Source organism: Orrella sp. 11846 (genome assembly GCF_048820935.1).
Classification (GTDB): domain Bacteria; phylum Pseudomonadota; class Gammaproteobacteria; order Burkholderiales; family Burkholderiaceae_B; genus Algicoccus.
In genome coordinates this window covers 1-112024 of sequence record NZ_JBMERD010000007.1, presented here as the reverse complement: position 1 = coordinate 112024, position 112024 = coordinate 1, and the positions used below count along the sequence as shown (strand labels likewise).

Here is a 112024-nt window from a genome sequence, read left to right as displayed (position 1 = left end):
ATTGAAAACAAAAGCCAGCGTCGAATGCACAATCCGAGCGCTGGCCTACGTCAAGACTTACGTCTTATTTGATGTGCTTCCAGTATGTCGCGTTCAGACGCCATGCCGCCACAAAGAAGATGGCCAAAAACACGAGCACCCAGATACCAATTTGCTGACGCTTGAGCTGAATGGGCTCGGCCATCCAGGTCATAAAGTTCGCAATGTCAGCGGCTTGGTCATCATAAGCTTTAGCGCGATCCGGATCTAGTGCTTTGAACTCAAAGCTCTCGGTCGCGCCACCGGTGTAGCCGTCCAGCTGCTTAGCGCTGGCTGTCCAGTAACCTTGAGGGCCGTATTCAATCGTCAGCTCTTCCCAGACCTTCTGACCGTCTGCGCCATCCACACGATGAATCGTTTTGGTGGTCAGTTCGCGTGGACCCTGCTCTTGCCAGAGTACGTGTGGCATCCCGACGCTGGGGAAGACCAGGTTATCCCAGCCAGTTTGTGTGGTTGTGTCGCGATAGAAGGAGCGCAAGTAGGTGTAGATGTAATCACCGCCTGAAGGTCCAGCGTTAATGGACTTGGCACGAGCCATCACCGACAAGTCGGGAGCGGCTGCACCAAACCATTTTTTGCCGTCTGCTGCAGACATCGACACATTCATCAGATCACCAATCTTATCACTGGTGAATAAGAGGTTGTCTTTGATCTGATCGGGTGTCAGACCAATGTCTTGCAGCTTGTTGTAACGCAGTGATGTGGCTGCGTGACAGTTCAAACAGTAGTTCACAAATAGTTTTGCGCCATTTTGCAGAGTGGCATTGTCGTGGATGCGATCTGGCATCTTGTCGAGCTTGATCCCGTCATCAGCCATGACTTGTGTACAAGACAGAAGCAGGATAAGGGCGCCGAGTAGTTTCTTCATCATGTTCATTCCGTTATCTTATTGGCTCAGTGTGGGCGAAATTTGACGCGTTCAGGTACTTTCTTAAACGGTCCCACACGACTCCAGGCAGGCATCACAAAGAAGAAGGCCAGGTAAATCACCGTTCCAATTTGCGACAGCAGGTTAAAGAAGTCGCTGGGTGGTTGTGTACCCAGATAGCCCAGAATCACAAAGTTGATAAAGAAGATCGCATACAGCAGCTTGTGCCAGAAAGGTCGATAGCGAATCGACTTCACTGGTGAGTAATCAAGCCAAGGCAGGAAGAACAACAGCACCACAGCACCACCCATGGCAACCACACCCCAGAACTTAGCATCGATCAAACGAAGCAAGACAGCGACAACCACCAAGATGGCGGGTGCGATCACTTTCATAGACCCTTTCAGGCGAGCAAAGAGGATCACGGCTGCCAAAATTGCAGAGCCTGCCAGCACCCAAGTGAACTCGTCAGTTGTTGCGCGCAACATTGAATAGAAAGGTGTGAAGTACCAAACCGGTGCGATATGCGGTGGTGTCTTCATGGGATCGGCTGGTATGAAGTTGTTGTACTCAATAAAGTAGCCGCCCATTTCTGGGGCAAAGAAGACAATGGCAAAAAAGACAATTAAGAATCCAGCCACACCCACGATGTCGTGGACGGAGTAGTACGGATGGAATGGAATGCCATCCAGTGGACGTCCGTACTTGTCCTTTTTCTCTTTAATCTCGATACCGTCTGGGTTGTTTGAGCCTACTTCATGCAAAGCAATGATGTGCGCAGCAACCAATCCAACCAGTACGAGAGGAATCGCAATCACGTGGAAGGAGAAAAAGCGGTTCAGAGTTGCGTCTGACACCACATAGTCACCACGAATCCAGACTGCGAGTTCGGGTCCGATAAATGGAATGGCTGAGAACAGGTTCACAATCACCTGTGCTCCCCAGTAGGACATCTGACCCCATGGCAACAGATAGCCAAAGAAGGCTTCGCCCATCAGTGCCAGGAAGATCCCAACCCCAAAAATCCAGACCAGTTCACGCGGTTTGCGATATGAGCCGTACAGCAATGCACGAACCATATGCAAATACACCACCACAAAAAACATGGAAGCGCCAGTCGCGTGCATGTAGCGGATAAACCACCCACCAGGCACCTCGCGCATGATGTATTCCACGGAGTTAAACGCTAATTCAGCATCTGGTTTGTAGTGCATGACTAGGAAAATCCCAGTCACGATCTGTATAACCAGCACCAGCATCGCCAGTGAACCGAAGAAGTACCAAAAGTTAAAGTTTTTGGGTGCGTAATATTCGGTCAAGTGACCTTTAATATTGGCTGTTAGGGGAAAGCGCCGGTCAATCCACCCAATCAGTCCCGTCGTTTCTACGCTTTTATCGCCAGCCATGAAACGGCTCCTCTTAATCGATTTATATCAGTATTAATCGTACGACTCACAGCCTAACAATTAGGCTTTGTTGTCTTCGTCGGTTCCAATACGAATGCGTGTTGCGCTGATGTATTCGTATGGAGGCACTTCCAGGTTATCCGGTGCAGGTTTGTTTTTGTAGACACGACCTGCGTTGTCAAACGTGGATCCATGGCATGGGCACAAGCTGCCGCCTTCCCAATCGTCTGGCAGACTGGCCTGAGGGCCGGGTGTCAGACGGGGTGTGGGGGAGCAACCTAAGTGTGTACAGATTGCAACACCGACCCAGAAATCGGGTTCGCGCGAACGCCATTCATTCTTAGCATAAGGTGGCGTGAAGCCCGGACGATCCGAATCGGGGTCGGCCAGTTCGTTGTTGATTTTAGACAACCCTGCCAGCATTTCTGGCGTGCGGTGCAAAATCCAGACGGGCTTACCGCGCCATTCGACGGTTCGAATTTCTCCGGGTGGAATCGTGCTCAGATCGACCTCAACCGGTGCGCCAGCGGCACGGGCTTTTTCTGATGGTGCAAAAGTGCCGACAAAAGGGGCTGCCAAGGCTGCACCGCCAGCGGCGCCGACCGCACAGGTGGCTCCAATCCAGAATCTGCGATTGGGGTCGTTAGGCAAATTTAGAGGTGCTGCACCTTCATCATCGTGATGCACAGTGGAATCCTGACTCATCATACTATCCTTGTCTGACCGTTCGAGGCATAGTAGCCCCAAGGTTACAAAAGCTCAATCATCCATTATTATAACGCCGCGGACGCATTGGAGCGCCGGTAAACGAAAAAGGTGAGAAATGTCTACATCAAAAGGAATTCTGAAGGAGTTCAGAGACTTTGCAATCAGGGGCAGCGTGATCGATCTGGCCGTTGGGGTCATTATCGGCGCTGCATTCGGAAAAATTGTGGATTCACTGGTCAATGACGTCATCATGCCGCTTGTTAACTTCATTCTGGGTGGCTCTGCTGACTTTACCAATAAGTTTTTGATCCTCTCAAAACCGGACGACTACACAGGTCCGATGACGTATGCTGATTTGACGGCAGCCGGCGCAAACGTGTTTGCTTGGGGACAGTTTGTGACGGTAGTCATTAACTTCATTCTGTTGGCTTTTGTGATCTTCTGGATGGTCAAAGTCGTCAATGGAGCGCGCGAACGTGCGTTTAAAGAAGAGCAAGCCGCAGCACCGGCTCCCGAGCCAGAACCAACACCGGCCGATGTGGCGTTGTTGACCGAAATCCGCGATTTACTCAAGAAATAACGAATTTTTTGGTTTGTCGTGTGATGTTGGATCAACCTTGCCTGAAATATCAAAAGATTCAGGCGGGGTTGTCGATGTCCACAAATGTCACTTGAACGTCTAGGTTCTCTTCGACGGCCTGACCTAAAGCCAGGATGCCGTAGCGTTCTGTGGCGTGGTGGCCTGCTGCGATGTAGGTCACCCCATATTCTCTGGCGAGATGCGCATTGGGCTCAGAAATCTCCCCGGTGATGTAGGTTTGTGCGCCTCCTTCGATGGCCGCTTCAAACATGCCTTGCGCACCGCCCGTGCACCAAGCGACCTTCCCAACGCCTTGTTCGGAGTCTCCCACCCAGACAGGCGCACGTTTTAAACGTGTTTCAATGCGGCTGACTAGTTCCCCAACGGTGAGCTCTGTTTGATCGGCATAACCTTGCCAGATCAGATTGCTTGCGCCCAGCGTGTCCGGCTGCTCCAGTGCATTCAAGAGAGGGTTAAGTCCTAATCGCTGACCCAGTTGCGCATTATTGCCGTATTGTGGGTGTGCATCCAAAGGCAAGTGATAGGCGATGAGGTTGAGTTCAGCTTGGATTAAAGTCCGAATCCGTTGGTAGCGGTTGCCGCGAATGGTTGGGTCTTCGTTGCGCCAAAACCAGCCGTGGTGCACCAAAATTGCATCTGCTTGCAAGTCTCGTGCTGCTTCAATTAAAGCCAATGAAGCTGTTACACCGGTCACGATATGTTGTATTTCATCGCGTCCCTCAACTTGCAAGCCATTTGGGCAGTAATCGTTAAATTGAGAGGGCTCCAATGTTTGGTTGAGCCAGAGCATGAGTTCGTCAATCTTAATCATGGAATAGACATGAAGGTTGGTTAAGTGAATGAACCATTGTCGCACCGATCAGGCATAAAAAAACCACCCCATAGACCGAGGTGGTTTGGAACAGCACTGGCAAAATCATTAGTTCATTGAAATGGACTGATGATTTTGCGCGAGTGTCGCACTCAAGCGGTCACGGGTGTTTTTTCAACCGTGGAGACCATGCGTTCAGCCTGCGCGAGCAGATTGCGACGGGTTTGTGCATCCATCTGATAAAAGAGCTCTTGCAAGCGTGCCTGCTCATCGTCAGCAGTGTAGAACCAGCTGACTGGCATGTTCAAAATTTCTGCAACACGTGTCATTAGACGATAGTCGGGTGCGTGTTTACCACGCTCATACTGGTTCATACGTGCACTGGCTGACGTTGGGTCAATACCGGCGAGTTTGCCCAGTTTTTCTTGAGACAACTTGGCGCGTAAGCGCGCAGTTTTAAGACGTTCACTAATCATTGAAATTTCCCCAAAAGTTTGTATTCCCAAGGTTGGGACTGCCGCGATGGCTGCAACTAAAAATTGCACTATTATTGTTCGTACAATACTAAAAATTTCCATGGCATTATGTCTACTAATATATATTTATAGGTTTGATAAGTTTTAATGATAGATGGTAGAATTCTATTAAAAACAAAGTGATAGGCCACTCATAGACTAGGCGGATCAGATGGATTTGCGACAGATTCACTATTTTTTAACGCTTTTCGAAGAGCAATCGGTGACCCGAGCAGCGCGTCGATTGAATATTGTGCAACCTGCATTGAGTATGCAGATTGCAAAGTTAGAGGAAGAATTGGGTCGGGAGCTTTTTACGCGAACAGCCAGACGCATGATTCCGACCCCGGTCGCTGAAGAAATGGATCGTTTGTTCAGACCATTATTGCGAGAATTTAACAATGCACGCGATCAGATTGTGCATAGCGATCATGCGATTGGTGGCCATATTCGTATTGGCATTATGCCCAGCATTGGGCAGGATTTAGTTGCGGGAGTTCTAGTGCGTTTTGCAGAGGGTTATCCAACGGTGACTTTGTCTGCGATTGAAGACAGTAACGCCTCGCTCGTGGATAAAGTGTCTCGAGGCCAACTAGATTTGGCTTATACAAATAGTGTTTTGCGAACGGCAACGATTGAAAGCTTACCGGTCCAAAGTGAGCGCCTGGTGTTGATTATGCCGTTGAATTTTCCGACGTTAAAGCAGAACATTACGCAGAGTGAATTGAACGCGCACAAGTTTGTGTTACCAACTCGTGACCATGGTCTGCGTGACAATATTGAGAGTGCATTGCGTCAGTCTGATTTGCACGTCGTTCCAAAGATCGAAGTGGATTCTTTGCTGGCTATTGCTCGTCTGGTTGAGAAAGGCTTATATGTCAGCTTTTTACCAGAAAGTACGCTGCATGCGTTGGTGAATTGGCATGGCTTAAAGTTGTATTCACAGGTTTTACGTAATGTGGGATTTGTGCGACAGATTGTGGCCTTACACAGTCGTCATCGGCCGTTAAGCGATGCGGCCAGAACTTTTCACCAAATGATGGTGGGACAGCTGTTCACACAGTTGGCACATGTTGAGACTTAATCAAGCGCCGCTTCCTCGTCTTCACCTGTGCTTTCTTTGGGATTGGGTTTGACTCGCGTAGCAATCAAAATACCCACCTCATAGAGAGCCCATAACGGAACCGCTAATAAGATCTGACTAATGACATCTGGGGGGGTGACAACGGCCGCGATAACGAAAGCACCGACAATCACGTAGCCTCGAATCTCTCTCAGTTTAGCGACAGAAATGACGCCTGTGCGCACCAATAAAATGACTGCAATTGGAATCTCAAAAGTAATTCCAAAGGCTAAAAACATTGTGAGCACAAAGTTTAAATAGGCCTCGATGTCGGGTGCGGGTGTAATCGACTGGGGTGCAAACGAAGCAATAAAGGAAAAGACGGTTTTAAAGACGATGAAGTAACAAAACGCCATTCCAAGCAAGAAAAGCAACGAACTCGAAATAATGAGTGGAATGGCTAGACGTTTTTCATGCTGATAGAGTCCAGGTGCGACAAAGGCCCAAGCTTGGTAGAGCACATAGGGTAAGGCAACCACAAAGGAAGCCAGCATGGTGATTTTGACGGGCACCATAAAGGGTGTAATGACACCTGTCGCAATCATCCGTGTGCCTTGTGGTAAAGCCGAGAGCATCGGTTGCGCTAAAAAGTCGTAAATGACTGAGGCGCCCGGATATAAAAACAAGATCACAAACACGATGACGACAGCGATAATCGCCCGAATGAGACGATCGCGCAGTTCGATTAAGTGTGACAGGAAGCCTTCCTGTTGTGCTTCGACGTTCTCAGTCAACGCTTATACTCCGCATCGGATGGTGATTGGGTTTGGGATATAGGGTCTGCTTGCTCGTTATCCACAGTAATTTGTGGTGTATCTGACGCTGCTTGCGTTGATACTTCTGTAGGCGCGTCAGATACTTCAGCAGTTTCAGCGGCCGTTGGCTCTTGGGTCTGATTCGCCATGACGCGAGAAATATCTTTTGCGGTTGCATCGAGTTCCGATTGCAGATCTTCAACCGGTTTACTCACGCTGTCTTTGAAAGAGCCCGCAGCATCTTGAAGCGAATCGCGCATGGAGTGTGCAGCAGATTCCATTTCTTCTTTAATTTTACGCAGATCGTCCAATTCGACTTCACGCTGAATATCGCTTTTAACGTTGTTCACATAGCGTTGCGCCCGCCCCAGCAGATGGCCGACGGTGCGGGCGACTTTCGGCAAACGTTCTGGGCCGATGACAACCAGCGCGACAACGCCAATCAGCAGCAGTTCGCTAAAGCTTATATCGAACAACTTGGTTCCCCTGCGAAATCAATGGACCGGCTTGCAGCGCAAACCGATCTATAAGCCATACAAATCAGGATTTAGAGGCGTCAGATTTTTCACGCGCTTCGACATCGACAGTGTCACTGTCGGCTGCCACACGTTGAGTTGTTGCCGCTGTTTTTTCATCGGCAGCATCACCCTCTTTCATACCTTCTTTAAAACCTTTGACTGCGCCTCCGAGATCAGAGCCAATATTGCGCAATTTCTTTGTTCCAAAAATCAACAAAACAACGATCAGAACAATTAACCAATGCCAAATACTAAATGCGCCCATGCTTGCCTCCTGCTCAGGCTGTCAGTGAAGCACGCCCAGACCATGGACGTGGACCACCAAGAATATGTAAGTGAAGGTGATCAACTTCTTGACCACCGTGCTGACCGGAATTGACAACAATCCGAAATCCGCCATCCGGGCCCGGCTCGCAGCCGTTTTCTGCGGCAAGCTTAGGAACCAATGCCATCATTTTACCCAACCAAGGTTGATCACTGTCGGTGACATCTTGAAGTGAGACGATATGATGCTTGGGGATCACGAGAATGTGAACGGGTGCCAAAGGGGAAATGTCCAAGAAAGCGAGTAAGTCATCATCTTCATAGACTTTCTTAGACGGCAGTTCGTTGGCAACAATTTTGCAGAAAATACAGTTTTCACTCATCAGAGGGTCCTCCTGTGGAAGATCTTAAAGCTTTTTCCTCAAGTCCGCTAAGTCCCTGGCGACGCGCCAGTTCATTGATCACGTCCTCGGGGCGTAAATGATGGTGGGTGAGTAAGACCATGCAATGAAACCACAGATCGGCCATCTCATACAGAATCATTTCCGAAGACTGATCTTTAGAGGCCATCACTAATTCAGTGGATTCTTCACCAATCTTCTTCAAAATGGTGTCTTGACCTCGAGAAAGCAGAGAGGCGACATAGGATGATTGAGGATCCGCGCCATCCTGAGGACGACGCGTCTCAAGCACATCGGCGATGGCTTTGAGGACATCTGTTTGTGAGGTCATCGGTAAATTTCCTTGGGGTCTTTAAGGACAGGATCCACGGCTTTCCATTCATGTCCTTGTGCCGTCGCAACGAGCTGTTGATAAAAACAGCTTTCACGTCCTGTGTGACACGCAATCTGACCGATTTGTTCGACTGTCAGTAGAATCACGTCCGCATCACAATCGAGACGAATGTCATGGACGCGTTGCGTATGACCTGACGACTCGCCTTTATGCCACAGCGCTTGACGTGATCTGGACCAGTAGACCGCAACGCCTTCCTGGACGGTCTTTTCCAACGCAGTCCGGTTCATCCAAGCGACCATCAAGATACGCCCGCTTGAAACGTCCTGCGCAATTGCGGGAATAAGTCCGTTGTCATCAAAACGTACTTCATCCAACCACGACATTACGGCGTCCTTCTGACAGGAATGCCCTGAGCAGCCAAATAATCTTTGGCTTGCGCAATGGTGAATTCCCCAAAATGGAAGATACTGGCCGCCAGTACGGCGTTTGCACCCCCTTGGGTGACGCCCTGGGCCAGATGCTCTAATGTGCCTACACCACCCGACGCAATCACTGGAACGCTCACTGCATCGCTTACAGCACGCGTTAACGCCAAATCAAAACCGCTACGGGTACCGTCTCTATCCATGCTGGTGAGCAGAATTTCACCGGCACCATCCTTGGCCATACGCTGTGCCCATTCGATGACATCGAGCCCCGTGGCACGACGTCCACCGTGCGTATAGACTTCCCAGCGCGGCTGATCGTCTGGACTATCAGGGACGCGGCGGGCATCAATGGCAATCACAATACATTGTGATCCGTGATGGTCGCTGGCTGATTTGATCAGATCGGGATTGGTAATTGCGGCACTGTTGATGCTGACTTTGTCGGCGCCTGCGGTGAGTAAACGCTGAATATCACTGAGTTGGCGCACGCCGCCACCAACGGTCAGGGGAATGAAAATTTCTGCAGCAACCGCTTCGATGATGGGCAGGATTAAATCCCGGCCATCTGACGTCGCGGTGATGTCCAGAAACGTCAATTCATCGGCGCCTTGTTCGTTGTAGCGACGGGCAATTTCAACGGGATCACCGGCATCGATCAGATCAACAAAATTGACCCCTTTAACCACACGGCCTGCGGTGACATCCAAGCAAGGAATAATGCGACGCGTCAAACCGTTGGGCAATGAATTGTCAGTTGTCAGTTGTGTGGATGTACTCATTCAGAAAGCTCTTCAGCGCGTTCAATGGCTTGTGCGAAGTCCAAGGTACCTTCATAGATACTGCGTCCGAGAATGGCGCCTTCAATCCCTTCGTGTTCAACAGCGCACAAAGCTTCAATGTCGCGCATATCGGTGACACCACCGGAGGCAATGACTGGGATGCTCACAGCTCGGGCGAGTTCAACGGTGGCTTCGATGTTGACGCCAGTCAACATGCCGTCACGGCCAATGTCGGTATAAATGATGGATTCACAACCATAGTCTTCAAACTTTTTGGCGAGATCTGTGACCACGTGTTTTGTGGTTTTGCGCCAACCGTCGGTTGCGACACGACCTTCACGCGCATCCAAGCCCACAATGATGTGGCCAGGAAATGCGCTACACGCATCATGTAAAAAGCCTGGGCTTTTGACAGCGGCTGTTCCGATGATGACGTAAGAAATACCGGCGTCCAGATAGTGTTCAATAGTATCCAGATCACGGATACCGCCACCAATCTGCACAGGCACATCGTCGCCCATGGCATCCAGAATGTCCCGGATGATGGCGTCGTTGACGGGTTTGCCGGAAATGGCTCCGTTGAGGTCAACTAGGTGTAATCGTTGTGCGCCCAGATCAGCCCAGTGGTCGGCCATCTCGACAGGGTCTTCCGAGAAGATGGTGGCGTCATTCATATCGCCTTGACGCAAGCGCACGCACTTTCCGTCTTTAAGGTCAATGGCAGGGATCAACAGCATAGCGAGTAATCAGTGTTGTAAAAGTTTAGAGATTCCAGTCTACAAAATTACGAAACAGCTGCAAACCAGCCGTTGCGCTCTTTTCTGGGTGAAATTGCACTGCAAAAATATTGTCCTGCGCCACGGCACTTGTGAACGTAATGCCATAGCTTGTTTCGGCAGTCCGCGTTTTGGCGTCTGTCGGCTCTACATAGTAACTGTGTACGAAATAAAATGCGGTGTCCTGTGCGATTTTTTCCCATAAAGGGTGTGCTTGCGTCTGATGGACTCGATTCCATCCCATATGTGGGATTTTAAATAAAGATGTGGAATTTGTTGGCGTTGGTGCGTGTTTTTGGGCGCGCGCAGCCGTTTCAATACTTGGGCGAAGTCCGTGGACATCGCCTTTGATGAGCCCTAGTCCAGGGGTCTGCCCCTCGTCGCTGTGCTCAAACAGCATTTGTAAACCAATACAAATGCCTAGAAACGGTTTGTTGCGAGCCGCTTCAAGCAAGGTGTCGTGCAGGTGGCCGGTTTTTAAACTGGCCATGCAACTGTGCATCGCGCCCTGACCTGGCAGAATCACACGATCTGCCTCCAGTATGGTCTGACGATCACGTGTGATTACGGCGCGTGCAGCAGGTGCGACCATTCGCAATGCGTTCAGAACAGACCGATGGTTACCGGTCCCATATTCGACGATGGCGATCGTGGTCATGATTTACGGCAGTGTTGAAAAGATCAGAGGACACCCTTGGTGGATGGGATCACACCTTTTTGACCCGGATCCATTTCAACGGCCATGCGCAATGCGCGACCAAAGGCTTTAAAGACGGTTTCGCACTGGTGGTGCGCGTTGATGCCACGCAGATTATCAATATGCAAGGTCATGAGGGAACTGTTGGCCAGCCCCTGAAAAAACTCACGCGCCAAGTCGACGTCAAAGTCACCAATCCGTGCACGTGTGAACGGCACGTCATAGGTCAGCATGGGACGTCCGGATAGATCGATCACCACGCGTGACAAAGCTTCGTCCATAGGCACATAAGCGTGACCGTAGCGACGGATACCGGCTTTGTCACCCACGGCCTTGAGTAGAGCTTGTCCAAACGTAATGCCCACGTCTTCGACGGTGTGGTGCGCATCAATATGCAAGTCACCATTGGCTTTAATGTTCATGTCGATCAAACCATGTCTGGCAATCTGATCCAGCATGTGGTCTAGAAAAGGAACACCCGTGTCGATGGTTTGCTTGCCTGTGCCATCCAAGTCAATCTGGACCTGAATCTGAGTTTCTCGGGTATTGCGGGTGATATCTGCTTTGCGCATTGTCTGGCTAATCTCTTTAAATACGTTCTATAAATCGGTTTGTCTCTATTGTACGGTGACATCGCCTCGGATTACGATGACTTAATCCGAAAGCGGGCACTGGCTGCATGGGCATCCAGTCCTTCACCGCGTGCAAGGATGTCGGCCACTCGACCCAGCGTGGTCGCACCGGCCTCAGAAATTTCGATCAGGCTCGTGCGTTTCTGGAAGTCGTACACACCCAGCGGTGATGAGAATCGTGCGGTTCCTGATGTGGGTAACACGTGGTTAGGTCCAGCACAGTAGTCTCCGAGGGACTCGGATGTATTGCGTCCCAAGAAGATTGCGCCGGCATGGCGTAATCTGGGAAGCCACTGACGTGGATTTTCTGTGGAAACTTCGAGGTGTTCTGGCGCAATGCGATTAGCCACTTCACAGGCCTGCTCCATATCGCGCACTTGAATTAGGGCGCCACGGTTTTTTAGGCTGGTTGCAATAATGTCTTTACGCGGCATTTGTGGTAACAAGCGCTCGATACTGGCTTGTACTTCGTCTAAGAATTCAGCATCTGGTGATAACAAAATAGCCTGTGCTAATTCGTCGTGTTCAGCTTGCGAGAATAAATCCATCGCAATCCAGTCGGCCGGTGTTTTGCCATCACAGATGATCAAGATTTCACTAGGTCCAGCAATCATGTCAATGCCAACGAGTCCAAACACCCGACGCTTGGCGGCAGCTACATAGGCGTTGCCTGGTCCCACGATTTTATCGACTGATTGGATGGTCTCTGTACCATAGGCCAGTGCGCCCACTGCTTGGGCACCGCCAATCGCGTAGACTCGATCGACACCACCGATGGCGGCGGCGGCAAGAACTAACGGATTACAGACGCCACTTGGGGTTGGGGTCACCATAATAAGCTCACCAACTCCGGCGACTTTGGCTGGAATGGCATTCATCAGGACTGAAGAGGGATACGCTGCTTTGCCACCGGGGACATACAGACCCACGCGATCGAGTGGGGTAATTTTTTGTCCTAGGCGCGTGCCGTCGGCTTCCTCAAAGTCCCAATCGTCTTGTAATTGTTTTTGGTGATACTCACGAATGCGTTGTGCGGCAACGTGTAAGGCTTCGCGCTGTTCGTCGGTCAGACTTTCAAGCGCTTCATGCCATTGCTCACGCGGGATTTCAAGTTCACTGACATGGTCGACTTTAACCCCATCAAAGCGGGCCGTTAAAGCCAGAAGTGCTGCATCACCCTGTACACGGATGTCTTTCAGGATGGATGCAACCACGGAATCAATGTCGAGATCCTCAGCCATGTCGACGTGCAGCAAATCACGTAACCGGACATCAAAATCTGGATCGGTGCTGGAAAGTCTTGAAGTAGTTGCCATGGTGTTCAGTTTTTTAATAGAAGTCGATGAAAGTTAGACAGTGAGATCAGGCTATAGTTTCCTGACTGGCTCTTTGAAACACATCCAACATGGGTTGGATTTTCTTGCGCCGCAACTTGAGTGAAGCTCGATTCACGATCAGTCGCGATGAAATCGGCATAATATCTTCAACAGCAACCAAGCCATTGGCGCGCAGCGTATTACCAGTTGAGACCAGATCCACAATCGCATCGGCCAAGCCAATTAATGGTGCCAATTCCATGGAGCCGTAGAGCTTGATCAAATCGACATAGACGCCTTTGGCGGCAAAGTGATCTCTGGCCGCACGCACATATTTGGTTGCAATTCGTAAGCGTGCACCTTGTTGAACTGCTGCCTCATAGTCAAACCCTTCTCGAGTAGCGACACACAACCGACAGCGTGCGATCTGTAAATCAATGGGTTGATAGAGCGCGCCAGGATGCGCACCGCCCGCATGTTCGACCAAGACATCTTTGCCGGCGATCCCTAGATCTGCAGCACCGTATTCGACGTAAGTCGGAACGTCCGAGGCGCGCACGATAATGATACGAATATCGGGCTGATTGGTCGACAAAATCAGCTTACGAGATGTTTCCGGATCTTCGCTGACCTCAATGCCTGCATCTTGGAGGAGTGGCAATGTTTCTTCAAAAATTCGACCTTTAGAGAGCGCCAGTGTGATGGGCGCCTGTTGTAGCTCGGTCATGTGGGTTCCTTGCGCTTTCGTATGTTCTCAGAATCGGAGGTTATTCGGCTTTAAATGCGCTCAATTTGTGCGCCAAGACTTTGCAATTTGTGCTCCATCTGAGCATAACCTCGATCGAGGTGATAAATGCGTTCGACGATGGTTTGACCTTGTGCAGCGAGTCCGGCAATGACCAGACTTGCCGAGGCTCGCAAATCGGTGGCCATGACAGTTGCACCGCAGAGCGTGTCCACACCACGCACCACCGCAGTTGAACCATCGACCTCGATATTGGCACCGAGTCGGATTAATTCTTGGACGTGCATGAAGCGGTTTTCAAAGATGGTTTCAACAATCAGTGCAACGCCTGTCGCTACCGTGTTTAAAGCCATGAATTGTGCTTGCATGTCGGTGGCAAAGCCGGGATATTCATGGGTGCGAATATCAACGGAGTTTGGTCTGCCATTCATCGTCGCTTCGATCCAGTCTTCCCCTAGGGTCAGTGACAAACCCGCTTCACGCAGTTTGTCGAGGGTGGCACCCATAATGTCGGGCTCGACAGCGTTGAGGCGAATCTGACCTCCAGTGGCTGCGACGGCACACAGAAAACTGCCCGCCTCTATGCGGTCAGAAATAATGTTGTGCTCTGCGCCGTGCAGGCGATCAACCCCTTCGATCACAATGCGATCGGTGCCATGACCTTTAATACGGGCGCCCATTTTGATGAGGAGATTGGCTAAATCGACAATTTCCGGTTCGCGGGCTGCATTTTCTAAAACTGTGGTGCCTTGCGCCAAGACGGCGGCCATCATCAGGTTTTCTGTGCCGGTGACGGTGACCATATCGGTGCGAACTGTGTTGCCTTGTAAACGATCTGATTGCGCAACGACATAGCCTTGCGTCATTTGAATCTGGGCGCCTAATGCGGCTAAACCACGGATATGCTGATCGACCGGACGCTGCCCAATGGCGCAGCCTCCTGGGAGACTGACACGCGCTTGCCCAAAGCGAGCAACGAGCGGTCCGAGCACCAGAATGGATGCGCGCATGGTCTTGACTAGATCATACGCGGCTTCATACGACGTAATGTCGCTAGCTTGTAACGTCAGACTCTCTGAATCATGCCATTGCACCTTGACGCCGAGTTGCTCAAGCAAACGCAACATGGTGCGAATGTCCTTTAGATCAGGGACATTGTTCAGCCGAACGGGCTCTTCGGTCAGTAAACAGGCACACAGAATGGGTAAAGCAGCGTTTTTAGCACCAGAGATGGTGACCTCACCGTGAAGGGGAGTACCCCCTGTGATGCGTAGTCGATCCATCAGTTTTGCGCCTCAAACTCTTCAGGTGTCAGGGTTTTCATAGAGAACGCGTGAACTTCGGTCCGCATGCGGTCACCCAATGCTTTGTAAACAAGTTGGTGACGGGCAATTAGGCGTTTACCTTCAAATTCTGGGCTGACGATGACTGCCTTAAAATAGGTACCATCACCTTGTACATCCAAACGTTGACAATTCAGGCCTGCTGCAATCGCGGCTTGAAGAGCTTCGGGAGTTGGCTTTTCGTTCATGGTATTTATCGATCTCAATAACGTAATTTGTAACCTGAAACCAGCAGGCGTATGGCCAGTATCGCTAAAACAACGAATACGGTCGTTACAACGATCAGACTGGTCCATGGCGAGACATCACTCACCCCGAAAAATCCGTATCTGAGTCCATCAATGGTGTAGAAAAGCGGATTCCAGCGTGAGACGCTTTGCCAAAATGGTGGCAGGCTGTGAATGGAATAAAACACACCCGACAGAAATGTGGCGGGCATGATTAAAAAGTTCTGAAAGGCTGCCAATTGATCAAATTTTTCTGACCACAGGCCAGCAATCAGACCTAAGACGCCCATAATGCCACAGGCTAGAACGGCGAATGCGAGTACCCATCCAAGGTGGTTCAGTGGCAGCGGTACAAAAAAGAGAGACATGAGCCAAACCGCAGCACCCACCGCGAGTCCACGGAAAATGGCTGCTAGTACATAGGCTGTAAAAAACTGACCATTCGAAATGGGTGTTAAGAGAATGAACACCAGATTGCCGGTAATACGACTCTGGATGAGTGAAGACGATGGGTTTGCAAAAGCGTTTTGCAACATACTCATCATCATTAGCCCGGGGATTAGGAACTCGATATACGGAATTACCCCATAGACTTTGATGCGATCCTGCAGCACTTGAGCAAACACGACCAAGTAAAGTAGTGCGGTCATGACAGGCGCGGCAATGGTTTGTAGTGCCACACGCCAGAAACGCAGCATTTCTTTTTCAAGTAGCGTCAGAAAGCCTGATTTGAGTTCTGGTTGAGGATTGTCTGTAAATCGTTTACTCATGACAAAACCTCCCCAGTTTGCGGGTCGCTTTCACGCATGATCTGCACAAAGGCTTCTTCCAGACCGGCACCACCGACCCGTGCGAGTAGGCGTTGTGTGGTGTCTAAAGCGACGACACGACCTCGGTTCACCATGGCGATACGGCCACACAAGCTTTCAGCTTCTTCCAGATAGTGGGTGGTCAGTAGGATCGTGTGACCTTGTTCGTTTAAACGCGCCACAAACTCCCAAAGGCTGCGTCGCAGATCCACGTCCACACCGGCTGTGGGTTCGTCAAGCACAATGACTGGGGGGCGGTGCACAAGGGCTTGTGCCACCAGAACGCGTCGCTTCATTCCACCAGACAGCGCTCGCATGTTGGTATTGGCTTTGTCGGACAGTCCCAGATTGTGCAAAATCTCATCAATCCAGTCGTCATTCTTTCGTAGCCCGTAATAGCCTGACTGCAGTCGCAAGGTTTCACGCACCGTAAAAAACGGATCGTAGACTAATTCCTGAGGGACAACACCCAAATGTTGACGAGCTTGTTTAAATTCGTCGATGACATCGTATCCACAGACGCGAGCTTTGCCCTCAGTGGCTCGCACGAGCCCAGCCAAAATCGAAATCAGAGAGGTTTTGCCGGCTCCGTTGGGACCCAACAGACCAAAGAACTCGCCATGTTCAACTTGAAGGTTGATGTTGTCTAAGGCCTTAAAACCCTCAGACTGCGAGCGAGCACCCAATAACCGACGCCACTGAAATGGTGTGTCAATGGTGTATGTTTTGTGGATGTTTTCAAATTCAATGGCAAATTCGGACATGTTTAAGGAGTCGCCGCGCGTTTTTTGAGCGACTGAATAAGACCATCGATGCCACCGCGATCGATTTGCTGGGCAAACTGATTGCGATAGTTCTGAATCAACCAAATGTTCTCGACGTTGAGGTCGTAGATTTTCCAGCCGTCGTTGCTTTTTTCGAGTCGATAGTCAATCCGAATCGGTGACGTGTTGCTGGATTCAGTCACTGAGCTTTGAACCACGACATCTTTGGCGTTTACATCACCACGAAATGGCAGGATTTTCATATTGGTGCCACTGTCGACGCGCGTGAGTGCACCACTGTACGTACGAATCAGTGTTTCACCAAATGCTTCGGTCAGTGCTTTTTGCTGCTCAGGCGTGGCTTGGCGCCAGTACTTACCCGCGGCCAATCGGGTGGTTTTTGACAGGTCAACATACGGCAAGATGTCCTGATTGACGATGTCGTGAATTTGACTCATCGACAATGGACCTTTTTTGACTTGGGTCTGAACGTTGCGAATCAGTTCATCCACCACTTCGGCCACAAAGACCTGAGGCTCTGCTTTGGCATTAGGGGCAGCCTGTGTCGAAGGGCTCGCAGTCATTAGAGCTGCAGTACCTAAAACGAGGGCAAACATCCAACCACGAATCGGACGCAATGTTGCGCCGTTTCTTGATAGAAATTGTGAAATCATTGTGTTTTCTCCTGAGTGATGCCCAGTGCTTTTTCATCGGCTTCTAGGGCTTCATCATCTTCATAGTTCGGCAGTTCTTCCGCGATTCCCAGTTTTTCTCGGATCATCGCTTCACGTCTTTGGAGGTACGCATCTCGGACAAAGATATAAGGATCTAATGCCGTACTGTCGACAACTTTGGACACAGGCAGCAGGGCTTCACGGCGGCTGACAAACTCCAGTCCCCACAGGGTATTGCGTAACGGTACGTCATTAATCAGACCCACGGTTGCTAACTGATTGCCATACAAATCGGGCACGAGTGCGACACTGTCACGAACTGTGCTGGAACCGATGATTGGCAAGACCACGTAAGGACCGCTAGGCACACCCCAGACGCCCAGTGTGATCCCAAAATCGTTTGGAATGCGGGGTTGTCCGTTCATGGTGGCAACGTCAATACAGCCGCCTAACCCCATGGTGCTGTTAAAGAGAAAACGTCCCCAAGTGTTCACTGCATCATGTCCTCGATCCTGAAGCAGGCTGTTGACACCTGCCCATGGTTCGGTGAGGTTGATGAACGCGTTGTGGACACAGGTGCGGATCGGGCTAGGCACCAAAAACGCGTAAAGCTCGGAGACAGGGCGCACAATGGCCTTGTCAACGGCATCATTGACCGCAAAGACAGTCCGGTTACCAGACTCCCATGGATCGGCTGGATCAGGTTCTGGACCGACGGCGGCACAACCAGTGAGTGCGGCACAAACGAGACCTGCCAAGACGCCGCGCATACGAAAAGTACTCATAAATTAGTTTCCTGCTGAGATGGCATCACTGCCGGTGCCTTCTTTTTCAGCGGTGTTGTAGAGGAATTGGCTGATCAGTCGCTCTAGAACCACCGCACTTTGGGTCAAAGTAATGGAGTCACCGGACTCAAGCAGACGGTCATCACCACCTGCATCTAATCCGATGTACTGTTCGCCCAACAGACCTGAGGTCAGAATGCTCGCTGAGGTGTCTGCTGGGAAATGATAGGGCTCTTCAATATCAAAATGCACAACGGCACGATATGTCTCATTGTCAAAGGCAATGGATTGCACACGCCCAACAACGACACCGGAACTTTTAATCGGTGCGCGAACCTTCAAACCCCCTATATTATCAAAGCTCGCGCTGACTGTATAAGTTTTGGTCCAAGTAAAGCTGCTCAGGTTGCCGGCGCGCAAGGCCAGAAACACCAGGGCAATGATACCCAGCAGCACAAAAAGGCCTACCCAGACATCGTTTTTATGGTCGTTCATGGTTGCTCCATCGATTTAACTGAACATGAGGGCGGTAAGGATAAAGTCCAGACCCAGGACCGCCAGTGAGCCGGTCACCACGGTTCGGGTTGTTGCGCGCGAGACGCCCTCAGGCGTTGGTCGGCATTGCCAGCCCTCGTATAGGGCGATGAGGGTGACGATGACGCCAAACACAAAACTTTTGATGACGCCATTCATGACATCATTCATGACGTCCACACCATCTTGCATTTGTGACCAGAAAGCACCCGCATCGACCCCAATCATTAAAACGCCGACAATCCAGCCACCCACAATCCCCACCATCGAAAACACAGCGGCTAGTAGCGGCATAGAGATGACACCCGCTAAAAACCGTGGTGCGAGTATTCGGCGCACAGGGTCAACTGCCATGATTTCCATGGCGGCTAGTTGTTCACCAGCTTTCATCAGACCAATCTCGGCGGTTAACGAAGTGCCTGCACGACCTGCAAAAAGGAGTGCGGTCACAACCGGTCCTAATTCGCGGGTTAGTGATAGTGCCACTAAAAGCCCCAGCGCTTCTTCAGAACCATATCGATTCAAGGTGTAATAGCCTTGTAAACCCAGCACAAATCCGACAAATAAGCCCGAGACGGCGATGATCAGTAATGAATGATTACCAATCAGGTGAATTTGTTCAGTCGTGAGTCGAGGCCGTTGCCAGAGCACGCCGCAGCGACTCAACACCAGACCAAAAAATCGCGTAAAGCGCCCGAGCGTGGTGAGTCTCTGGCGTGTTGAACGACCCAGTCTGACTAAAAGATTGGCTTGGCTCATGGTCGAATCCCCCGCTCGTTGGCCCAGTGCTCAAAGGCGGGTGTCATGGGATAGTCAAATGCAACAGGCCCGTCTGGTAAACCATCCAGAAACTGACGCACGTAGGGGTCTGTCGAGTTTTTGAGCTCAGCCGGTGTGCCACTAGCCTTCATAACACCTTGTCCAACGATGTAGATCGTATCGGCAATCGCAAAGGTTTCTGCCACGTCGTGCGTGATGAAGACACTGGCGCAGCCCAACTGATCCGATAAACGACGAATCAGGCGTGCTGTGATGCCCATGGAAATCGGATCAAGACCTGCAAAGGGCTCATCATAAAATACCAGTTCAGGCGAACGGATGACCGCTCTGGCGAGTGCCACCCGGCGTGCCATGCCACCCGAGATTTCAGAAAGATTTAAATGGGCGGCTGCGCGTAATCCTACAGCTTGCAGCGCCGAAAGCACTTGTTCGGTTAACTGGGCTTCTGTGAGATCGCGGGCATGTTCTCGCAGGGGAAAAGCCACGTTTTCGAAAACATTCAGATCGGTTAACAAAGCACCTTGCTGAAATAAGACGCCGAGTCGCTGGCGCGCTTGACGCCATTGGGATGGTTGCCAAGCTTGGGTGGATTCACCAAAGAGTTTTAACATCCCAGAAAACGGTGAGATTTGTCCAGTCGCTGCACGCAGTAATGTAGTCTTACCTGAGCCCGAACCCCCCATGATGGCCACGACCTCGCCGCGTCGTGCACGCACAGAAATGTCGCGCAACACAACAAAGTCGCCGTAACCAAGGGTCACGGCGTTTAGGTCTAACACGACGTCAGAAGTGGGCGTTTTTGGGGTTGTCATAGTTGGGATTTTAACGGTTCGCTGTGCTTGCAAGTTGCTGGCCGTGATTTTTTGTGTAAAACATTCGCGGAACTGTAAATGACTGAATGAGGACTATTCATCATCAGATGCACAAAAACGAAAAATATTGCAAAAAATGGGAACTAAAACCCTAGGATCGAATCAGATCAATTAGCACTCGGTGGTCGAGAGTGCTAAAATCTGATAAAAATGACAGACGCGGATAAGCGTATCAATATGGAGTCAAATACATTTATGTCACAAAACGTCACACCATTGGTCAACCCCAACACGATGGCAATGGCTATTTCGAATCCCGGTGCGCTGGGTTCGATTGAAGCGTACATTGCGGCCGTGAACCGGCTGCCAATGTTAACGCAAGAGCAGGAAGTGAGTCTTGCAAAGCGTTTGCAAGACGATGACGATCTGGATGCTGCGCGAGAGCTGATCCTGTCGCACCTACGTGTGGTGGTGTCTGTGGCGCGTCAGTATTTTGGGTACGGTCTGGCTCAGGCTGATCTGATCCAGGAAGGTAATATCGGCTTGATGAAAGCTGTGAAGCGTTTTGATGCAGATCGTGGTGTGCGTCTAGTGTCCTACGCCATGCACTGGATTAAGGCTGAGATCCACGAATTTATTATTAAGAACTGGCGCTTGGTCAAAGTTGCCACGACCAAAGCGCAACGTAAGTTGTTTTTTAATCTGCGCAAGATGCGCCCGGACAGCAATGGTCAGCTCGATGTCGAAAACGTTGACGAAATTGCTGAAACCCTCAATGTTCGAGTCGAAGATGTGCGCGAAATGGATGTGCGCATGAATGGTCGTGAGGTGTCATTTGACACCCAGGCGCAAGATGATGACGATCATTTCGCACCCGTTCAGTATTTAGCAGATGATCGACACGATCCAGTGGAGGTTCTTGAGCAGCGCAGTCAGCAAAGACTGGAAACACAAGGGCTAAGCGATGCATTGGCTACGCTGGATGATCGCTCGCGTGAGATTGTTCAGGCGCGCTGGTTGGCAGAAGATGAGGCCCAAACCCTGCATGAATTGGGGGCGAAGTTTGGAGTGTCGGCCGAAAGAATCCGACAGATCGAAGCAGCAGCACTCAAAAAGCTACGCAAAGCTTTGGAGCCTCAGGTCTAAGCCACGGTTCTATGGTTTAACTTTCAGTGCGATCGAGTATTACATTTGATCGATTGTAAAAAGCACAAGTTCGGTGATGGCTTGTGCTTTTTTAATTGGAAAAATTTCCGCATAATCAAGGTTAAGATACGGCCATGGAACCTGACTTAACTGTTTTGGGGCTCGCAGGCTTGCTCGTGATTGCCTGTTTATTGACCCCGTTTTCAAGCTTTCTACGTATCCCGCTTTCACTGGCGTTGTCGGTGGCAGGTGCGGTTTTAGGCTATTTCGTGCACGTACACGAATGGGCGCCTGGCTGGTTGGCTGAATATCTGGAAGCTTTAACCGCTTTTGAAATCTCGTCAGAAGCGATTTTGATCATTTTCTTACCGGTGTTGTTGTTTGAGTCGTCCCTGTCGATGAACGTCAGACGTCTCATGAATGACATTGGCCCTGTGATGATCATGGCCGTTGTTGCGGTGTGTATCAGCACATTGCTCATTGGTTGGGGGGCGTGGTGGGCGTCTCCACAAAGTTTGGCGGCTTGTTTGCTCATGGGTGCCATCGTGGCGACTACCGATCCAGCCGCTGTAGTGAGTATTTTTAAAGATGTGGGTGCACCCAAACGGCTATCTTTGATTGTCGAAGGTGAAAGTCTCCTCAATGATGCGGCTGCGATTGCCTTGTATTCTGCACTTTTGGTTTTGGCGGCGAGAGACACTGCGATTCACTGGAACTTCTTGCCCCTTATCATCAGTTTCAGCACGCAATTGTTTGGCGGCATCATTCTTGGTTATCTACTCGGACGTGTGACCTGTCTGGGCTTTTTGCTGCTACGTGGTCGTCCGACTGCTGAAATCTCCTTGTCGGTGGCTGCAGCCTATATCACTTATGTGGTCGGTGAACACTATGTCGGTGTTTCTGGTGTGGTGACGACCGTCGTTGCCGGTCTGACCATCTCGTTGGTCGGACGCGCCCGAGTGGCTGCCTCAACTTTCCGACTGCTGGATCAGTCATGGAGTCAACTAGGCTTCTGGGCAAGTTCTTTGGTGTTCATTCTGGCTGCGATGACCATCCCAAAAATGATGGCAGATGTCGGTTGGGATGATCTATTCGTGATTGTGACCATGATGGTGATGGCCCTTGTTGCGCGGGTGGCAACTGTTTTCGGTGTGGTGCCTCTGACGCAGTTTTTAGGGGCAGCACCGGTTAACCGAGCTTATAAGACCGTCATTGCCTGGGGTGGATTACGTGGTGCGATTTCGTTGACGTTGGCGTTGTCGGTGACTGAGCATCCGGCCTTAAGTGAAGAAATCAGACGTTTTGTGGCGGTTGGTGCGACCGGGTTTGTGTTGTCTACATTGTTAATCAACGGATTGACCTTGCGCTGGCTGATTCGGTTTTTGAAACTTGATGCGTTGACAAACGTTCAGCAAGCTTTGCGTAACCAAGCAGAAATTGTGACCGTCACGAACCTAAAAACCGAAGTGGATGATCTGGCCAAGTCGGAACAAATTAGTTTGCCCACGCAACAAGCCATTGATGCGGTGTTTGTCCGACGCATTCAAGAAAAGCAAATGTCGGATGGCCTGGCGCTTGATGCGATAACGCAATTGCGCGTCGGACTGATTATCTTGGCTCAGCATGAGTATGAGCTTTTACTCAGTAGCAGACGTCACGACGGGATGGATGTACGCACAGTTGATTTGCTGCTGAATTTCGCGCAAAACGTCGAAGATGCGGTGTCGAGCGAAGGTTTGCAGGGTTATGAACAGTTGGTGGAGCGTTCGCTGCGTTATACGCCTAGTTTGAGTTGGTTGTTGCGGGTACACCATCGTGCGGGTTTGCCACGCTGGCTTGGTCGCAAATTGGGCCAACGATTCATTTACTTGATGGCGAATCGTTTGGTTGTTCGACGCCTCATCACCTTCAATCGGAAAGAGTTGACGACGCTTGTTGGTGAACAAACCGTTCATGAGATTGATCGCGTACTGACCCAGCGTTTGCAACGGATTGAAGACCATATCAAAGCCATGCGCTTACAGTTTCCAACGTTTGCACTTTGGTTGGAGCAAGTTTATCTGGCCCATATTGCACAGTCACTTGAGCTGTCCCGCTATCACAAGATGTTGGACAGCTCTTTGATCAGTGCCGAGGTGTATGACACCTTAATCGAGGAAGCGACGGATGTCTGGTCGATGTTTGATCATATGCCACAAGTTGATTCTGAACGGGCAGTGCCCGATATTCTGGCAGGGGTCAGACCGTTTAAGCATTTAAGTCAGGATCAAAGACTTGTCTTGGCACAATGCTTTGAGTCTGTGCAGGTGACACCTGATGAATGGGTTGTTGCGCCTGATGCGCATGCAGCACCTCTCTATTTGATTGCATCCGGTGCGGTGTCACTTCATCTGGAGAATGGCAAAGAGCTTTTGTTGGGCAGTGGTGAGTTTTTTGGGCAAGCGCCATACGCCTTTACAGAGGCGCGCATTCACACAGTGCATGCCATGGGCTACAGCCGATTGTTGGTCATGCAACCTGCGCGTTATGAAGCGTTGTTAGGTCGTGATCCTACGTTAAATCTAAGTATCGAAACAGCGCTTAAATCGGAGAATGTTTGAGGTTTTTTCAGCCTAGCGGTAATTCAGGTGCTTTGCCCAGTGCGCGATAGAGCAAATCATCCAGAATGATGAGGCTAGATGCTAGGGTAAAAACATCTTCTTCGAGCATTTCAATAATGGTGCTTATTGGCAAACATTCGATGGTCATACTCTCACCATCGAGGTTGACCGGACGCGCATCGGCGCTCAATGTGGCACTCACCGACTGAACCATTTCGCGCTGATAGCCTTCAGGCAGTTGCCGACGCATCAGGACGATGTTTCGTAGCGCTGACGTTTGTGCAAGATGCGCGGGTTTAAGCCCGGCTTCTTCCTGGGTTTCACGCGACAGTGCAAGTAAGCCCTCTTCACCAGCTGCAACCAATCCGCCAACTAGGTTGTCCCAGCGACCGGGATCCGTGGGTTTGCTCAGACTGCGTCTAGCGACCCACAACTGGCCTTGTGCAGACCAGGCATTGAGGTGCACAGCCACCGTTAAAAGTCCCAATGGTCGGGTTACACCGCGCTCGATGGTGCCTAAAGACTGACCTGCTTTACTCCAGACGTCTAGTTGTTCATCACGCCAGAATGGGACACGGCCATCAGCCCTTAATGCGACAGCCACATCTGCCAAGACTTCAGTCACAGTACGTGTGCTGGGATTTAGATCGACTCGGCGTTGTCCATCATCGATTTGAATGTCCTGGAGGGTGCGCAAGGTTTGCAAGGCGGGGGTAAATACATGACCGCATGGTTGACCCTGGATAGACAGTGCGTAGCTTTGTGGTTGAACGGGATCTTGAGCGCGGCTTAGTCGTTGTGCGAGTAAGCGCTGCAGGTGTGGAATGTCTTTATGTAAATCAGGAAATGTCATCATTCAATTTATGTGAAGTGGTCGTCCGTTTTGCGGGACGTATCGAGCATATTTTACGCTGTCTGTGATTGACGCGTGAATGTGTTTTTTACCGATTATGATGTTTTGAGGAAGATTGGGTTTTTCTGGTTGCTTGACTAGGTTCATTGGCTAGACTCAATCAAAACAGATTTAAGGATGTTGTAACGACATGAGGACAGGTTTGTGAGGCGTGTAGGTCGTGTTTGGTTGATTTGTTCATTACTGCTCTTAGCTGCCTGTCACGGTGATGACGCCGATTTGTTTCAGGGTTCCAGCGTGACAGGCGTCAAGTTAGGACAAGACTGGGCTTTGCAGGATCTGAATGGTCAAACGCGTACGCCCCAAGACTTTATCGGGGATCTCCAGCTGGTCTTTTTTGGGTTCACACAGTGCCCAGATGTGTGTCCCACAACGCTGGCAACAGTGGCACAAACCATGTCGTTACTGGGTGAACAAGCGAAAGGTGTACAGGTTTTAATGGTGACGGTGGATCCCGAACGGGACACACCGGATGTGATGACGGAATATTTGCATGCGTTTGATGCCGAGTTGCCCAGGTCTTTCGTGGGATTAACAGGAACGTCTGAGGCGATTCGTCAGACTGCCGGTGCGTTTCGGGCGTATTACGCCAAAGTGCCGACTCCGGATGGGGATTACACCATGGATCACAGCGCGTCGATTTATTTGCTCGACCAGCAGGGTCAGGCTCGAGTCATGTTTAATGAGCAAGTGGGTGCAGAAGTGATGGCGCACGATATTGGCGTGTTGTTGTCTCAGAACCAATCAGCAAAATAGACTGTGATCAAAACAATTTGGTGTCGCGAAGCTTATGAGCAGATTTAGTCAGTCTGTTGTATTCTTTGGTTAAGTTGTTGTGAATATTGGCAGCGCCAAATTTTAAGTCATGGTGATCACGAGAATCGTTGAACATGGTGCCGCCAAAACGTCAATTTGTTTTTGCGATCGAAAACCAACTTCGGAATAAGAAGCCAGTTTGAAATGGTTCGTTTGAAACAGACCTTGGGCGAGGAGGCGTCATGAGTACAGATTCAACCAATCCGTTTGGATTTCCGGGATTTCAGCAAAGTGTGGGTGGTGGACAAGCAAATCCCTTGGCAACCAGCTTAGATATGATGCGAAATACGATGCAATCTTTTGGAACCGCAGCCATGATGGCAGGAGATTCTATGAGCCAGAATGCCAATGCCGACGAGCTTGAGCGTCGGATTTCTGATCTTAAAACTGTCCAGAACTGGTTACAGTTAAATATGTCGATGGTGACGAGTTCGATTCAAGCTATGGAGGTTCAGCTGGCGACTATTCGGACTCTACGATCATTTCTAGCGATGGGCTCCAGTGCACAGAAGTCAGGTTCTGATGATGCACCCTCTCCCCTTGAAGTCGTTTTAGGGTTGAAGCCGGCTCTAGAAACTCAATCAGAGAAAACTGCAGAAGCAGCGCAGCCTGAGCAGGCGTCAGTCGGTGACGAGGCAGCTACGCCAGAAATGCCAATGCCGGACATGAGTGCGGCCGCCGCCCAAGCTTGGTGGGAGATGCTGCAGAATCAGTTTGTCCAGATGGCCAATGCCACGGCTCAAGCTGCTCAAATGGCAACAACGCTTGAAGACGAAAAGCCCGCTAAACCCTCCAAACCTGCCGCTGCTAAAAAAGCCGCTAAAAAGTCTGCGAAGAAATCCGCTGCCACGGGCGCCAAAAAAGCGGCCAAGAAGGCAGCTGCGCGTAAAACCACCCCAAAAAGTTGAACGCGGGTCTGTTTGCCCGCAAGCTTAGTGATTGAACGACTGATGAAGTGAGTAAAGGCTGATGATGTTGAGTGTTGTGATTTTGGCTGCCGGACAAGGCAAACGCATGCAATCTGATTTGCCCAAGGTTCTGCATACAATCGCGGCTCAGCCGATGTTGGCTCATTTGTTGCGAACCGCTCGACAGTTGTCAGCAGATCAGCTCTTGGTCGTGGTCGGCCATGGGGCGCAAGCTGTCCAGAGTGCCTTTGCGCAAGAAGCTGATGTGCAGTTTGGATTGCAAACCGAACAGTTGGGGACTGGTCATGCGGTGGCACAAGTCGCCGATCAGCTTCAAGAGGCCGATGATGCATCCGTAACTCTGGTTTTGTATGGGGATGTCCCCATGGTGCAGCCACAGACTTTGCAGCGCTTAATTAAAGCGTGTGGCGGCCAGCAACTGGCACTTTTGACGGAGTTTGTGGATGATCCCACTGGGTATGGCCGTATCGTGCGCAATGCAGATAATCAGATTCAGGCGATCGTGGAGCATAAGGATGCCAGTGAGGCGCAACATCGTATTCGTGAAATCAATACGGGCATGCTGGCAGCACCCACGGGTGCACTTAAAAGCTGGTTAGGGCGTTTGCGCAATGACAATGCACAAGGTGAATACTATCTGACCGATGTGGTCGATATGGCCGTCCGTGATGGTTTGGCGGTCACTGCGGTCCATCCAGAGGCATCCTATGAAACCATGGGGGTCAATAGTCGTCAGCAGCAAGCCATGCTGGAACGAGCCTGGCAACAAGCGCAAGCACAAAACCATCTACAAAACGGTGTGACACTCATGGATCCGAGCCGTTTTGATCAGCGTGGTGAGCTGATTTGTGGCAAAGATGTGGTTATTGATGTGGGTTGCGTCTTTGAGGGCCGGGTGGTTTTAGGGGATCGAGTGCAAATTGGTGCCCACTGTGTCCTCAAAGATGTTGAGGTCGCTGCTGACACTGAAATCAGACCGTTTAGCCATTTAGAAGGTGCCAAGCTGGGCGCGCAAGTCCGAGTTGGTCCGTTTGTTCGTTTGCGTCCAGGCACCGTACTGGGCGATGAAGTACAAATTGGTAACTTTGTCGAAGTTAAAAACACCACGTTTGGCACAGGCAGTAAAGCCAGCCACTTGTCTTACCTTGGGGATGCAACGTTAGGAAAAAGCGTCAACATTGGTGCTGGCACGATTACTTGCAACTACGATGGTGTGAATAAGTTCCGTACCGAAATCGGCGACGAGGCATTCATCGGCTCAGATACTCAGTTGGTTGCACCCGTTCAGGTGGGTGCAGGCGCCACGATTGGTGCAGGAACCACACTGGTTAAAGATGCCCCACCGAATCAATTGACAGTCTCCAGATCTAAGCAGCAAACGATCGATGGCTGGGAGCGTCCCAAAAAGAAATGACCGCCGAATCACTGGGGTCGACCTTGACGTGACTGACGCCTAGGCGCAAGCTGTGGGCGTCTTGAATTATTGTGATACGTTAAAAATCTTGGCACCATCCACTCATTCATCTCGCGATCAAGTACGTACTGCGTCTGACGCTGCGACTCAATCCGCTTCGGACACGCCTGTGTCGCAGGGGCTCGATGTACCGCAACGACACTGGGCAGCACTTTGCCAGTTGCTAGCTATCGCAATGTCGGTGCTGGATGCGTCCATGATTAACGTGGGCTTGCCGATTATTGCGCAAGATCTCAATATCTCGGCTTCATTGGTCGTTTGGGTTGTGAATGCGTTTGGCTTAACCGTAGTGGCATTGTTATTGCCGCTGTCAAGCGTGGTTGAGCGATTTGGTCTGGGTCGGCTGTTTACAACCGGTTTGACATTGTTCATGGTGGGTGCGGCAGTCAGTGCAGCATCAATCAATCTGCCGATGTTGTTGCTTGGACGGATTGTTCAAGGGATGGGTGCAGCGTCCATCTTTTGTTTATCGGCAACCTTTGTGCGCTCTATCTATCCGCCACACTTATTGAGTCGGGGCATTGGTCTGGTGGCCATGACGGTGTCTGTCAGTGCGGTGGTCGGTCCGACGCTGGGTTCGATAATCTTGACATTGGGGAGCTGGCGCTGGCTGTTCGCAATCATGTTGCCAATTAGCGCGTTTCTTTGGGTTATCAAGCGTCATTTGCCGGTCACGATGCGTATTCAACGTTCGTTTGATGTGGTCAGCGCCTTATTGTGTGCGTTTGGCATTGGTTTCTTGATTCTGGGCCTGAACTTTTTGGTTGAACACACAGGGTTGGCTTTAATCGCGATTGCCGGTGCAGCGGGATTGCTGATTTTGCTGACTCGGCGTTCGGTTCAACGCACAGCGCCTTTGTTTCCAGTTGATTTGCTGCAAATTAGACCTTTGCGCTTTGCGATTGCGGCTTCTCATTTGTCGTTTTCATCGCAGATGGCGGCGTTTGTTGCCTTGCCATTTTATCTACTCAATGGGTTGGGGCGTGATCAGCTCATGGTGGGAGTACTTATGGCGGGATGGCCAGCTGGTGCGGCTGTGATGTCTGTGGTGGCAGGTCGTTTGGCGGATCGTTTCCCAATTCCGATTTTGTGTGCCATTGGTGCCGGTTGCGTGTCTTTAAGTATGGCGATGATCTCTGGGATGAATACGAACGTTGGAGACGGTTGGGTCTTTGTGTGTATGGTACTAGGCGGACTCGGATTTGGATTTTTTCAGACACCGAACAATCGGATATTGCTTGGTAGTGGTCCGCCTGAGCGTCTGGGTGCATTGGGCGGATTACAGGCCGTCACCCGAGTTTTTGGGCAAACAACGGGTGCGGCTTTAGTGGCTTCGGCTTTTGCGCTCAGCCAATCCAATGGGCCTGTGTATGGGCTGTGGGTGTCGATGACGTTTTCTAGTTTAGCGGTCGCACTCAATATTTACCGCCAAATTGGCTTAAAGGCTCATGAGCAGGCTTAAGCGCAATGCGTGTCTCAAATTTACTGCAGTGACTTGAAAACAGGCTTCGTACATTGCGCACCTTGTGCTCGGACGTAAAGAGCCGATGTGCCAATGCGTGATAGGCTGGCATGTCGGGCAAGGTCAGAATGATGACCAGATCTGCGCCACTAGAAACCCGGTAGCACTGTGTCACCCAAGGCTCATCGATGAGCTTTTGCTCAAACTGGGCGATTTCGTCGGCTGCCTGTGACTCCAGCGTAAGGTTCACGATCACGGTGAGTGGTTGTCCGCAATGGGCTGCAGAGAGTAAGGCGACTTCTTTGCGGATGACCCCAAGCTCGCGCAATCGTTTGACGCGTCGCAAACAGGTCGGTGCGGATGCATGCACTTTCTCTGCCAGTGCTTGGTTGGTTAGGCTCGAATCAGTTTGTAAAAGGTCGAGTAATTTGAGATCTAAAGAATCTAATTCAACAGAATCTTTCATTGATAGTTTATTTATGAAATATTTATTTAAAACAATGAGATTTTAACCAAATATTTCAAGAGTTAACGATTAATGATGTTTCATTTCAAGCAATTTGTTGGAGAATATACCCATCAATAGAATGGACTGAGGTTTTGGGTATGTGTGGAATCGTGGGTGGTGTCAGCGATCGTGATGTTGTGCCAGTATTGCTGGAAGGACTCAAGCGGCTCGAATATCGTGGTTACGATTCTTGTGGTGTAGCAGTTTTTGATGCGGCAACGGGTGCGTTGCGGCGTACACGCAGTACGCGTCGCGTGTCAGAACTGGTTGAACAAGTCCGCACAGAAGCGGTTAAAGGGTTCACGGGCATTGCGCATACGCGTTGGGCTACACATGGTGCGCCTGTCACTGAGAATGCCCATCCACATGTCTCTTGTTCATCCAATGGCCAGGCTCGCATTGCTTTAGTGCATAACGGCATTATTGAAAACCACGATGTGTTGCGTGATCGTTTGATCGAGCTTGGTTATCGTTTTGAAAGTGAAACCGATACTGAAGTGATCGCCCACCTGATCCATCATCATTACGAAGATGATTTGTTGACTGCAGTGCAAGCCACAGTGCGTGAACTGAAAGGTGCGTATGCGATTGCCGTGCTGTGTCGCGACGAGCCGCATCGTATCGTGGCCGCCAGAGACGGCTCACCTCTCGTGTTGGGTGTTGGCGAAAAAGAAAATTATGTCGCTTCAGACGCGTTGGCGTTGACGGGTGTGACCAATCAGATCGTGTATTTGGAAGATGGTGATGTGGTTGATCTGCAGCCCGGTGCCTATTGGTTAAGCGATGCCCAGGGGCAAAGTATTGAACGCACAGTTCAGACGATTGAACCTCACAGCACAGCGCTCGAATTGGGCCCCTATCGTCATTACATGCACAAAGAGATTTTTGAGCAACCACGTGCGGTGGCCGATACGATTGATGAAATTCAGTCGGTGATGCCAGAGATCTTTGGAGATGGTGCTTATGACGCCTTTCGTCAAACAGATCGGGTGTTGATTCTGGCTTGCGGGACCAGTTATTACGCAGGTATGACGGCTAAATACTGGCTAGAGTCTATTGCCAAGATTCCGACCAGTGTTGAAATTGCCAGCGAATACCGTTATCGGGATAGTGTGCCTAGTGCAGAGACCTTAGTGGTGACGATCTCACAATCCGGTGAGACTGCCGATACATTGTCAGCCTTAAAGCATGCGCAATCACTGGGAATGCACAATACGCTTGCGATTTGCAACGTACCCACGAGCGCCTTGGTGCGCAACAGTCGCTTTCAGTTCCTAACTCGTGCTGGCGTTGAGGTCGGTGTGGCTTCCACAAAAGCGTTTGCTACCCAACTGATGGGCTTGTTTGTACTGACACTGGCCATTGCCCAGACACGCGGTCATTTGGATGAAGCAACTGAAGCACAGTACATCAAAGCAATGCGACACATTCCGGTTGCGCTCAGTGGTGTGCTGGCGTTAGAGCCACAGATTATGGCTTGGGCTGAGAACCTTGCCAAACACAACAGCATTTTATTTCTGGGCCGTGGCATGCATTATCCGATCGCGATGGAAGGTGCTTTAAAGCTCAAAGAAACTAGTTATATCCACGCGGATGCCTATCCAGCCGGTGAAATTAAACACGGTCCGTTAGCGCTGGTGACAGACAACCTACCGATTGTTGCGGTGGTACCTGCCGATCACCTTGTGGACAAAATGAAGTCGAACATCCAAGAGGTTCGTGCTCGAGGTGCTCAAGTCTATGTGTTTGCGGATGCAAGCGCGCAAATGACCAGCGGCCCAGGACTTCAGGTAATCAGCCTGCCTCATTACGAAGGGGTTTTGTCGCCATTGCTACATGTGGTGCCTTTGCAGTTGCTGGCGTATCACACGGCTTGTGCACGCGGTACGGATGTGGACAAACCGCGGAATCTGGCTAAGAGCGTAACTGTGGAGTGAGGTCCTCTGTATTCGAGGATGAACTCCTTTGCATTTGGAGTAGGTTTTCAGTGTTTTAGTTGTTTTCGATCATGCTTTTTTGACTGTACGACAATAAGTAACTGAACCAGCACTTCCTTAAGTAAAGAGTTAAAGCCCAAGCCCTATACACTTGGGCTTTTTAATGAAATGCGATATTGGTGTTGCTAGAAAATCGACCAATAGGCTTGGTGAGTAATAACAACCAAGTGCGCTCATCTGTTTTAAGGCAACTTTGGAATCGATAGTTTGTATTCAGCCGTAAAGACCCGGCGAGTCCGTTTTTCAAGTGCCGGATCGGGTTTGACCATCGGGTCAACAACGGTGATTGGCTTTGGCATTTTTGATCTCCTGAGCGCCCTGATATATACGTTATCTCAAAATCACGTGGCTCAGGTCTATGTTGACACACAGGGTATGCCTCAACCTGACGGCGGCGAATCACAAGCGTCCGGTTTGACGCTGGTTTCGGTCGCAGTGCTGGCCCGCGCCTGGAAGCGCTGATAGCACTCCAGCCCGCAGAAATGCTCCACGTACTCGGCCCCTTCCGGCGTGAAGGCGGCATCGAGCGGGATTTCCTTGCAGCACACGCAGCAACTGGTGCTCGGTTCATTGGCGTTCATGGTGGTGTTCCTCCATTGGTTGACGAAGCCGACGAAGGCCGCCGCCGGCATCGGCCTGGCGAACAGGAAACCCTGCACCGTGTCGCAACCCGCCTGCCGCAACCACGCAAGGCAGTCGGGTGTTTCCACACCCTCGGCTACCACCTCCATTGTCGTTTTCAGAAGACGGCTGCACTGAACGTCAGAAGCCGACTGCACTATAGCAGCGGAGGGGTTGGATCCATCAGGCAACGACGGGCTGCTGCCGGCCATCAGCGGACGCAGGGAGGACTTTCCGCAACCGGCCGTTCGATGCGGCACCGATGGCCTTCGCGCAGGGGTAGTGAATCCGCCAGGATTGACTTGCGCTGCCCTACCTCTCACTAGTGAGGGGCGGCAGCGCATCAAGCGGTGAGCGCACTCCGGCACCGCCAACTTTCAGCACATGCGTGTAAATCATCGTCGTAGAGACGTCGGAATGGCCGAGCAGATCCTGCACGGTTCGAATGTCGTAACCGCTGCGGAGCAAGGCCGTCGCGAACGAGTGGCGGAGGGTGTGCGGTGTGGCGGGCTTCGTGATGCCTGCTTGTTCTACGGCACGTTTGAAGGCGCGCTGAAAGGTCTGGTCATACATGTGATGGCGACGCACGACACCGCTCCGTGGATCGGTCGAATGCGTGTGCTGCGCAAAAACCCAGAACCACGGCCAGGAATGCCCGGCGCGCGGATACTTCCGCTCAAGGGCGTCGGGAAGCGCAACGCCGCTGCGGCCCTCGGCCTGGTCCTTCAGCCACCATGCCCGTGCACGCGACAGCTGCTCGCGCAGGCTGGGTGCCAAGCTCTCGGGTAACATCAAGGCCCGATCCTTGGAGCCCTTGCCCTCCCGCACGATGATCGTGCCGTGATCGAAATCCAGATCCTTGACCCGCAGTTGCAAACCCTCACTGATCCGCATGCCCGTTCCATACAGAAGCTGGGCGAACAAACGATGCTCGCCTTCCAGAAAACCGAGGATGCGAACCACTTCATCCGGGGTCAGCACCACCGGCAAGCGCCGCGACGGCCGAGGTCTTCCGATCTCCTGAAGCCAGGGCAGATCCGTGCACAGCACCTTGCCGTAGAAGAACAGCAAGGCCGCCAATGCCTGACGATGCGTGGAGACCGAAACCTTGCGCTCGTTCGCCAGCCAGGACAGAAATGCCTCGACTTCGCTGCTGCCCAAGGTTGCCGGGTGACGCACACCGTGGAAACGGATGAAGGCACGAACCCAGTGGACATAAGCCTGTTCGGTTCGTAAGCTGTAATGCAAGTAGCGTATGCGCTCACGCAACTGGTCCAGAACCTTGACCGAACGCAGCGGTGGTAACGGCGCAGTGGCGGTTTTCATGGCTTGTTATGACTGTTTTTTTGGGGTACAGTCTATGCCTCGGGCATCCAAGCAGCAAGCGCGTTACGCCGTGGGTCGATGTTTGATGTTATGGAGCAGCAACGATGTTACGCAGCAGGGCAGTCGCCCTAAAACAAAGTTAAACATCATGAGGGAAGCGGTGATCGCCGAAGTATCGACTCAACTATCAGAGGTAGTTGGCGTCATCGAGCGCCATCTCGAACCGACGTTGCTGGCCGTACATTTGTACGGCTCCGCAGTGGATGGCGGCCTGAAGCCACACAGTGATATTGATTTGCTGGTTACGGTGACCGTAAGGCTTGATGAAACAACGCGGCGAGCTTTGATCAACGACCTTTTGGAAACTTCGGCTTCCCCTGGAGAGAGCGAGATTCTCCGCGCTGTAGAAGTCACCATTGTTGTGCACGACGACATCATTCCGTGGCGTTATCCAGCTAAGCGCGAACTGCAATTTGGAGAATGGCAGCGCAATGACATTCTTGCAGGTATCTTCGAGCCAGCCACGATCGACATTGATCTGGCTATCTTGCTGACAAAAGCAAGAGAACATAGCGTTGCCTTGGTAGGTCCAGCGGCGGAGGAACTCTTTGATCCGGTTCCTGAACAGGATCTATTTGAGGCGCTAAATGAAACCTTAACGCTATGGAACTCGCCGCCCGACTGGGCTGGCGATGAGCGAAATGTAGTGCTTACGTTGTCCCGCATTTGGTACAGCGCAGTAACCGGCAAAATCGCGCCGAAGGATGTCGCTGCCGACTGGGCAATGGAGCGCCTGCCGGCCCAGTATCAGCCCGTCATACTTGAAGCTAGACAGGCTTATCTTGGACAAGAAGAAGATCGCTTGGCCTCGCGCGCAGATCAGTTGGAAGAATTTGTCCACTACGTGAAAGGCGAGATCACCAAGGTAGTCGGCAAATAATGTCTAACAATTCGTTCAAGCCGACGCCGCTTCGCGGCGCGGCTTAACTCAAGCGTTAGATGCACTAAGCACATAATTGCTCACAGCCAAACTATCAGGTCAAGTCTGCTTTTATTATTTTTAAGCGTGCATAATAAGCCCTACACAAATTGGGAGATATATCATGAAAGGCTGGCTTTTTCTTGTTATCGCAATAGTTGGCGAAGTAATCGCAACATCCGCATTAAAATCTAGCGAGGGCTTTACTAAGCTTGCCCCTTCCGCCGTTGTCATAATCGGTTATGGCATCGCATTTTATTTTCTTTCTCTGGTTCTGAAATCCATCCCTGTCGGTGTTGCTTATGCAGTCTGGTCGGGACTCGGCGTCGTCATAATTACAGCCATTGCCTGGTTGCTTCATGGGCAAAAGCTTGATGCGTGGGGCTTTGTAGGTATGGGGCTCATAATTGCTGCCTTTTTGCTCGCCCGATCCCCATCGTGGAAGTCGCTGCGGAGGCCGACGCCATGGTGACGGTGTTCGGCATTCTGAATCTCACCGAGGACTCCTTCTTCGATGAGAGCCGGCGGCTAGACCCCGCCGGCGCTGTCACCGCGGCGATCGAAATGCTGCGAGTCGGATCAGACGTCGTGGATGTCGGACCGGCCGCCAGCCATCCGGACGCGAGGCCTGTATCGCCGGCCGATGAGATCAGACGTATTGCGCCGCTCTTAGACGCCCTGTCCGATCAGATGCACCGTGTTTCAATCGACAGCTTCCAACCGGAAACCCAGCGCTATGCGCTCAAGCGCGGCGTGGGCTACCTGAACGATATCCAAGGATTTCCTGACCCTGCGCTCTATCCCGATATTGCTGAGGCGGACTGCAGGCTGGTGGTTATGCACTCAGCGCAGCGGGATGGCATCGCCACCCGCACCGGTCACCTTCGACCCGAAGACGCGCTCGACGAGATTGTGCGGTTCTTCGAGGCGCGGGTTTCCGCCTTGCGACGGAGCGGGGTCGCTGCCGACCGGCTCATCCTCGATCCGGGGATGGGATTTTTCTTGAGCCCCGCACCGGAAACATCGCTGCACGTGCTGTCGAACCTTCAAAAGCTGAAGTCGGCGTTGGGGCTTCCGCTATTGGTCTCGGTGTCGCGGAAATCCTTCTTGGGCGCCACCGTTGGCCTTCCTGTAAAGGATCTGGGTCCAGCGAGCCTTGCGGCGGAACTTCACGCGATCGGCAATGGCGCTGACTACGTCCGCACCCACGCGCCTGGAGATCTGCGAAGCGCAATCACCTTCTCGGAAACCCTCGCGAAATTTCGCAGTCGCGACGCCAGAGACCGAGGGTTAGATCATGCCTAGCATTCACCTTCCGGCCGCCCGCTAGCGGACCCTGGTCAGGTTCCGCGAAGGTGGGCGCAGACATGCTGGGCTCGTCAGGATCAAACTGCACTATGAGGCGGCGGTTCATACCGCGCCAGGGGAGCGAATGGACAGCGAGGAGCCTCCGAACGTTCGGGTCGCCTGCTCGGGTGATATCGACGAGGTTGTGCGGCTGATGCACGACGCTGCGGCGTGGATGTCCGCCAAGGGAACGCCCGCCTGGGACGTCGCGCGGATCGACCGGACATTCGCGGAGACCTTCGTCCTGAGATCCGAGCTCCTAGTCGCGAGTTGCAGCGACGGCATCGTCGGCTGTTGCACCTTGTCGGCCGAGGATCCCGAGTTCTGGCCCGACGCCCTCAAGGGGGAGGCCGCATATCTGCACAAGCTCGCGGTGCGACGGACACATGCGGGCCGGGGTGTCAGCTCCGCGCTGATCGAGGCTTGCCGCCATGCCGCGCGAACGCAGGGGTGCGCCAAGCTGCGGCTCGACTGCCACCCGAACCTGCGTGGCCTATACGAGCGGCTCGGATTCACCCACGTCGACACTTTCAATCCCGGCTGGGATCCAACCTTCATCGCAGAACGCCTAGAACTCGAAATCTAACGTCCGTTCGGGCATCGAGGTCCATGTCGGGGTGGGACGGGCCCGTGGCTTCAAGATCACTTGCAGTCCGACCGCGATGTCTTGGTTGCGCGAGAGGTTGTCGATATCTGTTGATTTGCACCCAAATTTGACCCGGGATTTGCATTGAATTTTGACCCACCCCTTGTTGTCAGAATTATGTCTCGATTTTCAGTTTGCGGGTCTGTTTTTCCTCCTGCTTATTCTGAGTTGAACTGTGTTTGAAGCGGTAACTTTCATTGCCGGTTTCCAGGATGTGGCAGTGGTGGGTTAGTCGGTCCAACAACGCTGTTGTCATCTTTTCATCGCCAAACACTCGGCTCCATTCCGAGAAGCTCAAGTTGGTGGTCAGTATCACGCTGGTTTTTTCGTACAGCTTTGAGAGCAGGTGAAACAGCAGTGCCCCACCGGTTTGGCTAAAAGGCAAATATCCCAGCTCATCCAGAATCACCAAATCGGCATACAACAGACGGTTTGCGATTTGTCCCTGACGCCCAGATGATTTCTCTTGCTCCAGTGCATTGACCAAATCCACGGTGGAGAAGAAACGCACCCGTCGGTTCAAGTGCATCACTGCTTGTGTACCAATGGCTGTGGCCAGGTGAGTCTTGCCTGTGCCTGGCCCACCAATCAGCACCACGTTCTGGGCTTGTTCCATGAAGTCGCACCGGTGCAATTGTTTGACCGTGGCCTCATTAACCAGGCTTTGACTGAAGTCAAAGCCCACCAAGTCCCGATACACGGGGAACTTGGCCACCCGCAATTGATAGTTCACCGAACGTACTTCACGCTCTGCCACTTCAGCTTTAATCAAGCTGTCCAGCATGGGCAAGGCTTGATTAAATGCTGGTGAATTCTGATTGCCCAACTCCTCAATGGCGTGTGCCATGCCAAAGAGTTTCAAGGATTTGAGGATTCTCACATGGCCTTCATGCTGCATCATGGGCTCTCCTTAAACTGTCATAGCGGTTCACGTTGGCCTGTGGTTCCAATGTCAGCCTTAACCCCTTGGGAATTGGAATCGGTTTGGGTGGAGGTTCTTCGGTCAAACGTCCCAACAGATTAAGCACATGCTCCTTCGATGGCTTGCCACACTCCAATGCCAATTCCACAGCACTGAGTACCGCACCTTCATCGTGGTGCAATACAAGGGCCAGAATTTCCACCATGTCACGGTCACCGCCGGGGCGTTGCAGCAAGATGGATTGAAGCTTCTTGAACGCGGGTGGCAATTCAGCAAATGGCGCACCATTGCGCAACGCCCCAGGTTTCTTCTGAAGCACAGACAAGTAATGGTGCCAGTCGTATTGTGTGTGGCCACGCCGAGCGTGGCCACTGCCAAACAATCTTGGATGCTCGGCAATGTGTTGGCCTTCGGCAGCCATCACCAGCTTGTCTGCATAAATCCGAAGGCTGATGGCCCTGTTGGCGTAACTGGCAGGAACGCTGTAGCGATTGCCCTCGTGGTGAACAAGGCAGGTTGAAGTGACTCGCTTGGTTTGCTCCACGAATGCATCAAAGGCATTGGGTAGCGCCATCAACTCGCCTTGTTCATCGGCAAAGGCCTCTTGCACGGTTTGGTCCAATTCGGGGTGGCGCAGCTCAGACCACAGCGCTTTGCAGCGATGCTCAAGCCACACATTCAAATCAGCAAGGCTTTGAAAGTCTGGTGCCCCTTGCCACAGGCGTTGGCGGGAATCCTGCACGTTCTTCTCAATCTGGCCTTTCTCCCAACCCGATGCTGGATTACAGAACTGCGCATCAAACAGGTAGTGGCTGACCATGGCAGTGAACCGCTGATTGACCCTGCGCTCTTTGCCACGCCCCACCGAATCCACAGCGGTCTTCATGTTGTCGTAGATGCCGCGCTTGGGAATGCCACCGAAGATTTGAAAGGCATGCCAGTGGGCATCAAACAGCATTTCATGTTTTTGCTGGTAGTAAGCCCGAAGCACAAAGGCCCGGCTGTGGGCCAACTTAAACTGGGCAATCTGAAGTTTGACCTGTTTGCCCGCTATGCGGGCAAAGTCCTCACTCCAATCGAATTGGAAGGCTTCGCCACAAGCAAAGCGCAAGGGGATGAAACAACCCTTGCCCGAGGTTTGCGCCTTGAACTGTTCGGAATCTTTCCACTGTCGGGCAAAGGCACACACTCGGTCATAAGACCCGGTAAAGCCCAAAGCGACCAAATCCCGGTACATGCTGCGCAGGTTTCTGCGCAGCTTCTTTGTCTTTTTGTGCTCGGTGGAGAGCCACTGCCTTAACTTGGGCTCAAAAGGACTTAACTTGCCAACGCTGTCTCGCGCTGGGTACTGCGGTTCAACCACCTTGCTTTGCAAATACTTGCGAACGGTGTTCCTGGACAGGCCGCTTCGTCGGGCTATTTCCCGAATCGACGCACCATCGCGAAAATGCCAGCGTCGAATTGCGCTCAATATCGCCACGTTTATCACTCCTTGATTTCTCCCGCCATATCCAGACGGGAAACAGTGTCATACGTGGGTCAAATTTCGACGCAAATCTTTACCCTAAGTGGGTCAATTTTAGATGCAACTCAACAGGTGCCCCCTAATTGAGCATTTCCAGGCGCTTGCGCCTGGTCAACGAAAGAGTCAGCGCCGTAGGCGCTGCCATTTTTGGGGTGAGGCCGTTCGCGGCCGAGGGGCGCAGCCCCTGGGGGGATGGGAGGCCCGCGTTAGCGGGCCGGGAGGGTTCGAGAAGGGGGGGCACCCCCCTTCGGCGTGCGCGGTCACGCGCACAGGGCGCAGCCCTGGTTAAAAACAAGGTTTATAAATATTGGTTTAAAAGCAGGTTAAAAGACAGGTTAGCGGTGGCCGAAAAACGGGCGGAAACCCTTGCAAATGCTGGATTTTCTGCCTGTGGACAGCCCCTCAAATGTCAATAGGTGCGCCCCTCATCTGTCAGCACTCTGCCCCTCAAGTGTCAAGGATCGCGCCCCTCATCTGTCAGTAGTCGCGCCCCTCAAGTGTCAATACCGCAGGGCACTTATCCCCAGGCTTGTCCACATCATCTGTGGGAAACTCGCGTAAAATCAGGCGTTTTCGCCGATTTGCGAGGCTGGCCAGCTCCACGTCGCCGGCCGAAATCGAGCCTGCCCCTCATCTGTCAACGCCGCGCCGGGTGAGTCGGCCCCTCAAGTGTCAACGTCCGCCCCTCATCTGTCAGTGAGGGCCAAGTTTTCCGCGAGGTATCCACAACGCCGGCGGCCGCGGTGTCTCGCACACGGCTTCGACGGCGTTTCTGGCGCGTTTGCAGGGCCATAGACGGCCGCCAGCCCAGCGGCGAGGGCAACCAGCCCGGTGAGCGTCGGAAAGGCGCTGGAAGCCCCGTAGCGACGCGGAGAGGGGCGAGACAAGCCAAGGGCGCAGGCTCGATGCGCAGCACGACATAGCCGGTTCTCGCAAGGACGAGAATTTCCCTGCGGTGCCCCTCAAGTGTCAATGAAAGTTTCCAACGCGAGCCATTCGCGAGAGCCTTGAGTCCACGCTAGATCTATCTCATCTGCGCAAGGCAGAACGTGAAGACGGCCGCCCTGGACCTCGCCCGCGAGCGCCAGGCGCACGAGGCCGGCGCGCGGACCCGCGCCACGGCCCACGAGCGGACGCCGCAGCAGGAGCGCCAGAAGGCCGCCAGAGAGGCCGAGCGCGGCCGTGAGGCTTGGACGCTAGGGCAGGGCATGAAAAAGCCCGTAGCGGGCTGCTACGGGCGTCTGACGCGGTGGAAAGGGGGAGGGGATGTTGTCTACATGGCTCTGCTGTAGTGAGTGGGTTGCGCTCCGGCAGCGGTCCTGATCAATCGTCACCCTTTCTCGGTCCTTCAACGTTCCTGACAACGAGCCTCCTTTTCGCCAATCCATCGACAATCACCGCGAGTCCCTGCTCGAACGCTGCGTCCGGACCGGCTTCGTCGAAGGCGTCTATCGCGGCCCGCAACAGCGGCGAGAGCGGAGCCTGTTCAACGGTGCCGCCGCGCTCGCCGGCATCGCTGTCGCCGGCCTGCTCCTCAAGCACGGCCCCAACAGTGAAGTAGCTGATTGTCATCAGCGCATTGACGGCGTCCCCGGCCGAAAAACCCGCCTCGCAGAGGAAGCGAAGCTGCGCGTCGGCCGTTTCCATCTGCGGTGCGCCCGGTCGCGTGCCGGCATGGATGCGCGCGCCATCGCGGTAGGCGAGCAGCGCCTGCCTGAAGCTGCGGGCATTCCCGATCAGAAATGAGCGCCAGTCGTCGTCGGCTCTCGGCACCGAATGCGTATGATTCTCCGCCAGCATGGCTTCGGCCAGTGCGTCGAGCAGCGCCCGCTTGTTCCTGAAGTGCCAGTAAAGCGCCGGCTGCTGAACCCCCAACCGTTCCGCCAGTTTGCGTGTCGTCAGACCGTCTACGCCGACCTCGTTCAACAGGTCCAGGGCGGCACGGATCACTGTATTCGGCTGCAACTTTGTCATGCTTGACACTTTATCACTGATAAACATAATATGTCCACCAACTTATCAGTGATAAAGAATCCGCGCGTTCAATCGGACCAGCGGAGGCTGGTCCGGAGGCCAGACGTGAAACCCAACAGACCCCTGATCGTAATTCTGAGCACTGTCGCGCTCGACGCTGTCGGCATCGGCCTGATTATGCCGGTGCTGCCGGGCCTCCTGCGCGATCTGGTTCACTCGAACGACGTCACCGCCCACTATGGCATTCTGCTGGCGCTGTATGCGTTGATGCAATTTGCCTGCGCACCTGTGCTGGGCGCGCTGTCGGATCGTTTCGGGCGGCGGCCGGTCTTGCTCGTCTCGCTGGCCGGCGCTGCTGTCGACTACGCCATCATGGCGACGGCGCCTTTCCTTTGGGTTCTCTATATCGGGCGGATCGTGGCCGGCATCACCGGGGCGACTGGGGCGGTAGCCGGCGCTTATATTGCCGATATCACTGATGGCGATGAGCGCGCGCGGCACTTCGGCTTCATGAGCGCCTGTTTCGGGTTCGGGATGGTCGCGGGACCTGTGCTCGGTGGGCTGATGGGCGGTTTCTCCCCCCACGCTCCGTTCTTCGCCGCGGCAGCCTTGAACGGCCTCAATTTCCTGACGGGCTGTTTCCTTTTGCCGGAGTCGCACAAAGGCGAACGCCGGCCGTTACGCCGGGAGGCTCTCAACCCGCTCGCTTCGTTCCGGTGGGCCCGGGGCATGACCGTCGTCGCCGCCCTGATGGCGGTCTTCTTCATCATGCAACTTGTCGGACAGGTGCCGGCCGCGCTTTGGGTCATTTTCGGCGAGGATCGCTTTCACTGGGACGCGACCACGATCGGCATTTCGCTTGCCGCATTTGGCATTCTGCATTCACTCGCCCAGGCAATGATCACCGGCCCTGTAGCCGCCCGGCTCGGCGAAAGGCGGGCACTCATGCTCGGAATGATTGCCGACGGCACAGGCTACATCCTGCTTGCCTTCGCGACACGGGGATGGATGGCGTTCCCGATCATGGTCCTGCTTGCTTCGGGTGGCATCGGAATGCCGGCGCTGCAAGCAATGTTGTCCAGGCAGGTGGATGAGGAACGTCAGGGGCAGCTGCAAGGCTCACTGGCGGCGCTCACCAGCCTGACCTCGATCGTCGGACCCCTCCTCTTCACGGCGATCTATGCGGCTTCTATAACAACGTGGAACGGGTGGGCATGGATTGCAGGCGCTGCCCTCTACTTGCTCTGCCTGCCGGCGCTGCGTCGCGGGCTTTGGAGCGGCGCAGGGCAACGAGCCGATCGCTGATCGTGGAAACGATAGGCCTATGCCATGCGGGTCAAGGCGACTTCCGGCAAGCTATACGCGCCCTAGGAGTGCGGTTGGAACGTTGGCCCAGCCAGATACTCCCGATCACGAGCAGGACGCCGATGATTTGAAGCGCACTCAGCGTCTGATCCAAGAACAACCATCCTAGCAACACGGCGGTCCCCGGGCTGAGAAAGCCCAGTAAGGAAACAACTGTAGGTTCGAGTCGCGAGATCCCCCGGAACCAAAGGAAGTAGGTTAAACCCGCTCCGATCAGGCCGAGCCACGCCAGGCCGAGAACATTGGTTCCTGTAGGCATCGGGATTGGCGGATCAAACACTAAAGCTACTGGAACGAGCAGAAGTCCTCCGGCCGCCAGTTGCCAGGCGGTAAAGGTGAGCAGAGGCACGGGAGGTTGCCACTTGCGGGTCAGCACGGTTCCGAACGCCATGGAAACCGCCCCCGCCAGGCCCGCTGCGACGCCGACAGGATCTAGCGCTGCGTTTGGTGTCAACACCAACAGCGCCACGCCCGCAGTTCCGCAAATAGCCCCCAGGACCGCCATCAATCGTATCGGGCTACCTAGCAGAGCGGCAGAGATGAACACGACCATCAGCGGCTGCACAGCGCCTACCGTCGCCGCGACCCCGCCCGGCAGGCGGTAGACCGAAATAAACAACAAGCTCCAGAATAGCGAAATATTAAGTGCGCCGAGGATGAAGATGCGCATCCACCAGATTCCCGTTGGAATCTGTCGGACGATCATCACGAGCAATAAACCCGCCGGCAACGCCCGCAGCATCGCGACCGTCATCGGTGAGAAGTTCGGCAGGTATTGGGTGGTGACAATGTAGGTGCTGCCCCAAATGGCAGGTGCTATCGCTGTGAACAATAAATCGGGGCAGACGGCGCTTCCAGCGTGACGACCATGCCGAGCACGCAGCGGGTGAACACGTCGATGGCGAGGGTCAGGTACGGGCGGCCAATAGGTTGCCGGTCGCGGTCATCGACCACGATCAGGTCGATGACCGTATGGTCTATCTGCACCTGCTCCAGCGGCGCGGTCACGGCAGGAGGCTCGCCGCCCACACCTTGTAGGTCACGAGCGGCATCCTGGCCTTCCCGCCGGCGGATGACCTTGCGCGGGTCAAGGCTAGCGATCCGTAAGGCCACGGTATTGCGCGCCGGCACTCGCAGTTTTTGAGCCTTGCACACCTGAGTGACTTCGCGGTGAAAGGCCGCTAGGCTGCGCTTCTGCTTGGTCAGGAACCGCTTTTGCAGTAGCTCGTGGATGACGCGCTCGACCGGTTCCGGCAAGCGCCCCTTACCTTTACCTCCACCGGACTGGCCGGGCACCAGATCCGTCACGAGGCCGCTGCCTTGCCGGGCACGCCGGATCAGAACGTATACCTGGCGCCGAGACAAGCCCAGCGCCTGAGCCGCCATATCGGCCGCTTCGTGCCCGACCGTCTCCGACTGCGCCAACGGACTGATGATCTCCGCACGACGGCGCGCACGCTCCCAAGCCTCATCAGGCAGAGTGGCCACGCCTTGTTCTGGAATCCGTGGGGTGTCCGTCGCCATGCTCACCTCGCTTTGGTGCACACGAGTATTGAGCATAGTCGAGATTGGTGCAGATCACTTCTGATATTGAACTGTCAGGAGCTGGCTGCACAACAGCCATTACGCCCAATCAACTGGTGCAGTCGTCTTCTGAAAATGACATCCATGCCCAGCCCGTGCGCGAGCTGGATCACCGCCCGCACGATAGTTTGGTCACGGGCATCATCCGGGAGCCTGGCGACAAAGGATTGGTCGATTTTCAATGTGGTGATGGGGCAGCATTTCAGATGTTGCAGGCAGGAATAGCCGGTGCCGAAGTCGTCGGCGGCGAAGCGCACGCCGATGGCGCGCAAGGCGTCGAAACTGGCGAACAGGGCTGGATTGCCGAATGCGACCGATTCGGTCAGTTCGATCTCCAGAAGCTCGGCGGGCAGGGCCATATCGGCCAGCACCCGCTTTACCTCGTCGTCGAACGTTGGCCCAACCTGGCTGGCGGACACATTGATGGCAAGACGGAACGGTTGCCATGCCGGTCCTTGCCACTTGTGCATCTGGCGACAGGCCTCGCCCAGCACCCACGCGCCTATTTCCGGCATCAGGCCGAACGACTCGGCCAGCGGCAGGAACTGGCCGGGCGGCAACAGGCCAAGCCTCGGATGCCGCCAGCGCATCAACGCTTCCGCGCCAGCGATCCGGTGATCGCGCAGATCGACCAGCGGCTGGTAATGCAGGTCAAGCTGTCCGCGCGCCGCCGCCTGCGCCAACTCGGCCGCCGTCCATCCGGCGGGCTGCGAACTCGTCATGATCCGCCCCGGAAGGCGCGCAGCAGCCGCGTTACGGCCAGAACGAACAAGCCGGTCAGCGCGAGCGCGGCAACACCCCAATGCTCGCCAAGGAAGGCACCGGCGGTCGTCCCGGCCAGCACGGCGGCGAGAATCGGCAGATGGCAGGGGCAGGTCAACACGGCCAGCGCACCCCACAGGTAGCCGGAAACGGGTTGGCGCGTCTCGGGCGGCAGTTTGTCAGGGGCGTTCACGGCAATGCCTCCTCGTGCGCCCGCTCGGCTGGCATGGAGGCCAGTTGCGCGTCCAGATGGGCCAACGCCGCGCGCCGCCGCTCGACCAACTGGCGCAGCACGGCAAGCTGCGCTGCGGCTTGTGCGCCGTCCGCTGCGTCGAGCGCACGGCACAGCCGCGCCAGGGCATCCAGGCCGATACCCGCCTCGAAGGCCGCGCGCACGAAGCACAGCCGTTGCAAGGCCGCATCGTCGAACACGCCGTAGCCGCCCGTGGTGCAGGCCACCGGCCGTAACAAGCCGCGCACCAGGTAGTCGCGCACGATATGTACGCTCACCCCAGCGTTATGGGCCAGTTGCGATACCGTGTAGGCGCTCATCGCACACCTCCTTGTCCTCACCCGGCGCAGCAGGAAAGCTGCTTCACATCCTTGTTGAAGGTCTGCGCCGCGAGCTTCAACCCTTCGACCATCGTCAGGTAGGGGAACAACTGGTCGGCCAGTTCCTGCACCGTCATCCGGTTGCGAATCGCCAGTGCGGCCGTCTGGATCAGTTCGCCCGCTTCCGGGGCCACTGCCTGCACGCCGATCAGTCGTCCGCTGCCTTCTTCAACCACCAGTTTGATGAAGCCGCGCGTGTCGAAGTTGGCGAGCGCGCGCGGCACGTTGTCCAGCGTTAGCGTGCGACTATCAGTTTTGATGCCGTCATGGTGCGCTTCCGCCTCGCTGTAGCCTACGGTCGCCACTTGCGGGTCGGTGAACACCACGGCCGGCATCGCGGTCAGGTTCAGGGCCGCGTCACCGCCGGTCATGTTGATCGCGGCGCGAGTGCCGGCCGCTGCCGCCACATAGACGAACTGCGGCTGGTCGGTGCAGTCGCCTGCGGCGTAGATGTGTTCCACGCTTGTACGCATGCCGGGGTCGATGACGATAGCGCCTTGCGGGGTGAGCGTGACGCCCGTCGCATCCAGTGCCAGCTTGCGTGTGTTGGGCGCGCGGCCGGTGGCGACCAGCAGCTTGTCGGCGCGCAGTTCGCCGTGCGCCGTGGTGAGCACGAATTCGCCGTCCCCTTCACCATTGATATACGCGACCTGGCTGGCCTGGGTGTGTTCCCTCACCTCGATGCCCTCCATGCGGAATGCGGCCGTGACGGCTTCGCCTATAGCTGGGTCTTCGCGGAAGAACAGCGTGCTGCGAGCCAGGATCGTCACCTTCGCTCCGAGTCGGGCGAACGCCTGCGCCAGCTCCAGCGCCACCACTGATGAGCCAATCACGGCCAGGCGCTTAGGAATCGTCTCGCTGACCAGCGCTTCAGTGGAAGTCCAGTACGGAGTGTCTTTCAGGCCGGGAATCGGCGGCACGGCCGGGCTCGCGCCGGTGGCGATCAGGCAGCGGTCGAATGCCACCACGCGCTCGCCGCCGTCGTTGAGTTGCACGATCAGGTTGCGATTGTCCTTAAAGCGGGCGGAGCCGTGCAGCACAGTGATCGCCGGATTGCCCTCCAAGATGCCTTCGTACTTGGCGTGGCGCAGTTCATCGACGCGGGCCTGCTGCTGGGCCAGCAGCGCCGTGCGCTGGATGGTCGGCGTGGTAGCGGCGATGCCGCCATCGAACGGGCTTTCCCGGCGCAGATGGGCGATATGGGCGGCGCGGATCATGATCTTGGACGGCACACAACCGACATTGACGCAGGTGCCGCCGATGGTGCCGCGCTCGATCAGCGTGACACGTGCGCCTTGCTCGACGGCCTTCAGCGCCGCTGCCATCGCGGCCCCGCCGCTGCCGATGACGGCGATATGCAATGCGCCGCTGCTACCCGTCTTGTCGTTTCTGCCCAGCAGATCGCGCATCTTGTCGAGCAATCCGCCCGGCGTCGAAACTGAGGGGGCATCGGCCAGCGTGGCCCGATAACCGAGTCCAGCTACAGCGGCCGTCAGCGCGTCGGGTGACGTGCCGACCTCAATGGCGAGCTTGGCGCTGCCCTTGGCGTAGGAGACATCCGCTGATTGCACGCCGGGCACTTTCTCCAGGGCGTCCTTGACATGCACTGCGCACGAGTCGCAAGTCATGCCGGTGATTTTGAGAGTGCTCATACCATCGTTCCTTATTCGTGTGGGCCGCCGTGTCGCACGGTCAGCCGTCTTTCACAAGCGCTTGGCGGGGAGTTCGCAGCCGTCCGGTCCGCAACGGCGATGCGCCGGCGACACGAAGTCCCAGATCGACACCCCAATCATCAAGGCCAGGCCGACGTACATCAGGTTCGCCGTCCACCAGTTGCCGAGCAGCCAGACCGTGGCCGCAAACACGATGGCCGGGCCGATCATGCCGAGCAGACTGCGCAGCCATTGCCGATGACTGAACCAACCCAGCGCGTTCGCCAGGAAGGCCAGCGCGGCAAACAGCGGCAGCAGGCGGCTGATGAACAGTCCCTCGTACTGGCTCAAGAAGCCCAGCCCGATGGCCGCGCCGAAGCTGGCGAGGGCTGGAAAGCAGGCGGCGCAGCCCATCGCGGAAACGACGCTGCCGAGCGCGCCGGTTTTATCGGCAATGCGTGTCATCAGTCCCATGAAGCGGCTCTCGCTGTTGTCGTTGGCTTGCTGGCTCACTGCTTGACGCTGGACGGATAGCCGGCGTCTGCGGTGGCCTTGGTCAGCTTCTGTACGCTGGCCTTGGTGTCGTCAAAAGTGACGACGGCCTCGCGCTTCTCGAAGCCCACATCGACCTTGCTCACGCCTTCGACCTTGGAGAGCGCTTTCTTGACTGTGATCGGGCAGGCGGCGCAAGTCATGCCGGGAACCGCTAGCGTGACGGTCTGGGTAGCGGCCCACACCGGGGCAACAGCGGCGGCGAGGGCAAGGGAGGCAAACAGTTTCTTCATGATGAACTCCTGGTTAATAGAAAAATGGAACGACATAGGGAAATCCAAGCGCGACCAGGACCAGCACGGCCACGATCCAGAAAATCAGCTTGTAGGTGGCGCGCACCTGCGGAATCGCGCAGACCTCACCTGGCTTGCATGCCTGCACGGGCCGGTAAATCCGCTTCCAGGCGAAGAACAGCGCCACTAGCGCCGCGCCGATGAACAACGGTCGATAGGGTTCCAGCACCGTCAGGTTGCCGATCCAAGCACCGGAGAAGCCCAGGGCGACCAGTACTAGCGGCCCCAGGCAGCAGGTCGATGCAAGAATGGCGGCCAGCCCGCCGGCGAAGAGCGCACCGCGCCCGTTTTGTGGTTCAGACATACGTTGGCCCTTTTGAATTTGGATTGGATAGCGTAACCTTACTTCCGTACTCATGTACGGAGTCAAGCGATATGGAAAATAATTTGGAAAACCTGACCATTGGCGTTTTTGCCAAGGCGGCCGGGGTCAACGTGGAGACAATCCGCTTCTATCAGCGCAAGGGCCTGTTGCGGGAACCGGACAAGCCTTACGGCAGCATCCGCCGCTATGGGGAGGCGGACGTGGTTCGGGTGAAATTCGTGAAATCGGCACAGCGGCTGGGGTTCAGTCTGGACGAGATTGCCGAGCTGTTGCGGCTCGACGATGGCACCCACTGCGAGGAGGCCAGCAGCCTGGCCGAACACAAGCTCAAGGACGTGCGCGAGAAGATGGCCGACTTGGCGCGCATGGAAACCGTGCTGTCTGAACTCGTGTGCGCCTGCCATGCACGAAAGGGGAATGTTTCCTGCCCGTTGATCGCGTCACTACAGGGCGAAGCAGGCCTGGCAAGGTCAGCTATGCCTTAGCGTGCTTTATTTTCCGTTTTCTGAGGTGCCCCCTAATAGTGTTCTTCCATTTCGGTAAAAATCCCTACCATGGATTCCCACTCGTCCGGGGGGTAATGACTCCAACTTATTGATAGTGTTTTATGTTCAGATAATGCCCGATGACTTTGTCATGCAGCTCCACCGATTTTGAGAACGACAGCGACTTCCGTCCCAGCCGTGCCAGGTGCTGCCTCAGATTCAGGTTATGCCGCTCAATTCGCTGCGTATATCGCTTGCTGATTACGTGCAGCTTTCCCTTCAGGCGGGATTCATACAGCGGCCAGCCATCCGTCATCCATATCACCACGTCAAAGGGTGACAGCAGGCTCATAAGACGCCCCAGCGTCGCCATAGTGCGTTCACCGAATACGTGCGCAACAACCGTCTTCCGGAGCCTGTCATACGCGTAAAACAGCCAGCGCTGGCGCGATTTAGCCCCGACGTATCCCCACTGTTCGTCCATTTCCGCGCAGACGATGACGTCACTGCCCGGCTGTATGCGCGAGGTTACCGACTGCGGCCTGAGTTTTTTAAATGGCGGAAAATCGTGTTGAGGCCAACGCCCATAATGCGGGCGGTTGCCCGGCATCCAACGCCATTCATGGCCATATCAATGATTTTCTGGTGCGTACCGGGTTGAGAAGCGGTGTAAGTGAACTGCAGTTGCCATGTTTTACGGCAGTGAGAGCAGAGATAGCGCTGATGTCCGGCGGTGCTTTTGCCGTTACGCACCACCCCGTCAGTAGCTGAACAGGAGGGACAGCTGATAGAAACAGAAGCCACTGGAGCACCTCAAAAACACCATCATACACTAAATCAGTAAGTTGGCAGCATCACCCGACGCACTTTGCGCCGAATAAATACCTGTGACGGAAGATCACTTCGCAGAATAAATAAATCCTGGTGTCCCTGTTGATACCGGGAAGCCCTGGGCCAACTTTTGGCGAAAATGAGACGTTGATCGGCACGTAAGAGGTTCCAACTTTCACCATAATGAAATAAGATCACTACCGGGCGTATTTTTTGAGTTATCGAGATTTTCAGGAGCTAAGGAAGCTAAAATGGAGAAAAAAATCACTGGATATACCACCGTTGATATATCCCAATGGCATCGTAAAGAACATTTTGAGGCATTTCAGTCAGTTGCTCAATGTACCTATAACCAGACCGTTCAGCTGGATATTACGGCCTTTTTAAAGACCGTAAAGAAAAATAAGCACAAGTTTTATCCGGCCTTTATTCACATTCTTGCCCGCCTGATGAATGCTCATCCGGAATTCCGTATGGCAATGAAAGACGGTGAGCTGGTGATATGGGATAGTGTTCACCCTTGTTACACCGTTTTCCATGAGCAAACTGAAACGTTTTCATCGCTCTGGAGTGAATACCACGACGATTTCCGGCAGTTTCTACACATATATTCGCAAGATGTGGCGTGTTACGGTGAAAACCTGGCCTATTTCCCTAAAGGGTTTATTGAGAATATGTTTTTCGTCTCAGCCAATCCCTGGGTGAGTTTCACCAGTTTTGATTTAAACGTGGCCAATATGGACAACTTCTTCGCCCCCGTTTTCACCATGGGCAAATATTATACGCAAGGCGACAAGGTGCTGATGCCGCTGGCGATTCAGGTTCATCATGCCGTTTGTGATGGCTTCCATGTCGGCAGAATGCTTAATGAATTACAACAGTACTGCGATGAGTGGCAGGGCGGGGCGTAATTTTTTTAAGGCAGTTATTGGTGCCCTTAAACGCCTGGTTGCTACGCCTGAATAAGTGATAATAAGCGGATGAATGGCAGAAATTCGAAAGCAAATTCGACCCGGTCGTCGGTTCAGGGCAGGGTCGTTAAATAGCCGCTTATGTCTATTGCTGGTTTACCGGTTTATTGACTACCGGAAGCAGTGTGACCGTGTGCTTCTCAAATGCCTGAGGCCAGTTTGCTCAGGCTCTCCCCGTGGAGGTAATAATTGACGATATGATCATTTATTCTGCCTCCCAGAGCCTGATAAAAACGGTTAGCGCCGGGGTTGGATTTTTCAGCGTTCCAGCTAAGGCTAAGGCATTCCTGTTCAAGCGCAAGCCGGGCTATAAAGCGCATTATCGCTTTACCCGTGCCCTTATTTCGATCGCACTGAGAAACATACAGCTCTTTAATATGCAGCTGACCGCTGTATCGGGGCGAGGGATAAAGAATATTGCAACATGCCAGGCCAGTAATGTTATTGCCGCAGCGCGCTCTGATCACCAGGGTACCGGAAAGCCGGTTGAATAACTTTTTACAGAGATAATCCTTCATCAACGCTTCCTGAATGATACCTTCGCCATAATAGGGGTCGTCTCAGAAAACGGAAAATAAAGCACGCTAAGCCGGTTGCAGAGGCCGTAGCGGCCTGAACTTCCCCGCGCCGATCTTGGCGCTGCTGCGCCATAGGTAATCACCGGTCAGGTTGATGTGCTCCCAGCCGAGTGGCGACAGGTACTGCAATAGCGAGTCATCGACGGCATGACCATTGCCGCGCAACGCATGCGCCGCACGCTCCAGGTAGACCGTGTTCCACAGCACGATGGCCGCCGTCACCAGGTTGAGGCCGCTGGCCCGGTAGCGCTGCTGCTCGAAACTGCGGTCACGGATTTCACCAAGGCGGTTGAAGAACACGGCACGGGCCAGCGCATTGCGCGCCTCGCCCTTGTTCAGCCCGGCATGCACGCGGCGGCGTAGCTCGACGCTTTGCAGCCAGTCGAGGATGAACAGCGTGCGCTCGATGCGGCCCAACTCGCGCAGCGCGACGGCCAAGCCGTTCTGGCGCGGGTAGCTGCCGAGTTTCCTGAGCATCAGCGAGGCCGTCACCGTGCCCTGCTTGATCGAGGTGGCCAGCCGCAGGATTTCGTCCCAATGGGCGCGGACGTGCTTGATGTTGAGCGTGCCGCCGATCATCGGCTTGAGCGCGTCATAGGCGGCATCGCCCTTCGGGATGTAGAGCTTGGTGTCGCCCAGGTCGCGGATGCGCGGCGCGAAGCGGAAGCCCAAGAGGTGCATCAGGGCGAAGACGTGATCGGTGAAGCCCGCCGTGTCGGTGTAGTGCTCCTCGATCCGCAGGTCGGATTCGTGGTACAGCAGGCCGTCGAGCACGTAGGTTGAGTCGCGCAGGCCGACATTGACCACCTTGGTGTGGAATGGCGCGTATTGGTCGGAGATGTGGGTGTAGAAAGTCCGTCCTGGGCTGCTGCCATATTTTGGGTTGATGTGCCCCGTGCTCTTTGCCTTGCTAGCGGTTCGGAAATTCTGTCCGTCCGATGATGATGTGGTGCCATCGCCCCAGTGCCCGGCAAAGGGATGCCGAAACTGAGCGTTGACCAGTTCAGCCAACGCTGTCGAGTACGTTTCGTCGCGGGTATGCCAGGCTTGCAGCCAAGCGAGCTTCGCGTAGGTCGTGCCGGGGCAGGACTCGGCCATCTTGGTCAGGCCCAGGTTGATCGCGTCGGCCAGGATCGTGGTCAACAACAGGTTCTTGTCCTTGGCCAGATCGCCCGATTTCAAGTGCGTGAAGTGCCGGGTGAAGCCCGTCCACTCATCGACTTCGAGCAGCAGTTCGGTGATCTTGACGTGCGGCAGGACCATGGCTGTCTGGTCTATCAGCGCCTGCGCGGTGTCGGGCACCGCCGCATCCAGCGGCGTGATCTTCAAGCCCGACTCGGTGATGATGGCATCCGGCAGGTCGTTGGCTGCCGCCATGCGGTTGACGGTGGCAAGTTGTGCTTCCAGCAGCGTCAGCCGCTCATGCAGATATTGTTCGCAGTCGGTGGCCACGGCCAGCGGCAATTCGCTGGACTGCTTGAGGCTGGTGAACTTCTCGGGCGGTACCAGGTAGTCCTCGAAGTCCTTGAACTGGCGTGAACCCTGCACCCAGATGTCGCCCGAGCGCAGGGAGTTCTTCAACTCGGACAGCGCGCACAGTTCGTAGTAGCGCCGGTCGATGCCGGCGTCGGTCATCACCAGTTTCTGCCAGCGCGGCTTGATGAAGCCGGTCGGTGCATCGGCTGGCAGCTTGCGGGCGTTGTCGGTGTTCATGCCGCGCAGCACCTCAATGGCATCAAGCACGTTTTTGGCGGCGGGCGCGGCCCGCAGCTTGAGCACGGCAAGGAATTCCGGTGCATAGCGGCGCAGGGTGGCGTAGCTCTCGCCGATGCGATGCAGGAAATCGAAGTCATCGGGTTGCGCGAGCTTCTGCGCCTCGGTGACGCTCTCGGCAAAGGAATCCCAGGACATGACGGCCTCGATGGCGGCAAACGCATCGCGGCCTGATTGCTTGGCGTCGATCAGCGCCTGACCGATGCGCCCGTACAGACGTACCTTGGCGTTGATGGCCTTGCCTGACGCCTGGAACTGCTGCTGATGCTTATTCTTGGCAGCGTTAAACAGCTTACCCAGGATGCGGTCGTGCAGGTCGATGATTTCGTCGGTGACGGTGGCCATGCCCTCGGTGGCCAGCGCCACGAGAGTGGCGTAGCGCCGTTGCGGCTCGAATTTGGCCAGGTCGGCGGGTGTCATCTGGCCGCCCTCGCGGGCAATCTTGAGCAGGCGGTTCTGGTGAACCAGCCGCTCGATGCCGGTAGGCAGATCGAGTGCCTGCCATGCCTTGAGGCGTTCGATGTGTTCCAGCATATGCCGCGAATTTGGCTTGGCCGGAGACTGGCGCAACCAAGCCAACCAGGTCGTCTTGCCGTTGTCCCGGCGCTTGAGCAGATCGTCGAGGCGGCGGCGATGCGCGTCCGCCAGTGGTTCGGCCAAGGCGTCGTAGATGCGCCGGTTAGCACGGGTGATCGCCTCGGCACTCGCCCGCTCGACGGCGTTGAGGGCGGGCAGAATGACCGACTGCCGCCGCAGGTGCCCGATCAAGGCGCTGGCCAGCACGATGCCTTTGTCGGTTTGCATCGCCAGCTCGGTCAGCATCTGGACGGCCTGCCGGTAATGGCTCATGGTGAAGGGCCGGAAACCGAACACGGTTTGCAGCTCGCTCAGGTGCTCGCGCCGGGTCTGCTCCCGCTGGCCGTACTCGTTCCAGCTTTCGACGCCGACCTTGAGCTGGTCGGCGACCAGCTTCAACAAGGGCGGGAACGGTAGTTCATCGACGCCCAGGATGACGCCGGGAAAGCGCAGGTAACAGAGCTGCACCGCGAAGCCCAGCCGATTGGCTGGCCCGCGCCGCTGTCGGATGATCGAGAGGTCGGTATCGTTGAATGTGTAATGTCGGATCAGGTCGTCCTTGGAGTCCGGCAACGCCAGCAGGCTTTCCCGCTCGGCGGCGGACAGGATGGAACGACGTGGCATATTTACTGATCCGTTCTCAAGTATTGATACAGGGTTTCGCGACTGATTCCGAATTCACGAGCAAGCTTGGTCTTTTGCTCGCCAGCCTCGACACGTTGGCGCAGTTCGGCAATACGCTCAGACGACAGGGATTTCTTCCTGCCACGGTAAGCCCCGCGTTGCTTGGCGAGCGCAATACCCTCGCGCTGACGCTCGCGGATCAGGGCGCGCTCGAACTCGGCGAACGCGCCCATCACCGAGAGCATCAGGTTCGCCATCGGAGAGTCTTCGCCAGTAAAACTGAGGTGTTCCTTGACGAATTCGATATGCACGCCGCGTTGTGTCAGCGTTTGCACGATCCGGCGCAAATCATCGAGATTGCGCGCCAGGCGATCCATGCTATGCACCACCACGGTGTCGCCGGTGCGGGCGAAGCTTATCAGCGCTTCCAGTTGCGGACGCTTGACATCCTTGCCGGATGCCTTGTCGCTAAAAGCGCGATCAACCTTGACGCCTTCCAGTTGCCGTTCCGGGTTCTGGTCGAAGGTGCTGACCCTGATATACCCAATGCGCTGTCCAGTCATGGAATTCCCTGCAAAATGTCAGGGAAGACTCTATGACCTTCAACGAGATATGTCAATAAATTCAAAATTCAATCCTATCCTGACGCAATTTACACATGGCATCTGACATCAGGTTAGGGTATACATACCTATACATGTCTATATTTTCCTATACATGACTAGATTTTGATAGAGATGTTCGCATGATGATTCGTTTTGAATCCGAATGTCGTCGCGTTCGCTTTTTGACTGTTGTTTCCGACTTTGGAATTACACTGTCTTCACTTGACGCTTTTTATATCTTAAAACGATCAGATGCGGTATCGTAAGCGCATGTGATATAAAGGTTTAATCGGTCTGTCACGTCATTTTCGGAGGTCTACCATGGTCAAAGGATTAACCGGTTTAAGCGCCTTTCCATTAACGCCCATGAATGAGGCCGACATTGACGAAGCGGCTTATCGTGGACTGATTAAACGATTGGCGACAAGTGGCGTAGATTCCATTTGTGCTCTGGGTTCGACAGGCAGTTATCCCTATCTGACACGTGAAGAACGAGCTCGAGTGATTTCTCTCACACGTGAAAGCGCATCTGACATACCAGTCTTGGCTGGGATTGGTGCATTGCGCACCAAAGATGTTTTGTTATTAGCCGAAGATGCTCAGAAACTGGGTGTGGATGGGGTGCTTTTGGCGCCTGTCTCTTATCAGTTGCTGACAGATGCTGAGGTGCTGGGCTTGTTTAAAGCGGTGGATTCGATGTTGTCGGTGCCACTGATTGTTTACAACAATCCCCGTACAACTCGATTCGACTTTTCGAATGATTTGCTAGCTGAAATCTCTCAATTAGCCAGCGTACGCTCCATCAAGATTCCGGCGGTCTCTCTGGATTTTTCCGTTGCTCAGGATCGGATCACACAGCTTCGGTCAGTGATTGCGCCCGATGTGAGCATTGGTGTTAGTGGCGATGCGTCTGCAGCCATTGGGTTAACTGCAGGCTGTGATGCCTGGTATTCCGTCATTGGTGGATTGTTCCCAGAGACGGCTTTGGCGATTACACGTGCGGCTCAAGGTTCAGAACCAGAAGAAGCGCTGAAGTTATCTGATCAACTCCATACGTTGTGGACCTTGTTTGCTCAGCATGGTGCGCTGCGTGTCGTGGCAGCTGCTGCAGAATTGCTCGGTTTTGCGCAACAAAACTGCTTGCCCCTGCCACTACGGTCTTTATCCGGCGAGCCTAGGAACGTGCTCCAACAAGTCTTACAGACACTAGATCTGCAATAGGTTTATGCGTACGTGATAACGCTAGGTGATGGTTATTTCGGTTGTTCGCGCCATTGCCCGGGCTGAAGATCGCCTAACGTCCAAGCACCGATCTGAGTTCGGATCAGACGTAAAGTGGGAAGCCCAACAGCGGCAGTCATACGTCGGACTTGGCGGTTACGACCTTCATCAATCGAGATCTCTAACCAACAGGTTGGGATGCGCTTGCGTTCACGGATGGGTGGGTTGCGTGCCCAGATATCTGGTTCGTCGATCAGTTCAACTTGTGCAGGCTGTGTGGGACCGTCTTTAAGTATCAATCCTGTGCGCAATTGGTCGAGTTGTGCTTCTGTAGCCTGACCCTCAACCTGTACCCAATAGGTTTTACGCATCTTGTAGCGTGGCTCGGTAATCCGAGCTTGCAGGCGCCCGTCATTGGTGAGCAATAACAAACCTTCACTGTCACGGTCTAGGCGTCCTGCGGGATAGACATCTGGGATTTCCACATAATCCTTCAAAGTCGCCCGTCCTTGATCATCCGTAAATTGTGTCAAAACACCGTATGGCTTATTCAATAAGATCAGACGCGTTTGAACAGGTGTTGGACGCCGTGATTGGGTGATTTGATTGCGCTTTTGCGTATGCCGTGCGCCCGAAGCCGTGGCTTGATTTGAGCGTTTAGGGTGTTTAGGACGATTGGATGGTGGTTGACGAGTCATGGCGTTTAGCTTGAATAAATGGTGGTCTTCACAGTCTATAGGGGATTGACGTTCCTGGGGCCAGAAAAAGAAGACTTGAAATGTATGGAATCGTCCTTATCTATTTAAGCAAGAGAAGGTCAGTGCTCCTGAGAGGCTGATCGAATCTTTTCAACTTGCTTATAGGAGATGAATATGAACTACCCAATGGGACGTAACCTACTTTTAAACTCTGTTGGCTTTGATCGTTTGCTTAATGCCTTTGGCGATCTGGAAACAGCGATGAATGAAACCAAAGCACAGAGCTACCCGCCTTACAACATCGTTAAAAAAGGCGAACATGACTATGAAATTGAGATTGCCGTCGCAGGCTTTAAGCGTGATGAACTGAGCATTCAGTTCGAAAGCGACAAGCTGACTGTTGAAGGTAAAGTGCAAGCACAGCGCGACGTAGAGTACTTACACCGTGGCATTGCCGCTCGCGACTTTAAACATCAGTTCACGCTGGCCGAGACTGTCGTGGTGCAAGATGCTGATCTGGTCGATGGCATGCTGGTAATTCGTTTGCAAAACGTGATCCCTGAAGAGAAAAAACCACGTCAGATTAGTATCGGTGGTGCACAAAAGGATGTATTAGAAAATCAGGTGGTGTAACGCTGCTTTATTAACTGATTCATCACTTTAAAAAACGGCGCCGACTGGCCTCACTAAGAGGTGAGTCGGCGCCGTTTTAGTTTTCTGTTACGAGACAGAATCTTCCGTTATGCGATTTCGCGTAAAGCGCTACGAACGATGGAAATGAGTTCGTCCAAATGGCTGTCTTCCATGATCAACGGTGGGGAGAATGCGAGCGTTTCACCAGTAAATCGGACAAAGGCGCCTTTTTCAAAGCATTTCAGGAAAGCATCGTAGGCGCGTGTGCCGGGCTCACCTGCACGGGGTTCCAGTTCAACGGCACCCATGAGACCGATGTTACGGATGTCGGTCACAAAGGGTTCGCCTTTGAGGCTGTGAAGCGCTTCTTCAAACTTAGGTGCCATGGCGTTGGCACGCTCAAAGAGACCCTCGTTCTCGTAGATATCGAGTGCGGCAATGCATGACGCGGCTGCAGCAGGGTGAGCGGAGTAGGTGTAGCCATGGAAAAGCTCAATGCCGTGCGCTGGGCCATTCTCGACAATCGTGTCATGAATTTCTCGACTTGCGGCCACGGCACCCAATGGGATGACAGCGTTGTTGATTGCTTTGGCCATGGTGATGATGTCGGGTGTGACGCCGAAGTACTCAGCTGCCGTGGCTTTACCGAGTCGACCAAACGCGGTAATGACTTCATCAAAGATCAACAAAATACCGTTGTCGGTACAAATTTGACGCAGTTTCTCGAGGTAACCTTTGGGCGGCACAATGACCCCGGCTGAGCCCGCGACAGGTTCGATGATGACTGCTGCAACAGTTGACGGATCATGCAAAGCCAAAATGCGTTCGAGTTCATCGGCTAGGTGGGCGCCCCAAGCGGGTTGGCCACGGCTAAATGCGTTGTGCTCGGGTGCATGCGTGTGTGGCATGTGATCAGTGCCAGGAATGAGGTTGGCAGAGAACGCTTTACGGTTTGAAACAATACCACCGACTGAAATGCCACCAAAGCCTACGCCGTGATAACCACGCTCACGACCAATCAGGCGGGTGCGTTGTGCGTCACCGTTGGCACGATGATAAGCCAGTGCAATTTTGAGGGCAGTGTCATCGGCCTCAGAGCCTGAGTTTGCAAAGAAAATCCGATCCAGCGTGCCTGGCATGATTTTAGCGAGGCGTTGCGCAGCTTCAAAAGCGCGTGGGTGACCCATCTGGAAGGAAGGTGCGTAATCCAGCTCAGTCAGCTGATCTGCGACGGCTTTAACAATCGGGGCACGACCGTGACCGGCGTTCACGCACCAGAGTCCGGACACCGCATCCATCACTTGACGATTGTCAGTGGTGGTGTAGTACATCCCTTGCGCACCTTTAAATAGTCGGGGTGCCGCTTTGAATTGTTTATTTGCCGTAAAAGGCATCCAGAAGTTGGACAGATCAAGCTTCTCATCGGTCGCGTTTTGCGCCAGTGAGCTCGCGGAGGTCAAATCATTCATGTCAGCATCACCAAAAAGAAAAAATTTAAAGGCCAGCATTGAATCGTCTATGGTAAACCATAAACCTGCTTTTTCAAGTGATTTCAGCGACTTCCATGCTTTAGTGTGAAAATTCTCAATGAAATGGGCGCGTTGTGATCGGATCCCTGTTGAGCGAGTGGTTATCGATAGAGTAGTGGCAAGACAAGTGACAGGATAGTCACTGTTTTACAATGACACTCAGTGTTTGCGTTTTATTCGCATTGTGCCTGCGTGCATCCGATGCACGCAGGCAGTCTTTCTTTCTGGTTGTGAGGTGTTGTATGGGTGTCAAGATTCGAGTTGGTATTGCTGGCTATGGGAACTTAGGTCGGGGTGTTGAGGCCGCGATCCGTAAAAATCCGGATATGGAATTAGTCGGTGTCTTTACGCGCAGGGCGCCCGAAACATTGGAGACTTTGTTCGAACAAACTGCGACCTATCCGATGGATTCCTTGGAAGAATTCAAAGACGCCATCGATGTGCTGGTTTTGTGTGGTGGATCAAAATCAGACTTGCCGCAGCAAGGCCCTGAATTAGCCACCCAGTTCAATACCGTTGATAGTTTTGATACGCATGCGCGTATTCCGGAATATCACGCCGTTGTCGATGCCGCTGCTCGCGCGAATGAAAAAACCGCACTCATTTCTGTGGGCTGGGATCCAGGCATGTTTTCGATTAACCGCTTGATTGGTGAAGCCTTGCTACCTGATGGTGTGACCTATACCTTCTGGGGTAAAGGTTTAAGCCAAGGACACTCCGATGCAGTGCGGCGTGTAGAAGGCGTGAAAGCTGGCGTGCAGTACACCATTCCAGCTACGGAAGCGATTGAACAAGTCCGTCAGGGTTTGCGTCCTGAACTCAGTACCCGTCAGAAACACACCCGTGAATGTTTTGTGGTGCTGCAAGAGGGTGCAGATGCCGCCACCGTTGAAAAAACAATCGTGACCATGCCTGACTACTTTGCGGATTACGACACGACGGTTCATTTTGTAGATGAAGAGACTTTGCAGCGCGAGCACTACAAAATGCCCCATGGCGGTTTTGTGATTCGAAGTGGCAACACCACCGATGACAACGCCCAAGTCGTCGAGTATTCACTGCGACTGGAAAGCAATCCGGAGTTTACGGCCAGTGTGTTGGTGGCTTATGCCCGTGCCGCTTATCGCTTGAACGCGCAAAAGCAGTTCGGTGCAAAGACCGTTTTTGATGTCGCGCCCGGTTTATTATCGATCAAATCGCCAGAGCAGTTGCGCGCAGAATTGTTGTAAAAGCTGTAGAAACTAAAAAAGTGCACCCCTTGTTTTTCTGCGTTGGCAGGACAAGGGGTGCGCTTTTTTGACACATGACTAATTAATGTATCTGAAGCGAGATCGACTTAATCAGACAGACCGATTTTGTTGGGCATACGCTGTTCAATAGCGTACTTCAACAAGGCAGCTACCCGATAGAAGCCATGCGCAAATTTGCTATACGGCAGCATCAGAAATAAGCCCATCACAAAGCCAAGGTGAATGGCAAGCCACAATCCCATGTAGCTCGTGTCGCGCCAGATTAACAACAGCAATCCAGTCAGACTCACCAAGAACAGCAGTACGATAAAGCCGCGATCCATTGGTTTTTGCGCGGCATCGCCATGCAAGGGTGCACGGACCATGTTGAGCCACAACAGCCCTGCGGGTCCAATGAGTAAGCCAATCCCACCCACAGTTCCTAAAATGACCGGCAGACTTAGGTAGTCATAAGGAGCGTGCCAGCCAAACAGATAGTGGTAGATGGTGCCGACACAGGTGGCCGCAAAACACAGCATAAAGCCGTAAAACGTGAAGTGATGAAAAATCCGCCGACGCAAGGTAAAGCGGTCGTCTTCATCATTACAGCCTTTGCCATGGCCGCCATCGAGGTACTTCATGGTGAGCGCATCCTGCGTCGCCTGCGTCGCGGCTGGTGTCGTGATTTGGCCAGGTGAGATATTCTTCCAGAATCGCCGCACCCCAATTCCGAGCGCGATGATCGCGAATATAAACACGGTACCGAACATCAGAACCAGCGTGTTGTGGGGAAATACAGCATAAAAGTTGCCGGCCAAGGGTTCATGGAACAAACCACCGACTGAGCCCGCTGCCATGATTAAGAACACCACCAAACCCAGTGCAACCGCTAAAGACAGGGCTAGCCCATTTCGAGCATAGAGCTTACCCAGTGGTGCGGGCCAAGCGTAGTGAGTGTAAGTTTCCTGACGCACTTTGGCCATGGCCTGGGGTACGTTGACTGCAAACTCGTGGGGTGGTGCGTACTGACAGGCGTGTAAACAGGCGCCACAGTTGTGACACAAGTTGGCCAGATAATTCAAATCTGCCTTGTTGTCGAAGGTCAGATGTCGGGTCATGGCCGGGAAGACGGCACAGAACCCTTCACAGTAGCGACAGGCGTTACAGATTTGCATGATACGTGCCACTTCGGCTTCATTGTCCGTGAGCGGACCTTTGTGCCAGTTGATAGCCTGATCGGCCACGGTTTCAAGCGACCGCATGGGTAACTCCTTTTTGTTTGTGATCTAAGGCTGTGCGTGCTGCTTGAGCACCGGCGATACGACCAAAGACTGTGCCAATTGACATGCCAACCCCTGCGGTATAGCCCTTGCCCAAGACGTTGCCCGCATTAATTTCGCCGGCTGCGTACAAGTTGGGTGAGGCTTTGCCATCAAAGAACACGCTGGCGTTCTCGTCGGTTTTAAGACCCAGATAGGTAAACGTGATGCCGGGTCTGAGTGGATAGGCATAAAACGGTGGTTTATCCAAAGGCAATGCCCAGTGTGTTTTAGCGGGTTCAATCCCTTGCGTGTGGCAGTCATCCAAGACTGTGTGATCAAAGGTGCCCTTCTGACAGGCTTGGTTGTAGTTTTCAACTGTTTGAGCTAGCGTGGCTGGATCCAAACCAATCTGGGTAGCCAGACCTTCGATGGTGTCGCTGACGGTGCCATCAAAAACAGGCGGCATAAAACGACCAATGGCTTTGCTGTCAATAATTGAGTAAGCAATTTGTCCAGGTTGCATGGCCACCAGACGACCCCAGATGGCATAGCGTTTGGGCCAGAAGTCTTCACCCTCATCGTAAAAGCGATGGGCATCGCGGTTGACCACAATGCCTAAAGACACACAGTCAATTCGCGTACAGATGCCACCATCGTAGAGCGGTGCACGGGCATCGATGGCCACACAGTGAGACTGCGACGGATCACCAATAATATCGGCGCCAGCCTCCATCATGAGTTTGAGGACCACCCCTTCGTTAAAGCGGGTGCCACGAATGAGAAAGTTGTCTGCAGGCCATTCGCCACGCTCGTTTTGTCCCCAGGCTTCGCGTAACCATTCACGGTTTGACTCAAAACCACCGGCGGCCAAGACACAGGCTCGCCCCTCAAACCGTTGATTACCGCTACGCACAGCAACAAACCGTCCGTCATCAAACTCGATGGCATCAACCGGTGTTTCATAGCGAACATGGACACCCATGTCGATGGCACTGCGGTAATAGGCGTTGACCAAAGCTTTACCACCGCCCATAAAGAACGCATTGGTTCTGGCCACGTGTAATGCACCCGACAGTGGTGGTTGAAACACGACACCGTGTTTACGCATCCAGCCACGCACGCTTGAAGACCCGCGAATCACCATGCGCGCTAGCTGTTCGTTCGTCTGACCGCCTGTGACTTTGAGTAAATCTTGCCAGTATTCTTCTTCTGGATAAGCATCCACGAGCACGTCTTGTGGCTCATCATGCATGCAGCGCAGGTTCCGTGTGTGTTGCGAATTGCCGCCACGCCACTCTTTAGGGGCGGATTCCAGCATGAGCACGCTGGCGCCTGCTTCACGCGCGGTGATGGCCGCACAGAGCGCAGCATTACCGCCACCGACTACAACGACGTCCCACATGCGCATCTCCTCTTTTTAATTGGGTTGTACAAAGTTTTCATAGGGTCACTTTACTCTGTTGTTCATCTGTACGCTAGATGGTAATTACAGGTCAGGTGTTCACGAATTGTGAAGACTGGCACCTGGCCATTGACCCGAATCGACCAGTTGTTTCGCGATATCCGCGAGAATACGTCGCATCGCCAGTGCGGCAGGTGACAGTTCTTCTTCCGGCAGCGTGGCCAAATAACTCATACGCCTTAAATCTTTGTCTTTGATGGGCCAGGCACCCAGTGTTTCTCCAGAAATACGGGCAAGTGCAGAACCGGGCTGGATCGTAGCAACTAGACCGGCTTTAACCAAATCCAGAAGCATCGCCAATCCATCAATCTGCGCCACAATGTTTGGCCACAAGTGGGCTTTCTCATAAGCCGCATCTAGCACGGCCCGTAAACCGTGATGACCGGTCGGTAAAACCAATGGTAAATGCACTATTGACTGTAGGGTGACGGATTGACTGCGTGTTGGTTTAAATAAACGGTGGTCTGCGATTAAAAAGAGCTGTTCATCCAGTAGCGGTGTGGTCATCCAGCGCCCGCGCTCGGCGGTGCGAAACACAATCGCAAGATCTAGTTGCCTGGCACTCAGTTGTTGAATGAGATTGCCCGATAGGCTTTCAACGATTTTAAGACGCACGTCTGGATATTGTTCGCGCATCGCTTGAAACAAAGGTAAACCTAAGACAGCCGTGGTTGTGTGCGTTAGTCCTAGACTGACTTGTCCAGAAAGACGTGCGTGTTGCGCCGCATAAACCGCTTCTTCGGCGTGTCGAAGGACAAGTTGTGCTTGCTGCCAGAAAGCCAACCCTGCTTCGGTCGGTGTGACACCGGTTGCACTACGGCGTAACAGGATGGTGGAGAGCTCGTTTTCTAGACGAGCGATTTGCTGGCTTAGGGCCGATGTGACGACACCCAGCGCATTGGCGGCTTGCCCCATGCTGCCGAGTTCAACCACTTTAACGAAGTATCTTAATTGGCGCAGTTCCATGCGTCTGATTTTGACACGGCAAGACGCTGTGCGGTGCGTTTTGTGAGAATTGCTGATGCATGAACAGGCAAACTGTCATTTAATGGAGGACATGGCGATTTGTGTGCCCTTGTTGAAAGAGAGCACTAGCAACCGGTAACACCGAATTTCCCGATCCGATACATTTCTGAAGAGACGCACCACTGATATGACTGATTTAAAAAATAAGAATGATGAGCCCGCATTGACTTCGCTTGCCCATGGTGGCGGTTGTGGCTGCAAAATTGCACCTAATGTTTTAACGGCGCTCTTAGCGCGCTTACCTGTCCCTACGCCGGATCCTAATTTGTTGGTGGGCACGGAAACGGGCGATGATGCTGCGGTTTACCGACTCAATGATGAACAGGCAGTGATCGCAACCACAGACTTCTTTATGCCGATTGTCGATGATCCGTTTGATTTTGGACGAATTGCAGCAACAAACGCCCTGTCGGACGTGTACGCCATGGGCGGACAACCCATTCTCGCATTGGCCATTGTGGGTATGCCAATCAATGTGCTCTCACCCCACACCATTGGGGAGATTATGCGCGGCGGTCAGTCGGTCTGCGCCTCGGCAGGGATTGTGGTGGCGGGTGGACACTCCATTGACTCTGTGGAACCCATTTATGGATTGGCGGCATTGGGTGTGGTCGATCCCAAGTTAATTCGGCGTAACCGCGATGCTCAAGCAGGTGATTGTGTCATTCTCGGTAAACCTTTAGGTGTTGGGATTTTTTCTGCAGCCTATAAAAAGCAGGCATTGGAGGCGGCAGCCTATCAGCAGTTGATCGAGACCACGACCTTATTGAACAAAGCGGGTCAGGCGTTGGCACAGTTGTCAGCGGTGCATGCCATGACTGATGTCACTGGATTTGGTTTGCTGGGACATGCGCAGGAAGTGGCGCAAGCCTCGGGTGTGAGTTTGCATTTGGATGCATCGCGAATCCCGTTTCTGGATTCAGTGCAAGCACTGGCTCAGGCGGGCTATGTGACTGGCGCTTCAGGGCGCAACTGGCAGTCATACGGGCATCAGATTCGAGGTGTGGCAAGTGATGATTTGTTGTGGCGCAATTTGCTCACCGATCCACAAACCTCAGGCGGACTGTTGGTGACGTGTGCACCCGATGCGGTCCAAGATGTTCTGGCGACATTCCGTGCACATGGATGTGGGCAAGCGTCTGTCATCGGTGAGGTTCAGGCGGGTGATGCAGGTTTTGTGCAAGTACGGTAGTCTAAAACGTTGAAATGTGATGAATACAAGAAGTAAGGAGAGTATCCGATGAGTCAGGACGCGATGCGTGAACGTGTGAATGCGGTGCGTGACAGAATAGCTGCGGCGTGTGCCCGTGCCGGTCGTGATCCATCTGAGGTTAGTCTTTTACCAGTCAGTAAGACGTTTCCGGTTGACGCAATTCGTGAGGCGATGGCTTTGGGCTTTGATGCGTTTGGTGAAAACCGTCCTCAGGAACTCGCCAGTAAAGCACAAGCGCTTGAAGCGTCTTATTTACGCTGGGTTGCCATTGGTCAGGTACAGACGAATAAAGCCAAAGACATCGCTCAGTGGGCCAGCGAGCTTCAGTCTCTGGATCGATTGTCTTTAGCTCAGGCGTTACAGCGACGATTGGAACCCCTAGAGCGCACACTCGACGTTTTAGTGCAAGTTAAAACCTCACCGGAAGACACAAAGTCGGGTGTGGAGCCTGAAGAGCTTGTGCCTTTTCTTAAGTCTTTGGAGTCGTACCCGAATCTGCGTTTGAAAGGTTTGATGACAATGGCTGTGCTGTCAGAGGATGAACAAGCAGTACGGGCATGTTTTCGTCAGTTGCGGCAGTGTCGTGATGACGCTGTGGCGCAGGGGATCGATGCCAACCGTTTAAAGACGTTGTCGATGGGCATGAGCGGCGACATGGAGCTCGCAATTGAAGAGGGCTCTACACAAATTCGTGTGGGTTCAGCGATTTTTGGTGGTCGAAGCTAACTGTATTTGAATCAAGGTGTCGGCACGACGCGTAAAGTGCCGCGCATACGGGGTGAGTGTCCACCCACAGTACTTAAGAACCGATAGTCAGTTTCTGTGTCCAAACTAGAGACGTCTAAAATCACTCGGGTTGTTTCACCTCGGCCGATTAAGGGCGTTGCAGCTAGGATGTGTTCGCTGTTGGGGGCTGTCCAGTGATTGATTTCACCGGCTCGATAGGCAGCTCTTGCGACAGTCTCCAGATAAGGTCTGGTGGTTAAAACCCAGTTTTGTGGGGTGGCGGTTTTAGGTAGTCTGCCGATGTGCTCAAGCTCGACGGTAAAACGCTCGCAATTTTGTGGAACATCAATCTGGGTCTGACTGAAACGCAAAGTATCACCCACAGCCAGATGGACTTCGCAGGGGTTGGGCGGGACCAGTGGCGCAACGTCGGTGGTTTGACTGGCGACACTGGTATTCAGTGTAAGCGTCAAACCTAGGATGATCGGTGTGATCAGTAAACGTGTGGTGCGTAGAGTCATGAGTGGCCGATATTAAAGTCAGGATGCTGGATAAACACTTGCGATTACCCTGTATTCTAAGTGATGCTGGCTTTTGAAGAGTTTTTTATGATCCCCCGCTTATTAAAATGAAATCTGGTTTGCATAGACTTTGTCAGGTTAAAATACGACTATGGCTATTTTAAATATTCTTCATTATCCCGATCCACGTTTGCACAAGGTGGCCAAACCTGTTGCACAGGTCGACGATCGTATTCGCCAGTTGGTCAAAGACATGGCTGAAACGATGTATCAGGCGCCAGGTATTGGCTTGGCGGCCACTCAGGTCGACGTGCACGAACGTGTGGTGGTTATTGATCTCTCAGAAGAACAAAATGAACTGCGAGTGCTGATCAATCCGGAAATCCTTTCGCGCAGTGATGACACACAAGTCTACGAAGAAGGCTGTCTGTCAGTGCCCGGTATTTACGAAGAAGTGAAACGCGCTTCCGAAATCCGCGTGAAAGCCCTCGATGAAAACGGTCAGACTCAAGAGTTTGATGCAGATGGTTTGCTCGCTGTCTGTATCCAGCATGAGATTGATCACTTGGATGGCAAGGTGTTTATACAACGCTTATCCAGCCTAAAGCACAACCGTTTGCGCACCAAGATCCTTAAACAGCGACGCGAAAAACAGCTTGAAACGGTTGAGTAGGGAGTACTTATTTCGTTCTTGGATGCACTGCGGGTTAACAAAAAGACATTTTGTGTAGAACGGTAAAGTATCTAGAGGTTGCGTGGTGTTAGTAGCAGAACGACAGGTTTTCATAGTGGCTGGCCCAAATGGCGCTGGCAAGACAACGTTTGCGCGCTCATTTCTGGCGCCCTTAAAGGATGATGTTCGCTTTATAAACGCGGATTATATTGCAGCAGGTTTGTCGCCATTTGATCCGGAGTTAGTCGCGATTAGAGCTGGAAAAATCATGCTAGAAGAAGTCGAAGCATGTTTTAGTCGCGGTGAAAGTTTTGCGATTGAGACGACCTTGTCTGGGCGTAGTTACCTAAAACATATTGCCCGTTGGCAAGCAAATGGTTACAAGGTTCGGCTGCTATTTTTGTTCTTAAATGATGTGAATATTTGTATTGATCGAGTCGCACAAAGAGTCAGTCAAGGAGGGCACGATATTCCAGAGACGGTGATTCGGCGGCGTTTTGATGCTGGATTAAGGTTGTTGCATTCAGACTATAAACATGTTGTGAATGAATGGTTGGTTTTTGATAATTCAGAATTAGATCCAATCTTGATGGAGCAAGGAGTCAATAGGTGAATCGCCAAAACGACGAAACAACCAGTTTTGTGGCGCAAGTGACTGCGGGGTTGAAACGCGCTGCTCAGCTGGCTCGTGAAGACGGGATTAAGTATGGCACGGGCATAGTGGTTATGGTTGACGGCAAGATCGTACATATTTCTGCCGAAGAGCTGAAAGAACAAGCGCGCCAGGAGGAGCAGGCGCGCTTAGCGCAAGAAAGCACAAAATCTGCGGACGAGAATTAAATCTCGAAGGGCGTTACGCCTATTATTGATTTGCAGACTCTTCCTTGAAATTGCTCTTTTCAATTTCAACACCTTGGAGATGAACCACCTGTTGAGAAAATGGGATTTCAATGCCGTTTTCCGGAAATTCTTGTGTAATCATTTCCATTAGCTTACGTTTGACAGGCCATTTGGCCGCGGCAATGGTTTGCAAGCGCACTCTGATCATAATGGCTGAATCTCCCAAACCATTAACACCCATGACTTCGGGTTCTCCAATGATTTTGTCTTGAAATTGTGCGTTCTCACGCATCTGTTGCCCGATCTCACGTAAGACCTCAAACGCTTTATCCAGATCGGTGTCATAGGCAACGCCGACATCCACTAGGGCATAAGCAAACTGACGGCTGTGGTTGCTCACGGTGGTGATGGTGCCGTTGGGGACATAATGCACTGCACCCTCGCCGTCACGCAGGCGTACGTAGCGTAAGGTGACTTCTTCAACGGTGCCAGATTTGCCAGCGACTTCAATAAAATCGCCTTGTCGAATCTGGTTTTCTAGCAACATGACAAATCCCACAAAGTAGTCTTTGACCAAGCTTTGTGCCCCAAAGCTGATGGCGATCCCTGCAACACCCGCTGTGGCTAATAACGGTGCAATTGAAATGCCGAGTTCGCCGAGCACCAGTAAAAACGTGATGACGCCAATGACCACAGACGCCACATAACCGATGATGCGATTAATGGTTTCTAGGCGCTTGCGGTCTTCTAAGTCGATGGCGCGCCGCTCAAGACGGTTATGGACGCTCGTCAGAAAACGGCGCACGAGCTGTCGGGTGATAAAGGCGATAATCAATACCAAAATGACATTGATGCCTGCCACAAGGGCCGACAGCCAGCCGGGCAGCTGTTCCCAGCCCATGAGGTTTAAAATTTTGACGGTAATTTCACGCATAAGGCAACTCTGATTGATGATCGGGACGGCGCATCGACTTTGTGGGTCGGCTTGCGATATCCTTCATAGTAACGACATGACGACAGATCAGTCTAAGATTTGCGTCCATTTTAGGTAATGATATGAGAATTGGTTTTGCAGGAACGCCCGAGTTTGCAAGCACGGTGCTAGAAACACTGATTGCCCGTGGTTATCAGATTAACGTGGTGCTGACGCAACCGGATCGACCGTCTGGCCGAGGTATGAAGCTCACACCCAGTCCAGTGAAGGCTTTAGCACAGTCGCATGGTTTGACGGTTTTGCAGCCCGTGAGTTTGCGTTTAGATGGTCGTCATCCGCAAGATGCGCAAGACGCACAGACGGCTTTACAGGCTTTAAATCTGGATGTGCTGATTGTGGTGGCGTATGGATTGATTTTACCGGCCTGGGTGCTACAGATGCCGCGCTACGGGTGTTTAAACATTCATGCTAGTTTGTTGCCACGCTGGCGTGGTGCTGCCCCAATTCAACGTGCCATCGAGGCGGGTGACACACACACAGGCATCACGATTATGCAAATGGATGAAGGGCTGGATACGGGCGATATGTTGCTAATCGCGCCATTAGAAATCGAACCTTCAGACAACGCACAACGGTTACATGACCGTTTGGCAACATTGGCCTGCACGACGATTGTGCAAGCACTTGAGAAGCTGCAAGCGGGTGAATTGCAACCGCAACCCCAGCCTGAGGAAGGTGTGACGTATGCAGAAAAATTGAATCGGGAAGAGTCACATCTCGATTTGTCTGCACCTGCGTCGGAACTTATCAGAAAAGTCCGTGCTTTTGATCCATTTCCGGGTGCGCGTTTGTCGCTGCCTGGAATTGATGAGCCGGTCCGCGTGTTTGATGCACAAGTCGTTTCTGATGATGGTGTGATCTTGAAACCAGGCAGTCTGGTGGCTGCTAGTGCACAGGGGATTGACGTGATGACAGGTGATGGCATACTGAGGATTCTTGAATTGCAGCGCGCTGGTGCACGCCGTCAAGCGGCCGCATCGTTTTTACAAGGCTGGCGTACAATCCCGGAAATGGGTGCACCGCCTGTTGAATCCTGAGTTTTTCAGAAACCTTTATGACGCAATCCACACAAAAAACCAATCTCGCACACGCCCTGAGTCTGGCGGCACAATGTTTGGCTGATGTGGAATCAGGCCGATCACTGAGTGCGGTGCTCTACAAACTCGAAGGTCCTAATCGTCCGGCTGCATTGGCGTTGGTGTCTCATGCTCTACGTTTCTGGGGGCTAGGGCGCACATGGCGCAGCATGGCTTTAAGCAAACGCGCCTCCAGTGCCGCATTAAATAGCCTAGTGGGCTTGAGCTTGCTGATGCTTGATGTGGCAATGCAAAAAGGGGAAGGCTCGGCTGAAGCAGCCAGTGTGCCCTCACATCAAAGCCCTCTGTCGAGTGATGCGCCAGTCTATCCTGTGCACACGATTGTGGATCAAAGTGTGCGTGCCGCTCGACTACTCATTTCAGCGCCTTTTGCGCCACGTTTAATCAATGCGATTCTGAGACGGTTTCAACGTGAACGGGCCATATTTGTCGAAGCAGTTACGAATGATCCGGTTGCACGCTATGGCTACCCCGTGTGGTGGCAAAAGCGTGTGCAGCAGGCGTATCCAGCGCAATGGGAAGCGATTTTGTCGGTCAGTCGACATAAGCCCGCGTTGGTCCTGAGAGTGAATACGCGAGTCACGACGCTGCAAACTGTGATTGAGGCCATGCAGGCTCAGAACCTGGAAGCTCAAGCCCTAACCGAGGTGGCGTTGTCCGTTCGAAACACGGGTGCGGTGGAGTCTTTACCGGGCTATGACGCGGGGTGGTGGTCTGTTCAGGATTTGTCGGCACAGCGTGCTGCGCAGATTCTCGCGCCTTTTGACGGTGCTAAGGTGTTAGATGCCTGTGCAGCTCCAGGTGGCAAGAGCTCGCATTTGCTGGAGTTGGCGCAGATTGAGCTGACGGCTGTCGATGCTGATGCACGACGACTCGCGATGACAAAACAAAACCTGTCACGCTTACAACTGATGGATCCCGACTGTGTGCATTTGATCCATGCCGATGTACGCAAGAGCCAGTCATGGCGTGCCAATGGACCGTATGATTTGATTCTGGCGGATGTGCCTTGTACCGCCTCGGGTATTGTGAGGCGACACCCCGATATTCCTTGGTTGCGTCGTGAGTCTGATTTAAAGCAGACCACTCACCTACAACGAGAGATCTTGGATGCGTTGTGGTCATCTTTAAAACCCGGCGGACGGCTGTTATTGGCAACGTGCTCTGTGTTTGAAGAAGAAGGCGAGCAACAGGCACAAGCATTTTTATCGCGTTTTGCGGATGCCAAACGACAACCAGCACCTGGGCAGATTTTGCCGATGGCGGCAGGTGAACAGCATGCAACGGGTTTTGATGGGTTCTTTTATGCACTTTTTGAGAAGGGGATTTAAAGCGTGTCGGTGACATCAATCCGTGTCAAACCATGGCTCAACACCTGGAGAGGGAGTGTCTTTAAATTCTGGTGGGTGTTCTTTGTGTTTTGTCTAGGGTTGCAAAGTGTATTTGCACAAACACCGCAAGCGGAAATTCGTCGGATTGACCCGTTGGTTCAGAATGGCCAGTTGGTCATGGATGTGGATATTGGCCTACAGTTGAGTTCAGCCATGCGCGAAGTACTTGAGCGTGGGGTGCCACTGGCTTTTGAGATTGCCATTGAAATCGGAGAGCCACGTTGGTGGTGGTTTGACCGCAAACTGGTGCAGGCGCAATTGTTGCGACGAATCTCTTACAACACATTGACCCGCCAGTGGCGTGTGAGCACGGGTGATTTGGGGATGGTTGTGCCGACTTATGAAGAAGCATTGGATCTGGTGCGGCGTGTCCGAGGCTGGGTGGTGGCACCGATCGATCGTTTTGATTTGGGCAATGCCTATGAAGGGCAGGTGCGTATTCAATTGGATATGACGCAGATGTCACGTGCTTTACAACTGGATGCCGGTAAGCGGGATTGGCAATTAACGAGTGCTTGGCGCACATTCTCGTTTCAGCTCGAACAAGAGAAAGCGACTGAGGTTGAGTCGAACGTCACTACCCCGCAAACCGAGGCCCGATCATGAGACGCTGGGCCGGCTGGCTGATTGCGCTGGGGGCCTGTGCGGGTTTGGGCTTGTTTATCTTGCTGGCTTGGTCCACCGGCAGCGCTTCTCGGCTGGCCGAGCATCATGAGCTACTGGTTTATTTGAATATGGCCTTAGCTGCCGGCTTGATTGTCTGGGTGCTGGGTTTATTGGCTCGACTTGTCTGGCATCTTTATAAAGGTCAGTTTGGTGCAAGACTGACAGGTCGTTTTGCGCTGGCATTTATTTTGATTGGCGTGTTGCCAGGCGCCTTGATCTATACGGTTTCGGTTCAGTTCATGTCGAAATCGATTGAGTCCTGGTTTAATGTGCGGGTGGATACTGCGCTAGATGCCGGTTTGGCGTTAGGTCGCACTGCGTTAGATGCGCAAATTAACGAATTAGATACCCGTGCCAAGGCGATGACGCCTCTGTTGTCAGAGGCCGATGAATCCGATTTGCCCACTTTATTAGCTCGTGTGCGGGACGTGACGGGTGTGAAAGAAGTGGGTGTGTTTACAGGGTCTGGGCGACCGGTGTCGTTTGTGACTGAACGGTTTGGACAGTTGTTGCCGCAAACAATCCCCAGTCATATCCTGAACCAGCTTCGCATCACCCATGGTTATGCGGCGGCTGAAAGTGTCATGAGTTCTGGGCCGCGAGATGTGGCTGCGGGCATGATATTGCGCGTGATTGTGCCTATGGCGAGCGATATGACGCACTCGGGTAGCTCACTTGGGCAGGAAATGCGATGGTTGCAACTGATTAAGCCAGTCCCTGAAAGCCTTGTTCACAATGCAGAAGAAGTGCGTGCAGGCTATCGTGACTATCAGGAACTGGCACTGTCACGCCATGGCTTGAGACAATTGTTTGGTGTGACGTTGACATTGGCGCTGTTGATTGCGGTGTTCGCGTCGATTGCAGTGGCCTTGTATCTGTCCAGACGATTGGTGCAACCTCTATTAACACTGGCGTCAGGCACGCGTGCGGTGAGTGTGGGGGACTTTAGGCCGTTGCCGGAATCCTCACAAAATGATGAGGTTGGTCAGTTAACTCGGTCGTTTAATGCGATGACGCAACAGCTTGAGGAGGCCAGACGTCTGGTCGAGACGAACCGTCGTCAGCTTGAGCGCTCCAAGGTGTATATCGAAAGTATTCTGGCGAATTTGTCTGCCGGCGTACTAGTGTTTGATGAACAGTTTCGATTGACCACATTCAATCAGGGTGCGCAATCGATTCTAGGTGAAGATTTACAGACAGTGATCGGGTATCCGATTGAAACCGTTGAGAGTCTAGTGGCGTTTGGCAATACGATCCGTCGCGCCTTTACGCAGCAAGCAGCCATGAGCAGTGAACGTGTCCACTGGCAAGAACAGTTAGAAGTCATGCTGCCAGAGTCTTCGAATGCGTCTCCCGAGTTACCTTTGGACTTCGGTGAAGAGCATTTGATGCCAGAGCGTGTGATGCGCGAACTGACGTTATTGGCCCGAGGCACGCATTTGTCTGCGCATGGGGCGGGGAACGGTTATGTCGTGGTGTTTGATGACATCAGTGAAGTGATCTCTGCGAGTCGTAGTGTGGCTTGGGGTGAGGTGGCACGGCGCTTGGCGCATGAAATTAAAAACCCATTGACACCAATCCAATTGTCTGCGGAACGTCTGGCCATGAAACTCTCTGATAAGCTAGATGAGAATGATGCAGCACTTCTAGCCCGCTCCACAAACACCATTGTGAATCAGGTGGGCTCCTTAAAACAGATGGTCGATGAGTTTCGTGAATATGCTCGCAAGCCCCCGGCACGTTACGAAGCCATTGATTTGAATGATTTGATTGAAGATGTGTTGATTCTGCATGGTTGGGATCCGCTTGACGGGCCGGGCGATCCGGGCGTGGATGGAATTGCCTATGATATTGAGCTTGCAGATAGGCTGCCTGGGGTGCGTGGTGATCTGACGCAGTTGCGTCAAGTGATCCTGAATTTGGTGGGGAACGCCAAAGAGGCCCTGATCGATGTGTCAGGCGGGGGTATGATTCACATCAAAACCGAAGCAAAAGCTGAAGGTTTGGGGGTGGATGCGAGCGAGCCGGCTGTGCTGTTGACCATTTCAGACAATGGACCGGGCTTTAGCAGCCAGTTGTTACAGCGGGCATTTGAACCGTATATCACCACAAAGGCACAGGGCACGGGCCTAGGATTGGCGATCGTGCGTAAGATTGTTGAAGAACATGGTGGTTATATTGAATTGTCGAACCGACGCACCGGTGGTGCGCGGGTCACGATTTTGTTGGTTCCCTATGTAGAATCAAATGCGCAAGTAGACGCATCGCGTCAGGCAAACGATAATTAAACGAAAAACCTTAGTAATTGAAGGACATTATGGCTCGAATTTTGGTGGTCGATGACGAAGTCGGCATCCGTGAATTGCTTTTCGAGATCCTGTATGACGAGGGTCATACGGTCGAACTCGCTGAAAACGCGGCGCAAGCTCGCGCAGCTAGACAGCGGGCAAGGCCGGATCTGGTGCTACTCGATATCTGGATGCCAGATACGGATGGTGTGACGCTTTTGCGCGAATGGGGCTCCCAAGGTTTGCTGGATATGCCTGTGGTGATGATGAGTGGTCATGCCACGATTGATACAGCAGTTGAAGCGACACGCATTGGGGCAATCGATTTTCTGGAAAAGCCCATCACCATGCAAAAGTTGCTGACAACTGTGGTGTCTGCGCTTAAACGACCCATGCGTGAGTTGCAGGCGGCAGCTCAGAAAAACCTGGCACAAGGTGACGGTGCAGCTGCACCTGCTGGATCTGCGCAGGCCGTGAAAGCCGCAGACGGCGCTGCTGCCGAAGCGTCGGTTGCCGGTGTTTTTGCAGAAGAAGCTGATGAGGCACCTGAAAACCTGCTGGGCAATATTTCGCTGGATCAACCCTTGCGTGATGCCAGAGATGAGTTTGAACGGACGTACTTTGAATATCATCTCGCCCGTGAAAACAACAGCATGACACGTGTTTCAGAGCGCACAGGGCTTGAACGTACACACTTATATCGCAAGCTCAAGCAATTGGGCGTGGAGACGCGTAAGCAGCGCAACACATGAAAATCGTGATCGTAGGCGCCGGGCGGGTCGGAACCAGTGTGGCCGAGAACCTGGTGTCTGAAAAAAATGACATCACGCTGATTGATCTAGACGTCGATCGGCTGATGGATCTACAAAACCGCTTGGACCTTCGAGGTGTCGTCGGTGATGCCGTCGAATTATCCACACTGCGTCGTGCAGGGGCTGAAGATGCGGATATGCTGATTGCTTGTACAGCCAAAGATGCTGTGAATTTGGTGGTTTGTAAAATTGCACGCAGTGTGTTTAACGTGCCCCGTCGCGTAGCACGCCTGCGAAATGTAGAAATCGCAAAAAACCCATCCTTGTTGGGTGAAGATGGGTTTTGTGTGGACGCAGTGATTAGCCCAGAAGAAAGTGTCACAGCCTATCTACAAAAACTGATTGAATTTCCAGAAGCCCTACAAGTCGTCGCTTTAGCCAGTGGTCGCGTCAGTGTCGTGACCATGCGAGTGAGCCGACTGGGCTTTATGGCCAACCATAAAATTGCCGATTTGTCGCTCGCCAATCCTGAAATCCGTGCTCGAATTATTGAAGTTGTGCGCGCAGGTCATACGCTGCCCATTTCAGATAATACGGTGCTGTTGCCTGACGATGAATTGTTGTTGATTGTGGATACAGCACAGGCTCATGAAGCGGTTCATCAAGTTCAGAAAAAAGAAAAGTCGGTGCGTCGAATTATGATTGCCGGTGGCGGCAATATTGGTGCGCGTGTCGCAAAAAATCTATCCGACTCGGGCTATAACGTGCGACTGATCGAGCATGATCTTGCGCGTTGTGAAGAACTAGCAAGCTCTTTGCCGAACAATGTCCTGATCTTGCATGGCAACGGAACCGATGAAGATTTGTTGTCGCGTGAAGGGATTGAAGAGACCGATACTTGGTTGGCGTTGACCAGTGAAGATGAAGACAATATTATGTCGTCGCTTCTGGCCAAACGCATGGGTGCCCGACGGGTGATCTCCTTGATTAATCGTCAGGCCTATGGTGAGTTGATGCAAGCCAGCCATATCGATATCGCAGTCTCCCCCTCCCAGGTGACGATGAGCGAATTGTTGAAGTATGTGCGACAGGCAGACATCGTGGCAGCGCATCGATTGCGCGGTGGAATTGCTGAGGTCCTAGAAATGGTTGCCCATGGTGATCGTAAATCTTCACGTGTGGTGGGTCGCGCTGTACAAGAGTTGGATTTACCCAAAGGTGCTAGTGTGGGTGCGATTGTACGTGGTGAGGACATTGTGCTGCCGGATCCGGAGACACAGATCGAATCTCAGGATCATGTCATTGTCTTTGTGCCGACTCGCGCACAGATTGCTAAGGTAGAAAAGCTTTTTCAGGTTTCGGCCTCCTTTTTTTAAGAGAGAAGCCGCATGACGCGTCTTTTGGCTGTTCTCAATGTGCTGGGCTTTACGATGGCTTTGTTTGCCACGACGATGTTTGTGCCCATGGTGTGGTCGCTCATTCTGGGTGACGGCCAGTTCTTCTTGTTTGTGCAGTCTTTTGCCATTGCGCTGTTGTTTGGCGTCATCCTCTGGTTGGGTGCTTTTAGTGGCCGCGCAGAACTGCGGCCTAAAGATGGTTTTTTGCTAGTCACCCTCGTCTGGTTGTTTTTGCCCCTTTTAGGGACGATTCCGCTGCTGCTGTATTTCCATCAGATTGGACATCCACTGTCCTTTACCGACGCTTATTTTGAGGCGATGTCGGGGTTGACGGCCACTGGTGCGACCGTACTATCAGGGCTCGACACGATTGCCCCTTCAGTGAATTTGTGGCGCTTTACCATGCACTGGGTGGGTGGTATGGGGATTATCGTGTTGGCTGTGGCCATCATGCCTTTATTGGGTGTGGGTGGTTATCAGGTGTTTCGAGCAGAAACCCCTGGGCCCATGAAAGAAGAGAAGCTCACCCCTCGTATTGCGAGCACAGCCAAAGCGCTTTACGCCATTTATTTTGGGTTGTCGATTATTTGCTTTTTAGCGTATCGATATGCCGGTATGTCGTGGTTTGATGCCTGGTGTTATATGGCATCCACTGTGGCTTTAGGTGGGTTTGCCACGCATGACACAAGTTTTGCGTTCTTTGATTCGCCTCTGCACGAAGCCATTGCCATCGTCTTTATGTTGCTCTCAGGGATTAATTTCGCAACCCACTTTAAAGCCATTTCACAGCGTCGTTTACGTGCCTATTGGCATTGTCCAGAGGCCGGGCCGTTTGTCGGTGTGGTGCTGTTTGTTGGTGTATTGATTGGCGTGTATCTCTGGTTTGATGGCGTCTATGCCAATGTTTGGACTGCAATCCGCTATGGCTTGTTTAATACGGTGTCTGTGGCGACGACCGCCGGATTTGCCAGTACGGACTACAGTACTTGGCCAATCGTTGTGCCCATGCTGATGTTATTGCTAGGTATTTTTGCGACGAGCTCGGGCTCGACCGGTGGTGGTATCAAGATGATCCGGGCGTTGATGCTAATCAAACAAGCGCGTCAGGAAATGACCAGCTTATTGCACCCTCATGCGGTCACGCCCGTCCTACTCAAAGGACATCGGATTCCCGATCGGGTGCTGACCTCTGTGTTGGCGTTTATGGTGCTCTACGCCTTGTCCATTGTGATCGGTGTCATGCTGATGCTTTTAAGTGGTGCCGATACGACGATTGCTTTCTCAGCGATCATCGCATGCATCAATAATATTGGACCAGGTTTGGGTGGTGTGGGGCCAGCCGGTAATTATTCGATGTTGAGTGAGTTTCAGGTCTGGGTGTGTACATTTGCGATGATGATTGGTCGTCTAGAGATGTTCACCGTGTTGGTGCTGTTCACAACAGTTTTCTGGCGTAGATAAGTTTTTTGCGTCAATCGTGGATGATGAAGGTAGGCGCTTCGTTATACTGCGACATTGCCTTTTTTTGCGCGTAAATCATCATGGATCCTCTGTTTTTTCTGGCGTATGCCGTGTTGGGTATCGTGGCAGGCTTTGCAGCCGGCTTACTGGGTATTGGTGGCGGGATGCTGCTGGTGCCTTTTATGACTGCGCTACTGACTGCGCAGGGCATTCCTATGGATCTGGTGGTGCATGCTGCAATTGCCACGTCAATGGCTTCCATTATCTTTACGTCAATGTCGAGTGTGCGTGCGCATCACATGCGTCGTGCGGTACGTTGGGATCTCGTCGCTTCATTTGCGCCGGGGATTGTGATAGGCGGGTTAGTTTCAGGTGGCGCAGTCTTTGCCGCCCTTAAAACTGGTTGGCTCGCCTTAGTCTTCTCCCTATTTGTGGGGTATTCAGCCCTACAGATGTTGCGTAACCGTAAGCCCAAGCCTTCACGACAAATGCCAGGCCGTTTGGGAACGGGTGCGGTCGGTAGTGTGATTGGGTTCGTGTCCGGTTTGGTCGGTGCGGGTGGCGGTTTTATTTCGGTGCCATTTATGACGTGGTGTAACGTGGCTTTGCATCAGGCCGTTGGGACTTCAGCAGCTTTAGGCTTTCCGATTGCGATTGCCAATACCGTGGGTTACATCTGGTCGGGTATGCAAGCTTCAGACTTGCCGCCGGGCATGTTGGGTTATGTGTACTGGCCTGCTCTGCTGGTGCTGGTGTTCTTTAGCATGTTGTTTGCACCGTTGGGAGCCAAACTTGCGCACAGCTTACCCGTCGCTACCCTGAAAAAAGTGTTCGCAGCTCTGCTGTTTATGCTGGCCTTTTACATGCTGAATAAAGCAGCCACTGCGTTTCAATGGTTTACGTAACGAACTGTTAAAAATCGCTGGATTGGCGCCGCCCGATCGATTGCAAGCTGATTCGGGTTTCGGTGCCAAGCTGGCGGATGGCGCGACGCCAGGCGTGCCCATAACAAATCTCTAAAGTCAGCGTTAAATGACCATCCGCATTGCGCTGAGATTCTAAAGCCTGCATCAGGCGGGCTAACCACCCTTTAGAAACCAGATTAGCTCGGCGCGCATTGTTGGCATTCCCCCCCAAAACACGTGCGTCTCGCAGTAGGGTTTGTGGATCTTCGTAGGTCAGCGTCAAGACTTCCTGATCCATCACTGGGTCTGCAAATCCGTGCTCAATGAGCATGTCCCCTAGGTCATGCATATCAACAAATGGCATGGCTTCTGTCTCAAGTTGTGCGGTCGCAATCGCACGTCTGAGTTCAATGGCAGTGCCCGGTCCGAAATAGCTAAAGAACGCCAAACCCTCGGGCTGCAGAATTCTGCCCCATTCCCGAATGACGTCATGAACCCGTGGATGCCAGTGCAATGCGAGATTGGACCAGACCAGTTCGATGGATTCTGCGGATAATTGGGTTTGGGCGAGATCAGCAAGCAGTGTTTCGTGCAGGATGGGTGAGCGCAAACGACGCAGTTTTTGTTTAAAACTGTCTAGCCCTTGTTCCTGGCGTAGACGTTTTAACAAGCCTTCATGGTGGTCCTGACTGATGAGCTTGGTCTGTGGATACCGTTGACGCAACATCGCGGTTCGAGCCCCAAAACCGCAGCCTGCATCCAACATCGTGGAAGGCGTTAAACGAATTAGACGCAACCGATCCAGCATGCGATTGGCAATCTCGCCATATAAGAACTCGGCCTCATCTGGACGCTGTGCCCGATTAAATTGGAGTTGTACGTGACGTGGATTAATCGGAAGGCTTTCAGAGACGGTTGAATTTGTCATAGCGGATCTTTAAGGGTGCGTATAGCGCGGCACAATGCTGGATTTTAACAAACGGTATGAGATGTGCTTGGTTCAAGGATTGGTTGGCTTTTCTGGCGACACCCTGCCCTTTATGTGGTTTAAGTAGTCGGCGAGGTGATTTGTGTGCAGGGTGTGATCAGGATGTGTATGCCACACGCCATAGCCGATTGCTGTGTGTTGGGTGTGCGAATGATTTAAGCGTGCACAAAACGCCTCTACCAACGTGGAACTCAGCTCATCAGTCTGATCAAAACGCTGCGGCCATCCATTCTACGGGTAACTCTAATCCGAGCGTCAATACACAGCACATGTCTCAGGGATTGTGTCGACTCTGTCAACGGATACCCAGACCGTTTGATGCCATGTTTTGTGCGGTTGATGATTGTTTCCCGGCAGCTTTAATGATTAATCGTTTTAGCCGTTGTGCGACCGATTTAACTTTAAGTCCGGTTCTGGCCGCATTGATGTGGCGTAGTTGCCAGAGCTGGTTGCAACAGCATCCGATCTATCAGCCTGATTTTTGGGTGCCCGTTCCCGCGAGCAATGCCCAGTTAGCACGTTGCCACTGTAATCCATCTCAGGAACTGGCGCGATCGTTGAGTCGTTTAACAGGAATTGCACGGTTGCCTAGTGCGCTCAGGCGCATAGAAGATGCAGGGATCGAAGACCATGTCACTGCGCAACGCTTTGAGCACCGTAGGATTGGTTTGGTGCTGGACAGTGATCGTGAATTAACCGTGATTCAGCAAGCGGCCCAAGTCTGTCGTGCCATGGGGGCGAGTCACGTGATTGTGCTGTGTGCAGCCAAACAGATCGACTGAAGAACCCAATACCCAGTGTTTGAACCGTTAAAGCAACCGGACTGCCGTAAAATTGCGGCAATCATGTTTGCCACAATCTTCATCAAAACCCCTCGAAATGTTTCATGTCATCTTAGTTGAGCCAGAAATCCCACCCAATACTGGGAACGTCATCCGCTTGTGCGCCAATACAGGGACGCAACTTCACTTAGTGCGCCCGCTGGGGTTTCCTTTAGAAGACAAACGGATGCGACGTGCAGGTTTGGACTATCACGAATGGAAAGCCATGCAGGTGCATGACACGTTGGCTGAGGCGCTTAAAGCCACAGGGGCTGATGTGAGCCGTCGGTTTTGTATGACGACCAAAGGGTCTTCACTGATTGGTGGACATGCGTTTGAAGCAGGTGATGTGTTTGTCTTTGGGCGTGAAACAGCAGGATTGAGCCCAGAACAGCTGGAGTTGTTTGCCACTGAACAGCGTTTGCGCTTACCCATGTTGCCTGAGCAACGTAGTCTGAATCTATCCAATGCCGTCGCAGTGACCGTATTTGAAGCCTGGCGTCAGCAAGGATATGCGCAAGGCGTCTAACGAATCGATGTCACACGAAACTGGTTTAACGCAGAACCGACTTCTGCCATTTAGTGCGGTCAGCGTGGAACAGAAATTGATTAGACTGTATGGGCAAGCATCAATCGGCAGTTGCTATCAGCAGTGTAAAAGGTTTTAGGCAAAAAAATGCTTATCGCCTTCGACGATTCAGCCGACAGAATTTGCAGCAAATGCGGGCGTTCTTTGTGACTTGGCCAATTTGCCAGACACTGTCTGGCAAATTGAGTCTTTCCCAATTGGCACAGGTATTTGTGTTGCCGTGGTCGGCCTATGTCCGGTTGTTATCTGTTCAGGATGCCCATGCACGTCAGTTCTATGAAACCGAAGCCCTATGAAGCGGATGGAGTGTGCGCCAGCTTGACCGACAGATTAGCAGCCAGTTTTACGAGCGAACAGCCTTATTCAAAAACAAGGCTGCGATGCTGACCAAGGGGCAAGGATATGCGCAGAGCGTTAAACGAGTCGGCGTCACATGAAACTGGCATAGCACAGAACCGACTTCCGCCGTTTAGTGCGGTCAGAACATGGTTTTGTTCTTTATTCGTGTCAGCATTGTCATCCTGCACGGGTTATCCAGCTAACCGTTTGGCAGCGTTTTGTAGTCCTGTAAAGATCTGGTCTGCGATGTATTCCGGAAAGCTTTCTGGAAGCTGTGCTCGAACAGTTTCTATGACGTGAGGTGTTTGGGCGACGATCTCGTCAAGAACAGCATCAACGCCTAGCCCGTCTGAAGTTGTGATGCCATATTCATTGCCTAGACCAATCCAGTGTCTGCGTAGAATGTTTTTCATGATCCAGTGCGCGTTTTTTGAGCGCACTGCCATAGAAAGCTTCACCTTAAATGGAGAAAGCTTATTGGCGCCCATGCCGATGACAGGATATGCGCAGAGCACATCATAGAGTGGCGTTAATTCGTAACCACCATTTGGATTTAGAAAAATACTGAAGTTTTTTGCATGTCCATCCGTTGCCCCTAGCATCCAAAAAAGAACCTGCGTTCGAAAGAAAAAACTCTGATCGCGCCTGGGATGACTAGCGCCTGTGAGTAGGTTCATAATCGTGCGTATACCGGGTCCACCATCAGATTCATACTTTAAATGCGGCGGTGTGCCTGTTGCTTGACACAGATCTTCTTGCGGCAATCTGACCAGCCATTGTTTTTTTTCTGATGTTTCTCTCCAAGCACGGTCAAACCGTTCAACCACTAAAACGCGTATGTCTCCAAACTGAGCAATTTGTGAGTGTGCGACTGGAAGTCCGTATGCTTGTAGGATTTTTGCGCATAACCACTCGTTTTCGATTGAGTTACGCATGTCAATGTTTAAGTTGCCAATCACGCCCATAGGCAGTTTTAAAATGTGGGTGGTGGGTGTTGCGCCGTGTGGAATGCACCATTGACCCTCATGCCAAAGCAAAGCGGTTTTCTCTTGTGCTCCGGCAATAGAAATCCGAAAGTCGTCATAGTCAGAGACTGTCCTTTGCAATAAGGACGTAGCTACGGTATTGCGCAATACCGTAGCTACGTCATCATCTGTGAGCCGAGTTGCCTGAATGCTTTGAATGTCGTCAGGAGGTGTATCTGGCGGCAAAATCTGCAATGCGCCTGCACAATCTCGACCAATCTCTTTTAAAAGAGAAAATGCGTCTGTAGATTCCGTCCGAAACCGGCGAGCGACGCGTTCACGAATATCTTGGCTGTCTGGCAGCAGGTTTTCAAAAAAAGCGTTGACGACTGCTCCGCGGTGCGGTTGGTTACCTGGCGTGAAAGGCAAAGACAATGAAAGAGGTCGTCCTTGCTCAGACTCAGCCCATGCTTGATCGTACTGAAGCATGGGGCCGACAGATGGTTCGTGGCTCCAAACTCCAACAAAATGCCCATTTATCCAGAGATGAAGTTGTCGTGATTGTGGTGTGCGATCTTTCATGAATGATCACCAGTCTAACGTAGTCGCTGTTTTTGTTGGATGTTTGGCATTTTTCTCGCGCAGTACGAGATCAGCGCCAAGAATGCCTAGCAAAAGTAGAAGTCGGTCCGCGCTCATTTTGTCGGCATTGCGTTCTAAAGCCGAGTAAGTTTGCTGCGTCACGCCTAAGCGTGTCGCCACAGCCGCCTGTGTTAAGCCAGCTTGCTTACGAAAGGCCCGAATCATGATGGGGAATTGTGCGGTTGTACGGATTGTGAAATCAGACATACAAATCTCATACTGTATTTACGTAATACAGATTTTAATTTGTAAATCAGAAATACACAATATAATTTGTATCCGTTGTTAGCCTGTTTCTCTATGATCTTGAAAGTGTCAGAAATTTTGTTATGTTTTTGACAATCAGGAAATCACTTTATGCAGACTCTTTCCAACAAGATACTTGGGTGTGCCATCGGCTTGCCGGAAGGTGCGCTTTTGGTTGCAAAAGAGTTGTTGCATCTAGGTAATCGTGCTGCCGTGGGCCAAGCCTTATCACGCCTTGCGCAACGAGGTGATTTGTTACGGGTGAGCCGGGGTAACTATGTGTTGCCAATCAAAAGTCGCTTTGGCAGTCGGGCTCCCTCAGTGGGCAAGGTGCTCGACAATTTGGCTAAACAATGTGGAGAGATCATCGTCCCACACGGTGCGACCTCGGCCAACGCGCTCGGTCTCACAACCCAAGTTCCCATGCGGGCTATCTATCTAACTTCTGAACCAAGCCGACGTTTGAAACTAGGCGCACAAACAGTGGAGCTACGACATGCACCCAGATGGCAATTGATCTATCCGGGTCGTGCTGCTGGTGACATCGTTCGAATTCTGGCCTGGTTAGGCCCAGACAAAGCGAGCAAGGCAATACGTTCATTGCGCGCTAAGCTGCCTTACTTAGAGTTTTCAGAAATTATTTCAACGCGTGCACGCTTACCCAGCTGGATGAAGCAGGAAATTGCCGCTCTGGTGCCTCATGAGTGAATTTTTCAGCTTATCCATGGGTGACAATCTTATTGACTAGGTCAAATATCCCGAGCAGGGTCGCGGGTCATGAGTTGGGTCACACAATCCTGTGCCGAGAGACCTTCAAACAGTACGGCATGGACGGCTTCAGAGATTGGTAGGTTGACGCCTAGTGTTCGGGCGCGTTCCAGGACTGCGCCAACGCAGCGTGCACCTTCGGCTGTGATGCCTTGGTTCAAAAGAACCTGAGGTGATTGACCTTGACCGATGGCTAAACCGAGTTGACGGTTTCGGGACAGATCGCCGGTGGCGGTCAGCACAAGATCACCCAGACCAGTGAGTCCCGCAAAAGTGCTGGCTTGAGCACCTAACGCAACACCAAAACGACGCATCTCAGCCAGACCTCGGGTTAGTAAAGCAGCGCGGGCATTGTCACCTAGTTCCAGACCATCAGAGATACCGCAAGCAATGGCCATGATGTTTTTAAGCGCACCACCCACACTCACACCGAGGACGTCAGTGCTTTGATATACGCGAACATGCGGGCTGTGTAGGGTTTGAATAGTGGCTTCACAAAGCGCTTCATTCTCACTGGCGATGGTGAGGGCGACAGGTAGACCTTGCGCAACTTCTTTTGCAAATGAGGGGCCAGACAATGCGCCGATGGGAACGGTTTTGTCGGCAGCTTCAAGTTCTGTTTGCATGATTTCATGCGGGAGTTTGGCAGATTGGGCATCCAATCCTTTACATGTCCAGATCAACCCTAGGATACGTCCACCCGTTGCTTGCAGATCAGCCAGAATTTTTTCTGTGATTGCAGGCAATCCCGCCATTGGGGTGCCAAGAATAACTAGGCCTGCCCGAGAGGCTGGTTGATTGGGACGTTCTGTGACATGGGCCAAGGCTCGATGCAGATCGGCTTCGAGCATGAGTGCGTCAGGCAGCCGAGTTTGTGGAAGGTAACGTGCATTGATGCGCGTTTGAACCATTTGCTCAAGTTGTGCCGGATCACGACTCCAAAGGACGGTTGATGTATTGCGACTGAATGCGCAAGCGAGCGCAGTCCCCCATGCGCCAGCCCCGACGACCACGACGGGACAATTGTCTGTGTCGTGGTCTGTTGCGGTATTGACTGGCGTTGTCATAGGAGATTGAGCGGGTCCTGCAACCATTTACTGGCGCGTTGTACCGGGTGGCAGAATGATGCCTGAGTCTTCTTGGGGTTGTTGCTGAGCTTCTTGCTGAGCTTGTTCCAGACGTTGCTGATAGAGTGCTTGGAAGTTGACGTCGGTCAGATGCAATGGTGGCAATGAAGCACGTGTGATGGCATCCGCTACGTTTGCACGCAGGTATGGGTACAGCATGCTGGGGCAAACGATGCCAAGCAATGGATCAACCTGATCTTCTGGGATGTTTGTCAGTTGGAAGATACCGCCCTGAGTGGCTTCAATCAGGTACAGAACTTTGTCTTCAATTTTGGTGGTGACAGTAATGGTCACAGCCGATTCGTACAGAACCTCGGACAGACGCTGTGCCGCAATGCCAATGTTGACTTCAACGCTGGGGGACTCTTGCTCCAGAAAGATTTCTGGTGCGTGAGGCAATTCTAATGACAGATCTTTGATATAGACGCGCTGCAGGTTAAAAGCAGGTGCATTGCCTTGTTCGGCATTGCCGGCAGCGGAGTTCTCTTGAGACATATTGGTTTCCATTCAAAAAATAAAAGGTTGGCTGACTAGTGCAAAAGATCAGGATGCTGCATTGAGCAAAGGCATGAGCTCATCCGCACGGTCAAGTGCCGCTAGGTCATCATAACCGCCAACGTGAGTTTCACCGATGTAGATCTGAGGAACGGTGCGTCTTTGTGTGCGCTCCATCATCTCCATGCGTTTGGCTGGGTCCTGATCAATACGGATTTTTTCAATGTTGGCGACACCGCGCTTGTTCAGCAAAGCTTCTGCACGATCGCAATAGGGGCAGATGCCTGTGCAATACATCACAACATGATTCATGGTAATCATTGGTCCTTGTTGGTTAATAAGTCGTCGTCAAAACCTGACAGTCTAACGCTTCGTCGTGGTGGGCAGGTCGGCACCGACCCATGCGCTTAAGCCGCCCTTCAAGACGCTGACTTGCGTAAAACCGGATTCACGCAGTTTTGCGGCGGCGCCCACGGCGAGTTGGCCACGATCACAAACGACGATAATGGGTTTGTCTTTAGGCTCTTTTTCCAAGCGCGTCTCAAAATCCTTTACTGGAATGTTGCGAGACTGTGGAATGCGACCCTTGTCAAACGAGCCAGGGGCTCGGATATCTACGATTAATGCATCTTGATGATTCATCATTTGCACGGCTGCGATGGGCTCAACCATCTGTCCCGCGCGCTTATTTTGAATCGAAGGCCACATGAGCATCAGTCCGGAAAGGACGGCTGTGGCGATGAGCATAAGATTGTTAGTTTCCAGAAAAAAGTCCACGATTTCCCTTAAGACAAGTCAAGTCCGTATCGGACAATAGTTTGGATTATAAAATGGTGGCACCTCTTTAATCTTATTTGACCCAAATGACATGTACAAACTTGTATTGATGCGCCATGGCGAGAGCCAGTGGAATCTGGAAAACCGCTTTACAGGGTGGACCGATGTGGACCTGACTCAAACAGGACGTGACCAGGCTTGGGCAGCTGGTAAGCTACTGAAAGAAAAGGGATTTGAGTTTGATTTGGCTTTTACCTCCGTGCTCAAACGCGCCATCCGAACGTTGTGGATTGCGCTCGATGCGATGGATCAAATGTATCTGCCAATTCATAACAACTGGCGCCTTAATGAGCGCCATTACGGCAACCTTCAGGGTTTGAACAAAGCAGAGACAGCCGCCAAGTTTGGTGACGAACAAGTGCTGATTTGGCGTCGTGCCTATGCAATTGCGCCAGAACCCCTGCCATTTGATGATGAACGTCATCCACGTTTTGAGCCGCGCTATGCACGTTTAAGCCCAGAGCAACAGCCTGCAACCGAATGCCTGAAAGACACCGTTGAACGTGTTTTACCCGTGTGGACAGAATCGATTGCCCCTGCAATCAAAGCCGGTCGCCGCGTCTTGATCTCTGCGCATGGCAATAGTCTGCGTGCACTGGTGAAGCATTTAGACAATGTGTCTGACGAAGATATCGTGGGTGTGAATATTCCCACAGGCCAGCCACTCGTCTATGAGCTTGATGAAAACCTCAAACCGTTGCGCCATTACTATCTGGCCGATCCGGCTGAGATTGAGGCTGCCATGGCTGCTGTGGCAGCACAGGGCAAAGCCAAAAAAGGCTAAGACAGTGAAGCGATCCACATTCCGTTGGTCATCATGCTGTGTGTGGATCGCGCTGCTTTGTTTGCCTGCGTTGGGGTTGTCACAACCACAAGACCCGCCACAAGAATTAGCACGTCAGCAGGCACAAGCTCAGCAACAGCGTGAAGCGTTGCGTAAGCAATTAGAAACCGTTCAGCAGAAGGTGCAAACACGCCAGACTGAAGAACGAACTGCGTTTGCTGCCTTACAAAAGTCTGAACAGGCCATTTCTGTCACCGTGCGCAAGCTCGACCAACTCGATAAGATGCTGGCTCAGTTTGAAACTGAACTGGTCCAAACCCAAACCAAAATGGATGAAACACGTGCTCGGATTGATGCGCAGCAGGAGGTTTTGTCGGAACAACTCAGGTCGCAATACGCTAGTGGTATAAATGCGTGGAGTGCGCTCCTAGCTGGAGAAGACCCACAGCAAATCTCACGTGATTTGGGATATCTCGAGTTTGTGACGCGTGCCCGTAGTGAAGCTATTGCAAACCTGCAAACCAATCAAGCGGAACTTTTAACGCTACAGCAGACTCAGAAACAACAAATGGCTTCGGTTGAGCAGACCAAAGATCGTTTAGCCAAAGAGCGTGAGCAACTGGCGTCAGAACAAGCGCAACGTGCCAAAGTGCATGCGCAGGTTCAGGCACAACTCACCAAAGAGCGCAAACAGGCTCAGACACTGGCTGCAGATGAAAAACGCTTATCGGTGATGGTTGAGGATCTGTCGATTGAAATGGATCGATGGCGCGCTCAGCAAGCACAGGCCGCTCAACAGGCAGAACATCAAGCAGCACGTGAGGCAGTCCATGATGCCGCTCGAGAAGCTGCATTGGCGGCGTTACCGAAAGGCAAGCGCATTGCTCGTGGTCAGTTGTTGTCACCCGTCAGTGGCGCGGTTTTGGCGAGATATGGCAGTCGTAACCCAGACGGTGGCTCTTGGCGTGGCGTCTTGATCCGAGTCAATGAAGGCGATCCTGTCAAAGTCGTCTCAGAAGGGACGGTGGTCTTTTCTAAATGGATGGCTGGTTATGGCAATCTCATCATTGTGGATCATGACGATGAGTTTTTGAGTGTGTATGCTTATAACCAGAGTCTGCTCAAAGATGTGGGAGATTCTGTGCGGGCGGGCGATGTGATTGCCAAAGCTGGTAATACAGGAGGGCAGTTAGATTCAGCCCTATACTTTGAGCTTCGGCATCAGGGCAAACCGCTAGATCCGTTGCTTTATATTAAAAAACTTTAATTCGGGCGTAACAGAACGCCCGAATCAGACTGGAAGGACGACTGATGACCATCCGTTATTTGCGCACTGCAGGGCTGTTAAGCACTGGACTCGTTGCGGGCATTTTGTTGAGCGTTGGTATTTCTGCCATGGCGCAGAAGAATGCTGCGCCCTTACCGCTCGATGATTTGCGCCAATTCTCCAGTGTGTTTGCAGCGATTAAATCGAATTATGTCGAAGAAGTCACGGATCAGGAGCTGATTCGTAGTGCAATTTCCGGCATGCTTACAGAACTTGATCCGCATTCATCTTACCTAGATGAAGAAGCCTTCAATGAAATGCGGACAACGACTCAGGGTGAGTTCGGTGGCTTAGGGATCGAAATCGGCACAGAAGATGGGTTTGTGAAAGTGATTTCCCCCATCGAAGACACACCGGCCGAGCGTGCAGGCATGCAAGCGGGTGACCTGATCATCAAAATCGATGACACCTCGACCAAAGGTATGAGCTTGACCGATGCGGTCAAACGCATGCGCGGTCCAGTTAAAACCGACATTACGCTCACCGTTTTGCGTCAAGGGCAAGATCAACCCCTGACCATTGATCTAGTTCGTGACCTGATCAAAGTGCGCAGTGTGCGCAGCAAACGTTTAGACAACAACATTGGTTATGTGCGTATTGCCCAGTTCCAGGAGCGTACAGGCTCAGATTTGGTCAAACATCTCAAAGATTTGAGCGCCAAGGGTGATCTGGAAGGATTGGTTCTAGATCTGCGTAACGATCCCGGTGGTTTGTTGACCGCTGCGATTGGCGTATCTGCAGCCTTTTTGGAGCCTGAAGTTGTGGTGGTGTCTACCGATGGTCGGGCAGCGGATTCCCGTCACCGCTATCTGGCCTATCCAATTGACTATGCACGTGGCGAACCAGACTACCTGAAAGGTTTACCCGCCTGGGTGAAAGAAATCCCCATGGTGGTGTTGGTCAATGCAGGTTCTGCATCAGCATCTGAGATCGTGGCAGGTGCTTTGCAAGATCACAAGCGTGCAACCGTCATGGGCAATACGACGTTTGGTAAAGGCTCTGTTCAGGTGGTGCTGCCAATCTCCGAAGATACGGGGATCAAGCTCACCACATCACGCTATTTCACGCCCAATGGTCGTTCGATTCAGGCCAAAGGGATTGAGCCCGATATTTTTGTGACAGATACCAGCATTGGGAACTTGTTCACGATTGCCCGTGAGTCAGAGTTGCAAAAGCATCTGAGTAATGGCCAAAGTGACGAGAAAGACAAGCCCAAAGCGCCTAGCCTGCGTCATAAAGACAAAGCCGATACCAGCAAAGTGTCGATGAGGATGCCAAACCAAAAGAGCAGCCTAAAGCGTTTAAGCTCGGTGAGGATGGTGATTTTCAGTTGGATCAAGCCGTTAATTTCCTCCTCGGAAAAGACGTGCTGACCGGACCGGGCTATGAGCCTTATGTGGCAGACAAAGCCGGCACATTGCGAACTAAACCTTAAGCACCATGCGTGATGATCAGTTGCTGCGTTACGCGCGGCACATTTTGTTGGATGATTTAGGCATTGAGGGTCAACAGGCCCTCTTGAATGCCCGCGTACTGGTGATGGGTGCGGGTGGACTGGGTTCACCCGTTTGCTTATATCTGGCCTCCGCAGGGGTTGGACATATAGAGATCATCGATGATGACGAGGTTGAACTGAGTAATCTGCAGCGCCAGATTATGCACACCACGGCTCGTCTAGGTGAACTGAAAGTCAATTCTGCCCGTCAAGCAATCCATGACATTAATCCACAAACCACGGTGGTCACGCACGCGCGACGTGTTGATGAAGCCGCATTGATTGAGCTAGTCGGACAAGTGGATCTAGTTCTGGACTGTTGTGACAACTTTGAGACACGCCATGCGGTTAATCGTGCGTGTGTCGTGAACGGCGTTCCTCTGGTTTCAGGCGCTGCGATCCAGTTTGAAGGACAGATGGCTGTTTACGATGTGCGCGATGAAGCAAGTCCATGCTATCACTGCCTGTTCCCCAAAGCACAGGATGTAGCGCCGGTAGATTGCGCCACGATGGGTGTTTTTGCGCCCCTGGTGGGGATTGTAGGCAGTGTGCAGGCTGCTGAAGCCATTAAAGTGTTAACAGGCCTAGGACGCACCCTGCAAGGTCGTTTGGCGATGCTCGATGTGCGACAAATGCGTTGGCATGAAATCAAGGTGCCACGTGATCCAGAATGCCCTGTATGTCGAGATCGAAACACGATCGAAGCTCAGAACAAGTCAAATTAAAAACGATCCCGCTTAGCTTAAGTCAGTCGGCTATTCGCGCGGTGTCGTAACGTTTCCGCATGAGCAGCAGCATCAGCCTACTCTTCGGCAACCAACGCCTTTTTAATTCGTAGCGTCATTTTTGACGATGAAGCTTCGTGCTCGTTAGTGATGCGCAAAGTGATCGATCCTTGATAAATGGCCTGTAACGAACCGATTTATAATTCCCTCCGTGATCGTTTAATGATCTCATGTAACTTTCTGGGGGGTGGTATGACTTGACTGGAAGCTTACCAGTTCGTGAAAGACAGCGTTTCTTCGCAGGGAATACGACAAATTAACCAGATACTTTTGCCAATAATCTGCTACCAACTGCCGATTGCTCCGAGCATAAACTGTAGGACATTATTATCTCAGGATTTCTTTGCAGAATTGTTGCGAAAAAGCATAAAATCTTAACACTGCAGTATCGAATGGCTTGGGATGAACATTGCAAATCTAAACTCGACGAGTCTGGTGAGTTACGGTGGAACAGGCAATCTCAATCGTTTAAAACTGGTTGACCAGTGTTCGTCAGAGCGATGGTTCAGATGCTAATAAATAAGCGGCACGGATGGCACCGACCATTGAGAATTTGTTTTATCAAAGAGTAGTCCACGTTGCGAAATAAGCCTAGTACCGTCAAAACCTATCATGATCAGATCAATCTTCATATTATTCAGCGCTGACACTTTCAACGTGTCTGATGTGACATGTGCGCCTATCACGGTGCAGATGCGTGGTATCGCGGGCATTGTCGTCACCGCAAATCGGATGTTGGCTTGCATTTTTGGGATGTTCAATATGACCGAAGTCTGGGGCTATCGCCCAAGCGGTTTCAATCCGTGCCTCTATGTCCCTAATATAAAGAGAACGGTAAGACGCGGTACATCACCGATGAAGATCTGTCCCGACTTTACGCCTATCTTGACTAGGCTGATCAGGAATGAATGGAACACCCGATACTGATACTGACTAGTGCCTACCGTTATAAGGAATCACCTTACGTGTGCTCGGCAATATACGACGCGACCACTACCTGTCGGAGTATGAGCGGAAAGATTGGAAAACTATACCCGTAACGGGTACAATACAGGTTGTAAGTTGATATGTTGATTCTCAAACGCAAGGACTTTGCTCGGTGGCAGGCGGGCGAGAAGTTGCCTGATACCGTTTTATGTAAAGCGGTTAAAGAGATGCAAGATGGATTAGTTGATGCGGACCTTGGCGGCTTCCTATATAAAAAACGGGTTGCACGTCCAGGTGCTGGCAAATGTAGCGGCTATCGAACCCTACTGTCGGTCAGGATCGGCAGCCGTTATGTGTTTTTGCATGGGTTCCCAAAAAGTGACAAGGCGAACATCACGCAAGACGAGAAAAAGGCGCTGCAATATGCTGGTAAAGCGTTTCTGGAGTTATCTCGGGAAAACGTTGTGAAGGCATTGCAAACGGGTGTTTTATTGGAGGTGTGTTGTGACGAGCAAGATCATTGAATCCCTGCGTGGTGATTTGGCTGCATTGCAGGATGTCGGTGCGATTAGCAAAGTGACGATGCGTGAGTTCGACGCGCTCTGCCCACCGCCCGTGCGGGAGTTTAACGCTGAGGATATCCGACAGCTGCGCGAGGCGTTGCATTTTAGCCAACCAGTCTTTGCGTATTACCTGCATACCACGGCTTCGACCGTGCGTAAGTGGGAGCAAGGAGACACGCGTCCGGCTGGACCCGCTCTAAAACTACTTAATGTCATTGCTGATAAGGGCTTACAAGCCATCATTTGATTGACTCTGTTTTTTCATAACAGATGCATGAACAAAATTTGGTGCGGGGCAGTTGCATGACCTAGGGTCGTTAGCACGCCTGTTGGCATGCGCCTGCCGTGCTTAAACTTGTTTCATGATTCTGCGATGTTGTCGGTCAGCTTGTGGAGTATTCCGGCACACCGAGTTTTAGTTTTTGTTTTCACGTCGATGGCGCCGATCACGTCACCTGCGTTGGTTCGCTCAAAAAACGCTTCTACTTAAGCCCGTCTGCCATTTTTGCGGTGTCATGACTCTTTTGCATGCGCATCAATGTGTCTTTTGATACCCCAAAAGCTTTTTCAATTCGTAATGCCACGTCTGATCGTAAGGCTGTGTGCTCATTCAGTAGCGCTGAAAGAATGGATTGGTCGACAGCTAATATTTGGGCTGCTGCAATGAAGTTTAAGCCGAGAGGTTCAATGATTTCGTGTTTGATGAAAGCGCCTGGATGCACAGGACTTTTCATGCGCAAGGTTGAAACTTCCGGCATGGGTTTCCCAGAAAACGGTTTTCAGTATCAAGACGATTTATTCTAAACTTGTTTTAGTTATGTTGGGTTTAATCACTTGCACACTTTCAACGCAACGGTCGTTTACTGAGCAACAGGTCTTCAACTTTGGTGACACGTAAATCCACGATGAGTGATCGTCCTCGACGTGGATGCGCAAAAGGCGTACCTGGGTGAAACACATGCACTGTCTTTAAGCCGACAGCACGTGCAGCATGCAGGTTACTGAGTGTGTCTTCAACCAGTACAGCTCGATGCGCTGGGATACCTTCAGTGGCAAGCACATAACGCAATAGCGAGTGTGAAGGTTTGGGTCTGTGGTGCCCAAACACACGCATATCTTCAACTGACCAGATGCCATCAAAGAGATGCAGCATTTTGAGGTGTTTGAGGACTCGTGTTGCGTAAAGCCTTGGTGCATTGGTAATCAGGATTTTTCGTCCCTGAAGCTTGCGCAATCGTTGCGCTAATCCACGGGGTGCGCGTACGAGTTGTTTAACATCGAAGTCGTGGCTGCGATCTAAAAAGGTTTGTGGATCGACGCCGTGATGTTTGGTTAGCCCAATCATGGTCGCACCATACATGGACCAATACTTGTGCCGCATTTGATGGGCAGTTTCTTCAGAAACGTCTAACAGATCCATGATGGCATCGGTCATACCATCTCGAATGGCATCAAAGATTCGCCAAGAAGTGTCGTGCAGTGTGTTGTCGAGATCAAAGAGCCATACCAGTTCGTCAGGGTCGGTATGGCACCTTGATCGCCGAATCCGGCTGACAGAGGGTGTCAGACGGCGCTTAAGCATTAGTACGATGAGATGAGCGTACCCACACCTCGATCGGTCAGCACTTCAAGCAGTAGGCAGTGGGGAACGCGACCATCGACTACGTGTACGGATTTCACGCCACTGCGAGCTGCATCAAGCGCAGATGAGATCTTGGGCAGCATGCCACCTGAGATGGTGCCGTCTTCAAACAAAGCGTCAATTGTGCGTGCGGACAGTTGTGTCAGCAAGTTGCCTTGGCTGTCGAGCACCCCAGGGGTGTTGGTCATCATCAGAAGTTTTTCTGCAGCGAGGACCTCAGCGACTTTGCCAGCGACGACGTCAGCATTGATGTTGTACGCCAGACCGTCTTCCCCAAACCCGATAGGTGAAATCACTGGAATAAACTGATCGTCCTGAAGCGCTTTGACGACACCGGGGTCAATCTGCGTAATTTCACCGACAAATCCAAGATCAATGGGTTCGCCCTCAGGATCTTCTTTGTTTTCCATGAGGTTTTTGCGGGTGCGAATTAAACCACCGTCTTTACCAGTGAGCCCAACGGCTTTGCCACCGGCTTGATTAATCATCATGACGATGTCTTGCTGAACCTGTCCGCCCAGAACCCATTCCACGACTTCCATGGTTTCGTGATCAGTGACGCGCATGCCTTGAATGAAAGTCCCTTTTTTACCAATTAGAGACAACGCATGATCAATTTGTGGCCCGCCACCGTGCACAACCACGGGATTCATGCCAATCAGCTTCAGCAAGACAACATCGTGTGCGAAGCTGCGCTGTAAGACTTCTTCGGTCATGGCATTACCACCGTATTTAATGACGATGGTTTTGCCATGAAAACGACGGATGTAAGGCAGTGATTCGGACAGAACACGTGCAATGGTTTCGGGTGAAAGAATCTGGGTGTCGGCAGGGTTTGTCATGTAGCAACCTCGTTCGCGATAGAGTGGGTTCAGCTGGCCAGTGCAGTTTCTACGGTTCGTCTCAGTTCTTGCTTGTCGTAATTGCCGAGATACTTTTTAAGGATAGCCCCATTTTTATCAATTAAGAATGCAGTGGGTGTCAATCGAACATCGTCAAATGCACGAGCCACTTCACCTGAGCGATCCATCGCGACGGTGAATGGTAATTTGCGAGTGGCGGTAAATTGTTTGACGTAATCTTCGGGATCATAAGCCATGGCCACAGCGATGACATCGAAGCCTTCGGGGGACAATGCCTCATAGAGTTCAGTCGTGTCTGGCATCTGTTTCACACAGGTGACACAGCTTGTTGCCCAGAATTTGACGAGAACAACCCGACCCTTCAGATCATCCATGGCAATGGATTGGTCGTCTAGCGTGTGAAATACGACAGCGGGCGCTTGTTGCTTAGGGGCAAAAAAGAACCAGGCCCCTGCGCCTATCAGACAGAGTACAACCAAGGTAGAAATGACTTTTTTCATGGCAGAAATCTGACAAAAAGCCCCATCCGTGAGGATGGGGGAGTTTGAAAATTAATTGTTATCGGACCAACGAATGATTTGTTTTGACTGATGGTCGAATTACAAGGGTCTGGCTTGTGGTGAATTAGGTGTTATCACCGGTGAGCTACTAGGTGTGACGGGGCCTGGATCCATGGAAGCAGCTCGCGATGACACATTGTTCTGACCTTGTGAAACCGCTGAGCTGGCACCGCTTTGGGCAGAGTCCGGAACGCGAATGCGATCAGTTTGGCCAGGCACAAGAATGTCAAACAATGTGAAAACTTCTTTGACCCCTGAAATGCTCCGTACCAAGCGTTTGATATCTTCTGCTTGAGTAGCTGTCACCATCCCTTGCAGATAGATATTATCGTTTTCTGCGGTGACCTTAACGGCTTTTGAGGGAATGTCGCGTCCCGCAATCAAGGCTGTACGTACTTTGGAAGCGAGCCAAGTGTCAGAAGTAATCTGGCTGAAAGTCGGTGGCGAGCCGACCACAATCCGGTTGGTAATCGCACGAACGCCAGAAATTTGAGACACGATATCGGCCGCTTTTTCACGGACTTGTTCGTTCGGTGCTGTCCCAACGAGTAAAACGTCACCAGCATAAGCTGAGGTGGAAATATTGGCTTGTGCACCGATTTGTTCACTGATCGCAGCGGAAGCTTTGAGTTCAATTTCTGTATCGGTCACTTGTTCGGCTGTGGTTCTAGGATCAGCCGCAACTGAGGCGATACCGACCATGGCGCCGCCAACTAGAACGGGTGCGCAACCGGACAGAATCAGGGTAAGGCTAGCGGCTGTAGTCGCCAGAGCAAAGCGTAATTTCATCAGGGTTCTCCAAGAAGCAGGGTGTCAATGCCTTCACAGATCAGGTGCAGGAGCAAGATGTGCATTTCCTGGATTCGCATGGTGCGCTCATGGGGCACACATAGATGGACATCCGTTTCATAAAGCATCTGGCCAATCTGACCACCATCACGGCCTGTGAGTGCAATGACATTCATTTCACATTCATGGGCTGTTTGAATGGCCTGTAAGACGTTGCCTGAATTACCGCTTGTTGAAATTGCCACCAAAATGTCGCCAGGTTGACCTAAAGCAGCCACCTGACGCGCAAAAACTTGTTCATAGCCGTAATCGTTTCCGACAGCCGTCAAAATCGATGTGTCTGCACTCAGTGTGACACCGGCGAGCGGCAAACGTTCACGCTCAAATCGCCCAACGAGTTCCGCAATGAAATGTTGTGCATCAGCCGCAGAGCCGCCGTTGCCGCAGGCGAGTAATTTACCGCCGTTGGTAAGCGTCTGAAAACACGCCTCGATCGCCACTTCCAGTGGGGTCGCAAGCGCTTCCAGTGTGCGGTGTGTCACTTCGACGTGGTCATCGAAATGTTTGGCAAGAAGATTCGTCAGGTTCATGATTCAAAAGCGTCGTCAATACATCCACCCGTGATTATCTCATGATGCCCCGCGTTTCCTGAAAAAACATCGCTTTTGGTTTGAGTTGTTGCTTTTGTTTGTGTGAAAGCGTGCTTAGACGGTTCATTCATAGATGGCTTAATGCAAACCGGTTCTACATAGGCCATGCAAACTCACTCACAAAAACAAACATAAAAAACATGACAAAAATAGGATTTTTCTGTCATACTTGCAAAGTAAAACTTAGCAACTATTTTTTAAAATCATGCAAATTGTTATCGATTTTCTCAATACGATTCTCTGGAATTACGTCCTGATCGCAGCGTTACTGTGTGTGGGTGTGTGGTTCACAGTCAATTTAAGGTTTATCCAGTTTCGACATTTCCCGGAGTTCTTTCGCTTGGTGGTCAGTGCCTCAGAAGGTGATCGCCGTGGTATCACCCCATTTCAAGCTTTGTGCACCAGCCTGGCATCACGGGTCGGTACGGGCAATATCGCCGGTGTCGCTGTTGCATTGACAATGGGTGGACCCGGATCAATCTTTTGGATGTGGGTGGTGGCGTTACTCGGAATGGCCACGGCCTATGCAGAAAGTACGCTGGCACAGCTTTTTAAGGTGCGCAATGACGACGGTGAGTTTCGTGGTGGCCCTGCTTTTTACATTGACCGTGGTCTACGAGCTCCGTGGGCCGCCGTGGTGTTTTCCTTGTGTTTGATTCTGACGTTTGGTTTGGTGTTTAACGCTGTACAGGCCAATTCAATCGCTGAAGCCATGGAAGCTTCAATGTCGGTGCCCAAGTGGAGTGTGGGTCTAGGTCTCGTTTTGATGGCGGGGAGTGTGATCTTTGGGGGTGTGCGCAAAATCGCACGGGTTGCAGAGCTTTTAGTGCCAGTGATGGCGATTGGCTACGTGTTGCTCGCACTGTATGTCATGGCTGTGAATGCACAACAGGTGCCTATCGTGTTGGCCACGATTTTTAAAAGTGCGTTTGGACTAGAGCCCGCTGTCGGTGGTGTAGCAGGTGCCTTATTAAACGGCATTAAACGCGGTTTGTACTCGAACGAAGCGGGTATGGGTTCAGCCCCCAATATTGCAGCTGTGGCTGTACCAGATCCTCACCATCCCTCTTCACAAGGGTTTGTGCAGGCATTGGGTGTTTTTATTGACACCATCGTCATTTGTACTGCAACGGCCGTCTTGATCCTCATGTCGGGTGTTTTAGGTCAGTTGCCCGGTGTGACAGGCACTGCTTTGACGCAACATGCGTTTTCTATGCACGTGGGGGATGCGGGTGTGCACTTTATCGCAGTGGCGGTTTTGTTATTTGCCTTTACATCCATCATTGGTAACTATGCCTATGCAGAAAATGCATTGACCTATTTGAAAGCCAACGGTGTGTTCTGGCGTACCGTGTTGCGCTTAGGCGCCTTAGCCATGGTGTTCTGGGGTTCTATCGAAAGTGTGATGGCTGTCTTTAATATGGCTGATGCAGCAATGGGGCTGATGGCCAGTGTGAATCTGGTGGCAATCGTCTTGCTATCACCGATCGTCTTTAAGCTAACGCGAGATTATTTTGCGCAAAAACAAGCTGGCGTGCCCTGCTTTAACCCCGATGACTATCCGGAGCTACGAGACAAGATTGAGGTCAGTGTGTGGCAGAAGTCGTCTTGAAGGCAAGTGCAAAGGAGTCATCGCTTTGCTGATGACTCCCATCCTGACTGCGCATTCAAAAAATAATGCAGTGCCTAAAAATAGTAACTATATGTTTTTAAACAAATAGATTTTTTCTGTGAATCAAAAAGTGCGGAAGTTAGATAGATGCAAAACGATGAAGTGAGTCAACCAGAAGAAATGCTGCAATATGATGCGTGGTTGGCAATGAAAGTTGAACGTGCGCGAGCACAGATAAAGGCGGGTCAAGGGATTCCAGCGTCTGAAGTGGAGGCGAGGTTTGCTGCGCGTCGAGCGGCGACGCTTGCCCGTATAAAAGAGTCTGAAGAGTAAGTTGTCCATAGCGATATGGTTCGTTAACATGAAATGTGCATGATGTCATAAACATGCGGTACGAACCTGTCGCTATGAATATTGGATAATTAGCGCAAGGCTTGAATCTCTTTTTCTGCGATTGACCAGGGTAAGCGCCGTTTGTTATCTTTCATTTTCAATAATGCTTTGAGTGCATCATCTACTGTCAGCAGTTGATTTTCAATCATTGCACATAACAGACCGATAGTACCCATGACCGCAATAGACTCTTTGTCGGCCACGATTCGTAAATTGGCATCACCCGTCAATAACGTGCAGGATTCTTGTTTTGCTAATGCAACTGCTAGATAATCGTTGTGGCTAGGCTTAACACCATTCTTGGTTGATAGTGTCTGGTTGTATTGATGAGTTAATGAAACGGCGTATTGCACGAATTCACTGCGAACCTCCATAATCTGCAGACCCAATTGCTCAAGCTCAGGACTGCCCTCTTCGATCTCTTCATGGTATAGCAGGTCGGGAATGCCAAACTCCATAGGCAGCAAGAAAAGTGTTTCTATCAACATCCCAGCTTCCATATCGATCAGGATATTTGCGTCACTGATCAGTAAGCGCATCAAATAACTCCCAGTTGACGTTCTTTATGGAAACGCATCATTGGGATGCCCAAGAGTTCTGCAGCTTTGGAATCAGAGATATATTGTTCAGCGAGGGCACGGTAGACTAGTTGAGCAAAAAGTTGAGGATGTTCCTGTTGTAACGGATCGCCCGGTTCCTTTTTGCGCCAACCTCGGGCGGAAAATCGCTTGACCAGTGATAAGTAAGTTTCGCCATTGATCACGCCACACTGTTTGGCGCGCTGTAGCCATCCGGCCATAGACAATCCGAACTCGTGTTTTAAAGCGTATAGCTCTTTCCATTCTAGAGCCTGTCGTTGTTGACCCAGCAAGTAAATTACAGCTACCTGAGGTGCCAAAAAAGCACCAGCGAATCGATCACATGCTTTTTCTTCATCAAGCCCCTCTGCCAGTCGCCCTTTGAGTAATAGATGTCCAAGCTCATGGGCTAAGGTGAAACGTTGTCGATCCCCTGGCCAAAGTTTGGAAACAGCCACGACAGGAAATTCTCGACCATCTTCTGTACGCGCCGTGGCGGCTAATCCGGAGAATTTTGGATTGTCTTCGTGTACCTCAATGATTAACAGACCGATTGCCTCGAGCGTATCAATTAGATGAGGAATAGGGTTCATGCCCAATTGCCACTGATTTCGTATTAGATCAGAGAAATTCTCAATCTCATCCAAAGATGAGATGAGATTAGGCAAGCCTGAAGGTGGTGTAAACGCCAATAACGGTGATTCGGGGAAGGCACTTAGCAGTTCCACATGCTTTTCGACCAACTCTAATACCTTGAGTTTTAAAGCTTCTTGTGCTGTTTTTCCGAAAGAAGAAAGCTTGCGAAATTCCGGTCGTAGGAGATCGACCGTGTGGGTACGAAAAAAATACTCTGTACGAACGCCGCAAGCGCGTGCAAGTTTGAGCAATTGTGATGATGATGGTGTCAGCCGACCTTTTTCATACTTTTGAATGGTGGTGTGCGATACGCCCACCTTGTCACCCAAAGCGGCTAACGTCAAACCGGCCGCTAAGCGCGCTTGACGGATGCGGTTTTCGATCATGATGCCTCCTTGAGTTCAATTTAGGTTAAATTTCGTCTAATTTTAACAATTTTTTAACCTAATGAAAACCTAAATTGGCAAATTTCATCACACGGATCGTTAAACCATACGATCCGTGTGAAGCGCTTGATGGGCGGTTTTGATCAATCTAGTGCGAACTGATTGTCTTCGATCACTTTGCTCCAAGTGGTTCGATCTTGATCCACATATTGTGCGAGATCTTCAAGTGAGCGTGGTTTTTGAATAACCATACCAAGCTTAATCAGAGGATCTGCGAAGGCTTGATCTTGCATGATTTCATTGAGCTTGGTGTTGAACTGTGCTTGAATCTCAGCGGGTGTACCTTTAGGTGTGGAAACGCCAAACCAAGTTGCCGCTCGAAACCCCGGAAAACCACTTTCTGCCACGGTTGGTACATCTGGTAAAACGTCTAAACGCTCAGAAGACATGACAGCCAAGGGCTTCAATCGATTGTCCTTGATCAATGGCAGTGAAGAAATAATGCCATCCACCATTAATTGCGTATCGTTTGCCATCACGGAAGCCAGCGCGGGCGCACTGCCGTTGTAAGGGACGTGCGTCATTTTGATATTGGCGCGTTCGTTCAGTAATTCATTGGCCAGATGCAATGGATTGCCGATTCCGATCGACGCAAAGTTCAGCTTGTCGGGATTGGCTTGCGTGAGTGCAGAAAGCTCCGCGATGGTGTTGGCAGGGACTTCTGGATTCATGACTGCCAGAATTGGCATTTCGGTCACGATGCTCACAATATCAAAGTCTTCAGCCTGATATTGAATGGTGTTTTTATAAAGCATGGGATTCAGAACCATGCTGGAATTACTACCAAGTAACAGAGTGTAGCCATCGGGCTTGCTCTTAGCCACATGCGTTGCGGCAATGCATGTACTGGCGCCGGGTTTGTTTTCGACGACAACGGGCTGACCCAACGCTTTACCTAGACGATCACCAATGGCACGACCCATTTGGTCACCAGCCCCACCCGGTGGATATGGAACGATTAACTTAATGGGTCGATCTGGATAAGCAGCAAAGGCAATACCGCTTGTGCCTAGTAATGCCGTGGCGACTAAAGCACCTAGACAGAGTTTGATGCTTGTTCTAAGGGTGTTGTTGAGTTTTTTGTTTGCATGATTGTCTCCTCTTGATTGAATTTGCTGGTTAGGTTTGAGGGGTTGATTGACTGAGTTGTGCACGCAAACGGTGCCGGGACAGCTTGCCGTTTGCATCGCGAGGCAATTGATCAGTCATCACAAATGTTTTGGGGATCTTGAAGCGTGCCAGTCGTTCCGAGAGCCAGTGCGAGAGGTGGTCTGGATCGATTGTGGTGCCCACTTCTGGCAAGAGCACACCGATAAGTCTTTGTCCAAACTCTGGGTCGGGTACACCAATCACTGCACTGTCAGCAATCCCCGGATAGCTCGCCATGGCGTGTTCAATTTCAGCGGGATAGATATTGACGCCGCCTGAGAGCACCATGTCGGTTTCTCGATCGCAGACAAACAGATACCCGTCGTCATCCAGATAACCAATGTCACCCAACGTGATCAGTCCATCTTTTTCGATGCGTTTGCGGGCTTCGGGCTGATGACGGTACGTAAAGTCGGTGTAGGTTGTATTGCGGATGTAAATGAGCCCCGTTTGGTTGGGTGCACATTCATTGCCCTCTTCATCCAGAATGCGTACTGTCGCCCCTGGCAGGGGTTTGCCTGCCGTACCGGGTTTAAGTTTTGCATCATGTGAGGTGGCCAGTGTCACCAGGCCTGCCTCGCTCGAAGCGTAGGTTTCGTTCAAGACCGGTCCCAGCCAGTCGATCATGGCTTGTTTGATATCGGCTGGGCAAGGTGCACCAGTTGAAGCGATAAATCGCAGTGAAGATAAGTCGTAACGATTCCGAATCTCAGGATCAAGGCGTAGTAATCGGACATACATGATCGGAACCATGTAAACGACTTCAATGCGATCTCGTTCAATGATGCGCAGAACATCTTCCGCATCAAAACGAGACGTCACTGTGAAGTGTTCGCAAAGCTGCAAACTCACCTGACAAAACAAGCTGGGTGCGCTGTGATAAATCGGTGCGGGTAAGAGTGCCCGGCAGCCTGGTCGCAATCCATAGGCCAGTTCGATGACGTGGTTGAGGTTTTTTTGATGTTCGGCAAGTCGGTCTAATGGTGCGGGTGCGCGCACCACACCTTTGGGGCGACCTGTTGTGCCGGACGTATAGGCCATGTGCCCGCGTGGTGAAACAGTCGGGCCTTCATAAGGCGCAAACTGACCAATCCAGCTTTCATAATGGATGACGTCGGTATCTGAGTCATCACCCTCACAGTCTGTGCAAATCGTGGGGAGTGCGTCTGTTCTGGCCGCTAACGCCGCTTCAAGCAACGTGCTTTGCGTGAACAGAGCCTTTGCGCCACTGTCTTGAAGAATGTATTGCACTTCAGGTGCTGTGAAATGCCAATTGACGGGTGTGTAATACACGCCGAGTCGGCGACAAGCAAGGATGATTTCTAGATAAGCTTGTTGATTATGCAGATAGACCGCAACTGAGTCGCCCTCTTGTATTCCGAGTGCATGTAAGGCACTGGCCACTTGTAGGCTGCGAGATTCAATGGCAGTTCGATCAATGGTTGTGCGGTCGACGGTAATTTGACGAGTGACGGATGTATTCATGATGAATGATCCTGTTACTGATCAGCTCGACCTTGGCGGTCAGCTTTGTTTTGAGCATCGATGGCTTGGCGGGCGGTTTGCCAGTCCTCTTCTGTCCAGTCGAGGTATTCAGTGAAATAAGCCCCATTAGCCAACCAATCACCCCCATCAAGTGCAATGGTTTGACCATTGATCCAGCGACTGCCGGTACCTAGTAAGAAAGCAGCAAGTTCACCGATGTCTTGTCCCGTACCCAACGTCTTCATGGGGTTGCGAGCAATCATGCCGGTTGACTGTGTGTTTTTAGGACGCAATCTGCGACTAGCGCCTTCGGTGGGTATGACGCCTGGAGCAATCGCATTGAGGCGGATGTTATGACCACCCCATTCCACAGCCAGTGATTTGGTCATGGCATCGACCCCGGCTTTGGACATGGCAGAAGGCACAACAAATGGTGAACCTGTCCAAACCCAGGTCACGACGATCGATACAATCGATCCGGGAAGGTTGTGTTCAATCCATCGTTTGCCAGCAGCTTGCGTGATGTAAAACGTGCCGCGTAAGACAATGTCTGAAATGGCGTTAAAACCGTTAGGTGAAAGCGTGTGCGAGCGACTGATGAAGTTACCTGCTGCGTTGTTGACCAGGCCGTTGAGTGGGCCGTGATCTTCCCAGATCTTGGACATCATCTCATCAATCGCATCGTAATTCCGAATGTCGAGCGCATGAGAAAAGGCAGGGGTGCCGTACGTTTCTTGTAATTGCTCGGCGGCTTCTTTGACGACTTCAGGGCGACGTCCGCATAAGTGCAGTTCAGCACCTAGAGCCGCAAGTGTCTGGGCCATCTGAAATCCCAGCCCTGTACCACCGCCCGTGATCAGGATGCGTTGTCCTTTAAAAAGATCATTCTTGAAAACTGTTTCCATGGTCTCTCTCCAGCTTTAGTTGTTTAACTCAGTATATCGGTGTGCATTACGTGCCACAATGACTGCAAATAAACAGGACTGTTAACGAATACGCAACAATTGACTAGAGAGAAATACGTATGGATCTGAGTCTTATGCGGGTGTTTGTGGCCATCGTGGATCATGGTTCATTCACTGGTGCATCCGTCCACCTCGGTATGAATCGCTCGCAAGTCAGTCGTCTTTTAAAACGCTTAGAGCATGAAATGGGTGCGCAATTGATTCGACGCACGACGCGCCAGATGGAGCTCACGCAACAAGGGCATTTGCTGCATCAGCACGCCGTGCGGGCTCTACAAGAAATCGAGATGGGCAGACAGTTGGTGCAAAGTCTGGGTGCACAACCAAAAGGTCATGTGCGCGTCAGTGTGCCCACTGCATTGGGTGACCTGTTGTTGTGTCGGATGCTGACAGAGTTTGCCCAGCAGTACGAAGGCATCTCTGTAGGAATCTCTTTATCAAATCGAGTGAGCGACCTGATTACATCGCAAGTTGACGTGGCTGTGAAAGTGGTTGATGTGGTGCCCCAAGACTATGTAGCAAGACACGTGGCTACAGTTGGTTGGTACTTATGCGCATCTGAATCGTATCTGCAGCAGCACAGTGAGATCAAAACACCTGAAGATCTTGAACAACATGATTTTTTAATGCCTCCCCAAGGTCGCACGACCACGACGCTCACGTTCACAGACGCAGTGTCTAAACGATCAGTGAAGGCTCGCATCAAAATTGAATCTGAATCTTTTGTGTATCTGGCACAAGCAGCCTGCCAGGGTGCAGGTGTTGTCTTGTTGCCTTCGTATTACGCCACTCATTTGATTCGTCAGAAACGTTTAGTGCACATATTGGAGGAATTCACCGTAGAGCGTGCTGAATGTGAGATCTACGTGCTGACTGCGCCCAACCCATATCCGGGTACGGCGACACGAGCTGTGGTGGATTTTTTAATGACGCACCTCAAGCATGAAATTGCGCACTATCAGTGAGGATGATGCGGGTGTGCAGTGATTCCTTCATGCACAATGAACTCTAAAGAGAGATGTGACGTTATGACATGCCGATGATTGGGTTGAATCAATCGATGCGCCGAAATGGAGTTCCTGATGTCGAATATTCATGATCAGCAAGTGGTGGATGAGCATTTGGCTCAAGTCTTGCGTCAAGATCCTCGGTTGGTCGCTGTGAGTCGTATTGCTGGACCGCTGGAGCCTCGTATACATCCACCGGGTTTTGAGGGGCTGGCTCGCGTGGTGTGTGGACAGCAGTTGTCTGTGGCAAGTGCACGTGCGATCTGGACGCGATTTCAAGAAAGAGGCGATACGTCTCGTGATCCTCAAGCTTATCTGGAAACATGGGATACGGCATTAGAAGGTGTCGGTTTGTCGCGCAGCAAACTCATGACGCTTCAGGGCGTTGCTCAAGCGATCGTCGATGGTGAACTGGACCTGCAGCATGTGAATACTTTGCCAATTGAGCAGGCCATGTCCACTTTGACGCAGTACAAAGGCATTGGTCCATGGACAGCAGAAATTTATCTGATGTTTTGTGCGGGACACCCAGATGTGTTTCCTGTGGGTGATCTGGCTTTACGTAAAGCGGTTGCACATGCGTTTGCTCTGAAGGATAGTAGTCCCGCAGCACTTAAACCGATTGTTGAGCAGTGGGCGCCGTGGCGAACCGTCTGTGCATTGATGTTTTGGCGCTACTACGGTGTTGTCGATCGTAAAGACGTTTTGCCAGTCTGACTGACTCTTGAAGTCCCTTTACCTTTAAGCGTGATCGCCCTTATGACTCACCGTACGTTTGAGACCCTCGTCAACACTGATGGGGGCAGACCAGTTAAGAGCTTGACGTGTGTGACTAATGTCGAGTTGTAAAGAACCACACAAGCGTTGATAGAGGCCGGGTTTGTTCAGGAGTGTTGTAGCGAGTTTGAAGACCCAAGCAGGGATAGGGATTAAACGTGGCCGACAATTCAGTGCCTGCCCCATACGCAAAACAAACTCAGTCGTCGAAAGATCTTCACCGTCACTGACGAGAAACGATTGATTGGCGGCTTCAGGGGCTGTTAGACAGTGTTCGATCAGGTCAATCAAGTTATCCAGTGCCACAAAACTACGTCGATTGTTCTTAATGGCGCCTAAAGGTAAAAGACGACCGCGTTGGACCCAGCTCAGCAGGTTCGCAAAATTCGCTTTCACACCAGGTCCATAGACCAAGGGTGGACGAATAATCACTAACTCCAATCCAGATTGTTGCGCAATCTTTTCGAGTCCTTCTTCACCCAGTGCTTTAGACAAACCATACGGATCGCGTGTGTTTCGGGGGCTTTCGGCGGTCCATGGGTGTCCAAGCTGGGTTTCTTCACCGTGGACTTTAATGGAGCTGATGAAGATCAGGCGGCGCACACCTGCTTTGACGGCTTGTCTGCCTAGTGCAATCGCACCATCTCGGTTAGCTTCAAGATACAGCGGTAATGGGTTTATATCGGTTTCATTAAGAACATGTGCTCGTGCGGCACAATGGATCACGACATCGACATCTGTGAGCGCATCTGACCAGTCAGTGTGAATACTCAGATCCCCCACTTCTACTTGACGTGCAATACCTTTCAGTAAATGATCGGAGTGCTTACGAACGGCAGCAACCACGTCATGTTGGCTGGCAACCAGTGTTTCACACAAACGACTTCCAACAAACCCGGTTGCACCGGTAACAAGTATCTTCATTGAAGAAGTTCCTTATACAAGTCGATGGTCTGGCGATTGACCCTGTCTTGGCTAAATTCGTTTTCTGCGCGTTCACGACCTCGCTTTGCCATTTGCTGGCGAAGATTCGGATTACTCAATAGTTGCGTGATCGCTTGTGCTAGTGCTTTTGAGTCTTTAGCGGGTACAAGCAGTCCATTGTCTTCGTGAGTGACCGCTTCTCGGCAACCGGGCACATCGGTGGTGATGCAAGCGCGCCCACACGACATGGCTTCTAGTAGAACTTTTGGCATACCTTCTCGGTAAGACGGTAAGCAAACGATGGTTGCTTGGGATAGCGTAGCTGCCATATCACGTCGGTGTCCCCACCATTCAATGTCTTTGTTATCTATCCATTGCGTTAGGGAATCTTGGTCAACACCGGCTGGATTATCTGGGTCTGGGGTGCCGACGAGTACGAAACGGGCATTTAGACCACTGGCTTTAGCAAGACGACTCGCCTCGACAAACTCGGCAATCCCCTTGTCCCACAAAAGTCGAGAAGCCAGCATGACAATGGGTGTTCCTTCGGGCTCTGGTAAAACAGTAAAATGATTGATATCGACACCTGCACCTGCGATGAGGTGTATCTTGTCTGGATTGACCGCCATGCGTTTTAAGCCATTTTGGTCATCGGTGTTTTGTACGATGGCGATACCTTGGCCAATGGCCTTAGGAAGTATCCATTCCAGTGTTTTGCGTGTGGTTTGTGCGCGTTGTGACTCGGTGAATAAAAAGCCCATGCCGGCGATAGCTGAAACGACATGGCGTAACTTGAGGCTTCTAGCGGCAAGTCCACCAATAATCACGGGTTTGAGTGCCACGTGATGAACGATGTCAGGTTTTTCAGTTTGGTAGAGCTTTCTGACTTTGAGTATCTCTCGCCATAAAGTCAGCGGATGCGTGCCTCGTCTTGAAAGCTCTAGTGAAACAACACGTAAACCCAGTTCAGTCATGGGTTGAACAGCATCACGCATCCGAGTGGCAATCACCACGTCATAACCTTCGGCTTGAGCCTGTTTGGCCAAAGCCAGACGGTGCGAAACAAAATACCAGTCTTCGGTTACCAGAAATAAAAGTTTAGGCACGTTGTGTGTCCAGCCAAGCTTGAAACATCAGAATATCCCACAGATGATAAGCCCAGTTCCTAGACCCTGATAGATGCTCACGCCATTTCTGTTCGATTGGCTCTGGATTCAGGTATCCCTCACTGCGTAGCTTGTCACTGGATAAGAGATCTTGCGCCCATTCTTTCAACGGTCCGCGTAACCAAGTATCGATGGGGACTCCGAATCCCATTTTGGGTCGTTCAACCAGAGATTGGGGTACGTGACGATACAGGACATCGCGTAGAACTTTTTTACCGCTTGAACCTTGCATCTTGTATGAGAGCGGCAGTTGCCAAGCAAATTCAACAATGCGGTGATCCAGGAATGGTGTGCGGGTTTCCAGACTGACACCCATCGCAGCTCGATCAACTTTCACCAAGATGTCATCGGGCAGATAGGTGCAGGCATCCAAGTACATCATACGTTGTGCAAAATCTGGGCAATCTAACCAATCTTGCGGATTTGTGATCGGTGTCAGCGGCTCTTGACCGTGGATGACCAAAGCCTCGGGGTCATCCCAGTGTGAAATCAGTTTGAGGTAAACCGCTTCAGGATGCGTTGCACGTAAAACGGATGAGGCTTTGTGTAGACGATCACCCGGATTGTTAAAGCGTAGCCGTTTTGGGGTTGCAAACTTAAATGTTTCAAAGAGTTTGTCCCAAGTGTTGGGTGCCAATCCTGTTAGGCTGCTGGCGAGCAAATGACGTGCGCTTTTAGGCCAGCGATTGAGTTTGTTCCAGATAGCATTTGCCCAGAAATAACGATTGTATCCACCAAAGAGCTCATCACCCGCGTCGCCTGAAAGCGCGACGGTCACGTGTCGTTTGGCGAGCTGGCAAACCAAATGTGTCGGGATTTGTGATGAATCTGCAAAAGGTTCGTCATAGAGTTCGGGCAATGAAGGAATGACGTTCAGTGCATCTTGGGGTGTTAAATACCATTCGGTGTGATCGGTCCCAAGATGTTGAGCCACGGCTTTGGCATGTTGTGCTTCGTTGTACTGGGCTTGCTCAAAACCAATCGTAAAGGTTTTAACGGGTGATTCAGACAGTGATTGCATCAAGGCGGTGACCGTTGAAGAATCGTAACCACCCGACAAAAAAGCCCCCAGTGGAACATCAGCGATCATCTGACCCCGTAAGCTTTGGCGAATCAAACGCTCTAATTCATCAGCAGCGTCTTCTTGTGTGCCAGTGAAAGGTTTGGAAAGGCCACGTTGTGCAACGTCTTTAAGAGACCAGTAGGGAAGCACATTGCCTTGCCCTGTAGAGGGTTGCAAGGCTGTGCGTTGATCGAATTGGACTAAGCAGCCGGGAGCTAATTTCCAGATGTTTTGATAAATGCTCCAAGGTGCAGGGATGTAGTTGTGCCGCATGTAAAGCGTGAGGGCTTGCCGCTCAAGCTCGTTGTTAAAGCTGGGGAATGCTTTAATGGGTTTGAGTTCTGAGCCAAAAACCAATGCATTGCCAACCCAGCCGTAATAGAGGGGTTTTTCTCCGAGCCGATCGCGGGTCAATGTTAGAGATTGTGCCTGGCGATCCCAGATGACCATGGCAAACATACCCACCAGCTTTTGCAATGTAGCTTCAATCCCCCAGACATCAAATGCAGCCAAAACGGTTTCTGTGTCTGAATGACCGCGCCAGGATTGTGGATCAATCGCGCTGCCGTTTTGAAGAGATTCAAGCGTTTGACGCAGTTCTAAATGGTTATAAATCTCACCATTAAGCGCAAGCACATACTGACCGCTATTCGAGATCATGGGTTGCTTGCCGGCGTCAGAAAGGTCTAGAACCGCCAGACGACGATGCGCCAGTGCGATGCCGGCATTTGGATCTAACCAGATTCCCTGATCATCTGGGCCACGTCGAAACATGGTCTGCGCCATCTGGTGGAGATGACCCAGTGATTGGTCTGACCACTGAGCGGGTTTTATCAAAAATCCGGTTAAACCGCACATAAGGAATTGTTCTCGTGATGTCTATTAAAAGCGTTTAGATGGTGTTTTTGAGATCTTGTGATGTTCCCACAATCATCAATCTAGAAAATTAACACAGCCGTGATCGCTTATTGTGTTTTTGAGCGAATTGCTTGCGCAACCTCGTTCATTCATGTGCGAGTCAAGCAAGCTCATCAGTTTTTGATTTGTTAGCGGTTTTGGCCACCTTTAACTTCATTTCGCTAGGAGGGGCGTTTTGCTCACAAGTTTTCATGAATACTTCTTGAAGGTACTCTAACATTTTTTTCGCGAAAATCTTTCATTTGTGTTTTATGATCAAGACTAGATGTATTTAATTCTTATAAGAGATTGATTTGACTGTTTATTAGTTACACATTTTTGTATAAGAGTTGGTTGAATAATGTGTAACATTTTAGTAAAATTATTCGAATGAATCAGCTAGAGAAAGAGGATCATGCTTGTTGGTATCAAACTTCACGCCCATCCAACGCCTGAGCAAAAGAAAGTGCTTAGCCAATGGATGGGTTGTGCGCGTTTGATCTGGAATGCAAAAGTGGATGAGGAACGCTACCACCGTACTTTTGCGAACAAGTATTATCCAATAGGGACTTACGCCCCAATTGATAAAAAGGCAGCCCACTTCAAGTCAAAAGAGCTCACGCCTTGGCTCTATGACTGCCCTAGCCAAATCATTCGAAATAGTGCGACCAATTGGTGCAATACTTATTACGATTTTATGAAAGGCTTGTGCGGCAGGCCCAAAAGAAAGTCAAAATCAGACAGGGGTAGCATCCACCTCACAAGAGAGCTATTTCGTTTTGAACATTGCTCCGACGGAAATATCCGTCTTTTCATTGGCTCAAAGACCAATAACATTGGTTACCTGTCATTCAAAAAGCACGCCAATTTCAACACCCCTAAATCCATCTACATCCGTAAAGAAAGAGGACGTTACAGCATTTCCTTTTGCTATGAGGATGGCTTTGATGCGGCTGGTTTAAAAACCAATCAACAGCATTTGAATGATCTACGTGATGAGTCTGACGAGTATTTAGAGCAAAACACCATCGGCATTGATCGAGGTGTTGCGATTCCTGTCCAGGCCGGCGAAAAGTCGTTTGATTACAGTAAAGGGCAAAAGAAAAACTTAAGCGAGTCTGAGCGATATATAAAGCGGCTACAGCGTAGGCTCTCTAGGCAAACGAAAGCTCGAACCACAGAAACGAAACGAAGTCTAAGCTCTCAAAGTCTCATGCGAAGAAAGCCAATATCCGTAATGACTTTGCGCATCAAACGAGCAGAGCCATCGTCGACGGAAAAGAAACAGTGATTGTGCTAGAGGACTTAAAAACTTCTAACATGACTCGCAGACCAGCCCCTCAGCAAAATGAAGCCGGTCAATATCTGCCGAATCATGCCAGTCAAAAAGCAGGCTTAAATCAGGCGATCTTAAACGTCGGCTGGCATCAAATCGAAGTCTGCATTAGCTACAAAGCGCACAAAGAAGGTAAAACAGTTTTTAAAGTTGCTCCCCACAGCACCAGTCAGGAGTGCGCCCA

Annotated in this window: 116 protein-coding genes and 7 pseudogenes; 49 read left to right on the top strand and 74 right to left on the bottom strand. The window is 52.0% G+C overall.

What is annotated here, in order from left to right:
* Positions 1 to 64 precede the first annotated feature (64 nt).
* From ACOI06_RS07715 to petA, 3 genes are read right to left on the bottom strand one after another with little or no spacing between them, the layout of a single operon-like run.
* Positions 65 to 916: a cytochrome c1 gene (locus ACOI06_RS07715; RefSeq protein ID WP_420661946.1), complete on the bottom strand. Its 852-nt coding sequence runs from the start codon at positions 914 to 916 to the stop codon at positions 65 to 67.
* A 17-nt stretch (positions 917 to 933) separates the two neighbouring features.
* Positions 934 to 2313, bottom strand: a complete 1380-nt coding sequence (locus tag ACOI06_RS07710; RefSeq protein ID WP_420661945.1) for a cytochrome b — start codon at positions 2311 to 2313, stop codon at positions 934 to 936.
* 60 nt (positions 2314 to 2373) lie between these two features.
* On the bottom strand, positions 2374 to 3018 hold the full coding sequence (petA, locus tag ACOI06_RS07705; RefSeq protein WP_420661944.1) for a ubiquinol-cytochrome c reductase iron-sulfur subunit: 645 nt from the start codon (positions 3016 to 3018) through the stop codon (positions 2374 to 2376).
* Between the two features lie 118 nt (positions 3019 to 3136).
* Between petA and mscL the strand changes: the two genes are divergently transcribed.
* Entirely contained in the window at positions 3137 to 3601 is a 465-nt protein-coding gene (mscL, locus tag ACOI06_RS07700; protein WP_420661943.1) for a large conductance mechanosensitive channel protein MscL, read from the top strand.
* A 58-nt stretch (positions 3602 to 3659) separates the two neighbouring features.
* On the opposite strand, the gene ACOI06_RS07695 is transcribed toward mscL, so the two are convergent.
* Complete coding sequence (locus ACOI06_RS07695) at positions 3660 to 4433, bottom strand: Nif3-like dinuclear metal center hexameric protein (RefSeq protein WP_420661942.1); 774 nt, start codon at positions 4431 to 4433, stop codon at positions 3660 to 3662.
* A 152-nt stretch (positions 4434 to 4585) separates the two neighbouring features.
* Positions 4586 to 4978 carry a helix-turn-helix domain-containing protein gene (locus ACOI06_RS07690; protein ID WP_420661941.1) on the bottom strand — a complete coding sequence of 131 codons (393 nt, stop codon included), beginning with the start codon at positions 4976 to 4978 and terminating at the stop codon, positions 4586 to 4588.
* Positions 4979 to 5120: 142 nt separating this feature from the next.
* Here ACOI06_RS07690 and ACOI06_RS07685 point away from each other — a divergent pair, with 142 nt between their 5' ends.
* Complete coding sequence (locus tag ACOI06_RS07685; protein ID WP_420661940.1) at positions 5121 to 6032, top strand: LysR family transcriptional regulator; 912 nt, start codon at positions 5121 to 5123, stop codon at positions 6030 to 6032.
* On the opposite strand, the gene tatC is transcribed toward ACOI06_RS07685, so the two are convergent.
* The 21 genes from tatC to ACOI06_RS07580 all read right to left on the bottom strand — a co-directional run bounded on the left by tatC (position 6029) and on the right by ACOI06_RS07580 (position 20447).
* Positions 6029 to 6805 (bottom strand): twin-arginine translocase subunit TatC, encoded by a 777-nt coding sequence (gene tatC, locus ACOI06_RS07680; RefSeq protein ID WP_420661939.1) that lies wholly within the window; start codon positions 6803 to 6805, stop codon positions 6029 to 6031. The two genes, ACOI06_RS07685 and tatC, sit on opposite strands and share 4 nt — an antisense overlap.
* Positions 6802 to 7302 (bottom strand): Sec-independent protein translocase protein TatB, encoded by a 501-nt coding sequence (gene tatB, locus ACOI06_RS07675; RefSeq protein ID WP_420661938.1) that lies wholly within the window; start codon positions 7300 to 7302, stop codon positions 6802 to 6804. The genes tatC and tatB overlap by 4 nt, the downstream gene beginning before the upstream one ends.
* Before the next feature lie 64 nt (positions 7303 to 7366).
* Positions 7367 to 7609, bottom strand: coding sequence for a Sec-independent protein translocase subunit TatA (gene tatA, locus ACOI06_RS07670; protein ID WP_420661937.1), 243 nt, complete (start codon positions 7607 to 7609; stop codon positions 7367 to 7369).
* 13 nt (positions 7610 to 7622) lie between these two features.
* Positions 7623 to 7991, bottom strand: coding sequence for a histidine triad nucleotide-binding protein (locus tag ACOI06_RS07665; RefSeq protein ID WP_420661936.1), 369 nt, complete (start codon positions 7989 to 7991; stop codon positions 7623 to 7625).
* Positions 7984 to 8340 carry a phosphoribosyl-ATP diphosphatase gene (locus ACOI06_RS07660; protein WP_420661935.1) on the bottom strand — a complete coding sequence of 119 codons (357 nt, stop codon included), beginning with the start codon at positions 8338 to 8340 and terminating at the stop codon, positions 7984 to 7986. The genes ACOI06_RS07665 and ACOI06_RS07660 overlap by 8 nt, the downstream gene beginning before the upstream one ends.
* A complete protein-coding gene (gene hisI, locus ACOI06_RS07655) occupies positions 8337 to 8729 on the bottom strand; it encodes a phosphoribosyl-AMP cyclohydrolase (protein WP_420661934.1) in 393 nt (130 codons plus the stop codon). Before hisI ends, ACOI06_RS07660 begins: the two co-directional genes overlap by 4 nt.
* Positions 8729 to 9553, bottom strand: coding sequence for an imidazole glycerol phosphate synthase subunit HisF (gene hisF / locus ACOI06_RS07650; protein WP_420661933.1), 825 nt, complete (start codon positions 9551 to 9553; stop codon positions 8729 to 8731). The genes hisI and hisF overlap by 1 nt, the downstream gene beginning before the upstream one ends.
* A complete protein-coding gene (gene hisA, locus ACOI06_RS07645; RefSeq protein WP_420661932.1) occupies positions 9550 to 10290 on the bottom strand; it encodes a 1-(5-phosphoribosyl)-5-[(5-phosphoribosylamino)methylideneamino]imidazole-4-carboxamide isomerase in 741 nt (246 codons plus the stop codon). The genes hisF and hisA overlap by 4 nt, the downstream gene beginning before the upstream one ends.
* Positions 10291 to 10315: 25 nt before the next feature.
* The gene (hisH, locus tag ACOI06_RS07640; RefSeq protein ID WP_420662006.1) at positions 10316 to 10990 is read right to left on the bottom strand and encodes an imidazole glycerol phosphate synthase subunit HisH; all 675 of its coding nucleotides are present in this window, start codon (positions 10988 to 10990) and stop codon (positions 10316 to 10318) included.
* 20 nt (positions 10991 to 11010) lie between these two features.
* Positions 11011 to 11598 carry an imidazoleglycerol-phosphate dehydratase HisB gene (gene hisB / locus ACOI06_RS07635; protein ID WP_420661931.1) on the bottom strand — a complete coding sequence of 196 codons (588 nt, stop codon included), beginning with the start codon at positions 11596 to 11598 and terminating at the stop codon, positions 11011 to 11013.
* Positions 11599 to 11669: 71 nt separating this feature from the next.
* Positions 11670 to 12974, bottom strand: coding sequence for a histidinol dehydrogenase (gene hisD / locus ACOI06_RS07630; RefSeq protein WP_420661930.1), 1305 nt, complete (start codon positions 12972 to 12974; stop codon positions 11670 to 11672).
* A 46-nt stretch (positions 12975 to 13020) separates the two neighbouring features.
* Positions 13021 to 13701 (bottom strand): ATP phosphoribosyltransferase, encoded by a 681-nt coding sequence (gene hisG, locus ACOI06_RS07625; RefSeq protein WP_420661929.1) that lies wholly within the window; start codon positions 13699 to 13701, stop codon positions 13021 to 13023.
* A 50-nt stretch (positions 13702 to 13751) separates the two neighbouring features.
* Positions 13752 to 15002: a UDP-N-acetylglucosamine 1-carboxyvinyltransferase gene (gene murA, locus ACOI06_RS07620; RefSeq protein ID WP_420661928.1), complete on the bottom strand. Its 1251-nt coding sequence runs from the start codon at positions 15000 to 15002 to the stop codon at positions 13752 to 13754.
* Positions 15002 to 15250, bottom strand: a complete 249-nt coding sequence (locus ACOI06_RS07615; protein ID WP_420661927.1) for a BolA family protein — start codon at positions 15248 to 15250, stop codon at positions 15002 to 15004. The genes murA and ACOI06_RS07615 overlap by 1 nt, the downstream gene beginning before the upstream one ends.
* A 14-nt stretch (positions 15251 to 15264) precedes the next feature.
* Positions 15265 to 16059: an ABC transporter permease gene (locus ACOI06_RS07610; protein ID WP_420661926.1), complete on the bottom strand. Its 795-nt coding sequence runs from the start codon at positions 16057 to 16059 to the stop codon at positions 15265 to 15267.
* Complete coding sequence (locus tag ACOI06_RS07605) at positions 16056 to 16862, bottom strand: ABC transporter ATP-binding protein (RefSeq protein WP_420661925.1); 807 nt, start codon at positions 16860 to 16862, stop codon at positions 16056 to 16058. Before ACOI06_RS07605 ends, ACOI06_RS07610 begins: the two co-directional genes overlap by 4 nt.
* A 2-nt stretch (positions 16863 to 16864) precedes the next feature.
* Positions 16865 to 17479: an MlaC/ttg2D family ABC transporter substrate-binding protein gene (locus ACOI06_RS07600; protein ID WP_420662005.1), complete on the bottom strand. Its 615-nt coding sequence runs from the start codon at positions 17477 to 17479 to the stop codon at positions 16865 to 16867.
* Positions 17480 to 17532: 53 nt separating this feature from the next.
* Positions 17533 to 18321, bottom strand: a complete 789-nt coding sequence (locus ACOI06_RS07595; RefSeq protein WP_420661924.1) for a VacJ family lipoprotein — start codon at positions 18319 to 18321, stop codon at positions 17533 to 17535.
* A 3-nt stretch (positions 18322 to 18324) separates the two neighbouring features.
* On the bottom strand, positions 18325 to 18816 hold the full coding sequence (gene mlaD, locus ACOI06_RS07590; RefSeq protein WP_420661923.1) for an outer membrane lipid asymmetry maintenance protein MlaD: 492 nt from the start codon (positions 18814 to 18816) through the stop codon (positions 18325 to 18327).
* A gap of 15 nt (positions 18817 to 18831) precedes the next feature.
* Complete coding sequence (gene mlaE / locus ACOI06_RS07585; protein WP_420661922.1) at positions 18832 to 19614, bottom strand: lipid asymmetry maintenance ABC transporter permease subunit MlaE; 783 nt, start codon at positions 19612 to 19614, stop codon at positions 18832 to 18834.
* Entirely contained in the window at positions 19611 to 20447 is an 837-nt protein-coding gene (locus ACOI06_RS07580; protein WP_420661921.1) for an ABC transporter ATP-binding protein, read from the bottom strand. Before ACOI06_RS07580 ends, mlaE begins: the two co-directional genes overlap by 4 nt.
* A gap of 255 nt (positions 20448 to 20702) precedes the next feature.
* On the opposite strand from ACOI06_RS07580, the gene rpoH reads away from it, so the two are divergent.
* Positions 20703 to 21593, top strand: a complete 891-nt coding sequence (gene rpoH, locus ACOI06_RS07575; RefSeq protein ID WP_420661920.1) for an RNA polymerase sigma factor RpoH — start codon at positions 20703 to 20705, stop codon at positions 21591 to 21593.
* 134 nt (positions 21594 to 21727) lie between these two features.
* Positions 21728 to 24193, top strand: a complete 2466-nt coding sequence (locus ACOI06_RS07570) for a cation:proton antiporter (protein WP_420661919.1) — start codon at positions 21728 to 21730, stop codon at positions 24191 to 24193.
* 7 nt (positions 24194 to 24200) lie between these two features.
* Here ACOI06_RS07570 and ACOI06_RS07565 read toward each other — a convergent pair whose 3' ends face one another.
* Positions 24201 to 25049, bottom strand: a complete 849-nt coding sequence (locus ACOI06_RS07565; protein ID WP_420661918.1) for an NUDIX hydrolase — start codon at positions 25047 to 25049, stop codon at positions 24201 to 24203.
* A 201-nt stretch (positions 25050 to 25250) separates the two neighbouring features.
* Between ACOI06_RS07565 and ACOI06_RS07560 the strand changes: the two genes are divergently transcribed.
* The 4 genes from ACOI06_RS07560 (at position 25251) to ACOI06_RS07545 (ending at position 29787) form a co-directional block, all read left to right on the top strand.
* The gene (locus ACOI06_RS07560; RefSeq protein ID WP_420661917.1) at positions 25251 to 25862 is read left to right on the top strand and encodes an SCO family protein; all 612 of its coding nucleotides are present in this window, start codon (positions 25251 to 25253) and stop codon (positions 25860 to 25862) included.
* Positions 25863 to 26104: 242 nt separating this feature from the next.
* Positions 26105 to 26830 carry a PhaM family polyhydroxyalkanoate granule multifunctional regulatory protein gene (locus tag ACOI06_RS07555; RefSeq protein WP_420661916.1) on the top strand — a complete coding sequence of 242 codons (726 nt, stop codon included), beginning with the start codon at positions 26105 to 26107 and terminating at the stop codon, positions 26828 to 26830.
* A gap of 64 nt (positions 26831 to 26894) precedes the next feature.
* Complete coding sequence (gene glmU, locus ACOI06_RS07550) at positions 26895 to 28265, top strand: bifunctional UDP-N-acetylglucosamine diphosphorylase/glucosamine-1-phosphate N-acetyltransferase GlmU (RefSeq protein WP_420662004.1); 1371 nt, start codon at positions 26895 to 26897, stop codon at positions 28263 to 28265.
* A gap of 52 nt (positions 28266 to 28317) precedes the next feature.
* Complete coding sequence (locus ACOI06_RS07545) at positions 28318 to 29787, top strand: MFS transporter (RefSeq protein ID WP_420661915.1); 1470 nt, start codon at positions 28318 to 28320, stop codon at positions 29785 to 29787.
* On the opposite strand, the gene ACOI06_RS07540 is transcribed toward ACOI06_RS07545, so the two are convergent.
* Positions 29741 to 30253 carry an Lrp/AsnC family transcriptional regulator gene (locus tag ACOI06_RS07540; protein ID WP_420661914.1) on the bottom strand — a complete coding sequence of 171 codons (513 nt, stop codon included), beginning with the start codon at positions 30251 to 30253 and terminating at the stop codon, positions 29741 to 29743. The two genes, ACOI06_RS07545 and ACOI06_RS07540, sit on opposite strands and share 47 nt — an antisense overlap.
* Positions 30254 to 30393: 140 nt before the next feature.
* Here ACOI06_RS07540 and glmS point away from each other — a divergent pair, with 140 nt between their 5' ends.
* Entirely contained in the window at positions 30394 to 32232 is a 1839-nt protein-coding gene (gene glmS, locus ACOI06_RS07535) for a glutamine--fructose-6-phosphate transaminase (isomerizing) (protein WP_420661913.1), read from the top strand.
* A gap of 440 nt (positions 32233 to 32672) precedes the next feature.
* On the opposite strand, the pseudogene ACOI06_RS07530 reads toward glmS, so the two are convergent.
* A pseudogene (locus ACOI06_RS07530) lies at positions 32673 to 33023 on the bottom strand (DUF3330 domain-containing protein); the annotation flags it as partial.
* A gap of 202 nt (positions 33024 to 33225) precedes the next feature.
* Positions 33226 to 34239, bottom strand: coding sequence for a class 1 integron integrase IntI1 (intI1, locus tag ACOI06_RS07525; RefSeq protein WP_000845048.1), 1014 nt, complete (start codon positions 34237 to 34239; stop codon positions 33226 to 33228).
* 148 nt (positions 34240 to 34387) lie between these two features.
* Here intI1 and aadA1 point away from each other — a divergent pair.
* From aadA1 to ACOI06_RS07505, 4 genes and pseudogenes are all read left to right on the top strand, one after another.
* Positions 34388 to 35226 (top strand): annotated as a pseudogene (gene aadA1 / locus ACOI06_RS07520) (ANT(3'')-Ia family aminoglycoside nucleotidyltransferase AadA1).
* Positions 35227 to 35342: 116 nt separating this feature from the next.
* Positions 35343 to 35690, top strand: a complete 348-nt coding sequence (locus tag ACOI06_RS07515) for a quaternary ammonium compound efflux SMR transporter QacE delta 1 (RefSeq protein ID WP_000679427.1) — start codon at positions 35343 to 35345, stop codon at positions 35688 to 35690.
* A complete protein-coding gene (gene sul1 / locus ACOI06_RS07510) occupies positions 35684 to 36523 on the top strand; it encodes a sulfonamide-resistant dihydropteroate synthase Sul1 (RefSeq protein WP_000259031.1) in 840 nt (279 codons plus the stop codon). Before ACOI06_RS07515 ends, sul1 begins: the two co-directional genes overlap by 7 nt.
* A gap of 127 nt (positions 36524 to 36650) precedes the next feature.
* Complete coding sequence (locus tag ACOI06_RS07505; RefSeq protein ID WP_000376623.1) at positions 36651 to 37151, top strand: GNAT family N-acetyltransferase; 501 nt, start codon at positions 36651 to 36653, stop codon at positions 37149 to 37151.
* A 175-nt stretch (positions 37152 to 37326) separates the two neighbouring features.
* Here ACOI06_RS07505 and istB read toward each other — a convergent pair whose 3' ends face one another.
* A complete protein-coding gene (gene istB / locus ACOI06_RS07500) occupies positions 37327 to 38112 on the bottom strand; it encodes an IS21-like element IS1326 family helper ATPase IstB (protein WP_000983249.1) in 786 nt (261 codons plus the stop codon).
* Positions 38099 to 39622, bottom strand: a complete 1524-nt coding sequence (gene istA, locus ACOI06_RS07495; protein WP_001324342.1) for an IS21-like element IS1326 family transposase — start codon at positions 39620 to 39622, stop codon at positions 38099 to 38101. Before istA ends, istB begins: the two co-directional genes overlap by 14 nt.
* 1085 nt (positions 39623 to 40707) lie before the next feature.
* On the opposite strand from istA, the gene ACOI06_RS07490 reads away from it, so the two are divergent.
* A complete protein-coding gene (locus ACOI06_RS07490) occupies positions 40708 to 40950 on the top strand; it encodes a transposase (RefSeq protein ID WP_000844627.1) in 243 nt (80 codons plus the stop codon).
* Between the two features lie 31 nt (positions 40951 to 40981).
* Here ACOI06_RS07490 and tetR(A) read toward each other — a convergent pair whose 3' ends face one another.
* A complete protein-coding gene (gene tetR(A) / locus ACOI06_RS07485) occupies positions 40982 to 41632 on the bottom strand; it encodes a tetracycline resistance transcriptional repressor TetR(A) (protein WP_000164043.1) in 651 nt (216 codons plus the stop codon).
* 105 nt (positions 41633 to 41737) lie between these two features.
* Here tetR(A) and tet(A) point away from each other — a divergent pair, with 105 nt between their 5' ends.
* A complete protein-coding gene (tet(A), locus tag ACOI06_RS07480; RefSeq protein WP_000804064.1) occupies positions 41738 to 42937 on the top strand; it encodes a tetracycline efflux MFS transporter Tet(A) in 1200 nt (399 codons plus the stop codon).
* A gap of 31 nt (positions 42938 to 42968) precedes the next feature.
* Here tet(A) and ACOI06_RS07475 read toward each other — a convergent pair whose 3' ends face one another.
* The 9 genes and pseudogenes from ACOI06_RS07475 to ACOI06_RS07435 form a co-directional block, all read right to left on the bottom strand.
* A complete protein-coding gene (locus ACOI06_RS07475; RefSeq protein ID WP_065897011.1) occupies positions 42969 to 43880 on the bottom strand; it encodes a DMT family transporter in 912 nt (303 codons plus the stop codon).
* A pseudogene (locus tag ACOI06_RS07470) lies at positions 43838 to 44521 on the bottom strand (DNA-binding domain-containing protein); the annotation flags it as partial. The pseudogene ACOI06_RS07470 and the gene ACOI06_RS07475, both read right to left, overlap by 43 nt.
* 134 nt (positions 44522 to 44655) lie before the next feature.
* Positions 44656 to 45303 (bottom strand): annotated as a pseudogene (locus ACOI06_RS07465) (EAL domain-containing protein); the annotation flags it as partial.
* Positions 45300 to 45536 carry a broad-spectrum mercury transporter MerE gene (gene merE / locus ACOI06_RS07460; RefSeq protein ID WP_000993386.1) on the bottom strand — a complete coding sequence of 79 codons (237 nt, stop codon included), beginning with the start codon at positions 45534 to 45536 and terminating at the stop codon, positions 45300 to 45302. The pseudogene ACOI06_RS07465 and the gene merE, both read right to left, overlap by 4 nt.
* The gene (merD, locus tag ACOI06_RS07455; protein WP_001277456.1) at positions 45533 to 45895 is read right to left on the bottom strand and encodes a mercury resistance co-regulator MerD; all 363 of its coding nucleotides are present in this window, start codon (positions 45893 to 45895) and stop codon (positions 45533 to 45535) included. Before merD ends, merE begins: the two co-directional genes overlap by 4 nt.
* A 17-nt stretch (positions 45896 to 45912) precedes the next feature.
* Positions 45913 to 47607 carry a mercury(II) reductase gene (merA, locus tag ACOI06_RS07450; protein ID WP_000105636.1) on the bottom strand — a complete coding sequence of 565 codons (1695 nt, stop codon included), beginning with the start codon at positions 47605 to 47607 and terminating at the stop codon, positions 45913 to 45915.
* A 51-nt stretch (positions 47608 to 47658) separates the two neighbouring features.
* Positions 47659 to 48081 carry an organomercurial transporter MerC gene (merC, locus tag ACOI06_RS07445; protein ID WP_001340589.1) on the bottom strand — a complete coding sequence of 141 codons (423 nt, stop codon included), beginning with the start codon at positions 48079 to 48081 and terminating at the stop codon, positions 47659 to 47661.
* A gap of 35 nt (positions 48082 to 48116) precedes the next feature.
* Positions 48117 to 48392, bottom strand: a complete 276-nt coding sequence (merP, locus tag ACOI06_RS07440; RefSeq protein ID WP_000732292.1) for a mercury resistance system periplasmic binding protein MerP — start codon at positions 48390 to 48392, stop codon at positions 48117 to 48119.
* 13 nt (positions 48393 to 48405) lie between these two features.
* Positions 48406 to 48756 (bottom strand): mercuric transport protein MerT, encoded by a 351-nt coding sequence (locus tag ACOI06_RS07435; RefSeq protein WP_001294663.1) that lies wholly within the window; start codon positions 48754 to 48756, stop codon positions 48406 to 48408.
* 71 nt (positions 48757 to 48827) lie between these two features.
* On the opposite strand from ACOI06_RS07435, the gene merR reads away from it, so the two are divergent.
* On the top strand, positions 48828 to 49262 hold the full coding sequence (merR, locus tag ACOI06_RS07430) for an Hg(II)-responsive transcriptional regulator (RefSeq protein WP_000429836.1): 435 nt from the start codon (positions 48828 to 48830) through the stop codon (positions 49260 to 49262).
* Between the two features lie 106 nt (positions 49263 to 49368).
* On the opposite strand, the gene ACOI06_RS07425 is transcribed toward merR, so the two are convergent.
* Positions 49369 to 50066, bottom strand: a protein-coding gene (locus ACOI06_RS07425) for an IS1-like element IS1B family transposase (protein WP_095033700.1) whose coding sequence is annotated in 2 segments (ribosomal slippage) — positions 49369 to 49817 and positions 49817 to 50066 — 699 coding nt in all. Because the reading frame shifts where the segments join, the coding sequence is not laid out codon by codon here.
* 278 nt (positions 50067 to 50344) lie between these two features.
* On the opposite strand from ACOI06_RS07425, the gene ACOI06_RS07420 reads away from it, so the two are divergent.
* Positions 50345 to 51004, top strand: coding sequence for a type A-1 chloramphenicol O-acetyltransferase (locus tag ACOI06_RS07420; protein ID WP_000412211.1), 660 nt, complete (start codon positions 50345 to 50347; stop codon positions 51002 to 51004).
* Between the two features lie 200 nt (positions 51005 to 51204).
* Here ACOI06_RS07420 and ACOI06_RS07415 read toward each other — a convergent pair whose 3' ends face one another.
* The 3 genes from ACOI06_RS07415 to ACOI06_RS07405 form a co-directional block, all read right to left on the bottom strand.
* A complete protein-coding gene (locus ACOI06_RS07415; protein ID WP_000656305.1) occupies positions 51205 to 51582 on the bottom strand; it encodes a GNAT family N-acetyltransferase in 378 nt (125 codons plus the stop codon).
* 66 nt (positions 51583 to 51648) lie between these two features.
* Entirely contained in the window at positions 51649 to 54615 is a 2967-nt protein-coding gene (locus tag ACOI06_RS07410; protein ID WP_001138064.1) for a Tn3-like element TnAs3 family transposase, read from the bottom strand.
* Positions 54616 to 54617: 2 nt separating this feature from the next.
* A complete protein-coding gene (locus ACOI06_RS07405) occupies positions 54618 to 55178 on the bottom strand; it encodes a recombinase family protein (RefSeq protein ID WP_000147567.1) in 561 nt (186 codons plus the stop codon).
* A 363-nt stretch (positions 55179 to 55541) separates the two neighbouring features.
* Here ACOI06_RS07405 and ACOI06_RS07400 point away from each other — a divergent pair, with 363 nt between their 5' ends.
* Complete coding sequence (locus tag ACOI06_RS07400; protein WP_420661911.1) at positions 55542 to 56441, top strand: dihydrodipicolinate synthase family protein; 900 nt, start codon at positions 55542 to 55544, stop codon at positions 56439 to 56441.
* A gap of 32 nt (positions 56442 to 56473) precedes the next feature.
* Here the strand turns inward: ACOI06_RS07400 and ACOI06_RS07395 are convergent, their stop codons facing one another.
* Positions 56474 to 57139, bottom strand: coding sequence for a pseudouridine synthase (locus ACOI06_RS07395; protein WP_420661910.1), 666 nt, complete (start codon positions 57137 to 57139; stop codon positions 56474 to 56476).
* A gap of 174 nt (positions 57140 to 57313) precedes the next feature.
* Between ACOI06_RS07395 and ACOI06_RS07390 the strand changes: the two genes are divergently transcribed.
* Positions 57314 to 57772: an Hsp20 family protein gene (locus tag ACOI06_RS07390; protein ID WP_420661909.1), complete on the top strand. Its 459-nt coding sequence runs from the start codon at positions 57314 to 57316 to the stop codon at positions 57770 to 57772.
* 107 nt (positions 57773 to 57879) lie between these two features.
* On the opposite strand, the gene ACOI06_RS07385 is transcribed toward ACOI06_RS07390, so the two are convergent.
* Positions 57880 to 59241 (bottom strand): aspartate aminotransferase family protein, encoded by a 1362-nt coding sequence (locus tag ACOI06_RS07385; protein ID WP_420661908.1) that lies wholly within the window; start codon positions 59239 to 59241, stop codon positions 57880 to 57882.
* Between the two features lie 302 nt (positions 59242 to 59543).
* Between ACOI06_RS07385 and ACOI06_RS07380 the strand changes: the two genes are divergently transcribed.
* Positions 59544 to 60530, top strand: coding sequence for a diaminopimelate dehydrogenase (locus ACOI06_RS07380; protein ID WP_420661907.1), 987 nt, complete (start codon positions 59544 to 59546; stop codon positions 60528 to 60530).
* 107 nt (positions 60531 to 60637) lie between these two features.
* Here the strand turns inward: ACOI06_RS07380 and tcuB are convergent, their stop codons facing one another.
* The 3 genes from tcuB to ACOI06_RS07365 all read right to left on the bottom strand — a co-directional run bounded on the left by tcuB (position 60638) and on the right by ACOI06_RS07365 (position 64220).
* Positions 60638 to 61792: a tricarballylate utilization 4Fe-4S protein TcuB gene (gene tcuB / locus ACOI06_RS07375; protein ID WP_420661906.1), complete on the bottom strand. Its 1155-nt coding sequence runs from the start codon at positions 61790 to 61792 to the stop codon at positions 60638 to 60640.
* Complete coding sequence (gene tcuA, locus ACOI06_RS07370) at positions 61779 to 63194, bottom strand: FAD-dependent tricarballylate dehydrogenase TcuA (RefSeq protein WP_420661905.1); 1416 nt, start codon at positions 63192 to 63194, stop codon at positions 61779 to 61781. Before tcuA ends, tcuB begins: the two co-directional genes overlap by 14 nt.
* A gap of 99 nt (positions 63195 to 63293) precedes the next feature.
* Positions 63294 to 64220: a LysR substrate-binding domain-containing protein gene (locus tag ACOI06_RS07365; protein ID WP_420661904.1), complete on the bottom strand. Its 927-nt coding sequence runs from the start codon at positions 64218 to 64220 to the stop codon at positions 63294 to 63296.
* A 187-nt stretch (positions 64221 to 64407) separates the two neighbouring features.
* Between ACOI06_RS07365 and selD the strand changes: the two genes are divergently transcribed.
* Together selD and ACOI06_RS07355 are read left to right on the top strand one after the other, a co-directional pair.
* A complete protein-coding gene (gene selD / locus ACOI06_RS07360) occupies positions 64408 to 65472 on the top strand; it encodes a selenide, water dikinase SelD (protein ID WP_420661903.1) in 1065 nt (354 codons plus the stop codon).
* A 48-nt stretch (positions 65473 to 65520) separates the two neighbouring features.
* The gene (locus tag ACOI06_RS07355; protein ID WP_420661902.1) at positions 65521 to 66219 is read left to right on the top strand and encodes a YggS family pyridoxal phosphate-dependent enzyme; all 699 of its coding nucleotides are present in this window, start codon (positions 65521 to 65523) and stop codon (positions 66217 to 66219) included.
* 11 nt (positions 66220 to 66230) lie between these two features.
* Here the strand turns inward: ACOI06_RS07355 and ACOI06_RS07350 are convergent, their stop codons facing one another.
* The gene (locus ACOI06_RS07350) at positions 66231 to 66740 is read right to left on the bottom strand and encodes a plastocyanin/azurin family copper-binding protein (protein ID WP_420661901.1); all 510 of its coding nucleotides are present in this window, start codon (positions 66738 to 66740) and stop codon (positions 66231 to 66233) included.
* A gap of 151 nt (positions 66741 to 66891) precedes the next feature.
* Here ACOI06_RS07350 and def point away from each other — a divergent pair, with 151 nt between their 5' ends.
* From def to ACOI06_RS07335, 3 genes are all read left to right on the top strand, one after another.
* Positions 66892 to 67413, top strand: a complete 522-nt coding sequence (gene def / locus ACOI06_RS07345; protein ID WP_420661900.1) for a peptide deformylase — start codon at positions 66892 to 66894, stop codon at positions 67411 to 67413.
* A gap of 115 nt (positions 67414 to 67528) precedes the next feature.
* On the top strand, positions 67529 to 68026 hold the full coding sequence (locus ACOI06_RS07340) for an AAA family ATPase (protein ID WP_420661899.1): 498 nt from the start codon (positions 67529 to 67531) through the stop codon (positions 68024 to 68026).
* Complete coding sequence (locus tag ACOI06_RS07335; RefSeq protein ID WP_420661898.1) at positions 68023 to 68253, top strand: hypothetical protein; 231 nt, start codon at positions 68023 to 68025, stop codon at positions 68251 to 68253. Before ACOI06_RS07340 ends, ACOI06_RS07335 begins: the two co-directional genes overlap by 4 nt.
* 22 nt (positions 68254 to 68275) lie before the next feature.
* Here ACOI06_RS07335 and ACOI06_RS07330 read toward each other — a convergent pair whose 3' ends face one another.
* Positions 68276 to 69187, bottom strand: coding sequence for a mechanosensitive ion channel family protein (locus ACOI06_RS07330; RefSeq protein ID WP_420661897.1), 912 nt, complete (start codon positions 69185 to 69187; stop codon positions 68276 to 68278).
* Between the two features lie 122 nt (positions 69188 to 69309).
* Here ACOI06_RS07330 and fmt point away from each other — a divergent pair, with 122 nt between their 5' ends.
* The 8 genes from fmt (at position 69310) to ACOI06_RS07290 (ending at position 79204) form a co-directional block, all read left to right on the top strand.
* Positions 69310 to 70284 carry a methionyl-tRNA formyltransferase gene (gene fmt / locus ACOI06_RS07325; RefSeq protein WP_420661896.1) on the top strand — a complete coding sequence of 325 codons (975 nt, stop codon included), beginning with the start codon at positions 69310 to 69312 and terminating at the stop codon, positions 70282 to 70284.
* 17 nt (positions 70285 to 70301) lie between these two features.
* Positions 70302 to 71675, top strand: coding sequence for a 16S rRNA (cytosine(967)-C(5))-methyltransferase RsmB (gene rsmB, locus ACOI06_RS07320; protein WP_420661895.1), 1374 nt, complete (start codon positions 70302 to 70304; stop codon positions 71673 to 71675).
* A 3-nt stretch (positions 71676 to 71678) separates the two neighbouring features.
* Positions 71679 to 72341 (top strand): DUF4390 domain-containing protein, encoded by a 663-nt coding sequence (locus ACOI06_RS07315; RefSeq protein ID WP_420661894.1) that lies wholly within the window; start codon positions 71679 to 71681, stop codon positions 72339 to 72341.
* Complete coding sequence (locus ACOI06_RS07310; protein WP_420661893.1) at positions 72338 to 74689, top strand: sensor histidine kinase; 2352 nt, start codon at positions 72338 to 72340, stop codon at positions 74687 to 74689. Before ACOI06_RS07315 ends, ACOI06_RS07310 begins: the two co-directional genes overlap by 4 nt.
* 29 nt (positions 74690 to 74718) lie before the next feature.
* Positions 74719 to 75441, top strand: a complete 723-nt coding sequence (locus tag ACOI06_RS07305; RefSeq protein WP_420661892.1) for a response regulator — start codon at positions 74719 to 74721, stop codon at positions 75439 to 75441.
* Positions 75438 to 76817: a Trk system potassium transporter TrkA gene (gene trkA, locus ACOI06_RS07300; protein ID WP_420661891.1), complete on the top strand. Its 1380-nt coding sequence runs from the start codon at positions 75438 to 75440 to the stop codon at positions 76815 to 76817. Before ACOI06_RS07305 ends, trkA begins: the two co-directional genes overlap by 4 nt.
* A 12-nt stretch (positions 76818 to 76829) precedes the next feature.
* The gene (locus tag ACOI06_RS07295; RefSeq protein WP_420661890.1) at positions 76830 to 78299 is read left to right on the top strand and encodes a TrkH family potassium uptake protein; all 1470 of its coding nucleotides are present in this window, start codon (positions 76830 to 76832) and stop codon (positions 78297 to 78299) included.
* 80 nt (positions 78300 to 78379) lie between these two features.
* On the top strand, positions 78380 to 79204 hold the full coding sequence (locus ACOI06_RS07290) for a sulfite exporter TauE/SafE family protein (RefSeq protein ID WP_420661889.1): 825 nt from the start codon (positions 78380 to 78382) through the stop codon (positions 79202 to 79204).
* 7 nt (positions 79205 to 79211) lie between these two features.
* On the opposite strand, the gene ACOI06_RS07285 is transcribed toward ACOI06_RS07290, so the two are convergent.
* Positions 79212 to 80132 (bottom strand): methyltransferase domain-containing protein, encoded by a 921-nt coding sequence (locus ACOI06_RS07285; RefSeq protein ID WP_420661888.1) that lies wholly within the window; start codon positions 80130 to 80132, stop codon positions 79212 to 79214.
* Positions 80133 to 80188: 56 nt separating this feature from the next.
* Here ACOI06_RS07285 and ACOI06_RS07280 point away from each other — a divergent pair, with 56 nt between their 5' ends.
* The 3 genes and pseudogenes from ACOI06_RS07280 to ACOI06_RS07270 form a co-directional block, all read left to right on the top strand.
* Positions 80189 to 80974, top strand: a complete 786-nt coding sequence (locus ACOI06_RS07280) for a hypothetical protein (protein WP_420661887.1) — start codon at positions 80189 to 80191, stop codon at positions 80972 to 80974.
* Between the two features lie 97 nt (positions 80975 to 81071).
* Entirely contained in the window at positions 81072 to 81542 is a 471-nt protein-coding gene (locus tag ACOI06_RS07275; RefSeq protein WP_420661886.1) for a tRNA (cytidine(34)-2'-O)-methyltransferase, read from the top strand.
* Between the two features lie 161 nt (positions 81543 to 81703).
* A pseudogene (locus tag ACOI06_RS07270) lies at positions 81704 to 81997 on the top strand (DUF1016 N-terminal domain-containing protein); the annotation flags it as partial.
* Positions 81998 to 82132: 135 nt separating this feature from the next.
* Here ACOI06_RS07270 and ACOI06_RS07265 read toward each other — a convergent pair.
* Entirely contained in the window at positions 82133 to 83488 is a 1356-nt protein-coding gene (locus ACOI06_RS07265) for a type II toxin-antitoxin system HipA family toxin (RefSeq protein WP_420661885.1), read from the bottom strand.
* A gap of 6 nt (positions 83489 to 83494) precedes the next feature.
* On the bottom strand, positions 83495 to 83755 hold the full coding sequence (locus tag ACOI06_RS07260; protein WP_420661883.1) for a helix-turn-helix transcriptional regulator: 261 nt from the start codon (positions 83753 to 83755) through the stop codon (positions 83495 to 83497).
* Between the two features lie 150 nt (positions 83756 to 83905).
* Between ACOI06_RS07260 and ACOI06_RS07255 the strand changes: the two genes are divergently transcribed.
* Positions 83906 to 84502 carry a DUF6088 family protein gene (locus ACOI06_RS07255; protein WP_420661882.1) on the top strand — a complete coding sequence of 199 codons (597 nt, stop codon included), beginning with the start codon at positions 83906 to 83908 and terminating at the stop codon, positions 84500 to 84502.
* A gap of 41 nt (positions 84503 to 84543) precedes the next feature.
* Here the strand turns inward: ACOI06_RS07255 and ACOI06_RS07250 are convergent, their stop codons facing one another.
* Genes ACOI06_RS07250 through ACOI06_RS07235 form a run of 4 tightly spaced genes read right to left on the bottom strand, consistent with a single transcriptional unit; the run spans position 84544 to position 86931 of the window.
* Positions 84544 to 85629, bottom strand: a complete 1086-nt coding sequence (locus ACOI06_RS07250; RefSeq protein WP_420661881.1) for an NAD(P)H-dependent glycerol-3-phosphate dehydrogenase — start codon at positions 85627 to 85629, stop codon at positions 84544 to 84546.
* Between the two features lie 27 nt (positions 85630 to 85656).
* Positions 85657 to 86184: a protein-export chaperone SecB gene (gene secB, locus ACOI06_RS07245; protein ID WP_420661880.1), complete on the bottom strand. Its 528-nt coding sequence runs from the start codon at positions 86182 to 86184 to the stop codon at positions 85657 to 85659.
* A 48-nt stretch (positions 86185 to 86232) separates the two neighbouring features.
* Positions 86233 to 86496, bottom strand: coding sequence for a glutaredoxin 3 (gene grxC, locus ACOI06_RS07240; RefSeq protein ID WP_420661879.1), 264 nt, complete (start codon positions 86494 to 86496; stop codon positions 86233 to 86235).
* Positions 86497 to 86547: 51 nt separating this feature from the next.
* Entirely contained in the window at positions 86548 to 86931 is a 384-nt protein-coding gene (locus ACOI06_RS07235) for a rhodanese-like domain-containing protein (RefSeq protein WP_420661878.1), read from the bottom strand.
* Between the two features lie 121 nt (positions 86932 to 87052).
* On the opposite strand from ACOI06_RS07235, the gene gpmA reads away from it, so the two are divergent.
* From gpmA to ACOI06_RS07205, 6 genes and pseudogenes are all read left to right on the top strand, one after another.
* The gene (gene gpmA / locus ACOI06_RS07230) at positions 87053 to 87805 is read left to right on the top strand and encodes a 2,3-diphosphoglycerate-dependent phosphoglycerate mutase (protein WP_420661876.1); all 753 of its coding nucleotides are present in this window, start codon (positions 87053 to 87055) and stop codon (positions 87803 to 87805) included.
* A 76-nt stretch (positions 87806 to 87881) separates the two neighbouring features.
* Positions 87882 to 89072, top strand: coding sequence for a murein hydrolase activator EnvC family protein (locus ACOI06_RS07225; RefSeq protein ID WP_420661875.1), 1191 nt, complete (start codon positions 87882 to 87884; stop codon positions 89070 to 89072).
* A gap of 44 nt (positions 89073 to 89116) precedes the next feature.
* A pseudogene (locus ACOI06_RS07220) lies at positions 89117 to 90567 on the top strand (S41 family peptidase).
* A gap of 5 nt (positions 90568 to 90572) precedes the next feature.
* A complete protein-coding gene (locus ACOI06_RS07215; protein WP_420661874.1) occupies positions 90573 to 91352 on the top strand; it encodes a HesA/MoeB/ThiF family protein in 780 nt (259 codons plus the stop codon).
* A 1127-nt stretch (positions 91353 to 92479) separates the two neighbouring features.
* Complete coding sequence (locus ACOI06_RS07210) at positions 92480 to 92863, top strand: type II toxin-antitoxin system RelE/ParE family toxin (RefSeq protein WP_420661873.1); 384 nt, start codon at positions 92480 to 92482, stop codon at positions 92861 to 92863.
* Positions 92844 to 93149 carry a helix-turn-helix domain-containing protein gene (locus tag ACOI06_RS07205; RefSeq protein WP_420661872.1) on the top strand — a complete coding sequence of 102 codons (306 nt, stop codon included), beginning with the start codon at positions 92844 to 92846 and terminating at the stop codon, positions 93147 to 93149. The genes ACOI06_RS07210 and ACOI06_RS07205 overlap by 20 nt, the downstream gene beginning before the upstream one ends.
* A gap of 235 nt (positions 93150 to 93384) precedes the next feature.
* Here ACOI06_RS07205 and ACOI06_RS07200 read toward each other — a convergent pair whose 3' ends face one another.
* The 6 genes from ACOI06_RS07200 to ACOI06_RS07175 form a co-directional block, all read right to left on the bottom strand.
* A complete protein-coding gene (locus tag ACOI06_RS07200; protein ID WP_420662003.1) occupies positions 93385 to 93636 on the bottom strand; it encodes a HigA family addiction module antitoxin in 252 nt (83 codons plus the stop codon).
* A 110-nt stretch (positions 93637 to 93746) separates the two neighbouring features.
* Entirely contained in the window at positions 93747 to 94484 is a 738-nt protein-coding gene (locus ACOI06_RS07195; RefSeq protein WP_420661871.1) for a pyrimidine 5'-nucleotidase, read from the bottom strand.
* Positions 94484 to 95386 (bottom strand): acetylglutamate kinase, encoded by a 903-nt coding sequence (argB, locus tag ACOI06_RS07190; RefSeq protein WP_420661870.1) that lies wholly within the window; start codon positions 95384 to 95386, stop codon positions 94484 to 94486. The genes ACOI06_RS07195 and argB overlap by 1 nt, the downstream gene beginning before the upstream one ends.
* Positions 95387 to 95415: 29 nt before the next feature.
* Positions 95416 to 95907 (bottom strand): TlpA family protein disulfide reductase, encoded by a 492-nt coding sequence (locus ACOI06_RS07185; RefSeq protein WP_420661869.1) that lies wholly within the window; start codon positions 95905 to 95907, stop codon positions 95416 to 95418.
* 99 nt (positions 95908 to 96006) lie between these two features.
* Positions 96007 to 96756 carry a BON domain-containing protein gene (locus ACOI06_RS07180; RefSeq protein ID WP_420661868.1) on the bottom strand — a complete coding sequence of 250 codons (750 nt, stop codon included), beginning with the start codon at positions 96754 to 96756 and terminating at the stop codon, positions 96007 to 96009.
* Positions 96756 to 97346 carry a phosphoheptose isomerase gene (locus ACOI06_RS07175; protein WP_420661867.1) on the bottom strand — a complete coding sequence of 197 codons (591 nt, stop codon included), beginning with the start codon at positions 97344 to 97346 and terminating at the stop codon, positions 96756 to 96758. Before ACOI06_RS07175 ends, ACOI06_RS07180 begins: the two co-directional genes overlap by 1 nt.
* 265 nt (positions 97347 to 97611) lie before the next feature.
* Between ACOI06_RS07175 and ACOI06_RS07170 the strand changes: the two genes are divergently transcribed.
* Both ACOI06_RS07170 and ACOI06_RS07165 read left to right on the top strand, forming a co-directional pair.
* Positions 97612 to 99018: an alanine/glycine:cation symporter family protein gene (locus ACOI06_RS07170; protein WP_420661866.1), complete on the top strand. Its 1407-nt coding sequence runs from the start codon at positions 97612 to 97614 to the stop codon at positions 99016 to 99018.
* Positions 99019 to 99165: 147 nt separating this feature from the next.
* Positions 99166 to 99351 carry a hypothetical protein gene (locus tag ACOI06_RS07165; protein ID WP_420661865.1) on the top strand — a complete coding sequence of 62 codons (186 nt, stop codon included), beginning with the start codon at positions 99166 to 99168 and terminating at the stop codon, positions 99349 to 99351.
* An 89-nt stretch (positions 99352 to 99440) separates the two neighbouring features.
* Here ACOI06_RS07165 and ACOI06_RS07160 read toward each other — a convergent pair whose 3' ends face one another.
* From ACOI06_RS07160 to ACOI06_RS07140, 5 genes are all read right to left on the bottom strand, one after another.
* Positions 99441 to 99950, bottom strand: coding sequence for a DUF3368 domain-containing protein (locus ACOI06_RS07160; protein WP_420661864.1), 510 nt, complete (start codon positions 99948 to 99950; stop codon positions 99441 to 99443).
* Entirely contained in the window at positions 99950 to 101011 is a 1062-nt protein-coding gene (locus ACOI06_RS07155) for a helix-turn-helix domain-containing protein (RefSeq protein ID WP_420661863.1), read from the bottom strand. Before ACOI06_RS07155 ends, ACOI06_RS07160 begins: the two co-directional genes overlap by 1 nt.
* Before the next feature lie 143 nt (positions 101012 to 101154).
* The gene (locus ACOI06_RS07150) at positions 101155 to 102225 is read right to left on the bottom strand and encodes a Bug family tripartite tricarboxylate transporter substrate binding protein (protein ID WP_420661862.1); all 1071 of its coding nucleotides are present in this window, start codon (positions 102223 to 102225) and stop codon (positions 101155 to 101157) included.
* Positions 102191 to 103705, bottom strand: coding sequence for an AMP-binding protein (locus ACOI06_RS07145; protein WP_420661861.1), 1515 nt, complete (start codon positions 103703 to 103705; stop codon positions 102191 to 102193). The genes ACOI06_RS07150 and ACOI06_RS07145 overlap by 35 nt, the downstream gene beginning before the upstream one ends.
* A gap of 14 nt (positions 103706 to 103719) precedes the next feature.
* Positions 103720 to 104610 (bottom strand): SDR family oxidoreductase, encoded by an 891-nt coding sequence (locus tag ACOI06_RS07140; RefSeq protein WP_420661860.1) that lies wholly within the window; start codon positions 104608 to 104610, stop codon positions 103720 to 103722.
* A gap of 119 nt (positions 104611 to 104729) precedes the next feature.
* Here ACOI06_RS07140 and ACOI06_RS07135 point away from each other — a divergent pair, with 119 nt between their 5' ends.
* Together ACOI06_RS07135 and ACOI06_RS07130 are read left to right on the top strand one after the other, a co-directional pair.
* A complete protein-coding gene (locus ACOI06_RS07135) occupies positions 104730 to 105635 on the top strand; it encodes a LysR family transcriptional regulator (protein WP_420661859.1) in 906 nt (301 codons plus the stop codon).
* Positions 105636 to 105752: 117 nt separating this feature from the next.
* Complete coding sequence (locus ACOI06_RS07130) at positions 105753 to 106394, top strand: DNA-3-methyladenine glycosylase family protein (RefSeq protein WP_420661858.1); 642 nt, start codon at positions 105753 to 105755, stop codon at positions 106392 to 106394.
* Positions 106395 to 106418: 24 nt separating this feature from the next.
* Here the strand turns inward: ACOI06_RS07130 and ACOI06_RS07125 are convergent, their stop codons facing one another.
* Genes ACOI06_RS07125 through asnB form a run of 3 tightly spaced genes read right to left on the bottom strand, consistent with a single transcriptional unit; the run spans position 106419 to position 110465 of the window.
* Positions 106419 to 107378: an NAD-dependent epimerase/dehydratase family protein gene (locus ACOI06_RS07125; RefSeq protein ID WP_420661857.1), complete on the bottom strand. Its 960-nt coding sequence runs from the start codon at positions 107376 to 107378 to the stop codon at positions 106419 to 106421.
* Entirely contained in the window at positions 107375 to 108484 is a 1110-nt protein-coding gene (locus ACOI06_RS07120) for a glycosyltransferase family 4 protein (RefSeq protein WP_420661856.1), read from the bottom strand. Before ACOI06_RS07120 ends, ACOI06_RS07125 begins: the two co-directional genes overlap by 4 nt.
* The gene (gene asnB, locus ACOI06_RS07115; RefSeq protein ID WP_420661855.1) at positions 108477 to 110465 is read right to left on the bottom strand and encodes an asparagine synthase (glutamine-hydrolyzing); all 1989 of its coding nucleotides are present in this window, start codon (positions 110463 to 110465) and stop codon (positions 108477 to 108479) included. The genes ACOI06_RS07120 and asnB overlap by 8 nt, the downstream gene beginning before the upstream one ends.
* A gap of 454 nt (positions 110466 to 110919) precedes the next feature.
* Here asnB and ACOI06_RS07110 point away from each other — a divergent pair, with 454 nt between their 5' ends.
* Both ACOI06_RS07110 and ACOI06_RS07105 read left to right on the top strand, forming a co-directional pair.
* Positions 110920 to 111795, top strand: a complete 876-nt coding sequence (locus ACOI06_RS07110; protein WP_420661854.1) for a helix-turn-helix domain-containing protein — start codon at positions 110920 to 110922, stop codon at positions 111793 to 111795.
* Positions 111732 to 112024: pseudogene (locus ACOI06_RS07105) on the top strand (IS200/IS605 family accessory protein TnpB-related protein); the annotation flags it as partial. The gene ACOI06_RS07110 and the pseudogene ACOI06_RS07105, both read left to right, overlap by 64 nt.

Excerpts from the sequence above, each read along its gene's own strand:
- ACOI06_RS07715 (WP_420661946.1), bottom strand. The coding sequence starts at position 916 with ATGAACATGATGAAGAAACTACTCGGCGCCCTTATCCTGCTTCTGTCT.
- ACOI06_RS07710 (WP_420661945.1), bottom strand. The coding sequence starts at position 2,313 with ATGGCTGGCGATAAAAGCGTAGAAACGACGGGACTGATTGGGTGGATT.
- petA (WP_420661944.1), bottom strand. The coding sequence starts at position 3,018 with ATGAGTCAGGATTCCACTGTGCATCACGATGATGAAGGTGCAGCACCT.
- mscL (WP_420661943.1), top strand. The coding sequence starts at position 3,137 with ATGTCTACATCAAAAGGAATTCTGAAGGAGTTCAGAGACTTTGCAATC.
- ACOI06_RS07695 (WP_420661942.1), bottom strand. The coding sequence starts at position 4,433 with ATGATTAAGATTGACGAACTCATGCTCTGGCTCAACCAAACATTGGAG.
- ACOI06_RS07685 (WP_420661940.1), top strand. The coding sequence starts at position 5,121 with ATGGATTTGCGACAGATTCACTATTTTTTAACGCTTTTCGAAGAGCAA.
- tatA (WP_420661937.1), bottom strand. The coding sequence starts at position 7,609 with ATGGGCGCATTTAGTATTTGGCATTGGTTAATTGTTCTGATCGTTGTT.
- ACOI06_RS07665 (WP_420661936.1), bottom strand. The coding sequence starts at position 7,991 with ATGAGTGAAAACTGTATTTTCTGCAAAATTGTTGCCAACGAACTGCCG.
- ACOI06_RS07660 (WP_420661935.1), bottom strand. The coding sequence starts at position 8,340 with ATGACCTCACAAACAGATGTCCTCAAAGCCATCGCCGATGTGCTTGAG.
- hisI (WP_420661934.1), bottom strand. The coding sequence starts at position 8,729 with ATGTCGTGGTTGGATGAAGTACGTTTTGATGACAACGGACTTATTCCC.
- hisF (WP_420661933.1), bottom strand. The coding sequence starts at position 9,553 with ATGAGTACATCCACACAACTGACAACTGACAATTCATTGCCCAACGGT.
- hisA (WP_420661932.1), bottom strand. The coding sequence starts at position 10,290 with ATGCTGTTGATCCCTGCCATTGACCTTAAAGACGGAAAGTGCGTGCGC.
- hisB (WP_420661931.1), bottom strand. The coding sequence starts at position 11,598 with ATGCGCAAAGCAGATATCACCCGCAATACCCGAGAAACTCAGATTCAG.
- hisD (WP_420661930.1), bottom strand. The coding sequence starts at position 12,974 with ATGGCAACTACTTCAAGACTTTCCAGCACCGATCCAGATTTTGATGTC.
- hisG (WP_420661929.1), bottom strand. The coding sequence starts at position 13,701 with ATGACCGAGCTACAACAGGCGCCCATCACACTGGCGCTCTCTAAAGGT.
- murA (WP_420661928.1), bottom strand. The coding sequence starts at position 15,002 with ATGGATCGACTACGCATCACAGGGGGTACTCCCCTTCACGGTGAGGTC.
- ACOI06_RS07615 (WP_420661927.1), bottom strand. The coding sequence starts at position 15,250 with ATGAACGAAAAGCCAACTCCCGAAGCTCTTCAAGCCGCGATTGCAGCA.
- ACOI06_RS07610 (WP_420661926.1), bottom strand. The coding sequence starts at position 16,059 with ATGAGTAAACGATTTACAGACAATCCTCAACCAGAACTCAAATCAGGC.
- ACOI06_RS07605 (WP_420661925.1), bottom strand. The coding sequence starts at position 16,862 with ATGTCCGAATTTGCCATTGAATTTGAAAACATCCACAAAACATACACC.
- ACOI06_RS07600 (WP_420662005.1), bottom strand. The coding sequence starts at position 17,479 with ATGTTTGCCCTCGTTTTAGGTACTGCAGCTCTAATGACTGCGAGCCCT.
- ACOI06_RS07595 (WP_420661924.1), bottom strand. The coding sequence starts at position 18,321 with ATGAGTACTTTTCGTATGCGCGGCGTCTTGGCAGGTCTCGTTTGTGCC.
- mlaD (WP_420661923.1), bottom strand. The coding sequence starts at position 18,816 with ATGAACGACCATAAAAACGATGTCTGGGTAGGCCTTTTTGTGCTGCTG.
- mlaE (WP_420661922.1), bottom strand. The coding sequence starts at position 19,614 with ATGAGCCAAGCCAATCTTTTAGTCAGACTGGGTCGTTCAACACGCCAG.
- ACOI06_RS07580 (WP_420661921.1), bottom strand. The coding sequence starts at position 20,447 with ATGACAACCCCAAAAACGCCCACTTCTGACGTCGTGTTAGACCTAAAC.
- rpoH (WP_420661920.1), top strand. The coding sequence starts at position 20,703 with ATGTCACAAAACGTCACACCATTGGTCAACCCCAACACGATGGCAATG.
- ACOI06_RS07570 (WP_420661919.1), top strand. The coding sequence starts at position 21,728 with ATGGAACCTGACTTAACTGTTTTGGGGCTCGCAGGCTTGCTCGTGATT.
- ACOI06_RS07565 (WP_420661918.1), bottom strand. The coding sequence starts at position 25,049 with ATGATGACATTTCCTGATTTACATAAAGACATTCCACACCTGCAGCGC.
- ACOI06_RS07555 (WP_420661916.1), top strand. The coding sequence starts at position 26,105 with ATGAGTACAGATTCAACCAATCCGTTTGGATTTCCGGGATTTCAGCAA.
- glmU (WP_420662004.1), top strand. The coding sequence starts at position 26,895 with ATGTTGAGTGTTGTGATTTTGGCTGCCGGACAAGGCAAACGCATGCAA.
- ACOI06_RS07540 (WP_420661914.1), bottom strand. The coding sequence starts at position 30,253 with ATGAAAGATTCTGTTGAATTAGATTCTTTAGATCTCAAATTACTCGAC.
- glmS (WP_420661913.1), top strand. The coding sequence starts at position 30,394 with ATGTGTGGAATCGTGGGTGGTGTCAGCGATCGTGATGTTGTGCCAGTA.
- intI1 (WP_000845048.1), bottom strand. The coding sequence starts at position 34,239 with ATGAAAACCGCCACTGCGCCGTTACCACCGCTGCGTTCGGTCAAGGTT.
- ACOI06_RS07515 (WP_000679427.1), top strand. The coding sequence starts at position 35,343 with ATGAAAGGCTGGCTTTTTCTTGTTATCGCAATAGTTGGCGAAGTAATC.
- sul1 (WP_000259031.1), top strand. The coding sequence starts at position 35,684 with ATGGTGACGGTGTTCGGCATTCTGAATCTCACCGAGGACTCCTTCTTC.
- ACOI06_RS07505 (WP_000376623.1), top strand. The coding sequence starts at position 36,651 with ATGGACAGCGAGGAGCCTCCGAACGTTCGGGTCGCCTGCTCGGGTGAT.
- istB (WP_000983249.1), bottom strand. The coding sequence starts at position 38,112 with ATGATGCAGCATGAAGGCCATGTGAGAATCCTCAAATCCTTGAAACTC.
- merD (WP_001277456.1), bottom strand. The coding sequence starts at position 45,895 with ATGAGCGCCTACACGGTATCGCAACTGGCCCATAACGCTGGGGTGAGC.
- merA (WP_000105636.1), bottom strand. The coding sequence starts at position 47,607 with ATGAGCACTCTCAAAATCACCGGCATGACTTGCGACTCGTGCGCAGTG.
- merC (WP_001340589.1), bottom strand. The coding sequence starts at position 48,081 with ATGGGACTGATGACACGCATTGCCGATAAAACCGGCGCGCTCGGCAGC.
- merP (WP_000732292.1), bottom strand. The coding sequence starts at position 48,392 with ATGAAGAAACTGTTTGCCTCCCTTGCCCTCGCCGCCGCTGTTGCCCCG.
- ACOI06_RS07435 (WP_001294663.1), bottom strand. The coding sequence starts at position 48,756 with ATGTCTGAACCACAAAACGGGCGCGGTGCGCTCTTCGCCGGCGGGCTG.
- merR (WP_000429836.1), top strand. The coding sequence starts at position 48,828 with ATGGAAAATAATTTGGAAAACCTGACCATTGGCGTTTTTGCCAAGGCG.
- ACOI06_RS07420 (WP_000412211.1), top strand. The coding sequence starts at position 50,345 with ATGGAGAAAAAAATCACTGGATATACCACCGTTGATATATCCCAATGG.
- ACOI06_RS07415 (WP_000656305.1), bottom strand. The coding sequence starts at position 51,582 with ATGAAGGATTATCTCTGTAAAAAGTTATTCAACCGGCTTTCCGGTACC.
- ACOI06_RS07410 (WP_001138064.1), bottom strand. The coding sequence starts at position 54,615 with ATGCCACGTCGTTCCATCCTGTCCGCCGCCGAGCGGGAAAGCCTGCTG.
- ACOI06_RS07405 (WP_000147567.1), bottom strand. The coding sequence starts at position 55,178 with ATGACTGGACAGCGCATTGGGTATATCAGGGTCAGCACCTTCGACCAG.
- ACOI06_RS07400 (WP_420661911.1), top strand. The coding sequence starts at position 55,542 with ATGGTCAAAGGATTAACCGGTTTAAGCGCCTTTCCATTAACGCCCATG.
- ACOI06_RS07395 (WP_420661910.1), bottom strand. The coding sequence starts at position 57,139 with ATGACTCGTCAACCACCATCCAATCGTCCTAAACACCCTAAACGCTCA.
- ACOI06_RS07390 (WP_420661909.1), top strand. The coding sequence starts at position 57,314 with ATGAACTACCCAATGGGACGTAACCTACTTTTAAACTCTGTTGGCTTT.
- ACOI06_RS07385 (WP_420661908.1), bottom strand. The coding sequence starts at position 59,241 with ATGAATGATTTGACCTCCGCGAGCTCACTGGCGCAAAACGCGACCGAT.
- ACOI06_RS07380 (WP_420661907.1), top strand. The coding sequence starts at position 59,544 with ATGGGTGTCAAGATTCGAGTTGGTATTGCTGGCTATGGGAACTTAGGT.
- tcuB (WP_420661906.1), bottom strand. The coding sequence starts at position 61,792 with ATGCGGTCGCTTGAAACCGTGGCCGATCAGGCTATCAACTGGCACAAA.
- tcuA (WP_420661905.1), bottom strand. The coding sequence starts at position 63,194 with ATGTGGGACGTCGTTGTAGTCGGTGGCGGTAATGCTGCGCTCTGTGCG.
- ACOI06_RS07365 (WP_420661904.1), bottom strand. The coding sequence starts at position 64,220 with ATGGAACTGCGCCAATTAAGATACTTCGTTAAAGTGGTTGAACTCGGC.
- selD (WP_420661903.1), top strand. The coding sequence starts at position 64,408 with ATGACTGATTTAAAAAATAAGAATGATGAGCCCGCATTGACTTCGCTT.
- ACOI06_RS07355 (WP_420661902.1), top strand. The coding sequence starts at position 65,521 with ATGAGTCAGGACGCGATGCGTGAACGTGTGAATGCGGTGCGTGACAGA.
- ACOI06_RS07350 (WP_420661901.1), bottom strand. The coding sequence starts at position 66,740 with ATGACTCTACGCACCACACGTTTACTGATCACACCGATCATCCTAGGT.
- def (WP_420661900.1), top strand. The coding sequence starts at position 66,892 with ATGGCTATTTTAAATATTCTTCATTATCCCGATCCACGTTTGCACAAG.
- ACOI06_RS07330 (WP_420661897.1), bottom strand. The coding sequence starts at position 69,187 with ATGCGTGAAATTACCGTCAAAATTTTAAACCTCATGGGCTGGGAACAG.
- fmt (WP_420661896.1), top strand. The coding sequence starts at position 69,310 with ATGAGAATTGGTTTTGCAGGAACGCCCGAGTTTGCAAGCACGGTGCTA.
- rsmB (WP_420661895.1), top strand. The coding sequence starts at position 70,302 with ATGACGCAATCCACACAAAAAACCAATCTCGCACACGCCCTGAGTCTG.
- ACOI06_RS07310 (WP_420661893.1), top strand. The coding sequence starts at position 72,338 with ATGAGACGCTGGGCCGGCTGGCTGATTGCGCTGGGGGCCTGTGCGGGT.
- ACOI06_RS07305 (WP_420661892.1), top strand. The coding sequence starts at position 74,719 with ATGGCTCGAATTTTGGTGGTCGATGACGAAGTCGGCATCCGTGAATTG.
- trkA (WP_420661891.1), top strand. The coding sequence starts at position 75,438 with ATGAAAATCGTGATCGTAGGCGCCGGGCGGGTCGGAACCAGTGTGGCC.
- ACOI06_RS07295 (WP_420661890.1), top strand. The coding sequence starts at position 76,830 with ATGACGCGTCTTTTGGCTGTTCTCAATGTGCTGGGCTTTACGATGGCT.
- ACOI06_RS07290 (WP_420661889.1), top strand. The coding sequence starts at position 78,380 with ATGGATCCTCTGTTTTTTCTGGCGTATGCCGTGTTGGGTATCGTGGCA.
- ACOI06_RS07285 (WP_420661888.1), bottom strand. The coding sequence starts at position 80,132 with ATGACAAATTCAACCGTCTCTGAAAGCCTTCCGATTAATCCACGTCAC.
- ACOI06_RS07280 (WP_420661887.1), top strand. The coding sequence starts at position 80,189 with ATGAGATGTGCTTGGTTCAAGGATTGGTTGGCTTTTCTGGCGACACCC.
- ACOI06_RS07275 (WP_420661886.1), top strand. The coding sequence starts at position 81,072 with ATGTTTCATGTCATCTTAGTTGAGCCAGAAATCCCACCCAATACTGGG.
- ACOI06_RS07265 (WP_420661885.1), bottom strand. The coding sequence starts at position 83,488 with ATGAAAGATCGCACACCACAATCACGACAACTTCATCTCTGGATAAAT.
- ACOI06_RS07260 (WP_420661883.1), bottom strand. The coding sequence starts at position 83,755 with ATGTCTGATTTCACAATCCGTACAACCGCACAATTCCCCATCATGATT.
- ACOI06_RS07255 (WP_420661882.1), top strand. The coding sequence starts at position 83,906 with ATGCAGACTCTTTCCAACAAGATACTTGGGTGTGCCATCGGCTTGCCG.
- ACOI06_RS07250 (WP_420661881.1), bottom strand. The coding sequence starts at position 85,629 with ATGACAACGCCAGTCAATACCGCAACAGACCACGACACAGACAATTGT.
- secB (WP_420661880.1), bottom strand. The coding sequence starts at position 86,184 with ATGTCTCAAGAGAACTCCGCTGCCGGCAATGCCGAACAAGGCAATGCA.
- grxC (WP_420661879.1), bottom strand. The coding sequence starts at position 86,496 with ATGAATCATGTTGTGATGTATTGCACAGGCATCTGCCCCTATTGCGAT.
- ACOI06_RS07235 (WP_420661878.1), bottom strand. The coding sequence starts at position 86,931 with ATGCTCATCGCCACAGCCGTCCTTTCCGGACTGATGCTCATGTGGCCT.
- gpmA (WP_420661876.1), top strand. The coding sequence starts at position 87,053 with ATGTACAAACTTGTATTGATGCGCCATGGCGAGAGCCAGTGGAATCTG.
- ACOI06_RS07215 (WP_420661874.1), top strand. The coding sequence starts at position 90,573 with ATGCGTGATGATCAGTTGCTGCGTTACGCGCGGCACATTTTGTTGGAT.
- ACOI06_RS07210 (WP_420661873.1), top strand. The coding sequence starts at position 92,480 with ATGTTGATTCTCAAACGCAAGGACTTTGCTCGGTGGCAGGCGGGCGAG.
- ACOI06_RS07200 (WP_420662003.1), bottom strand. The coding sequence starts at position 93,636 with ATGAAAAGTCCTGTGCATCCAGGCGCTTTCATCAAACACGAAATCATT.
- ACOI06_RS07195 (WP_420661871.1), bottom strand. The coding sequence starts at position 94,484 with ATGCTTAAGCGCCGTCTGACACCCTCTGTCAGCCGGATTCGGCGATCA.
- argB (WP_420661870.1), bottom strand. The coding sequence starts at position 95,386 with ATGACAAACCCTGCCGACACCCAGATTCTTTCACCCGAAACCATTGCA.
- ACOI06_RS07185 (WP_420661869.1), bottom strand. The coding sequence starts at position 95,907 with ATGAAAAAAGTCATTTCTACCTTGGTTGTACTCTGTCTGATAGGCGCA.
- ACOI06_RS07180 (WP_420661868.1), bottom strand. The coding sequence starts at position 96,756 with ATGAAATTACGCTTTGCTCTGGCGACTACAGCCGCTAGCCTTACCCTG.
- ACOI06_RS07175 (WP_420661867.1), bottom strand. The coding sequence starts at position 97,346 with ATGAACCTGACGAATCTTCTTGCCAAACATTTCGATGACCACGTCGAA.
- ACOI06_RS07170 (WP_420661866.1), top strand. The coding sequence starts at position 97,612 with ATGCAAATTGTTATCGATTTTCTCAATACGATTCTCTGGAATTACGTC.
- ACOI06_RS07165 (WP_420661865.1), top strand. The coding sequence starts at position 99,166 with ATGCAAAACGATGAAGTGAGTCAACCAGAAGAAATGCTGCAATATGAT.
- ACOI06_RS07160 (WP_420661864.1), bottom strand. The coding sequence starts at position 99,950 with ATGCGCTTACTGATCAGTGACGCAAATATCCTGATCGATATGGAAGCT.
- ACOI06_RS07155 (WP_420661863.1), bottom strand. The coding sequence starts at position 101,011 with ATGATCGAAAACCGCATCCGTCAAGCGCGCTTAGCGGCCGGTTTGACG.
- ACOI06_RS07145 (WP_420661861.1), bottom strand. The coding sequence starts at position 103,705 with ATGAATACATCCGTCACTCGTCAAATTACCGTCGACCGCACAACCATT.
- ACOI06_RS07140 (WP_420661860.1), bottom strand. The coding sequence starts at position 104,610 with ATGGAAACAGTTTTCAAGAATGATCTTTTTAAAGGACAACGCATCCTG.
- ACOI06_RS07135 (WP_420661859.1), top strand. The coding sequence starts at position 104,730 with ATGGATCTGAGTCTTATGCGGGTGTTTGTGGCCATCGTGGATCATGGT.
- ACOI06_RS07130 (WP_420661858.1), top strand. The coding sequence starts at position 105,753 with ATGTCGAATATTCATGATCAGCAAGTGGTGGATGAGCATTTGGCTCAA.
- ACOI06_RS07125 (WP_420661857.1), bottom strand. The coding sequence starts at position 107,378 with ATGAAGATACTTGTTACCGGTGCAACCGGGTTTGTTGGAAGTCGTTTG.
- asnB (WP_420661855.1), bottom strand. The coding sequence starts at position 110,465 with ATGTGCGGTTTAACCGGATTTTTGATAAAACCCGCTCAGTGGTCAGAC.
- ACOI06_RS07110 (WP_420661854.1), top strand. The coding sequence starts at position 110,920 with ATGCTTGTTGGTATCAAACTTCACGCCCATCCAACGCCTGAGCAAAAG.